The sequence below is a fragment of the Vibrio jasicida 090810c genome, assembly GCF_002887615.1.
Taxonomy (GTDB): Bacteria; Pseudomonadota; Gammaproteobacteria; order Enterobacterales; family Vibrionaceae; genus Vibrio; species Vibrio jasicida.
Window position 1 is genome coordinate 1,211,101 of the sequence record NZ_CP025793.1, and the last position, 115,343, is coordinate 1,326,443.

General features: G+C 44.1%; 95 protein-coding genes and 6 tRNA genes (2 of these 101 only partly in view). 76 read left to right on the forward strand and 25 right to left on the reverse strand.

All coding sequences use genetic code 11. The features are described 5' to 3' along the window. Window positions 1–788 carry the start of a serine/threonine-protein kinase gene (locus tag C1S73_RS22935; RefSeq protein ID WP_038867714.1) on the reverse strand. The gene continues 1,357 nt to the left of window position 1, outside the view, so only the first 788 of its 2,145 coding nucleotides appear in the window; it begins with the start codon at window positions 786–788; its stop codon lies beyond the left edge, outside the window. 319 nt (window positions 789–1,107) lie between these two features. Here C1S73_RS22935 and tagH point away from each other — a divergent pair, with 319 nt between their 5' ends. The 25 genes from tagH to C1S73_RS23065 all read left to right on the forward strand — a co-directional run bounded on the left by tagH (window position 1,108) and on the right by C1S73_RS23065 (window position 35,610). Further along, window positions 1,108–2,283: a type VI secretion system-associated FHA domain protein TagH gene (gene tagH, locus C1S73_RS22940; protein ID WP_038867712.1), complete on the forward strand. Its 1,176-nt coding sequence runs from the start codon at window positions 1,108–1,110 to the stop codon at window positions 2,281–2,283. 9 nt (window positions 2,284–2,292) lie between these two features. Next, window positions 2,293–2,748 carry a type VI secretion system lipoprotein TssJ gene (gene tssJ / locus C1S73_RS22945; RefSeq protein WP_038867710.1) on the forward strand — a complete coding sequence of 152 codons (456 nt, stop codon included), beginning with the start codon at window positions 2,293–2,295 and terminating at the stop codon, window positions 2,746–2,748. A 16-nt stretch (window positions 2,749–2,764) separates the two neighbouring features. After that, window positions 2,765–4,090, forward strand: coding sequence for a type VI secretion system baseplate subunit TssK (gene tssK / locus C1S73_RS22950; protein ID WP_081634757.1), 1,326 nt, complete (start codon window positions 2,765–2,767; stop codon window positions 4,088–4,090). A gap of 14 nt (window positions 4,091–4,104) precedes the next feature. Then, window positions 4,105–5,394, forward strand: coding sequence for a type VI secretion system protein TssL, long form (tssL, locus tag C1S73_RS22955; protein WP_038867707.1), 1,290 nt, complete (start codon window positions 4,105–4,107; stop codon window positions 5,392–5,394). A 14-nt stretch (window positions 5,395–5,408) separates the two neighbouring features. Beyond that, the gene (tssM, locus tag C1S73_RS22960; RefSeq protein ID WP_038867705.1) at window positions 5,409–8,927 is read left to right on the forward strand and encodes a type VI secretion system membrane subunit TssM; all 3,519 of its coding nucleotides are present in this window, start codon (window positions 5,409–5,411) and stop codon (window positions 8,925–8,927) included. Then, window positions 8,909–9,604, forward strand: coding sequence for a type VI secretion system-associated protein TagF (gene tagF, locus C1S73_RS22965; protein WP_038867703.1), 696 nt, complete (start codon window positions 8,909–8,911; stop codon window positions 9,602–9,604). The genes tssM and tagF overlap by 19 nt, the downstream gene beginning before the upstream one ends. Window positions 9,605–9,612: 8 nt before the next feature. Beyond that, the gene (locus tag C1S73_RS22970; RefSeq protein ID WP_038867701.1) at window positions 9,613–10,407 is read left to right on the forward strand and encodes a PP2C family protein-serine/threonine phosphatase; all 795 of its coding nucleotides are present in this window, start codon (window positions 9,613–9,615) and stop codon (window positions 10,405–10,407) included. Continuing rightward, complete coding sequence (gene tssA / locus C1S73_RS22975; protein WP_038867699.1) at window positions 10,400–11,512, forward strand: type VI secretion system protein TssA; 1,113 nt, start codon at window positions 10,400–10,402, stop codon at window positions 11,510–11,512. The genes C1S73_RS22970 and tssA overlap by 8 nt, the downstream gene beginning before the upstream one ends. Before the next feature lie 15 nt (window positions 11,513–11,527). Further along, window positions 11,528–12,058, forward strand: coding sequence for a type VI secretion system contractile sheath small subunit (gene tssB, locus C1S73_RS22980; RefSeq protein WP_038867697.1), 531 nt, complete (start codon window positions 11,528–11,530; stop codon window positions 12,056–12,058). Continuing rightward, on the forward strand, window positions 12,058–13,551 hold the full coding sequence (gene tssC, locus C1S73_RS22985) for a type VI secretion system contractile sheath large subunit (RefSeq protein WP_038867695.1): 1,494 nt from the start codon (window positions 12,058–12,060) through the stop codon (window positions 13,549–13,551). The genes tssB and tssC (C1S73_RS22985) overlap by 1 nt, the downstream gene beginning before the upstream one ends. Window positions 13,552–13,609: 58 nt before the next feature. After that, window positions 13,610–15,121, forward strand: coding sequence for a type VI secretion system contractile sheath large subunit (gene tssC, locus C1S73_RS22990; protein WP_038867693.1), 1,512 nt, complete (start codon window positions 13,610–13,612; stop codon window positions 15,119–15,121). A 9-nt stretch (window positions 15,122–15,130) separates the two neighbouring features. After that, on the forward strand, window positions 15,131–15,928 hold the full coding sequence (locus tag C1S73_RS22995) for a type VI secretion system accessory protein TagJ (protein WP_038867692.1): 798 nt from the start codon (window positions 15,131–15,133) through the stop codon (window positions 15,926–15,928). An 8-nt stretch (window positions 15,929–15,936) separates the two neighbouring features. Continuing rightward, window positions 15,937–16,401, forward strand: coding sequence for a type VI secretion system baseplate subunit TssE (tssE, locus tag C1S73_RS23000; RefSeq protein ID WP_038867691.1), 465 nt, complete (start codon window positions 15,937–15,939; stop codon window positions 16,399–16,401). Next, the gene (gene tssF, locus C1S73_RS23005) at window positions 16,398–18,221 is read left to right on the forward strand and encodes a type VI secretion system baseplate subunit TssF (protein WP_038867690.1); all 1,824 of its coding nucleotides are present in this window, start codon (window positions 16,398–16,400) and stop codon (window positions 18,219–18,221) included. The genes tssE and tssF overlap by 4 nt, the downstream gene beginning before the upstream one ends. Continuing rightward, a complete protein-coding gene (gene tssG, locus C1S73_RS23010) occupies window positions 18,218–19,183 on the forward strand; it encodes a type VI secretion system baseplate subunit TssG (RefSeq protein ID WP_038867689.1) in 966 nt (321 codons plus the stop codon). The genes tssF and tssG overlap by 4 nt, the downstream gene beginning before the upstream one ends. A 10-nt stretch (window positions 19,184–19,193) precedes the next feature. Then, entirely contained in the window at window positions 19,194–21,770 is a 2,577-nt protein-coding gene (gene tssH, locus C1S73_RS23015; protein WP_038867687.1) for a type VI secretion system ATPase TssH, read from the forward strand. A gap of 208 nt (window positions 21,771–21,978) precedes the next feature. Beyond that, window positions 21,979–22,458, forward strand: coding sequence for an Hcp family type VI secretion system effector (locus tag C1S73_RS23020; protein WP_038867685.1), 480 nt, complete (start codon window positions 21,979–21,981; stop codon window positions 22,456–22,458). 45 nt (window positions 22,459–22,503) lie between these two features. Continuing rightward, window positions 22,504–24,339: a type VI secretion system tip protein TssI/VgrG gene (gene tssI, locus C1S73_RS23025; protein ID WP_038867683.1), complete on the forward strand. Its 1,836-nt coding sequence runs from the start codon at window positions 22,504–22,506 to the stop codon at window positions 24,337–24,339. Between the two features lie 11 nt (window positions 24,340–24,350). After that, complete coding sequence (locus C1S73_RS23030; protein WP_038867681.1) at window positions 24,351–24,641, forward strand: PAAR domain-containing protein; 291 nt, start codon at window positions 24,351–24,353, stop codon at window positions 24,639–24,641. After that, on the forward strand, window positions 24,642–25,487 hold the full coding sequence (locus C1S73_RS23035; protein ID WP_038867679.1) for a hypothetical protein: 846 nt from the start codon (window positions 24,642–24,644) through the stop codon (window positions 25,485–25,487). A gap of 9 nt (window positions 25,488–25,496) precedes the next feature. After that, window positions 25,497–29,786 carry a polymorphic toxin type 15 domain-containing protein gene (locus tag C1S73_RS23040; protein WP_050566685.1) on the forward strand — a complete coding sequence of 1,430 codons (4,290 nt, stop codon included), beginning with the start codon at window positions 25,497–25,499 and terminating at the stop codon, window positions 29,784–29,786. A gap of 1 nt (window position 29,787) precedes the next feature. Continuing rightward, entirely contained in the window at window positions 29,788–30,459 is a 672-nt protein-coding gene (locus tag C1S73_RS23045; RefSeq protein WP_038867677.1) for a GAD-like domain-containing protein, read from the forward strand. A gap of 103 nt (window positions 30,460–30,562) precedes the next feature. Beyond that, entirely contained in the window at window positions 30,563–30,937 is a 375-nt protein-coding gene (locus C1S73_RS23050) for a hypothetical protein (RefSeq protein ID WP_038867675.1), read from the forward strand. A 467-nt stretch (window positions 30,938–31,404) separates the two neighbouring features. After that, window positions 31,405–32,541 (forward strand): exonuclease SbcCD subunit D, encoded by a 1,137-nt coding sequence (locus C1S73_RS23060; protein ID WP_038867673.1) that lies wholly within the window; start codon window positions 31,405–31,407, stop codon window positions 32,539–32,541. A gap of 12 nt (window positions 32,542–32,553) precedes the next feature. Continuing rightward, the gene (locus tag C1S73_RS23065; RefSeq protein WP_038867671.1) at window positions 32,554–35,610 is read left to right on the forward strand and encodes an AAA family ATPase; all 3,057 of its coding nucleotides are present in this window, start codon (window positions 32,554–32,556) and stop codon (window positions 35,608–35,610) included. A gap of 100 nt (window positions 35,611–35,710) precedes the next feature. On the opposite strand, the gene C1S73_RS23070 is transcribed toward C1S73_RS23065, so the two are convergent. Continuing rightward, window positions 35,711–36,091, reverse strand: a complete 381-nt coding sequence (locus C1S73_RS23070) for a cystatin domain-containing protein (protein ID WP_038867668.1) — start codon at window positions 36,089–36,091, stop codon at window positions 35,711–35,713. A gap of 373 nt (window positions 36,092–36,464) precedes the next feature. Here C1S73_RS23070 and C1S73_RS23075 point away from each other — a divergent pair, with 373 nt between their 5' ends. From C1S73_RS23075 to C1S73_RS23105, 7 genes are all read left to right on the forward strand, one after another. Then, window positions 36,465–38,150 (forward strand): immunoglobulin-like domain-containing protein, encoded by a 1,686-nt coding sequence (locus C1S73_RS23075; protein WP_038867665.1) that lies wholly within the window; start codon window positions 36,465–36,467, stop codon window positions 38,148–38,150. Window positions 38,151–38,507: 357 nt separating this feature from the next. Then, window positions 38,508–39,050, forward strand: coding sequence for a P-loop NTPase family protein (locus C1S73_RS23080; RefSeq protein ID WP_038867663.1), 543 nt, complete (start codon window positions 38,508–38,510; stop codon window positions 39,048–39,050). Window positions 39,051–39,167: 117 nt separating this feature from the next. Further along, a complete protein-coding gene (locus C1S73_RS23085; protein WP_038867660.1) occupies window positions 39,168–39,413 on the forward strand; it encodes a hypothetical protein in 246 nt (81 codons plus the stop codon). Window positions 39,414–39,483: 70 nt separating this feature from the next. Continuing rightward, the gene (locus C1S73_RS23090) at window positions 39,484–40,137 is read left to right on the forward strand and encodes an amino-acid racemase (protein WP_038867657.1); all 654 of its coding nucleotides are present in this window, start codon (window positions 39,484–39,486) and stop codon (window positions 40,135–40,137) included. Beyond that, window positions 40,124–40,552: a hypothetical protein gene (locus C1S73_RS23095; RefSeq protein WP_038867655.1), complete on the forward strand. Its 429-nt coding sequence runs from the start codon at window positions 40,124–40,126 to the stop codon at window positions 40,550–40,552. The genes C1S73_RS23090 and C1S73_RS23095 overlap by 14 nt, the downstream gene beginning before the upstream one ends. A gap of 27 nt (window positions 40,553–40,579) precedes the next feature. Further along, entirely contained in the window at window positions 40,580–41,107 is a 528-nt protein-coding gene (locus tag C1S73_RS23100) for a histidine phosphatase family protein (RefSeq protein WP_038867652.1), read from the forward strand. A 56-nt stretch (window positions 41,108–41,163) separates the two neighbouring features. After that, complete coding sequence (locus tag C1S73_RS23105; RefSeq protein WP_038867650.1) at window positions 41,164–41,685, forward strand: lipocalin family protein; 522 nt, start codon at window positions 41,164–41,166, stop codon at window positions 41,683–41,685. Window positions 41,686–41,750: 65 nt separating this feature from the next. Here the strand turns inward: C1S73_RS23105 and C1S73_RS23110 are convergent, their stop codons facing one another. The 5 genes from C1S73_RS23110 to C1S73_RS23130 all read right to left on the reverse strand — a co-directional run bounded on the left by C1S73_RS23110 (window position 41,751) and on the right by C1S73_RS23130 (window position 46,592). After that, on the reverse strand, window positions 41,751–42,746 hold the full coding sequence (locus C1S73_RS23110; RefSeq protein WP_038867648.1) for a succinylglutamate desuccinylase/aspartoacylase family protein: 996 nt from the start codon (window positions 42,744–42,746) through the stop codon (window positions 41,751–41,753). Between the two features lie 145 nt (window positions 42,747–42,891). Next, a complete protein-coding gene (gene yfcC / locus C1S73_RS23115; protein ID WP_081634756.1) occupies window positions 42,892–44,424 on the reverse strand; it encodes a putative basic amino acid antiporter YfcC in 1,533 nt (510 codons plus the stop codon). Window positions 44,425–44,642: 218 nt separating this feature from the next. Then, the gene (locus C1S73_RS23120) at window positions 44,643–44,969 is read right to left on the reverse strand and encodes a c-type cytochrome (RefSeq protein ID WP_038867644.1); all 327 of its coding nucleotides are present in this window, start codon (window positions 44,967–44,969) and stop codon (window positions 44,643–44,645) included. Window positions 44,970–45,047: 78 nt separating this feature from the next. Next, window positions 45,048–46,052, reverse strand: coding sequence for a low-specificity L-threonine aldolase (ltaE, locus tag C1S73_RS23125; RefSeq protein WP_009696116.1), 1,005 nt, complete (start codon window positions 46,050–46,052; stop codon window positions 45,048–45,050). A 24-nt stretch (window positions 46,053–46,076) separates the two neighbouring features. After that, window positions 46,077–46,592: an NUDIX hydrolase gene (locus tag C1S73_RS23130; RefSeq protein ID WP_038867641.1), complete on the reverse strand. Its 516-nt coding sequence runs from the start codon at window positions 46,590–46,592 to the stop codon at window positions 46,077–46,079. Window positions 46,593–46,863: 271 nt separating this feature from the next. Between C1S73_RS23130 and C1S73_RS23135 the strand changes: the two genes are divergently transcribed. From C1S73_RS23135 to C1S73_RS23180, 10 genes are all read left to right on the forward strand, one after another. Next, window positions 46,864–48,525 (forward strand): ATPase RavA domain-containing protein, encoded by a 1,662-nt coding sequence (locus C1S73_RS23135; RefSeq protein ID WP_038867639.1) that lies wholly within the window; start codon window positions 46,864–46,866, stop codon window positions 48,523–48,525. A gap of 9 nt (window positions 48,526–48,534) precedes the next feature. Beyond that, a complete protein-coding gene (gene viaA / locus C1S73_RS23140) occupies window positions 48,535–49,989 on the forward strand; it encodes an ATPase RavA stimulator ViaA (protein ID WP_038867637.1) in 1,455 nt (484 codons plus the stop codon). Between the two features lie 244 nt (window positions 49,990–50,233). Then, window positions 50,234–50,307, forward strand: a tRNA-Cys gene (locus C1S73_RS23145). Between the two features lie 654 nt (window positions 50,308–50,961). Then, window positions 50,962–54,249, forward strand: a complete 3,288-nt coding sequence (locus tag C1S73_RS23150; protein WP_050566683.1) for a glycoside hydrolase family 3 protein — start codon at window positions 50,962–50,964, stop codon at window positions 54,247–54,249. Window positions 54,250–54,415: 166 nt separating this feature from the next. Continuing rightward, on the forward strand, window positions 54,416–55,318 hold the full coding sequence (locus C1S73_RS23155; RefSeq protein WP_038867633.1) for a LysR family transcriptional regulator: 903 nt from the start codon (window positions 54,416–54,418) through the stop codon (window positions 55,316–55,318). A 446-nt stretch (window positions 55,319–55,764) separates the two neighbouring features. Then, complete coding sequence (gene dld / locus C1S73_RS23160; protein WP_038867630.1) at window positions 55,765–57,471, forward strand: D-lactate dehydrogenase; 1,707 nt, start codon at window positions 55,765–55,767, stop codon at window positions 57,469–57,471. Window positions 57,472–57,720: 249 nt separating this feature from the next. Then, window positions 57,721–57,807: transfer RNA gene (locus C1S73_RS23165), tRNA-Leu, on the forward strand. A gap of 134 nt (window positions 57,808–57,941) precedes the next feature. After that, a tRNA-Cys gene (locus tag C1S73_RS23170) sits at window positions 57,942–58,015 on the forward strand. A gap of 319 nt (window positions 58,016–58,334) precedes the next feature. Further along, window positions 58,335–59,858 (forward strand): alpha-amylase, encoded by a 1,524-nt coding sequence (amyS, locus tag C1S73_RS23175; protein WP_038874043.1) that lies wholly within the window; start codon window positions 58,335–58,337, stop codon window positions 59,856–59,858. Between the two features lie 137 nt (window positions 59,859–59,995). Next, window positions 59,996–60,241 (forward strand): hypothetical protein, encoded by a 246-nt coding sequence (locus C1S73_RS23180; protein WP_038874046.1) that lies wholly within the window; start codon window positions 59,996–59,998, stop codon window positions 60,239–60,241. Window positions 60,242–60,323: 82 nt separating this feature from the next. Here C1S73_RS23180 and C1S73_RS23185 read toward each other — a convergent pair whose 3' ends face one another. Next, a complete protein-coding gene (locus tag C1S73_RS23185) occupies window positions 60,324–61,112 on the reverse strand; it encodes a lipase family protein (protein WP_038874049.1) in 789 nt (262 codons plus the stop codon). Window positions 61,113–61,496: 384 nt separating this feature from the next. Here C1S73_RS23185 and C1S73_RS23190 point away from each other — a divergent pair. The 10 genes from C1S73_RS23190 to cobA all read left to right on the forward strand — a co-directional run bounded on the left by C1S73_RS23190 (window position 61,497) and on the right by cobA (window position 71,105). Next, window positions 61,497–61,583: transfer RNA gene (locus C1S73_RS23190), tRNA-Leu, on the forward strand. 135 nt (window positions 61,584–61,718) lie between these two features. Further along, window positions 61,719–61,792: transfer RNA gene (locus C1S73_RS23195), tRNA-Cys, on the forward strand. Window positions 61,793–61,968: 176 nt separating this feature from the next. Then, window positions 61,969–62,042 (forward strand) — tRNA-Cys (locus C1S73_RS23200). Between the two features lie 351 nt (window positions 62,043–62,393). After that, a complete protein-coding gene (locus C1S73_RS23205; RefSeq protein WP_038865804.1) occupies window positions 62,394–62,888 on the forward strand; it encodes a hypothetical protein in 495 nt (164 codons plus the stop codon). 128 nt (window positions 62,889–63,016) lie between these two features. Then, window positions 63,017–64,369 carry a sensor domain-containing diguanylate cyclase gene (locus tag C1S73_RS23210; protein ID WP_227740517.1) on the forward strand — a complete coding sequence of 451 codons (1,353 nt, stop codon included), beginning with the start codon at window positions 63,017–63,019 and terminating at the stop codon, window positions 64,367–64,369. Between the two features lie 77 nt (window positions 64,370–64,446). Next, window positions 64,447–65,928 (forward strand): nucleoside hydrolase, encoded by a 1,482-nt coding sequence (locus C1S73_RS23215; RefSeq protein ID WP_038865802.1) that lies wholly within the window; start codon window positions 64,447–64,449, stop codon window positions 65,926–65,928. 276 nt (window positions 65,929–66,204) lie between these two features. Further along, the gene (nirB, locus tag C1S73_RS23220) at window positions 66,205–68,769 is read left to right on the forward strand and encodes a nitrite reductase large subunit NirB (protein WP_038865800.1); all 2,565 of its coding nucleotides are present in this window, start codon (window positions 66,205–66,207) and stop codon (window positions 68,767–68,769) included. A 13-nt stretch (window positions 68,770–68,782) separates the two neighbouring features. Then, a complete protein-coding gene (gene nirD, locus C1S73_RS23225; RefSeq protein WP_038865798.1) occupies window positions 68,783–69,106 on the forward strand; it encodes a nitrite reductase small subunit NirD in 324 nt (107 codons plus the stop codon). 184 nt (window positions 69,107–69,290) lie between these two features. Next, a complete protein-coding gene (locus tag C1S73_RS23230) occupies window positions 69,291–70,139 on the forward strand; it encodes a formate/nitrite transporter family protein (protein WP_038865796.1) in 849 nt (282 codons plus the stop codon). Window positions 70,140–70,346: 207 nt separating this feature from the next. Further along, window positions 70,347–71,105, forward strand: a complete 759-nt coding sequence (gene cobA / locus C1S73_RS23235; RefSeq protein WP_038865793.1) for a uroporphyrinogen-III C-methyltransferase — start codon at window positions 70,347–70,349, stop codon at window positions 71,103–71,105. 21 nt (window positions 71,106–71,126) lie between these two features. Here the strand turns inward: cobA and C1S73_RS23240 are convergent, their stop codons facing one another. Next, window positions 71,127–71,567: a DUF4174 domain-containing protein gene (locus C1S73_RS23240; RefSeq protein WP_038865792.1), complete on the reverse strand. Its 441-nt coding sequence runs from the start codon at window positions 71,565–71,567 to the stop codon at window positions 71,127–71,129. Between the two features lie 127 nt (window positions 71,568–71,694). Here C1S73_RS23240 and C1S73_RS23245 point away from each other — a divergent pair, with 127 nt between their 5' ends. Next, window positions 71,695–72,183 carry a LabA-like NYN domain-containing protein gene (locus tag C1S73_RS23245; protein ID WP_038865790.1) on the forward strand — a complete coding sequence of 163 codons (489 nt, stop codon included), beginning with the start codon at window positions 71,695–71,697 and terminating at the stop codon, window positions 72,181–72,183. Between the two features lie 102 nt (window positions 72,184–72,285). On the opposite strand, the gene C1S73_RS23250 is transcribed toward C1S73_RS23245, so the two are convergent. Further along, window positions 72,286–73,617, reverse strand: a complete 1,332-nt coding sequence (locus C1S73_RS23250) for an anaerobic C4-dicarboxylate transporter (RefSeq protein ID WP_038865787.1) — start codon at window positions 73,615–73,617, stop codon at window positions 72,286–72,288. A 418-nt stretch (window positions 73,618–74,035) separates the two neighbouring features. Between C1S73_RS23250 and C1S73_RS23255 the strand changes: the two genes are divergently transcribed. Beyond that, window positions 74,036–74,776 carry a siderophore ferric iron reductase gene (locus tag C1S73_RS23255; RefSeq protein WP_038865806.1) on the forward strand — a complete coding sequence of 247 codons (741 nt, stop codon included), beginning with the start codon at window positions 74,036–74,038 and terminating at the stop codon, window positions 74,774–74,776. Window positions 74,777–74,865: 89 nt separating this feature from the next. Beyond that, on the forward strand, window positions 74,866–77,034 hold the full coding sequence (locus tag C1S73_RS23260) for a TonB-dependent receptor (RefSeq protein ID WP_038865785.1): 2,169 nt from the start codon (window positions 74,866–74,868) through the stop codon (window positions 77,032–77,034). 72 nt (window positions 77,035–77,106) lie between these two features. Here the strand turns inward: C1S73_RS23260 and C1S73_RS23265 are convergent, their stop codons facing one another. Continuing rightward, window positions 77,107–77,301 carry a DUF2986 domain-containing protein gene (locus C1S73_RS23265; RefSeq protein WP_038865783.1) on the reverse strand — a complete coding sequence of 65 codons (195 nt, stop codon included), beginning with the start codon at window positions 77,299–77,301 and terminating at the stop codon, window positions 77,107–77,109. Between the two features lie 72 nt (window positions 77,302–77,373). Here C1S73_RS23265 and C1S73_RS23270 point away from each other — a divergent pair, with 72 nt between their 5' ends. After that, window positions 77,374–77,883 carry a GNAT family N-acetyltransferase gene (locus C1S73_RS23270; RefSeq protein WP_038865781.1) on the forward strand — a complete coding sequence of 170 codons (510 nt, stop codon included), beginning with the start codon at window positions 77,374–77,376 and terminating at the stop codon, window positions 77,881–77,883. Window positions 77,884–77,897: 14 nt separating this feature from the next. Further along, entirely contained in the window at window positions 77,898–78,293 is a 396-nt protein-coding gene (locus tag C1S73_RS23275; protein ID WP_038865780.1) for a nitrous oxide-stimulated promoter family protein, read from the forward strand. Between the two features lie 12 nt (window positions 78,294–78,305). Here C1S73_RS23275 and C1S73_RS23280 read toward each other — a convergent pair whose 3' ends face one another. Further along, window positions 78,306–79,691, reverse strand: a complete 1,386-nt coding sequence (locus C1S73_RS23280; protein WP_038865777.1) for an MATE family efflux transporter — start codon at window positions 79,689–79,691, stop codon at window positions 78,306–78,308. A gap of 52 nt (window positions 79,692–79,743) precedes the next feature. Between C1S73_RS23280 and C1S73_RS23285 the strand changes: the two genes are divergently transcribed. Beyond that, the gene (locus C1S73_RS23285; protein ID WP_042604242.1) at window positions 79,744–80,643 is read left to right on the forward strand and encodes a helix-turn-helix transcriptional regulator; all 900 of its coding nucleotides are present in this window, start codon (window positions 79,744–79,746) and stop codon (window positions 80,641–80,643) included. A 111-nt stretch (window positions 80,644–80,754) separates the two neighbouring features. On the opposite strand, the gene C1S73_RS23290 is transcribed toward C1S73_RS23285, so the two are convergent. Together C1S73_RS23290 and trxC are read right to left on the reverse strand one after the other, a co-directional pair. Beyond that, window positions 80,755–81,915, reverse strand: a complete 1,161-nt coding sequence (locus C1S73_RS23290) for an MFS transporter (protein ID WP_038870633.1) — start codon at window positions 81,913–81,915, stop codon at window positions 80,755–80,757. Between the two features lie 176 nt (window positions 81,916–82,091). Then, window positions 82,092–82,526 carry a thioredoxin TrxC gene (trxC, locus tag C1S73_RS23295; RefSeq protein ID WP_005443913.1) on the reverse strand — a complete coding sequence of 145 codons (435 nt, stop codon included), beginning with the start codon at window positions 82,524–82,526 and terminating at the stop codon, window positions 82,092–82,094. 165 nt (window positions 82,527–82,691) lie between these two features. Here trxC and C1S73_RS23300 point away from each other — a divergent pair, with 165 nt between their 5' ends. Continuing rightward, on the forward strand, window positions 82,692–83,789 hold the full coding sequence (locus tag C1S73_RS23300; protein ID WP_038870636.1) for a ketoacyl-ACP synthase III: 1,098 nt from the start codon (window positions 82,692–82,694) through the stop codon (window positions 83,787–83,789). Window positions 83,790–83,876: 87 nt separating this feature from the next. On the opposite strand, the gene C1S73_RS23305 is transcribed toward C1S73_RS23300, so the two are convergent. Then, window positions 83,877–85,202, reverse strand: a complete 1,326-nt coding sequence (locus C1S73_RS23305) for a DUF1501 domain-containing protein (RefSeq protein WP_038870638.1) — start codon at window positions 85,200–85,202, stop codon at window positions 83,877–83,879. Between the two features lie 9 nt (window positions 85,203–85,211). Further along, window positions 85,212–86,774 carry a DUF1800 domain-containing protein gene (locus C1S73_RS23310; RefSeq protein WP_038870639.1) on the reverse strand — a complete coding sequence of 521 codons (1,563 nt, stop codon included), beginning with the start codon at window positions 86,772–86,774 and terminating at the stop codon, window positions 85,212–85,214. A 581-nt stretch (window positions 86,775–87,355) separates the two neighbouring features. On the opposite strand from C1S73_RS23310, the gene C1S73_RS23315 reads away from it, so the two are divergent. After that, window positions 87,356–89,824 (forward strand): hypothetical protein, encoded by a 2,469-nt coding sequence (locus C1S73_RS23315; RefSeq protein ID WP_038870641.1) that lies wholly within the window; start codon window positions 87,356–87,358, stop codon window positions 89,822–89,824. 124 nt (window positions 89,825–89,948) lie between these two features. On the opposite strand, the gene C1S73_RS23320 is transcribed toward C1S73_RS23315, so the two are convergent. Next, window positions 89,949–91,211, reverse strand: coding sequence for a hydroxymethylglutaryl-CoA reductase (locus tag C1S73_RS23320; RefSeq protein WP_038870642.1), 1,263 nt, complete (start codon window positions 91,209–91,211; stop codon window positions 89,949–89,951). Between the two features lie 541 nt (window positions 91,212–91,752). After that, window positions 91,753–92,766, reverse strand: a complete 1,014-nt coding sequence (locus C1S73_RS23325; RefSeq protein WP_038870644.1) for a helix-turn-helix domain-containing protein — start codon at window positions 92,764–92,766, stop codon at window positions 91,753–91,755. A 148-nt stretch (window positions 92,767–92,914) separates the two neighbouring features. Between C1S73_RS23325 and C1S73_RS23330 the strand changes: the two genes are divergently transcribed. The 4 genes from C1S73_RS23330 to C1S73_RS23345 are packed head-to-tail and all read left to right on the forward strand — an operon-like array spanning window position 92,915 to window position 96,843. Then, window positions 92,915–94,036, forward strand: coding sequence for an HlyD family secretion protein (locus tag C1S73_RS23330; protein ID WP_038870646.1), 1,122 nt, complete (start codon window positions 92,915–92,917; stop codon window positions 94,034–94,036). Next, entirely contained in the window at window positions 94,026–95,039 is a 1,014-nt protein-coding gene (locus C1S73_RS23335) for a DUF2955 domain-containing protein (protein ID WP_017189078.1), read from the forward strand. The genes C1S73_RS23330 and C1S73_RS23335 overlap by 11 nt, the downstream gene beginning before the upstream one ends. 29 nt (window positions 95,040–95,068) lie before the next feature. After that, window positions 95,069–96,190: an AI-2E family transporter gene (locus C1S73_RS23340; protein ID WP_038870648.1), complete on the forward strand. Its 1,122-nt coding sequence runs from the start codon at window positions 95,069–95,071 to the stop codon at window positions 96,188–96,190. Beyond that, on the forward strand, window positions 96,187–96,843 hold the full coding sequence (locus C1S73_RS23345) for a potassium channel family protein (protein WP_038870649.1): 657 nt from the start codon (window positions 96,187–96,189) through the stop codon (window positions 96,841–96,843). The genes C1S73_RS23340 and C1S73_RS23345 overlap by 4 nt, the downstream gene beginning before the upstream one ends. Before the next feature lie 70 nt (window positions 96,844–96,913). On the opposite strand, the gene manA is transcribed toward C1S73_RS23345, so the two are convergent. The 5 genes from manA to uhpT form a co-directional block, all read right to left on the reverse strand. Further along, entirely contained in the window at window positions 96,914–98,134 is a 1,221-nt protein-coding gene (gene manA, locus C1S73_RS23350; protein ID WP_038870651.1) for a mannose-6-phosphate isomerase, class I, read from the reverse strand. Window positions 98,135–98,252: 118 nt separating this feature from the next. Further along, on the reverse strand, window positions 98,253–99,593 hold the full coding sequence (uhpC, locus tag C1S73_RS23355; RefSeq protein WP_038870653.1) for an MFS transporter: 1,341 nt from the start codon (window positions 99,591–99,593) through the stop codon (window positions 98,253–98,255). Window positions 99,594–99,598: 5 nt separating this feature from the next. Beyond that, the gene (uhpB, locus tag C1S73_RS23360; RefSeq protein ID WP_038870655.1) at window positions 99,599–101,098 is read right to left on the reverse strand and encodes a signal transduction histidine-protein kinase/phosphatase UhpB; all 1,500 of its coding nucleotides are present in this window, start codon (window positions 101,096–101,098) and stop codon (window positions 99,599–99,601) included. Next, on the reverse strand, window positions 101,098–101,706 hold the full coding sequence (uhpA, locus tag C1S73_RS23365; RefSeq protein WP_005435246.1) for a response regulator transcription factor UhpA: 609 nt from the start codon (window positions 101,704–101,706) through the stop codon (window positions 101,098–101,100). The genes uhpB and uhpA overlap by 1 nt, the downstream gene beginning before the upstream one ends. Before the next feature lie 136 nt (window positions 101,707–101,842). Then, window positions 101,843–103,240 carry a hexose-6-phosphate:phosphate antiporter gene (gene uhpT / locus C1S73_RS23370; RefSeq protein ID WP_038870657.1) on the reverse strand — a complete coding sequence of 466 codons (1,398 nt, stop codon included), beginning with the start codon at window positions 103,238–103,240 and terminating at the stop codon, window positions 101,843–101,845. A gap of 647 nt (window positions 103,241–103,887) precedes the next feature. On the opposite strand from uhpT, the gene C1S73_RS23380 reads away from it, so the two are divergent. From C1S73_RS23380 to C1S73_RS23415, 8 genes are all read left to right on the forward strand, one after another. Further along, window positions 103,888–104,346: a hypothetical protein gene (locus C1S73_RS23380; RefSeq protein WP_038870659.1), complete on the forward strand. Its 459-nt coding sequence runs from the start codon at window positions 103,888–103,890 to the stop codon at window positions 104,344–104,346. A 2-nt stretch (window positions 104,347–104,348) separates the two neighbouring features. Then, the gene (locus C1S73_RS23385; RefSeq protein ID WP_038870660.1) at window positions 104,349–104,852 is read left to right on the forward strand and encodes a hypothetical protein; all 504 of its coding nucleotides are present in this window, start codon (window positions 104,349–104,351) and stop codon (window positions 104,850–104,852) included. Between the two features lie 41 nt (window positions 104,853–104,893). Further along, window positions 104,894–105,358 carry a hypothetical protein gene (locus C1S73_RS23390; RefSeq protein WP_038870662.1) on the forward strand — a complete coding sequence of 155 codons (465 nt, stop codon included), beginning with the start codon at window positions 104,894–104,896 and terminating at the stop codon, window positions 105,356–105,358. A gap of 63 nt (window positions 105,359–105,421) precedes the next feature. Next, entirely contained in the window at window positions 105,422–106,420 is a 999-nt protein-coding gene (locus C1S73_RS23395) for an AraC family transcriptional regulator (protein ID WP_038870664.1), read from the forward strand. Between the two features lie 277 nt (window positions 106,421–106,697). After that, the gene (locus C1S73_RS23400) at window positions 106,698–108,029 is read left to right on the forward strand and encodes a metal-dependent hydrolase family protein (protein WP_038870666.1); all 1,332 of its coding nucleotides are present in this window, start codon (window positions 106,698–106,700) and stop codon (window positions 108,027–108,029) included. Between the two features lie 79 nt (window positions 108,030–108,108). Beyond that, a complete protein-coding gene (locus tag C1S73_RS23405; RefSeq protein WP_038870668.1) occupies window positions 108,109–108,741 on the forward strand; it encodes a DUF3299 domain-containing protein in 633 nt (210 codons plus the stop codon). A 111-nt stretch (window positions 108,742–108,852) separates the two neighbouring features. Next, entirely contained in the window at window positions 108,853–110,079 is a 1,227-nt protein-coding gene (locus C1S73_RS23410) for a carbohydrate porin (RefSeq protein WP_038870670.1), read from the forward strand. Window positions 110,080–110,178: 99 nt separating this feature from the next. Then, complete coding sequence (locus C1S73_RS23415; RefSeq protein ID WP_005446898.1) at window positions 110,179–110,397, forward strand: DUF6500 family protein; 219 nt, start codon at window positions 110,179–110,181, stop codon at window positions 110,395–110,397. A gap of 66 nt (window positions 110,398–110,463) precedes the next feature. On the opposite strand, the gene C1S73_RS23420 is transcribed toward C1S73_RS23415, so the two are convergent. Next, window positions 110,464–112,167, reverse strand: a complete 1,704-nt coding sequence (locus C1S73_RS23420) for an FAD-dependent oxidoreductase (RefSeq protein WP_038870672.1) — start codon at window positions 112,165–112,167, stop codon at window positions 110,464–110,466. Window positions 112,168–112,318: 151 nt separating this feature from the next. Here C1S73_RS23420 and C1S73_RS23425 point away from each other — a divergent pair, with 151 nt between their 5' ends. The 3 genes from C1S73_RS23425 to C1S73_RS23435 are packed head-to-tail and all read left to right on the forward strand — an operon-like array spanning window position 112,319 to window position 113,494. Beyond that, the gene (locus C1S73_RS23425) at window positions 112,319–112,612 is read left to right on the forward strand and encodes an ArsR/SmtB family transcription factor (RefSeq protein ID WP_005435229.1); all 294 of its coding nucleotides are present in this window, start codon (window positions 112,319–112,321) and stop codon (window positions 112,610–112,612) included. A gap of 13 nt (window positions 112,613–112,625) precedes the next feature. Then, window positions 112,626–113,039 carry a YeeE/YedE family protein gene (locus tag C1S73_RS23430; protein ID WP_373413044.1) on the forward strand — a complete coding sequence of 138 codons (414 nt, stop codon included), beginning with the start codon at window positions 112,626–112,628 and terminating at the stop codon, window positions 113,037–113,039. A 14-nt stretch (window positions 113,040–113,053) separates the two neighbouring features. Beyond that, window positions 113,054–113,494: a YeeE/YedE family protein gene (locus C1S73_RS23435; protein WP_038870676.1), complete on the forward strand. Its 441-nt coding sequence runs from the start codon at window positions 113,054–113,056 to the stop codon at window positions 113,492–113,494. Here the strand turns inward: C1S73_RS23435 and C1S73_RS23440 are convergent. Beyond that, a complete protein-coding gene (locus C1S73_RS23440) occupies window positions 113,491–114,354 on the reverse strand; it encodes an endonuclease/exonuclease/phosphatase family protein (protein ID WP_038870678.1) in 864 nt (287 codons plus the stop codon). The genes C1S73_RS23435 and C1S73_RS23440 overlap by 4 nt on opposite strands. Before the next feature lie 308 nt (window positions 114,355–114,662). Between C1S73_RS23440 and nrdD the strand changes: the two genes are divergently transcribed. Continuing rightward, on the forward strand, window positions 114,663–115,343 hold the 5' portion of the coding sequence (gene nrdD, locus C1S73_RS23445) for an anaerobic ribonucleoside-triphosphate reductase (RefSeq protein ID WP_038870680.1). Its footprint extends 1,440 nt past the window's final position; 681 of the gene's 2,121 nt are visible here — the first part of the coding sequence; it begins with the start codon at window positions 114,663–114,665; its stop codon lies beyond the right edge, outside the window.

A 115,343-nucleotide genomic window follows, 5' to 3' on the forward strand; every position in this document is an offset into this window, starting at 1 on the left:
CTTTCTTGGGTTTTACGTTTAGCGGCATATTGGTCGTGCTTTAACTGTTGAGTTTTGGATACACCAAAGTCTAGAAGTTTAACTTTTCCTTCTGAGGTAAGAATGATGTTCGCAGGCTTAAGGTCGGCATGAACCACGCCTAGAGAGTGGGCATACGCGAGAGCATTCAGAGTTTCATTTAAAATAGACAGCGCGGCCTTAAATTTAAGACCATCAGGGCGAGAGCGCTGAATCAGAGTTTCTAAAGTTTCACCATCCACATACTCCATGACGAGAAAATACACGTCGCCATCAACGCCAAAGTCGTAAACACGAATTATGTTAGGATGGCTGAGTTTTTGAGTTTGCTGTGCTTCTCGAATCAACATTCGTGCGGTTTCAGGTTGGGAAGAGAACTCCTCCTGAAGAATTTTTAATGCGACGTAAGGTTTATCAGTCCCTGATGACTCAAGGATTTTATCTTTTGCCAAGTAAACATCGCACAACCCGCCGTGCCCAATAAGCGATTCAATTTCATAGCGACTCTTGATGGTTTCACCAACTAAAGACTGCGATGTTGAAGGTTCTCTTTGATTGCATGAAGTATTGTCTATTTTATTATCTAGAGAATAAGTGTTTTGATTTTGAGACATTTTTGTATTTGTCTCATTATTTAATTGGGCGGAGCCTTCATAATTTGAGTCAACAATCTTATCAACTGTATTTTCTCTTTTTTGAGTCTTTACAATTTTTGTTTTATCACCGCTCGTATCTTTATTTATAGAATTGTTTTTACTTTGGTCTTCCATCACAGAGGCTCCGTATAAATGATGGTGAAAATATATAGTCTAATAACTCATGAAAAATGATGACTTTTTGATTTCTCGGTCAAGCTAACATCGGTTTTTTGACGCGTGTAAATTGAAGTGTCAAAAATTTGAACCTCGTTGTATATTTTGTTCTGAGTAAAAATACCTGATTGCTTTGCTAGAAAATTAATTCATTATTCCGTTCTTGAAATATAAATATTATTTTATGGGTCGATAATAACTTAATTGTTAATAAACAAACGATCTAAACATAAAGAATGAAACACAAATATTAAGCAGTCCCTTTGGCGAGGTTTACATGACGTTGGTTTTAACCATAACGAGTTTTCATAAGTTCACTCCTGAGATAGAAGGCGAGTTCATCTTTGACGCAAGCGGCGAACACGAAAAAATTTCCTTTGGCCGCTCTGAACAATGTGACTGGACACTTCCCGATCCAGAAAGAGTCATTTCAGGTAAGCATGGTGAAATTATCAAGTTTGGTGACAAGTATTTGATCAAAGACTTATCGACCAACGGTACATTCGTGAACAACTCAGTCAGTCCAATCGGACAGGGCAATGAAATCGCTCTAGCTCATGATGATGTGGTGACCCTCGGCGATTATCAAATTCAGGTTAGCGTTCAGGAGAAGTGTTTAGAACAGGTGCCAGTTCAAAGTGTTGAATCAAATGAATCCTTTAACGAAGGCGCTAGCAGTAATTTCAATCATAGTGACTTTGGCATAAGCGCTTCTGAACTCTTAGAGGACTGTGTTTCCAATGAGTATCAGTTAGATATTGGCTTAATGGATGACTTTATTGAGCCCTCGATTCCTCCTCAGCAAGAACAAGATATATCACGTCTCGTCACAGAAGAACCGAACAAAACTCGCCAAAAACTGAGTGCCTGTAATGAGGCTGACGCGTTCATTCGCGGATTGGGTATTAGTCCGAATATGGTACCTGACGAGCAGAGAGAGATGTGGTTTCAGCAGCTAGGAGAGTCTTTTTCTTTAATGCTTACAGGATTAATGGAGACTTTACACAATCGAGCTGAATTCAAACAGACTAATCGCTTAAATCATACCGCATTTAGAAAATCTGAGAATAATCCACTCAAATTCTCGGCCAATTTAGAAGACGCTATGCATAATCTTTATAACCGGAAAACAGCGAGTTTTATGCCGCCTGATTCGGCAATAAAAGAGGCATTTAAGGATATTGAAAACCATGAACAAGCATTAATGCAAGGTGTGAATGGGACGGTAATAAGTGTTATGTCATTAGTTGATCCATCTTTAATATATTCTGAGTCACTTTCTAATGATAGTTTGTTTAATAAAGTGATTCCGACAAGAAAGTATTATAAAAGTTGGAAAAGGTTCGAGGTTATTTATAACCAACTAACCAACGACGTTGTGAATAAAGAGAATCTTTTTTATTTAGATGACTTTGCCAAGCATTATGAAAACGCTCTAAGACGTGATAGTTAAGGTCTAATTATGAAATTAGTTAAAAGAATAGTATTACTGATATTAACAGTGACTCTCATTGGGTGTTCAGCGGCAAACTTAGTGGTTGACCCTTATGCAGATTTAGAAATAACGGCGAGCCATAATATCAATCCAGATTCCAATGGGAGGCCGTCACCAGTTGTTATATATATTTTCGAACTTACATCACCAACGGTATTTGAAAGTCAGGACTTTTTCTCGATATACGAAAGCTATGACAAAGTTCTGGGCCCCGATTTAGTCAACAAATTTGAGATATCCCTAACGCCAGGTCAAAAGGAGGTTTACCAAGCCAGTATGTCTCCCCAGACAGAGTATCTCGGCTTAGTGGCTGCGTTTCGAGACATCGAAAACTCGAATTGGAGGCAAGTGATCGAAGTTGAAAAGACAGGTTACAACACCTATCAAATCCACTTAGAAGACCTGTCTTTGTTCGTGAAATAATCTTGGTGACTATTCAATGACACACTTTTCCCATACCGCTTGGTGTGAGGGGATGTTTTTGCGTCCTCAACATTTCCAGCAAAGTGAACGAGCAACTGCTCACGAATACAAAGGGCTAGTTCACTTACAGCACGCATACAATTGGGGCGTATCATCGAGCCTAATCAATTCTACCGCTTTAAAAGAAGGGGTTATTGAGATAGAAAAGATCGATGCGATCCTGCCAGACATGACTCTCGTTCAATGGAAAAAAGGTGATGCGAGCATAACGCCGTTATTCGTAAAAAAAGGCACCCATCAAACGTTGGTCAAAATCGTTGTCCCGGCGTTTAGCTTAAAACAACGATTGGTCTCTGATAAAAGTGAGGAATTGGTTTCACGTTATCTTCTAAAAGATTTGGATGTTGTCGATGTTTTAACTGGGGAAGATGAAGAGTGCATTCAAGTAACCGCGATTAATCTGGAGCTAGCAGCAAGTAATGAGAAGCAGTCTGGCTTTATTGAATTGCCGATTTTCAAAATCAAAGAAGTATCCGATGAAGGGGCAGTCATTCTTGATGAAGAATACATCCCACCACACATAAATATTCTGAATAGTGCTGTTATAACCACATGTTTACGTAACGTACTTGCAATGACAAAGATCCGTGCAGACGTTGTGTCTCAGCGTTTGGTTCAGGGTAAGGCGGCTTCCGCTTCTGCGGTCGATTTTATTATGCTGCAGATGTTGAACCGCTATGAAGTTGTTTTACGTCACTTTTCCGAACTAGAACAGGTACATCCTTTAGATTTAGTAGCACTACTGCATGGTTATATCGGTGAGTTATCGACGTTTTCGAGTAAGAACAAACGTGTTCCGGAACTAAAAAAATACGATCACTTCGATCTTTCCAGTGTGTTTCATGAGATTAATCAGATACTCAGCCAGTACTTAAGTGTCGTTTTAGACCAAACGGCGAATAAGTTACCACTTGAAATACGTCAATATGGCATCCAAGTGACACCTCTGCCAGATAAACGCTTACTGGAGTCTTGCCAGTTTGTACTCGCGGTTAAGGCTGATACAACCACCGATGAAATACGACGCTTAGTGCCTGCTCAGCTTAAGTTAGGGCCTGCAGAGCAAATACGCGATCTCATTAACAATCAAATCAACGGTATCAGTGTTGCGCCTTTGAGTGTTGTTCCAAGACAAATACCTTATCAAACGGGCTATGTGTACTTCGAGGTTGTGAAAAAGGGACCGTTCTGGATGAGGCTGCGAGAAAGTGGCGGCATCGCGCTACAACTTTCTGGTCACTTCCCGAATGCTGACATTGAACTTTGGAGCATTAGCCAATAACAGGCTTCGTCATTATGGAACAAACGATAATCAAACCCACACCGGGTGGGCGACCAAATTTAAAACAACCAGACGTAAAGCCAGTAGATAGCACGGTTGTGATCTCTAAAAGCCCTGAGATCGTTAATAACGACTCAGTCGTTGCTTTTGGACTCAACCCAATTTTGGCTGAAGCCAACGGTATCTTATCAATGGTAGGGCAAATTCGATCAACGGCCTCACATTCGGATGTGTTGTTTCTAAAGGAAACACTCGCACAGAAACTGAGAGACTACGAAAACCGACTGCGCCAACATAACGTTGAATTAGAAACCATTGATACAGCACGGTACTGTTTATGTTGCTCAATTGATGAGGCGGTATTGAATACCCATTGGGGAAGCCAATCTACATGGAGTCATGATTCTTTATTGAGTTCATTTTATTCGAGCAGTCAGGGTGGAGAAGCCTTTTTCAAACATCTTGATAATGCACTGTCTCAGCCAGAGTCGCAGCTCGATTTGTTAGAGTTGATGTATGTTTGCTTGTCGCTTGGTTTTGTCGGGCAATACCGTTTAGAGAAAAATGGCTTAGAAAATCATCGACGTCTTAGAAAGCAAATCATGAGCATTCTTAAGTCCTATGGGCGTGGTACTGCAAAAGAAATGAGTGCCAATATTGATAAGCGCACGCTTACAGGTTCCCAAATGTCAGAACGAGCACCATTGTGGGTTGTATGCTCGGTTACCTCGGCAATTTTAGTGTGCGTTTTTATGTACCTTAGCTATGACTTGAATAGTGCTTCCAATCGAACGTTTTCGAATTTGGTTAATTTGATCCAGCCGGATAGGCAAGTCTCGTCAGCGGAGCTTGAGTCGAAGGTTCAACCTGTGGCGGATCGTATCTCTATGTATCTTGCGACGGAAATGAATAAAGGATTGGTTACGGTAGAAGCGTTACCCGACCGCGTAAGAATATCGTTGAAAGCGCAAGACTTATTTGAGTCAGGAAGTGCAGATGTTGTTGCTTACATACAACCCGTTGTTTCCAAAATAGCACGTACTCTTGAAGCGACAGAAGGCAAAATTCTTGTTACCGGCCATACGGATGATAACCCTATCTTCACCAGTAAATATCCTTCTAATTGGCATCTATCTTTGGCAAGAGCCACTGCCATGTCAGACCAGTTGATTGCAAATAGTGGGCTGGAAGGAAGAGTGCTACCTGAAGGGTTAGGTGATGCGAGACCTTTGGTGGAAAACACCAGTTCTGACAATAGAGCGTTGAACCGTCGTATCGAAATTGACTTGATTGTCGCAAACTAGGAAAAGTGAGAGATATGAGTATCCGAGAAGTAGGCAGAGTCTTCACTCAGCGCTGGTTTATCGGCCTTATTGGCGTTGCGGCGTGTTCCATTTTTATTTGGGCGGTCGGTCCTTTAATTATTGTCGCTGGCTATGAGCCACTAAAGACAGATTTCCAACGCTTAGTCACAATTCTTATCTTGGTGTTTGTTTGGGGAGTATTCAACCTGACCAAGCAGCATAAACAGAAAGTGAAAGAGGATGAAAGTATCCAGACTTTGCTTGAACTTGATAGTCAATCAGACAAAGAAGCTGCCACCGAAGTTGATTTAATGCGTGATCGTATAGAGCAAGCGATCAAGATTGTCACTAAAACCCATAAAGGTAAACGTAGCCTATATGACTTACCGTGGTATGTACTAATCGGTCCTCCGGGTACTGGAAAAACCACGATTTTGAAGCAGTCTGGGCTGGAATTCCCGTTAGCTAACTCTACAGGGTCAGATTCGGTCGCGGGTGTGGGGGGAACACGACATTGTGATTGGTGGTTTGCGAACAAAGCCGTATTGATTGATACCGCTGGTCGTTACACTACTCAAGATAGCCAAGAGACAGTTGACTCAAAAGCATGGCATGGCTTTCTGGGGTTATTGAAAAAATACCGTACACAAAGACCAATCAACGGCGCAATTGTCACGGTCAGTTTAGCAAGTGTCATGTCTCAAACTCGTACTGAACGAAGTCTTCATGCCAGAGCCATTAAATCTCGTTTACAAGAGCTTAAAAACCAACTTGGTATGCAATTCCCAATTTATGTCTTGTTGACGAAAATGGATCTCGTTGCTGGCTTTAATGAGTATTTCTCGGATTTGAGTAAAGAAGAACGTGACGATTTGTTTGGTTTTATGTTCCCTCAAGAATGCGATGATGAACGCGGAGTGATTTCTCTGTTTAACCGAGAGTTCCATCAGATGCTGGAACGTCTAGATGCACGGATGTTACGCATTCTCGAAACAGAAGACGATCTCGATAAGCGAGCGCTAATATTTGAGTTTCCGAAGCAGTTACGAGTAATACAGGCCAACTTAGACGAATTTCTAGCCGAGATCTTTTCACAAAACAGCTTTGAGGAACCTGCCTTAATTCGAGGTGTTTTCATGGTTAGCTCGGTTCAAGAGGGGGCGCCTATGAATCGATTGATGAGTGAATCTACAAATGGGCTGGGATTGGGCAATTTGCCATTAACCTCACACAGTACCGGCTCACATAGTTTTTTTGTTAAGAGTCTATTTGACCGTGTGATTTTCAAAGAACAATTGTTAGGGACGGTGAATCGTCATTACCAAAGAAAGTCCAGTTGGCTCCATAAAGGGGTATACATCGGTTGTACGATTACGCTCGTGGGAGCCACTGTTGCTTGGGCCACAAGTTATCAATGGAATAAAGAACTTATTAAAGAGACTAATCGTCAGACTGGCCATGTTAACGCCATGATTGGTGCCGACAGTCTGGATTTCGAATCAGATATTATCAGTGCTGTGGAAACGCTAGATCGTATTATGACATTACCTCTTGGAAAACAGAGCCAGTACGGAGAGAGCGACACCATTAAAAAATTTGGTCTTTATCAGGGGGACAAAGTTTCTCAAGCCGCGAATAGCGCTTACATTGCAGCCTTGGCCCAACATTTTTCCCCAATGGTTACTCGCAGCTTAGTCAATGAGATGGAGAGCAACCAGGCACATCGACAATATCTCTATGAAACTCTAAAAACCTACCTAATGTTGTTTAACCCTGATAAATATCAGCAAGAAGAAGTGCTAGCGTGGTTTCGTTTTTATTTTGAACGCCAATATCCAGGAGTGCTTAATGAGGCGTTAAGAGGGCGCCTTATGGTTCATACACAACATCTGCTGGAGAGTAATGAACGCGGTCTTGTTTTTCAAGATGATGTTGTTGCTAGTGCAAGGGACATATTAACTGAGATGTCATTGCCAGAACGTGCGTACCAAAGAATGAAAATTCAGTTTTCAAAGAGCCATGTACCGTCATTTCGTTTAACTGATGTCCTCGGCCCGAAGGGACTGGAGCAATTCGAGCGTATCAGCGGAAAGCCTTTGTCTCAGGGTATTTCAGGCTTTTATACCTACAACGGCTTCCATAGTATTTTTCAAATTCAAATCAACCGAACGGTGAAAGGGTTGATGGAAGAAAATTGGGTCTATGGTGATGACTTACAAGCTCACGAGATAGATCATGCGAGCGCTATTGAAGGTGTACAAAACAGGTATTACCAAGATTATGTCAATGAATGGAAGGATTTGATTCAAGACATTCAATTAAAGCAAGCGCCCAACTTAGAGTTTGCCTCTGAACAAGCAAGAGTCTTAGCTGGCGTAGAAAGGCCTATTGAATCTTTATTGCGTGCGATTCAGAAGGAAGTTGGACTGACGAAGGTTGTATTGTCTGACAATCAAAAAGCCGCTTCTGAGGTCGCTGGTAAAGTAGCAAAAGTTAAGTTCTCTAATACCGCAGATAAGCTAGATATGTATTTACCTGAAGAAAACACCTTTAATGTCGCTTTACCGGGTAAACAAGTAGAACAGCATTTTACAGCTGTGCTCCGTTTGGGTGAGCAGGATTATGCTGATATTCAGCAGGCCATGATTAATTTAAGGTCGTACTTGTCAGATTTATCGAGCTCTGGAAACAATCAAAAAATAGCGTACAAGAGCATTTTGGATGGCACAGTAACACAGGATGTGGCGTCGTCATTTGAACGAGCACAAGAGTTATTGCCTAAACCGTTTAATCAATGGCTAGGAGAATTGTCTCAGGAATCGGTTAAGTTTGCAGAAAGCGGATCTAAGGATCACCTTAATCAATTGTGGTTAACGCAAGTCATTAAACCTTATCGTAGTTCAATCGCTGGTCGTTATCCATTTGTTCCAAATGCGGCAAAAGAAGTGAGATTAAAAGACTTTAAGCGTTTCTTTGGGTATGGCGGGACAATGGACTCATTCTTCAACGAGTATTTAGAACCTTTCGTTGATACTTCCTCAAGACGTTGGACATTTGAGAAAGAGATTGGCGTTCGACAGGAAACATTGGTGGTATTTCAACGGGCTAAGCGAATCAGGCAAACGTTTTTTGAATCCGATAATTCATTACGTGTCGATTTTGGAATGAAGCCAGTCTATCTCGACCAGCATATTACGCGTTTTGTGCTGGAGTTAGGAACTCAAGATCTCGTCTATAAACACGGGCCAGCAAGAGCGAAAGCGCTAAGTTGGCCAGCAGGTCAAGATCAAACTCGAATCGTGTTTACACCACCTGAATCCAATCGCGAAATTGCGCATACCTATGAAGGTGAATGGGGAATCTTTAAGCTTTTAGATCAGTCGCTTAAAGCAAGGCCTGAATCAAGAAAAGACAATATCGTGATGATTGACCTAAAAGGGAACAAGGTTCAGTTAGAGCTTATCCCGACAAGTGCTATTAATCCGTTTTGGTCGAATGAGATGGAGAGATTCCGATGTCCGCAAACCTTATAAGTCCAAGCTGGGGTTATGTTGGCAAAATGCCAGTGAAAGGTGATTTTGTTAAGCATGGATTGCCACAATCTTTTACCAATCGTTGGCATGATTGGCAGCAAGCGATTATTGCGGTCAGTCGAGAGCAGCTTGGTGAACAGTGGGACGAGTGTTTTCTTACGTCACCAGTGTGGAACTTTGCTCTAGATGTCAGCTATATGGAAGAGGCGACTTACATCGGTAGCATGATACCAAGTGTTGATGCTTCTGGACGCTACTTCTTTTTTACTGTTGCTCGCGCGGTCAAAGGAGATGCGACACAGTATTGGTCGAACAATGGTTGGGGGAGAGATAGTCAAGATCTAGCACTCGCTGTTCTTGACGACGCTTTCGTTTTTGATGCATGGACACAAAATTTGAATCAGCCTAGCGACACGCTTTCTAAAATTGACATTGAAGTCTCACCGATATCCGAAATGTATCGAAGTGAGCTCTCAACGGTGTTTTCCCAAAACGAAGCTTTGACATCAACTGCATTGCTTAGTGCGTTAATAAAACAGCAAAACAAAGCGCCTTGCTTTTGGTGGACAGAGGGATCGTCCAAGGTTGAACCGTGTATGTTTGTAAGTTCAGGGCTCCCTTCTATAGGGCAGTTCTCGGCAATGTTAGACGGCCAATGGCACAAGTGGAATTGGTAGGAATAATAATGGATTGGAACTATTTTACGTTTGCCAAAACACATCCTGGAAAGGTGAGGCCGCACAACGAAGACGCTTTGCTTGATATGTCTGATCATGGTGTTTGGGTCGTCGCTGACGGGATGGGGGGGCACAGTGCTGGCGATATCGCAAGTCAGATGCTGGTCGATCGTATCGCGCGTTATGTAAAAGATTCAGACTCGTTTGGAATCGATGAACTAAGATATGTGGTCCAGCAAGCAAACCGAGAAATTTACCATTATGCACAAGCCCAGTTAGAGGGGAAAACAATGGGAACCACACTCGTTTTGCTGTTAGTGCAAGACGGTTATTACCATTGTTTATGGGTTGGTGATAGTCGTATTTATCAATTAAGAGCGAGTACTTTCTCACAAAGAACACGTGATCACAGCCAAGTGATGGATTTGGTTGAGCAGGGGCTACTCGCATTTGAAGACGCAGAGTCTCATCCGCTTGCAAATGTGATAACTCGTGCGGTGGGAGTAGATGAAGAAGTGACCATAGATCAAATCTCTGGACAGCTCGCGGACGGTGACCAGTTCCTGCTATGTAGTGATGGCTTATCTAAAGAACTGACCAACGAAGAAATGCACAAAACCTTGTATGCAGATTCTGTCAATCAAGCTGGATTAGCCCTCATGCATTCAGCCTTAGTACGTGGTGCGAGTGACAATGTCACGTGTGCGTTGGTGAAAGTGTGTAAAGCAGAGAATGAAATTGAATTGCCACGACACGAAGACGCGACGATTCCAGTCTTCTTAAGAGGAAGGTTGCATGAGTGATATGTTTGATTGGTACGATGTAGCTCTTGAGCCTATCTCTGAGGAAAATCCAACTGGTATCGATCCTCGCGAAGATGTCTCCCCCCAGTCGGCTTACTATCGTTTAAAAGATCATAGAATGGCGGCACGTAATGCAGAGCGAAATGCCATCATCGAAGAGGAAAGCATCCTTACTCATACCAACTTATGGCGTGTATTTGTTGATGAGGTTCCTGATATTCTCGCTTCACAATCTAAAGACTTGGAATTCGTAGCTTGGCTTATTGAAGCATTAACTCGAATTCATGGCTTTCGTGGATTAGGCCTTGGATACCAATTGGCAACGACTTACATCGAAAAGTACTGGGATCAATTGTACCCAATGCCGGATGAAGATGGCATGGAAACCCGAACTTCCTCGATCATCGGACTAAATGGCATTGATAATGAAGGTACATTGATTTTTCCAATTGCCTCGGTGCCGCTAACAGATGTGGGTATAGAACAAGCATATGCATTCTGGGAGTACCAACAAGCTGTTGAGCTAGAACGGTTAGATGAAGACAAGCGTCGTTCAAAAGTTGACCAAGGTGCAGTGGAGATGTCGAAAATTGCAGAAACCGTAAAAGCCACGTCGGATGAATTTTACCAGCAACTGATTGGTGATTTGGAATTTGCAATGATTGCTTTCAGTCAGTTCAGCGAAAAACTTGATGAAGCGGTTGGTGACGTCACCCCAAGTTCTTACATATCAAAAAAATTAGATTCAATACACTCGGCACTTAAGCATTTGTTAGGTAGCCGATTTAAGACGCCTAAAGTAGTTGCAGAACTAAATGAATATGACGGTGAAATCGAAGTGCAAGAACAGTCTTCACCTCTCCAACCACAAGCACTACTAACAACTAATATGCAGTCTCGTGAGCAAGCCATTGAACAATTGCAACAGGTCGCTGACTTCTTTAGAGAGAGTGAGCCACATTCACCAGTTTCTTACTCCATCGAACAGATTATTCGTTGGTGTGGAATGCCTCTGCCTGAATTACTGGCGGAATTGATATCCGACGGGGATGCAAAGAAAAGTTATTTCCGTTTAGTTGGCATAGCAGAACAAAATGAAAATTAAGAAAGGGAGAACGGTATGACGAGTATCCACTCGAAACTGTCACGAGTGAGGAAGCCTCGTGTTCACATTACTTATGATGTTGAAACCGAAGGGACAACGCTAAAAAAAGAGCTTCCTTTTGTTGTCGGTGTAATGGGTGATTTTGCAGGCCAAAATACAGAAGCCTTGAAACCACTTAAAGACCGTCGTTTTATTCAGATCGATCGTGACAACTTTGATGATGTACTTAAAAAGATGAGCCCATCAGTAAAGTTTAAAGTCGCGAACAAATTAGCAAACGATGATTCTCAATTCGAGGTCGATTTAAGTTTCAAATCGATGCAAGATTTTGAACCTGCGGCGATTGTGAATCAAGTGGATCCGTTGCGTCAGTTAATGGAAACGCGCAACAAACTCCGTGATTTAATGACGAAAGTCGACCGTTCTGAGGAGCTAGAAAACATTCTAGAGGATGTTCTGAACAACACTGAGAACCTTACTAAACTAGCGGGTGAACTCAAACTTAGTGAGCCTGCTCCTTCAGATAATCCAGAAGGAGCTCAGTAATGACTACACAAGTTGAAAAGCAACTAGATCCAACAGTTAGCCAGCAAGCGTCTTCATTTTTGGAACAAGCGATCGGAGCGACGAAGCAGACAGAATCCTCTCGAGCGCAAGAGCTGATAAAAACGCTGGCAGAAGAAGCGATGAAAGGCACTGTAACTTGGAATAAGAACTTAACAGTGACATTCCGTGAAGCCATTAATTTGCTAGACCAGCAAATCTCAGAGCAATTGTCTGAAGTTATGCATCACCCTGAGTTACAAAAACTAGAGGGCTCTTGGCGTGGTCTCAATTACTTAGTGATGAACTCTGATACGAGCTCTACCTTAAAGGTTCGTATGATCAGTATTACTAAGAAAGAGCTTCATAAAGACTTGAGTAAAGCGGTAGAGTTCGACCAAAGCCAAATCTTTAAGAAGGTCTATGAGTCTGAGTTCGGTAGTGCCGGCGGTGAACCATACGGCGCTTTGATTGGTGACTATGAATTTACTAACCATCCAGAAGACATTGAATCACTTCGTTTAATGTCGAATGTGGCCGCTTCAGGTTTCTCTCCATTCTTGTCCGCCGCTTCACCAGCTTTGTTTGGTTTTGATGAGTGGACAGAGCTTTCGAAGCCACGTGATTTAGATAAAGTTTTTGAATCTCTTGAATACGCACAATGGCGTTCATTCCGAGAGAGTGCGGACTCACGCTTTGTAAGCTTAACCATGCCCAAAGTATTAGCTCGTTTACCTTATGGTCAAGCGACTTCTCCGGTGGAAGAGTTTGGTTTCGAGGAGTTTGAAGTCGACTCAGTTTCAGGTATCGCGACTAATGCTGAGCATAATGATTACTGTTGGATGAACTCTTCTTACGTGTTGGGGGCAAAGCTTACAGACGCGTTTTCTAAATATGGTTTCTGTACTGCCATTCGTGGTGCTGAAGGGGGAGGTCGAGTGGATAACTTACCGACACACTTCTTCATGAGTGATGATGGCGATCCTGATATGAAATGCCCAACTGAAATTGGCATTACAGACCGACGTGAAGCGGAACTAGGTAAACTTGGTTTCCTACCATTGTGTCACTACAAAAACACCAATTATGCGGTGTTCTTCGGTGCTCAAACTTGCCAAAAAGCAGCCAACCATGATTCGCCGGATGCCACTGCTAATGCGGCTATTTCGGCTCGCCTACCTTATATGATGGCAACGTCACGTTTTGCGCATTATTTGAAAGTCATGGCCCGTGACAAAATTGGCAGCTTCATGGAGGCTGAGGACGTGGAATCGTGGCTTAACCGCTGGATCCTAAGTTACGTCAATGCTTCTGAAGGTGGTGGTCAAGAGATCAGAGCAAAATATCCGTTGGCAGATGCTCGTGTTCAAGTCAAAGAGATTCCGGGTGCACCAGGTTCTTACAATGCTGTGGCTTGGTTGAAACCTTGGCTACAAATGGAAGAGCTCACCACATCACTTCGTTTGGTGGCAAAAATCCCGCAATCGGGTGGTTAAGCACGTTGTGGTTGGCTGTCTTGGCCAACCACACTTTCTAGCGGAATAGGCTTGATACATGCGCAAACATACGTCATTAAATTTCTTAGACCCAAGTGAATTGAAGCACGAATTTAGTCCCCTTGGGTGTGCGGAACTTGATAGCCATTGGATGAATAAATTTATCGACTCAATGGATTCACTACATTCGGCAAAAGTATGGTTGGAAGGTACTAAAAGTCCAAACATGGCGAGTTTTCGACATAGCCTGACGAGTGCTATAGACGAGATTGATGAGCTACTCGAAAAACAACTCAATGAGATAATCCATCATTGTGCTTTCCAGAAGTTAGAGCGCAGTTGGATCGGCCTTCGCTATTTATGTGCTCAGGTCGATGGGCAATCATCAGAAGAAGTTAAGGTAAAGCTCCTTTCAGTAACATGGGACGAAATCAGTAAAGACGCATTAAAAGCGATCGAATTTGATCAGTCTGCATTGTTTAAACTTCTGTATCAAAACGAATATGGAACACCAGGTGGAGAGCCTTTTGGGTTAGTCATTGGTGATTACGAGCTTCGTCACGACCCTGTTACTAACCATTTTGATCGTGATTTATCTGTATTGAGTAAGGTATCTCAATCAGCGGCTGCAGCATTTAGCCCTTTTATATTGTCAGCGACACCGGGTGTTTTTGGGGTGAATCGTTTTTCTGAGCTTTCAGCGATTGGTGATATTTCGACTCAATTTGAACAAGTGGAATATGGGAAGTGGCGAAGGCTACGAGAATCAGAAGAGTCGAAATTTATCGGTATCACTGCACCAAATGTCTTGTTTCGCCAGCCGCATGGCAGCGATGGCACACGAGCGGAAAGTTTTCAGTTTGAAGAGAGAATTGACGACTCAGAAACACAACTTTTATGGGGAAGCGCAGCATATAGCTTCGGTGCCATTGCAATAAGAACGTATCAGGAACACGGTTGGTTTACTCACATGAGAGGAATAAAAAAAGGCGACTATACTCAAGGCCTTGTTCTCGCTCCAACGCGTAGTCAGATTCAGTTTAATGTGAAAAATTCACGTGATAGAAGCCCTTTAAACGTAAAGCTTTCTGAGTCACGAGAGCAGGTTTTAGCAGATAACGGTTTCATGTCACTTACCCCTGTACCGGAAACAGACATGATTGGGATGACATCGAATGTTTCTCTACATGAACCACCGCGATACCAAGAAGCGCACATCAGCGTAAACGCGAAATTATCATCGATGTTGCAGTATACCCTCTGTGTATCTCGAATTGCTCATTACATCAAAGTGATGGGACGGGACAAGATTGGTAGTTACCAAGATTCGTCTGCAATACAACGAGATTTTCAGCATTGGTTACACCAATACACGACTGCTTCTGATGAGGCGTCCGATGAGCTTAGGGCTAAGTACCCCCTGAACGAGGCAAGTATCGCGGTGAAAGAAAAGCGTGATGCGCCGGGGCATTATTATTCGGTGATTCATTTACGTCCTCATTTTCAACTCGATCAAATGGTATCGGCGATCAAATTAATAACGGAGTTATCACCAGAAAAGGTGGTGTAAGGAATCAAAATGACACAATGGAAAAGCGCGTTCGCAGAAGGCAATTTAACAGAAGCACTAGAAGTACTCATCGAGAATATAAAAGCTTCTCCTAAAGATGCAACTCTTCGTAGTTCTTTCATCGAGCTTCTTTGTATTGACGGTAATTTTGAACGGGCGGACGAACAATTGATGCAAGCGATTAAACTGTTCCCAGAATATCTTTCTGGAGCCAGTCAACTACGTCACCTCGTTAAAGCAGCTCAAGCCCGTAAGGATTTTTTTCATGGAGCAGCAACGGCTCAGTTTGTCAGTGACCATGAAGGGCTGAATAGGTTATTGATTGAATTCAACTTAGCACTAAAAAATAATGACCAACGTAATGCCTACAACTTAGCGTCTGAGATAGAACAACAACACGTCAAAAAATCATTTAGTCAGGGCGGTAATATTTATGATGACGTTCGAGACATAGATGATCAATTGGGTGGATACATAGAGCTCTTTTCGACTGCAGGCAATTACTTCCTTGTGCCTATCGCCAATGTAAAACAGCTTGAACTAAAAACACCATCTTCACTATTAGAGACGATTTGGCGTCCCGTTGAATTCGATATAGAAGGTCTAGGTGAAGGCGAGGGTCATACGCCTTTGACTTACATTGGTTCTCAAACCGATGCCCAAAAACTAGGTAGAGAAACGGATTGGCAACAAGTTGGAGAGCAAGAGTTATTCGTTGGGCTGGGTCAAAAGTGCTGGTTAGTGGGTGAAACTGCACTTCCTCTCTTTGATTTGAAATTACTTGAAGAAACCGTATTAACAGCTTAGAGGTCGCGATGGCTTTAGAGGCGTCATTACTGGACAAACTAATCGACTCAGATCCGAATGTTCGTGAAGAGAAAGACTTTCCAGCAAGTTCTCAGTCCTTACTTAATAACTTATTAAGGGATGTTGAAGCCATGTTGAATAGTCGAATTGGTTGGCGTGAACTTCCTGATGATCTTTTAGAAGTTCGAGACTCCATTTTAAACTACGGTCTGCCAGACTTTTCTTCAATGCCATACAGCAGCCAAGAAGGGCAAAATCAGCTTTGTGAAATTGTCTGCGATGCAATAAAGGAGTTTGAACCGCGTCTAGAGTCTCCTTTGGTGAGTATTTTAGGTGAGAAAAGCGCCACAGATCGAACGCTGAGGTTAAAAATTACCGCAACCTGCCTAATTGGAAGCAATACCCACGAAGTCACATTTAACTCAGAAGTTGAACCGGTGAGCCTTGGTATGAAATTGAGTAGAACAAAATGAGTGAAGAGTTCCTAAAGTACTACAATCGCGAGTTGGCTTACTTACGCCATAAAGGACAGGAGTTCGGTGAGCAGTACCCTAAGATCGCATCTCGTTTGAGAATAAGTGAAGAACAAGTCGAGGATCCTCATGTAGAGCGACTTCTTGAGGGGTGCGCATTTTTAACTGCGAGAATTCGCCAAAGTTTAGACAACAGCTACCCTCAATTCACAGAATCACTGCTGGGGCAACTCTACCCAGATTTTCACGCGCCAATTCCTTCCATGTCGATTGTGAAAATGACGTGCTCGGAATCCACCAATGCCTATTTTGATGTTGTCTCTGGTGAACGTGTTGTCATCGGCGCTCCAAGATTTAAAGAATGTGAATTTAGAACATGCTATGAAACGCGAATGTACCCATTACGCGTAAATGATTGCTCATTTGAAAATGCGCCTGTGAAACCTATGGGGTCTCGATGGGAGCAAGTGGCAAACTCGATGCTTAACGTTCAACTTCATGCCAATGATAGTGAAAGTGCAATTAACCTGATGGGCATCGACACCTTGAGGTTTTACCTCAATGGCCAACCTCAACTTACACAGAAGTTGTATCAAATGTTATTCCAAAATCTTGTTGGATTGTCGGTATCCGTTCAAGGGAAAGAAGTCGCATCGTATACGAAAAGGCATCTGAAATCTGTGGGGTTCTCGGATTCGGATAAAGTTGTGCCCTATGGCAAAAGAAGCTTCTCAGCGTCAAGAATGTTGGTTGAATACTTACACTTCCCAGAAAAATTTATGTTCTTTGATCTGATTGATTTAGAACTCAATAAACTTGATTTAGGCGAATCGATAAGCCTCTGTTTTTTCTTTGACTCCACAGACGACTGGTTACCGAAACAAGTCGACAACGAAAGCCTAATGCTGGGCTGTACTCCAGTCATTAACCTCTTTCAAAGTACCATGGAACCTAAACGTTTACTGCCATCTGAGTACGATTACCATTTGTCGCCTCAATACCAAGAAGCAGAGAGTAATGAAGTTGTTTCGATTACCAATGTGACGTTGAGAAACTGGAATAAGACTTATGAAAATTTGCCTTGCTATTATGCTGGTGAACATACGCACTACATGGGTAATAGTGACATTTATTGGTTAATGAGGCGAGAGGACAAAAACTGGGCTGGTGGATACGACGAACCCGGGCGAGAAACGTATCTGTCTTTTGTGGATAAAAAACATCAACTCTTTAGCCCAGAGAGCCGTGAAAATTGGCTTATGTACGTACAAGCGGAGTGTTGCAATCGGAACCTGCCGCAAAAACTTCCGTTTGGTGGTGGTTTACCAGAAGTATCATTACCTGACGTTAACGATAACTTTGAGTCAGTACGCTGTTTAGTGTCTTTATCTGAAACAGTGAGGCCTGAAATGGATGAAAGTACGCGGTGGCAACTGACCAAGCTACTCACACTGAATCATTTCACACAAGACGATGGACTGGCAGTGCTCAAACAGACCCTGAACCTATATGCTTTTTCTGGTACGGCAGAAACAAAGGCTCTGATTGATGCGCTTGTGAAACTCGAGTTTGAAAAAGTGGCCGGGAGAGTGAGCGAGCAAGGGAAAATGGGGTTTGCCCATGGTGTTAAATTGATTCTTACTGTATCAGACCAAATCCTCCTTAAAGAGCAAATATTCTTTTTAGGCTGTGTGTTATCAGTCTATCTCTCTCAGTACGCTGAAGTGAATATTTTTACTCAACTAGAAGTTAAGTTGAAGTCGACAGGTAAACGCTTTTATCAATGGCCATCGCTTACCGGCGATAAGGTTCTGCTATGAAGACTGAAGACTTTTATCGTCAATTGAAACAGCGTTCGTTGTTTGAAGCGTTACACTTGATTGAACAAGAAGTATTTCGAGTTGAGGCACAGTTAGGTTCCGATGCGCTACCTAGAGACGAAAAGATATCGATTAAGGTCAATCCTGCGTTAGGTTATGAGAATTCTCAGTTGTGTGCTGTGAAAGCGATCAGCCAGAGCAAATTAAGGTTAGAGACAAACTTAATCGGATTAACGGGTGAGCAAGGTGTTTTGCCACAGCATTACAGCGAACTTGCATTGAATCGTCAAAAAGAAGGAGACAACGCAATGGTCGATTTCTATGACATTTTTAATCATCGGTTACTGTCTCTTTACTACCGTAGTTGGCAACTGACTCAACTTACTTCACAGGTTACTGCTCATTCGGTAGGACGACGATCGCCTCTTTGTAGCATGTTAGAGTCGGTGACAGGGCAAACCCAGCATCTTGCTAATCATTTTGCAGGGGTGTTTGCTTCATCGAATCGTAGTAAAAGTGCACTTAAAGGAATGCTCGAAAGCCTCTCAGGATGTGATGTCCGCTTACATGAATTTCAGGGGCAATGGTTGCACCTCACGGGAGAAGACCAAACTCGACTGGTTTCTCAAAGCATGCCGGAAGGTCAATTCGCTCAATTAGGCAGTGGTGCTTCAGTAGGATCTAAAGCTTGGAACATCAATGCGGGCGTGACAATTGAATTCTTCCCAAACACGACGAAACAAGTGAAGCAACTCTTCCCTAATACATCTTGTGTGCATACGATGAAATCTATAACACACGATTTTCTTGGTAAGCATAAGCGAGTTAAATGGAAGTTAACGACTCAACATAAATACCTTCCTCAGGTTTGTATCTCAAAACAAGTCGGTCAATTGGGCATTGGTTCTGTATTGACGAAGCATAAGCGTACAAAAGACCGCAGAATAACAATTACCATTTAAAGGATTCACAATGGCTTTATTATCACTATCAGCGTTGGTTGAGAGGCTATCTCCGCATGCAAGAGAAACGTTAGAGCATGCTGCCGCAATGGCCAGCTCTCGTACTCATCATAGTATTGAAATGACGCACTGGTTAATTAGTATTATCCAACATCCGTCTGGGATATACGCGGACGCCTTTCGTAGCCAAAATATCGATGCTAGCCGAGTGGAGTCACAGTTGCTCGAACAGTTAGAAAAGTATCGAACAGGCTGCGATTCGGTCCCTGGGTTGTCTGAACATACCGTTACCATCATGCAAAATGCAATGATGATTACGACGATTGAATTTAATCAAGAGCAATTGAGTTGTATCCATTTATTAAGAGCTTACTTAACGGATGATACTTTGGTTGCAATGTTGAATCAGCCTAGCTCAGAATTAATGAAAATTGATGTAAACACATTGTTGGATGTTAATGAATCTGAATCAAAGCATCTCGCCTCTAACGAAGGGATTAGTAAGAGCAAAAACGCTGCACTTCACCAATTTACTGTTGACCTTACAGAGCAAGCAAAATTAGGGAAAATCGACCCCGTTGTCGGTCGAGATGACGAAATCCGTTTAATGATCGATATTTTGCTACGCCGCAGACAAAATAATCCAATCTTGACAGGTGAAGCTGGCGTCGGAAAAACTGCCGTTGTCGAAGGATTGGCGCAAAAAATTATCGATGGCGATGTTCCCTCTGCATTAATGAACGTTTCAATAAAATCGTTAGATATGGCACTACTGCAAGCAGGCGCGGGCATGAAAGGTGAATTTGAAAACCGATTAAAGAATGTGATTAAAGAAGTTAATCAATCGGAAACACCTATCATACTTTTCATTGATGAAGCCCATGGTTTGATTGGTGGGGGAGCGCAAGCAGGTCAAGGCGACGCGGCAAATATTTTGAAACCGGCGTTGGCCCGTGGCGAGCTTAGGACAATAGCGGCGACAACATGGGCGGAATATAAAAAGTATTTCGAGAAAGATGCAGCACTAACTCGACGTTTTCAAGTCGTTAAGATCGATGAACCTATGCCAGAAATTGCAATTGCAATGTTGCGAGGGTTGTTGGACGTGATGTCGAAACACCATGACGTGTATATCACAAATAAAGCTTTGGAAGCTGCTGTTCAACTTTCTGCACGATACATAAATGGTCGTCAATTGCCTGACAAGGCAGTTTCTGTTCTTGATACCGCATGCTCTCGTGTTGCTCTAAGCCAATCATCCACGCCAGGAACATTGGATAGTAAACGAAAAGATCTTCAAATAAGAGAGTTGGAACTTGACCAACTGTACAAAGAGTCTCAATTCGGTTCGGCGAATGACCATAAAATTTCTGATATTAAAGAAAAAATTAATGTTCTACATGGTGAGATTCTTGAATTAGAAGAAATTTGGCAAAAAGAAAAACAATGGGTCGATGAAGCAAAACTAATACGGCATAAGATTCAACTTCAGGAAGGTGAAGCTAATGAAGAAGACAAGAATCGCTTAGTAAGTATTGAGAAAGACTTAAGCTCAAACTCTCAGCCACTTGTCTTTTCACACGTTAGCGAAGCCTTAATTGCTGAGGTGATCTCAGATTGGACTGGTATCCCTTTAGGAAAACTGCAAGATGATGACATCAAAGCGGTTCTTACACTAAAAGAGACACTAAGTCATAGAGTGGTAGGGCAAGATCACGCACTCGAAGTCATGTCAGAGGTTATCAAAACTGCGAGCGCGCAACTCACTGATGAATCGAAACCTAATGGCGTTTTTCTGCTTACAGGCCCAAGTGGAGTCGGTAAGACAGAATCTGCGCTGGCGATAGCGGAAAAAGTGTATGGTAGCGAAGATAATGTTACGACAATCAATATGTCTGAGTTTAAAGAAGAACATAAAGTCTCTCTATTGTTAGGTTCACCTCCTGGTTATGTCGGTTATGGTGAGGGTGGGGTTCTCACAGAAGCGGTAAGACGTAGACCTTATAGTGTGATTTTATTGGATGAGATGGAAAAAGCGCACGCGGGTGTGCAAGATATTTTCTATCAGGTTTTCGATAAGGGCATGATCAAAGATGGTGAAGGAAGAGATATCGATTTTAAAAACACCATTATCATTATGACTGCCAATACAGGAACGGAGACGACAATGTCTCTATTTGAAGACCCTGAGTTAGCCCCAGAACCAACAGCTTTAAAAGAGGCGCTACGGGAGGATCTTCTGGGTGATTTTAAACCTGCGTTTTTAGGGCGAGTCAACGTACTTCCATATCTGCCGTTAAATAAAGAAGTATTAAGTAATATTGCTTCTTTAAAATTACAGAAAATATCCGACAGAATTCAAAGAAACTACAATGCCAAATTAACGTTTAGTGATTCATTAATAAATGATATAGTTAATAATAGCAATGAGTCAGGGAGTGGTGCTAGGGTAATACAAACTACGATTGAAAATACGCTGTTACCAAAAATTTCCCATGAGATATTGAGTTCTATTCTTAATGGTAAGACATTTGAGGAAATTAACGTTAATGGAGAAATTAAATCACTTAACGTCTCACTTATTTAACAGCGGTTTCAATGTAAAAATAAATTGAGACTCGCTTCATATTAACTTTATTTTTTGGAAAATAGTGCTTAATTAATTTCAAATTAAACGATATAAAAGAGCGTATTTAAAATAAAGTTTTTGATACATAAGTCATTAATTATCAATAACGATTTGATGATTAAATAACTACGCAATATGTCAATTATTAATGCTATAGGAGATTAGCATGCAGTCTAACACGTATCTTAAATATGCAGATATTAAAGGTGAAGCAACTGCTGAGCAGTACAAGGATCTAATTACACTACTATCTGTAGATTGGAGTGTTGGTCGTGAAATTTCATCATTCACAGGTACCGCAATGGACCGTGAAGCTAGCGCGACTCGCTTGTACGATTTAACTATCACCAAATTGCAAGATCGTTCATCACCAGATCTATTTAAAGAAGCAACGATTGGTAAAGGTAAACCTGCGGTATTCCATATTACTAAGCAGGGTGAAAAAGTAGAAGAAATCATGAAAATCGAACTTACTGATGCAATGATTTCTAATTACTCTGTTTCAATTCAAGATGATCGCCCGATTGAAACAATCACTATTTCATACACTGAAATGATGATGACAGTGACACCTACTGATGATAAGAACAATACATCAGCGCCACTAGTATACGGTTACAGCGGTGTTAAAGGTCAACAAATGTAATTAATTTGCGGGGATCCTTTCCCCGCATTTTTTAAGAAGTGTACAATGAAAAAAGCAACTCAAGACAATAACTTCATTAGAATTTTTACACCATTTGGTGAGGATGCAATAATTCTGAATTCCTTCGAGTATAAAGAGGCTGCTTCAGAGCTTTTTTCATTGCATGCTTACGCTTATTTTAATGGGCAACAAGCTGAGTTAAATCAGATTATAGGCAAAGAAGTGACGATCAGTATGGATAATCATTCATTGGTATCGTTACAACCTAGATATTTTCATGGCGTAGTTTCTAGGGCTAAACTGTCTGGGACTCGAGTTTCGACTGTTGATAGGGGTGAGCAATATAAAAATATAGAGTTGATAATCGAACCAAAGTTATGCTTCTCAAATTATCGGACAAATTGCAGAATATTTCAGTATAGAGATGTGAAAGAGATCGTATCAGAAATTCTTGCTGAGCATGAAATTACTTTCAGTTTTAAGCTTACTAAAGCTTACACCAAATACATATATAAAGTGCAATACGAAGAATCTGATTTGGCCTTTGTAAGGCGAATTTTGGCGGAGGAAGGTATCGCGTTCTGTTTTTTACATTCGGATTCAGATCATGTCATAGAATTTTTTGACGATATCAGTTACTACACCCCTTCGGCAGAATTTATTGTAGAGCACTCAACTGGTAGCGCAGCATCTAGCCATATCTTCTCATGGAATGAAACTCAGTCCCTCACGACAAAAAGCAGTCATTTGTCCGGTTTCAATATGTTGAAGCCAAGCTCTTATCCGAAGCACTCTGCTAACGGGTCAACCAACTTCTTCACCGTTCCAGTCAGTGAGCATTACGAGTATTTGGCGGAGACTGAAACCAATGACCAATTCGCATTAAGGAACATGCATAACATAGAGTCATTGCAACAAAATGTTTATCAATGTATGGGGGAAGCGAGTTGTCGATCATTTTCGGTTGGAACATGTTTTAAGTTCAAAAAACATGAAGATAAAAGCCGAATTGGTAAAGAGTATGTGCTGTCTTCTGTCTCCGTTTCAGCTTCGGTATTCAATCAGACAGGTCAGGGTGGTACCGCCAACCAAGGCGTGAGAGTTGCTTTTTATTGTGTTGACTCAAAAACGATATTGCGTCCATTAGCTAGGTTTGGAAAACCACAAGTTCGAGGCCTTCAAACGGCCATAGTGACAGGAAACAAAGAAGGTGAAATCTACATAGATAAGCATGGGCGAATCAAAGTTCAGTTCCACTGGGATCGTCAAGGAGAACATGACGCAAACAGTTCATGTTGGATACGTGTTGCTCAGACAGTAGCAGGAAATGGTTGGGGGAGTGCTTTTCATCCTAGAGTAGGACAAGAGGTTATTGTTGACTTCGTTAATGGTGATCCAGACCAACCTATCGTCACGGGCTCTTTGTATAACGGTAACCAAGGAACACCGTATAGCTTGCCGGATCAAGCATCCCAAAGTGGTTACAAATCTCGATCAGTGCAGAAAGGTGGCAGCAATTTTAACGAATTGCGTTTTGACGACAAACCTGGTGAAGAGCACGTCTATTTACACGCCGAAAAATTATTTCAAATGTTGGTAGAAGATTGCGCGGAAATTACCGTTGAAAATAACAAAACGGAAACCGTGACCAACAATGTAACGCAGGACATCGGCCAAAACTCGACGCTTAACGTTGGAAAAAATCATAAAACTGACGTTGGTGAGGCCTTGTCGGTTTGCGCTGGGAAGAGTATCGAAATTAAAGTTGGCGGAGCGTCGATACAAATGTCTAGCTCTGGGGACATCAATATTAAAGGAAATAAGATCTCGATCAACGGCTCCACTATCGGTCTGAAAGCTGGCCAAATATCTTTGAACTAGGGAGAAAGCAAATGGGAAAACCCGCTGCTGTCTTAGGAAGTCATCACGTCTGTCCAGCTAAAACCGGAAAAGTACCTCATCAGGGCGGCCCTGTAGCGATAGGTTCTGCAAACGTAAAAATTTCAGGTATTCCAGCTGCGAGGCAAGGCGATAAGCTAGTATGCGTTGGACCTCCTGATAGTGTTTCTTCGGGCTCCTCCAGCGTTAAGATCAATGGAAAACCGGCAGCCAGACTAGGAGACTCTACCGCCCATGGTGGAAAAATTGTCGCTGGCGTCACTACGGTTTTAATTGGGGGATAAATGCCGATCATATTTGACCCTGTTTTTTGTGTTCTAAACGGAAGAGAATTCTCTATTGAACAATATGCTAACAACACACTTAACGTGTCTGATGATGCTATACGTGTAAAGAGTCATGCCAATAATTTGGAAGATAGGGTTCAATCGTTACTCGAGAATTTTAGTCATCACATTCATGGTTTTGACATTCAAGCGCCGGTGTGTGTGTTACTTCCTCGGGTATCATGCAAGTCAGTGCTGAAGCGTATTTCCTCCGTTATTTTGTCGTTGTTTAATCTTGAAGCTAATCCACTTATTCGTTTCTATCCGTATGGTGAAGCGTCGCTCTTAATGGCATTGAGTCAATTGGAAGAGCTTAGTCATCAAAACACAGTTCCATGGATTATTGCGATCAACCTTGCACAGGGTTCAAGCAGCAAGTTTGATGTATATGATTCATTAGTTGTGGCGCGTTGCGTTGCGGTTAAAGAGGGGCTTAACGTTCGGACTCAATCAATAGATCTCGAACTTACGCCATTAAATACGGCGACAGATAATATCGTTCGGCAGTTAGGCAACGCTTCTGAACAAAGCTTTGATGAACTCTTATTGTCTATAGGAATTGAAGAAGAGCCACAATGGCTCAACTCGATTCACTTTTTGTCTTCATGGATTAGTGCGGAGACTCGATACATCTTTTCCGATTCCCGAACAGGCCCTTTAGGGGCGTGTGGTGGTCTTCTAAAAGCACTCTCTCTCTGTCATCGACAACGCGTTAAACATGTCGAGAACTTTCAAGTCTTACAAGTGGATATAGAGACTCAAGGCTATGCCATTGGCACGATTTTCAATTGGTGTAGTGAGTAAAGATTTAAAATGAACGCACAAAGGATTGTTAAGCTCACAACGCTGGACGGCGAAGCCTATTTGTTTTCTTCGCATCAACCCCCATTTGGTAAACAGGAACGATTCACGTCTGTCAGAGCGGCTGAAATCTTTGTCGAACGTTTTTATTACTCTGCGTTTGATGAACTCAGAGAAATTGCGTCTTGGTCTACTGCGACCACGTATTTCTCCGCAGAGATGAAAGAGCTCACTGACGAGGACCTTTATAAGCGTATTGCTGAGAGTTTATTTGAGCAATCGTTGTTCGCCTTTCAGACACCTCAACAAGCGCCTAGTACCTATTACCCCCCAACAGAGATACCTACTGATCTAATTGCCAAGACGAACGATAAAAAAGCAAAGTCGACAGATGACAGTCCTCATAAAAGCGAGAGTAAAAGTAGTGATACTCCCCAAAATGAGAGCAGTAAAAAACATGCAAAAGCAGGTGATCCTGTCTCTTTGGTAACGGGCGAAGAAAACTTAACACTAACTGATGTGCGACTACCTTTCGGCTTAGTGTGGCAGCGGACTTACCGATCTTCGCTTTCTGATAAAAATACAGGACTTGGTTTTGGTTGGCGACATATCTTCCAGTATGAACTGAAGGATGTACTGGATGAGAAAGAACAGATTATTGGCTGGCTCTTTGTAGATGAAATGGGAGACTCCATCTTATTTCCCCCTGTTTCTAAAGGAGGGGTGAGTTACCAAACTTATACCGATTCGACTTGCCAATATCATCCAAATGGTTATCGATTGGTTACGATAAATGGCAGTGTACAAGTCAAGTTTGTTCAAGTAGAGGAGCTCTGGTTAGCTAGTGAGATTCGACTTGGGCTCATGAAAACGGTAAATCTAGAATATTCACGTAATCACCGCATCACCCAAGTAAACGTCAATCGACAAGCAAAACTTGAATTACAATATAACAAGCAAGGATTACTTGTTGAAATACGCCATCCTACAACCCTAGCTACTCTAGCTGAGTATCAATATGACCGTACCTTTTGTTTAACCAGGGCCACGGATGAACATCGGCAAACAGAATCTTATCAATATAGTGATACCTGTTTACTAACTAGACGAACACGTGCAACAGGATTTTCGCATTATTTTGACTGGATAGGTCGAGGCGTGAGTGCTAAGTGCGTAAGTAATTGGGCGGATGATGGTGCGTATCGATATACTTTTGAGTTCCAACCGACTCAATCGACTGTTGTCGATCCGAGAGGTCATGCATGGCGATACAAACACAATGAACAAGGAAAGTTGCTTGAGCGTGAAAGCCCTGAATCAAGACGCTGGGTATATGAATATGATTCGAAAGGGCACTTGGTAAATGAAGTATCACCGGATGGCTGCTACGTCACTTACACCTATAATCAATTTGGGCAACTAAAAAACAAACGGCATTCTTCAGGTGCAACGGAACATTTTGACTATGATGAATTCGGTTGTAGTACGAGACATCAGTTGCCTGACGGTGAAACCATTGAAAACCAATTTAACGCGCTCGGCCAACTGGTTTGGCAACAAAGTAAAGAAGGTAAACAAGAGCGATACCGATACGATAAACATGGCCGCTTAGTTGAAAAGGTTATTGACGCTGGCGCATGTGTTCAATGGTGGTGGGATGATGAGCATCAACTTAGAGCGAAGAAAACCAATAAAAGTCTCTTTCGCTACAGTTATGATGAACATGACCTTGTAAATGGAATCGCTTATCCGGAAGGTCTTGTCTCCGGCTTTGAGCGCAATCAAAATCGTCTACTTACCCGTCTGTATTTTCAGAATTCGAAAGATGAAATTTTACGCGAACATCGATACGAATATGACGACTACGGCCGTGTCAAACTTATCAGTACACCGAGAGGGGAAGTAGAGATCAATTGGAGCAGCCTTGCTCAACCTGTAGAGGTTTTTAAACAAAATAAAAGCGTCATGTCGTTCTCTTATGACGAAGAAAGGAACCTTAAAACTATCGAGCGTTCCGATGGTTGTAAGTACGAATTTGCATATACACCTGATGGACAAATTCAGTCGACGATAAACTTCGACCAAATACATACAAGTTATACCTACGATAAGGCTGAGCGACTAAGCAAGATTAGGCGCCGGACTAACCAAGTTAGCTTTCGTTATGATGACCTTGGGCGAGTCGTCAATATTCGAGCAATTGGAAGCGGAAAGGGAGTAGAAAACCATTTCCAATATAGCTTAGGCGGTAAACTAATCCACGTGCATAATCGCTTCTCGATGTCTTCTTATACCTATAAAGATACAAAATTGGTAAGTGAACAGCAGGGACGCTATTCCTTCCACAACAGATATCTTAATAACGGTTTACTCCAGTCCCAATGTTATAGTGACGGTACTGAAATCTCCTACCAATACGACGAGTACGGTGTGGTGTGTTCCATTTCTATTCAAGGGGGGGCGCACACCACAATACAGTTTAAATACGATGACTTACAGCGAATAACTCGTATTCAGTATGGCACTAAAGGGGAAACAAAAGAGTTTGATGGATTAGGAAGACTAAAGCGTCAAATATGGGAGAGTTTGGAGCGAAAGTATCATTACAACGCACAGCATCTTTTATCTCTTATCGTCGACAGTGAGAAGGGGCCCCAACATTATCAATATGATGACCTCGGCCATTTAGAAAGGGTAAAGACGCAAACCTCTGAGGAGTCATACATCTATGACAGTTTTGGCAACTTTAATGATGAAAGTGCACAGCTAGAATATGACCGCCTTGTTGAATACCATGGCGTCAGGTACGACTACGACGAACTAGGTAACAGAACCAGTAGTCAAGGTAATGGATTAGAGCAGCGCTGTACTTACGATGCTAAAGGGCAGCTAATTTTTGTCGAGAGCGAAGGGCGTTTATGTCAATTCGAATACGACGCACTAGGCCGAAGAATCAAGAAAATCAGTGAAAATGGCACCACTGAATTTATTTGGCAAGGAAGTCATTTAGTCGGCGAGTATTCTCGTTCGGGTTATCGGTGGTATCTATATCAACCAAACAGTTTTGTTCCGCTTGCTCTTATTGAAAACGGTGAGTGTTATTTTTACCAATGTAATCAAATCGGAACCCCAGAACGTTTGGTGGACTCGAAAGGGCAGGTAGTTTGGCAAGCAGCATACGATACCTTTGGATTTGCTCACGTTGCAATCGAGACGGTTAAAAACAACCTTCGCTTACAGGGGCAGTACTTCGATATTGAGACTGGTCTGCACTACAACTTAGCACGCTACTACGACCCTCAAATAGGTCGATTTATCCAACCCGACCCCCTAGGGCTGCTTGGTGGAACCAACCACTATCAATTCGCACCAAACCCTGTCTCGTGGGTTGATCCTCTGGGTTTATGTGCAAAAGAGGATGCGCATACAGTTCTAGCAGGGCATAACGATAATGCACCGGAGAGGATGGTCTACGAAAAAGCAGCGGTTAATATTTCTGGGCCAACGATTGAGGAACTTATCGCAGATCCGACTTTACAGGGTATTAACGCTGTAAATATCGATCCAATATCGATGATGGTCGAAGGGATTGAAGATATGATAAATGCAGGGAACGCATTTATCGATAATCCTTCATTCTCTACTGCAACGAGTATGGCTATCACCGCAATACCAGGCAGATATGCGGAAAAAGTTGTCGATGAACTGCCGCTGAAAAAACTCGATAACGCCATGGTGAAGTCTTTGAGCACCATGAAGCGATTTAAAGTGCCTTGTTTTGAACCTGGGGCAACGATTAAAGGCAAGTTCAAAGGCAAAGAGCGTGAATTGGAAAGTCATTTTGCTCGCCAACTAAGGCATCAAGAAGCGGGTCTTAATGACTTGACCGTGGGGGAATACATCGAAAATCGCAATCGTTACAAAGAAATGAAACGAGCGGGAACGGGTATGGCTCAGGAGGATTTCAGAAAGCAGTTTTCTCGTCAATTGAATAGTTCGCTAGCTGAAAGCTTTAAGTTGAAGATGAGCCCTATGGACGCCAAAAAAGCGGCGAAACAAAGAACATCTGAGATTATGGATAACCTTGCGGCTTTGCATGATCCAGATATGATTGCAGGCGGGGCTGACAAGGTGAATAGGATGGGGAATAAAGGGGTTAACTCCTCAATTGGCTCTCAGTGGCGCACAAAGTCGCGCTTAACTCAGATGGATGAGCAAGCACAACGTGCATTTGAAAACCTAGGACCAGATGCCAAAATGAATGTTTCGCTGGAGCGCTGCCCATTACGTGGAATTAAATAAGATGAATGACGAATATTTTGAAATGTTTATAGAAGAGTTTGGCGAGCCGACCGAACATATTCAGGCAACTGACCAACAAGTTGAAGCATATCGAGGTATACTTCCAGATCAGCTACTTAAATACTGGCAAATGGTCGGTTTCTCTGGCTTTAACGATGGTCTATTCTGGATCACCAATCCCGCAGAATTTGAAGATGTGCTTGAATCTTTTCTTGACGATACAGAGTTCGCACACTTTGACAATTACCATGTGATCGCTCGAAGCGCCTATGGTCAACTCTATTTGTGGGGAGAGCGAACAGGTGCGTCACTCGATATAGCGACACACTTAAATTGGATAATGACAAATCAAGGACACGCAAAAGACATTTCTAAAGGCGATGCTAATATTGCAATTCAAAGCTTTTTCGGTTTTCAAGATAAAGAATATATAGACGTAGAAGTTAGTTCAAAACCTCTCTTTCCGTCTGCGATTAAAAAACATGGTCCAGTGGGTAAAGAAGAAGTGATGGTGTTTACCCCTTACCTATTTATGGGGGGCAAGAAGTCCCCAGATGCTATGACCAAAGAAGATCTACATGTATTTTTACAGGTTATGGCGGATTTAGGGGGAGCCGAAATTATAGATATGGCGTCAATGGTCGGCAATGTCCTTAAAAGTCACAGAGAGTAACCCGTCCTGCATAGCAAAACTCAAGCTCACGCTTTGTGGGCTCTTTTGTTTACCCAGTATCGATCTAGATAGATATCTTTTAAACAATCAGTTTGGCTGAATAGTGATCACACACAAGGCAAGAGTTCTTAGCTTAAACTCAGATATTGAAGAAGAAGTTACGCTTGAAGTTAATGGTGTCGAATTAACCTGTTTTGCCGGGGTGTGCCCCTATGAATTGTATATTGGGCAAGAATATCCCGTTACATTTGAAATGTTGGATTTTGAATTAACAGAGCAGGAAAGTGCAGACGAAACTAGTATGACAAGGGTCGATAGTACCTATGCTTATAAGCTATTAGGTAGACTAAACGGTGGGACCATAGACGCTGGACTAAAGATTTGTGATGATTTTTTAGAGTCTGATTATGCATATTTGGATGGTCAGTTTATTTGTCTCTGTGTCGAGCGGTTGGACGTAGAATTTTTAGATAGGTAAACCGAGTGCTTAGGGCATGTTCTTTGCTCCCAAATAATGATCGGGTTTGTGCAAATAAATTAGGCAAAGGATATAAACGCAAATGAATAATGAAAACTCTACACTAGTTCGCTTTGTTATGAATGTTGTAAATTGAAAAAAGTACCTCATCAATCCTATAGCCTAGATGGACTGAAAAATGGTGAGTGTTTGTGTGTGGTCAATCAAGATGATTCTTGGAAAGTTGTATACAACAGTCAAGGAAGAATTACGTCTGTAACTGAATGTCAAAATGAAGAAGATGCGTATGAGGAACTATATCGCCAAATCTCAGATGCTTATGGTTGGTAGATTTTAAGTGCGCACAATTAGCTCGTTTTTACTTTAACTCCAGCATACGCCACAAACCACATGAAAAGCTTACGAACTCACGATATCCTAGGGGGATAATAAGATAGCGCCATGTAGATGGCAGAAAGTGAATTCGAATGAAGTTTATCCATACCTCAGATTGGCATCTTGGCCGACAGTTTCATAACGTCTCTTTACTTGACGATCAGCAAGCCGTTCTTGACCAGTTAATCCAATACATTGAAAACAACCCTGTTGATGCAGTGGTAGTTGCTGGTGATATTTATGACCGTTCTGTCCCACCAACCATTGCGATTGAGCTACTTAACAAAGTAGTGAAGCGAATCTGTGGTGAGCTAAACACGCCGATGATTTTGATTTCTGGCAACCATGATGGTGCAGAGCGCTTGGGATTTGGCTCTGAGCAGATGAAAAATGCGGGTCTTCACATTATCAGTAACTTCGAAGACATGCTTACCCCTGTTGTTATTGAAACCGAGAGCGCAGGGAAAGTGGCTTTTTATGGCATGCCTTATAACGATCCTGAGCAAGTCCGTTTTGCCTATCAAGAACCCGTTTCGACCCACGATCAAGCGCACAAGTTACTTGCCGAGAAAATCACTGAGCAGTTCCAACCAGAGCAACGCAACGTGTTAGTCAGCCACTGCTTTGTCGATGGTGCCATTGAGTCTGAATCTGAGCGTCCACTTTCGATTGGTGGTTCTGACCGCGTCAGTCACGAGCATTTCCTTAACTTCGATTATGTAGCGTTGGGGCACTTGCATCAGCCGCAGAAAAAAGGCGAAGAGTACATTCGTTATTCTGGCTCACTGATGAAATACAGTTTTGGTGAGCAAAACCAGAAGAAAGGTTTCACGCTGGTGGAAATTGACCAAAACGGGTTTGTCTCGGCAGAGCACATTAACCTTGCTGCACCTCATGAGATGCGAATCGTTGAAGGTGAGCTTGAACAAGTGATAGAGCAGGGCAAAACCGATCCGAAAAACGAAGACTACTTGTTGGTACGTTTGATGGATAAGCACGCAATCTTAAACCCAATGGAAAAGCTACGTACTGTTTACCCGAATGTTTTGCACCTAGAAAAACCGGGCATGTTAATTGGTGTCGAGCAGGAGATGGCGCAAGCGAAGTTGGCGAGAAGTGAGATAGACATGTTCCGAGACTTCTTTTCGGAAGCGCAAGACAGCCAATTATCGCAAGATCAAGATCAAGCGATCAGTGACATCATTAAACAACTTTCCCAGCAGGCTTAGTAAGGACCAAACATGAAACCCATTAAACTGACAATGCAGGCTTTTGGTCCGTTTGCTCAAACAGAAACGATTGAATTCGACAAGCTGGGAACTAACCCTCTGTTTCTTATCAACGGTCCTACTGGTTCGGGTAAAACCTCGATTCTCGATGCGATTTGTTTTGCGCTTTATGGTGAAACAACGGGTAACGAGCGCCAAGGTATTCAAATGCGTTGCGATATGGCAGCGCCAACGTTATTGACCGAAGTGACGCTAGAGTTCTCTTTGCACGGCAAGTCTTATCGAGTGATTCGCTCACCAGAACAAGAAGCACCAAAGGCGCGTGGTGAGGGCATGACGGTGCGTAAGCATACCGCAGCTTTGTATGAGATTACGGACGAAGAAAAGCTCATCACTAGCAAAACAACGCAAGTAAAGACAGAGGTGACCAATATTATTGGCTTGAACGAAACTCAGTTCCGCCAAGTGATGGTGCTACCACAAGGTAAGTTCCGAGAGTTGTTACTTGCGACGTCCAAAGAGCGTGAAGAGATATTTGGTCAGCTATTCCAAACGGATATCTACAAGAAGATTGAATATGCGCTGAAAGATAAAGCGAGTGCCATTAGCAAAGCCAAAGACGAGTTTGACAACCAGATTCGAGGCGCACTGCAGGTAGCTGGTGTTTCTTCAGAAGCGGAGTTGACAGAGCAGCGCGAAGCCTTATCTGTTCAATTTAAATCTGTACAAAAGCAAGAGCAAGAATCTCTGGCGCAATTAAATGCGGTAAAAACGGAACTGCAAAGAGCCGAAGCGCTGAGCAATGAGTTTAAAAAGCGCGAGCAAGCCGAAGTTGCATTGAAGCAACATTTGGAACAGAGCGATGCTGTCTTATCACGTCAATTGCAGTTAGGCAATGCGAAGAAGGCAAGCAAGGTTGAGTTGCCTTATGTCACGTTACAAAATGCCTCAAAGCAAACGCAAGAGCTTGAGCAAAAGGTGGCTAAGCTATCTCAAGATCTTACTGTGGCAAATGACGCGGTAAAATCCAAAGAAGGCGCATTGCAAACCGCGAAAGAACAAGCTGCACAATTGCCAAAACTGACAGAGCAGCAATACCAACTTGAAGGCATGAAAGGAAAGTTGGTTGAAAAGTCAGAGTTAGAGAAAGCCATTAACGCAGGTTTGACGGAAAAGTCGGAGTTTGAGGCAACGCTTAAGAAATATAGCGCTCTGAAAGAGAAGTTAACGCTAGAGGCGCAACAAGGTCAGAAGTCACTAGATCAAGCTCGAGTCGATGTTGCAAGTATTGGCAGTGTAGAGGCTGAGATAAAACAGCAACAACGTTTGATGCAAGACCTACAAAAGCTCACTGGCTTAAACCAAGAGCTGGCGAAATTGGATGCATTGACGCCTAGCAAACAAGCTTCGGTTGACCAAGCAAAAGCGCGATACGTAGAACTTCAACGCTCAGCAGATACACTTGAATTGAGCTGGCACAATGCTCAAGCCGCAGTATTGGCTCAGCGCTTACAAACCGGTGAAATGTGTCCGGTGTGCGGTAGTGTAGAACACCCTCAACCCGCTCAATTTGTTGGTGAAGAGGTCACTAAGGATCAAGTTCAAAACGCTCGAAATATAGAGCGAGAAGGGCAAGTTGCGCTTAACCAATTGAACAATCAATTGGAGCAGCACAATATCGCAATCGGACAATACAAGCAGCAGATTGAGCAACTATCCGTTGAGCTTGGTCAAAACGCATCAATGGATTTAGGCGCGTTGCAAGCGTCCATGCAGCAGCTCGATGAACGTCTACAGCAATTGTCATCGATTAACTTGGTTCAATTGGAACAAAGCGTCAATGAGTTAAACCAGCGTTGTGTTACTGGGGAAGGTAAGATCAATGATCTGCAAAACCAGATGGCAGCGAATGAATCGACGATAAAAGTGAACCAAGAGCAACTGGCTAAACTGTCTGCTTCGTTAGATGCCAAGTACTCATCTCTTGAAGTTCTTGAGCAAGACATTGTTGCGATTCAAAAACAGATTAAGGAGTTAAACACCGCATTCGAGACAGCACAAAACCATTTGCAACAAGCCGTGCTGGCGAAGACCAATATTGAAAGCCAACTGACAACCAATCAACAGTGGTTGAATGAGGCACTCGATCGTTTGAACACAGCTAAAGCTGATTGGAACCAGGCTTTGCAGGCGAGCGCATTCGAGGATGAAGCGCAATTCATAGCATGTAAAGTTGATGAAGCCGAGATGCAGATTTGGCAGCAAGAAATTGATGTGTTCAAACAGACCCAAATCAAGCTAGAACAAACATTGGCAGACTTGAGTTCAACATTGAAAGACTTGGCATTGCCTGATTTAGATGACCTCAACGTTAAGTTAAACAGCATTCAGCAAAGTTATGTTGAAGCGCGTAATCAGCTTGATAGCACGCGCTCTCTGTTTGAACGTCTAGAGAAAGTCCGTAATGACATCGCGACGTTACATGACAAGAACACTAAGTTAGAAGACGAATATAAAGTGTTTGGTACCTTGTATGACGTTGCAAGCGGTAAAACGGGTAGCCGTATCAGCCTGCACCGATTTGTCCTTGGTGTGTTATTAGACGATGTATTGATTCAAGCCTCACAGCGTTTAAGTCTGATGAGTAAAGGTCGTTATATCTTGGCTCGTAAAACTGAAGGCTTTAAAGGTGCTGCAGGACGAGGCTTGGATTTGGTAGTAGAGGACAGCTACACAGGTAAAACGCGCGATGTTGCGACGTTATCAGGTGGTGAATCTTTCATGGCAGCGTTGGCATTAGCGCTCGGTCTATCTGATGTTGTGCAGTCTTACAGTGGCGGTATTCGCTTGGATACGCTGTTTATTGATGAAGGTTTTGGCAGCTTAGATCCGGAATCTTTGGATCTTGCGATTCAAACCTTGGTCGACTTACAACAAACGGGTCGCATGATTGGTGTGATTTCTCATGTATCCGAGCTGAAAGAGCAAATGGCGCAGCGCATTGATGTCGAACCGTCGCGACTTGGTTCTACAGTTTCTGTGAAGTCTCAGATGGCATTTGATTCTTAATCGGTAAAGGTAAACGGTACCGGTAAACATTGATAAACAAAAAGCCCAGCTAGATTACGGTGTAAAATAGCGGGCTTTTGGGTTTTCAGTTTCGAAGCATTTATTGTTCGCAGAAACGACCTTCTTTCGGTGATTGCGTAATCGCATATTCACCATCAAGATTGCGGTAAACAACCGCGTTCCAAACTGAACCGTCATTCAATTCAAACTCTATCGCGTAGTTCACACCACTCACAATTTGTGCATGAACGGACAAGATCTGTTTAAACGAAGAGAGAGTTTCCATTTTATTTAGGACAAAGGCCATTGCCTTTTGAGCGTCTGGGGTAGCATCAAATTCGTTCCACCCACCTGGCATATTTCCTTGTGTATTACATACATCTGCCGAGGTTGTTGGTTGTGCCGCTTCATCTTGAGTTTTTTGCTGACATCCAGCAAGAAGAATCAAGATTGCGCAAGCTGACACGGTTTTTAATTTCATAAAATTAACCTCTGTTTGCAAGCACGCATTATAAAGCTCGGTGTTAAAGCACAATGTCTACGTTGTGCAAACTTTTGATATGCAGAGGGTTAAATCCTGATGAAATCGTTGCGAGCGAGCTCCAAAAAAAGAAGATTGGTTAAGTTTTTGTGGGATTTTGATAGAACGTCACGCTTAATTGCGAGCGCAGCTTTACGGTTCATTTCGCGTCGTGAATTAAGATCACAATTATAAAATCGACATTAAAAACATAACTTTGTAAGTGTATCTGTTTTCTTAGCTCAGCCATATAATCCAAACGAAATTCATTAAGTGCCAATACAAAGTACTGAGTGATTGTTGTGATGAAACAAAATGGATGAGAGGTAACACGATGAAGCAAAAAGCGCTATATCTAGCAGTAGCATTGGGTTTGAGTGGTCTTTCAAACGTAGCATCCGCTAATGAGATGGTGAATCCAGATGGTGGTGTCGTAGTCGGTTATTGGCATAACTGGTGCGATGGGGCTGGTTACAAGGGCGGTAATGCACCGTGTGTGACACTGGATGAAGTTGATCCTATGTACAATGTGGTTAACGTTTCCTTTATGAAGGTGTTCAACACCAGTGAAGGCCGTATCCCAACCTTTAAGCTCGATCCAAATATTGGTCTTTCAGAACAACAATTTATTGATCAAATTGGCGCACTAAACCAACAAGGACGCGCCGTTCTTATTGCGCTTGGTGGTGCAGATGCACACGTTGAGCTGAAAACTGGCGATGAGCAAGCATTCGCACAAGAGATCATCCGTCTGACTGATAAGTTCGGCTTTGATGGTCTGGATATCGACTTAGAGCAATCTGCAGTAACCGCGTCAGACAACCAAACAGTAATCCCAGCTTCACTTCGCCTTGTAAAAGAACACTACCAACAGCAGGGTAAAAACTTCCTAATTACGATGGCGCCTGAGTTTCCATACTTAACAGAAGGTGGCAAATACGTTCCTTATATTACTGGATTAGAAGGGTACTACGATTGGATCAACCCTCAGTTTTATAACCAAGGTGGTGATGGCATTTGGGTTGAAGGTGTGGGTTGGATTGCACAAAACAATGATGCGCTAAAACAAGAATTCATTTACTACATTTCAGACTCTCTATCGAACGGTACACGTGGTTTCCACAAAATTCCGCATGACAAATTGGTGTTTGGTATTCCATCTAACATTGATGCAGCGGCAACGGGCTTTGTACAAGACCCTCAAGATCTTTACGACGCGTTTGACCAACTTAAAGCGCAAGGGCAGGCACTTCGTGGCGTAATGACATGGTCGGTGAACTGGGATATGGGCACAGACAAGAATGGTCAGGCGTACGGTGAAAAGTTCGTGAAGGATTACGGTCCGTTTATCCATGGCCAGACTCCACCACCGCCGAGTGAAGGCGAACCGGTGTTCAGCGGTATCAGTGATATTCGCGTGCATCACGGTAGTTCATTTGATCCGTATGCAGGTGTTGCCGCGTCTGATAAAGAAGATGGAGACCTAACTAACAGCATTACTGTTGAAGGTTCAGTTGATGTGAACACCGTTGGCACATATGTTTTGGTTTACAGTGTAAAAGACAGCGACAACAATGAAACCAAGCAAAGCAGAACCGTTGTTGTTTACAGCCTAGTGCCTGAGTTTGAAGGTGTAACGGATACGACCATACAGCTTGGGGACGCATTTGACCCAATGGCAGGCGTAAAAGCGACGGATGCAGAAGACGGTGATTTGACTGATCAAGTTCGTGTAGAGGGCAGCGTAGATGTTAACGTGCTAGGTGTCTACGACTTGGTTTACCGAGTTACGGATAGTGCAAATCAGACTACGACAGCTCAACGCACTGTGATTGTTTCTGATGGCAGCAGTTACCCTCCGTATGAATCTGGAAAAACGTATGAAGCAGGTGACATTGTCACAGGCTCAGATGGCAACTTGTATCAATGTAAACCGTGGCCATACACGGGCTGGTGTTCAAACCCTTCTTATGCACCTGGTGAAACCGTTTACTGGTCAGACGCATGGGATAAGTTGTAATTAGTTCATTAGTTTAGGTATACCCAAGTCAACTCGCCCTCAGGGAGTGTGTCATTGACCCGATTACTGCGTCAAACAACTTGGAAAGAGCTGGTTATTCCGCTTCGTTGTTTTCCTTGTTTACTTTCGGTAAACAGGGAATCAATGACAAAGCTCTGAATCAGCACTTTGAAGTCACTTGGGTATAGACCTCCTTCACTGGAGGCTTTTTTATGCGCGTAACTTCACATCTTATTGAACCTACACTAGAACTTTAAAGCGTAATCATTAATATCCCGCCTCCGCATTTTCCAGACTTACCTATAGTTGGAATGCGTCGCTCTTTGTCAATTTGGTACGGTCACCTAGGAGGATTTAATGAAAAGGATCAATGTAGTAGGCAGCAGTGCAAGCGGTAAATCGACGTTTTCAAAGCAGCTCGCAATGAAATTAGGTGTCACGTACATAGAAATGGACAGGTTGTTCTGGCTTCCCGATTGGAAAGAACTCGATGATGAGACGTTCTTCGATAAAGTCGTGGACGTAACTCAACAAGGCGCTTGGGTACTCGACGGGAATTACAGCCGAACACAACCATACAAATGGCAAAGAGTCGATACCATCATCTGGCTCGATTATTCACGTTCTATCACCACTTATCGTTCCATAACTCGTGCTATTAAAAGGGCATGGACTCAAGAAGAGTTTTGGGAAGGAACTGGCAATAGAGAAAGCTTTAGAAAAGCGTTTTTGAGTACAGACTCGATTATTTGGTGGTCGGTTAAGAATTACCGAAAGAATCGGAAGCGTTATTTAAAATTGAAAGATGACTTAAAAGGTTCGCCTATCGAGTTCATCCACATCACTTCACCAAAAATGGCACAAGATTTTCTTGGTTCTCAAGATTTTATAAATAGATAAGTAACTTATTTAAGTGACTTTTTGGCAACGGCTCGCAGCTGTGTAAATCCTGACATTCCGCCTCCGTTAGATGATGAATACTAACCACGTTCCCGTCGTATTCATTGTGGAGGTATTATGATCGGTTACGAAGAAATGGCGATATCCGGCTACCTAGGTTGGTTACTCGCTGTTTTGTTGATTTACCCCTTTGCCTATGTTGGTATTCATATTGGAGTATTCGATATAAAAGTTCGTACCAAAGTCAGCCGTTATTTCAATCGCTTTATATTAGCTTTGATTGCATTTCTACTGATTATGCATATGCAAACTGAAGTGGTTTACGGCAAGTACTTTCTTGGCCTTTGGGAAGCACAACAGTAACTCTGATCGCATTAATTCCCATCGCCTTGTGCTAAGTTGTCGAAATTGAACTAAAAATCGACAACTTAGCATGAAGCCATACGACCTATATTTTCTTCATACTTCACCCGTACACATTCCACCTTTCTCCAAATTGATGACAGAGCTCGCACCTGATTTAAAAGTTGCACACTTTGCCGATGCTGACTTGTTGGAGCGTCTGGTTGATGGAGAGGACGTATCTAAGGTGAAGCAATCAGTACAAGACAAAGTACGAGAGCTTTCTGAACAAGCAAACTTGGTGGTTTGTACTTGCTCCTCAATTGGTCGCTTTGCTGAGTCGCTTACAGAGGAGGGTGTTAACGTTCAGCGTATCGACCGAGCGATGGGTGACCAAGCTGTCACTCATGAGCAAGTGTTGTTACTCGCGGCACTCGCGACAACGCTTGAGCCTAGCTTGGCGTTACTTGAGACGAGTGAGGGTAATTGTATCCGTCAGTTAGATACGTTTGTGGTTGAAGGTGCTTGGGAACGCTTTCTCGACCAAGATAACCAAGGCTATTACGACAAGATTAAAGCGGTAATAGAACAAAAGGCTCGTGATTATGACGTAATTGTATTGGCACAAGCTTCGATGTCAGGTGCTGCATCATTAGTTGATGTCGACATTCCAGTATTAAGCAGCCCACGTTTAGGTGTAAAAAGGGCAATTGAAACCTTAAGGACATTCCATGCAAATAACTAGTTGGATTCAGCTATGCTTACGCGAGCTTGAAGGGGCGCCCATAAAAGAACATTCCGATATCGAAGCGTCGTTTGCGGAGTCGGAACGTTTCTCAAAATGGAAGGCAAGCAAAAGAGAAATACGCCTCGAAGAAGTCAGCGATCGTTGCTGGATCAAGAGCTGCACGGGTGGCTACATCACAGAGGTACATTTGCATGCAGATGGTTCACTTGATGAATACACCTTGTTTGGACGCCTTCATACCAAAGGACATTGGGAGCTAGAGGCTCGTGTACTTCATATCACGATCTACAAAGGTGAAAACACTTATGAACTTTCTGTTGTGGGAAACCGTGAACCTTCCATCCACTCTGCGATTGAATACAAAAATGGAGAAGTGCACTCCTATCTAAAACTGACTCCAATTTCTCAATAGCAATTTAACAAGGACGAGTACCACAATATGGATATTGTATTTGTAAGGCATGGCGTGCCAGATTTTACGTTAGCGGATGAGCGGCAGATGACCCAACTTGAGAAGGATTATGCGCCGCTTTGCCAAGAGCATTTGCCCGAGCTGCAAGAAAAACTCAATCATCCAGTCTTCAATGATGCTGAAATCATCATAAGCTCACCTTATACGCGTACTCTTCAAACTGCAGAAATTCTCAATCGTCATCGCGGTTTGCCTTTGTTTGTTGAGCATGACTTGAGAGAGTGGCGTGCTGACAAAGAAGGCGGCTACATTACCTTGAATGAGAGAGACCGACGCTGGCACGAATACCGAGAGCTTTTAAATGCAGGTATTCCAATGACTGACTCCCGCTATGAACATGTTGACGAGCTAAAAACACGAGCGGAGTTAGTACTGGAGCGTTACCGTCAATATCGAAAGGTTGTTGTCGTGAGCCACTTTAATGTGTTTGAAGCACTGCAAGGTTTCCAAGACGTAGGACTGTCTTGTGGAGAATTTCGATACATTAATTTCTGATCTAATTTTTATCTTCTATAGTAAAATCAGACACTAATTTAATTTCAGGTTGCTGTATGAAATCTTTTAAAACACTTTTACTTTTGTCTCTTGCAACGTTGTTTGGCTGTACGTCTAAACCGGACGGCGTGGAGCCCGTCAACAACTTTGAACTTCAACCATATCTAGGTAAGTGGTATGAAATTGCGCGTCTTGATAACTCTTTTGAGCGCGGTTTATCGAATGTGACAGCTGAATACGAGCTTCGTGAGGATGGCGGTGTAACAGTTATCAACCGAGGTTATTCAGAAGAAGATAAAGAATGGACGCAAGCTGACGGCAAAGCGTATTTCGTTGATGGTGAAAACACAGGGCATTTAAAAGTGTCTTTCTTCGGTCCGTTTTATTCGTCTTACATCGTATTTGAACTAGGTGAGAACTACGACTACGCGTTTATCTCTGGTTTCAATCACGACTACCTATGGCTACTGTCACGCACACCGACTGTCGATAAAGCAACGGTCGAGCGCTTCAAACAAGTAGCAAAAGAGAAAGGCTTTGCGTCGGACGAATTAATTCTCGTAGAGCAAACAAAGTAATACTTACAGCGACAAATGAAACATGCCCCACAAAAAGTGGGGCATTTATTTAACTGAGTTCTGGATTACTTAATTAATCGAACAACTAATGAACCTGGTGCTCGGATCGATTCAATATTGTGGCTCAGCACTGTACCTTCAGTCGGCGCTGTGTAACGCTGAATCTCATCACCAAAGCTGTCGTATTGAATTGCAACCAATTGACCTTGTTCTACCTTATCCATCATCTTCACTTGTGGTAGTACAAAACCACCTAATTCAGCGCGAATGCTGATGATGTCTTTGCCTTCTAGGCAGGGCGTGATCTCTGCAACTTCACCGGTCACTACGTCATGACGAGCAAGGATATTGAAGATGCCAGTCACGGTACGGTCGATCAGCTCTTGTTCTGTGTAACGACCCATGCCCACCTCGATGGTGATGCTTGGAATGCCGCTGTTGTTCCAGACGGTTTCAAGTACTCCAGCGTCACCCGGATCGTTAAGAATCGCATCTGGGTTAATGAGGCGAGCCATTTCCAGAGATTGCTCAATACGGAAGTCAGCAAACACGTACAGCGGGTAAGCAGCACCAGTGGTTTGAGTGTGCAAATCAATCGCCAGTTCTGCGTTCGGTTTAAGAAGGTTATTCCACAAAGCAAATAGGAAGCGGTTTGCTTCGTTGCCATTTGCATCGCCAGGGAAGAAACGGTTTAAGTTTGCAGGAGATGCATCTGGATCCGCAGAGAAGAAGTCACGGCTGTGGTTCAGCATACCCGTCAGGTTGATGGTCGGAACGACAGTTACAGTACCCGCGATGTCTTTGCCAATCAGTTCACGAGCGGTCTTTTGCGCCGCTAAAACACCATTGTATTCGTCACCATGAACACCAGCTGTGATCATGATTTTCTTACCCGGTTTTTCGCCCTTGAAGACTAACACAGGCAAATGTTGCCATTGAGATAGGGCGTTGGTTGCAATACGGAACCAAAACTTATGCTCGCCTGCAGGTAAGTCTGTTACGTCAAGAGATTGAATGACTTGATGACCTTGAATTACGTCATCCAGAAATTGTGTTGCCATTAAAGTTGTCACTCCAAAACATCTTACTTTGATGCTTGTTTGCCATACGGCTTGAATTAAAAAAGGCGAGAACTTTGTCTCGCCTTATTCTTTATACCAAAGCTACGTTTTCACGTTTAAGTGCTTAGGGATATTGGTAATCAGTTTACGCAAAACCCATCACGTGAGCTGCGACGACGACAATGCTCGATAGGGTAAAGAGTAATAGCATAAAGCGCCAGCAGAATTTCGCCCAGTCACCCCAGTCGATACGACATACACCCAGTGTTGCCATTAGCGACGCTGAAGTTGGAACGATAACGTTAGTGAAACCGTCACCAAGTTGGAATGCTAGAACCGCAACCTGACGAGTAACGCCAGCGATGTCTGCAAGAGGAGACAATAGAGGCATAGTCAGTGCTGCTTGACCAGAGCCTGAAGTCACGAAGAAGTTGAAGATAGATTGGAAAACATACATCAACCAAGCCGCAGCAACGTCAGGAAGACCGCTGATTACGCCACCAGCGCTGTTCAGGATCGAGTTCAGTACGCTTGCTTCATCAGTAGTACCGCCACCTAGGATAAGCAATACACCTTTCGCACAACCAACCAAAAGAGCAGGAGCAAGCATGATTGCTGCACCTTCTTTAAATGCGTCAGCCGCACAGTTTAGCGTCATGCCGTTCAGACGGAAGATCGTACCGATAATCGCAACGACAAAGCCCATAGTGAAGAATTGTGACGCGATTTCTGGAATGTACCATGCGTTAGCTACTACGCCCCAAACAACCCATACTGTCGTTGCAATAACCGTAAGGATAACTAAGGTGTCACCTAGGTTCCAACGAGAATCGTGGTCACCTAGCTCTTGCTGACGGAAGTATTTGTCAGTACGACGGCTGTAAGAAAGCTCAGGGTTTGCTTTGATACGCGATGCGTAAATCATAGTGAAAGCAATACCAATCGCGGTGAACGCCGCCCAAAGACCCATACGTACAGTCATACCGGACAGAACAGGAATGCCAGCAATACCTTGTGCAATTGCTACCGAGAATGGGTTCATCCAAGATGTTGCAAAACCAATCTGAGTCGCAACGTAGGTCACCATTACTGTAGTAATACCATCGTAGCCAAGGCGAACCATTAGTGGCGCGATAATAATCGCAAATGCAACGGCTTCTTCACCCATACCAAATACTGCGCCGCCCAAAGAGAACAGCAAGAACAGAACGGGAATGAATAGCGCTTCGTTGCCTTTGGTCTTATCGATAAGGCGAAGGATACCGTTGTCGATTGTGCCTGTGCGCATTACCACACCAAATGCACCACCGATAACCAGCATGAACATGATAACGCCAATCGCGCTGCCCCATTTAGAGCCTGAAACCAGACCTTCGAATGGAAAGTTCATTAGACCAATGCCACCGCCTGAAGCGAACAGTCCAACCTTGTTGTAAACCAATTCACCGTTTTCGTCGGTTGCATAAGAGAAAGAAGAGGGGTCGATAACTGTGCGAGTTTTTTCTGCACCGTCGACCATGTAGGTCACCTGTTGGCTATCGAAATGACCAGCAGGGATTAAGTAGGTAAGAATCGCAGCAAGAATACCAACAATGAAGATCAAAATGAGGGTATCAGGCATCTGCCATGATTTAGGGGTTGCCGCCGATTCCGATGGCAGAGCGTGTGTGTGAGACATAACCTATTTCACGTCGAATTATAGAAAGCATGAAATATCGATAAAATAGAATAAAAAGTCAATATTAACTGAGTTTATGAACTATAAATTCATCAATAATTTGATCTGAAGAGGGTTGAGTCGCTTATCAATGATTTAATGGTTAATTGTTTTGGTTAGATGTTGTGCGAATGAAAACAGAGTTAGGACTTGTGGCGATTCACAAGTCCCATAATTATTCACTTTTCTGCATGAGGAGTTTGTTCTGAATAAAACGCGGCAACATCGCGCAAATCTTCATCATTTAGCATGCGTAATTGGGCTGCCATCATCTCAGCCAAAGGACCTAAGCGAAGCCCATCTTGATAGGCTTTCATAGAATCATACAGGTACTGAGCATTCTGACCGGCTAGGTTAGGGTAAGCGTCGTTTGTCGTCATGCCGTTCGAACCATGACAGTAAACACAGCTTGACGATTTAAGTTTGCCTTTATCAACGTTACCAAAAGGTTTCGCCACAACAGAGGAAGAGAGAAGAAGAGATGTCAGAAGCACGTATCTAAGCATTGAATGCACTCATTGTAGTTCTTGAAAGCGCATAGAATAAAGCTTCCCCTTAGGGGAAGCTCAATGATCAAAATCAAGTTAAAGCAGAGATTTAAGGCTAGATAGGAAGGTATCGATGTCTTGTGCTGAAATATCTTTGTGCGTCACGAAGCGGATTGGGTTTCCTGGGGTAATCGTGATGCCTTGCTCCTTCATCTTTTCTGCGATACCGGCGATATCCACTTGTGGATCAAGCTTGGCAAAAACGATGTTGGTTTGAACAAACTCTGGATTAACAGAGAAACCAGGCAATTCCGCTAAACCCTCCGCCAACGTTTTCGCATTGATATGGTCTTGTTTTAGCTGTTCTACTTGCTCGGTAAGGGCTAGTTTACCGGCTGCAGCAAGAATACCCGCTTGGCGCATACCACCGCCAACCATTTTTCTTAGGCGGCGTGCTTTTGCGATGTACTCTTTGCTACCAAGTAGTAGCGAACCAACAGGGGCAGCCAAACCTTTAGATAAACAGATAGTCATTGAATCAAAGTACTGACCAATCTCTTTCACTGGAACATCAAGCGCTACAGCTGCGTTGAATACGCGAGCGCCATCTAGGTGCATCTGCAAGTTATGTTTGTTCACAAACTCACGAGCCTCAGCAAGGTAGGAAAGAGGAATCACTTTACCGTTGATGGTGTTTTCCAGACTAAGTAGGCGAGTACGTGCAAAGTGCGCGTCATCTGGCTTGATTGCTGCTTCTAGCTTATCAAATGGCAAAGTACCGTCTGGGTTGTTTTCAATCGGTTGAGGTTGAATAGAACCCAGTACCGCCGCGCCGCCAGCTTCGTACTTGTAGTTATGCGCTTGCTGACCACATAGGTATTCATCACCGCGCTCACAGTGTGCCATTAAGCCAAGTAAGTTTGCTTGTGTGCCAGAGGTGGTGAACATTGCGGCTTCAAAGCCCGCAAGCTCAGCAGCAAATTGCTCTAATTCGTTAACGGTTGGGTCATCACCGTACACATCATCGCCGACAGGAGCGGTAAACATTGCTTCACGCATTGCTTGGGTAGGTTGCGTAACGGTATCTGATCGAAAGTCCATAATTCTCTCCTCGGTCGAAAAGACCTAAATATAACCGCAAAGACGAGCTTTGCTTAGGCAAGCGATAGTTTTGGCATCCGTAATAATGCCTTGAATAATTTGTTGTTCGAGTTCTTCTCGTGACAATGTCACCACTTCAATCACTTCATCGTCGTCACACTCGTATCGATTGGTCCTGTTCAGTTGCTCAGCAACAAACAAGTACTGGATTTCATCACAAAAACCAGCAAGAGGGGTAACTTGACCAAGCGATGTGAACTTTTCGGCGCTGTATCCTGTTTCTTCTTCCAACTCTCTTTGAGCACAATGCAATGGATCTTCATCGCCTTCACGTGTGCCAGCAGGCAATTCAAGCAGCCATTTGTTAAGAGAGGGACGGAATTGATTAACAAGAACGATGTTGCCATCTGAAGTAATAGGTAAGATAACGGCAGCACCGGGGTGTTGGATAGTGGTATGTTTGATCATCCGACCAGTTGGTAGTTTAACTTCCTCTTCGACCAGAGAAATCTGTTTCCATTTATGAATTGTATTGCTCATGCAGTTGTGGATCCTAGCGGTAACCGCGTGTTGACGTGTTTTGCACATTAACCACAAACTGCGTGAAACAAAAGTAGAAAATGGTTTCATACTCTTATGAAATCAGCACATTCAGTGAGTTATGTCTCATAAATGAAAACTATGGTTACCCGCGCACGCGCGCGAAGAGCATCTGGTATAACCGAGGTTCACTAAAAAATACACTTGTAACAAAGTGATAACAAATGTATAAAATTAAATATACAGCCTCAGTTCAACAGCCGGAGCTTTTATGATTCAACCATCTTTCGCATCAAATGCAGAAAAGGCGCTTCTTTCAGAGCGTATCAACAAGCTGGCTAAAGCACTGACCGACGGCGTTTACGAACGCGAACACACCATCAAACTTTGTCTTCTTGCCGCTCTAGCGGGTGAGAGCGTCTTCCTTCTTGGTCCTCCGGGTATTGCAAAAAGCTTAATCGCCAAACGTCTTATCCAAGCATTTGATAACAGTAGTTACTTTGAGTACTTAATGACTCGCTTCTCAACACCTGAAGAAGTGTTTGGTCCATTGAGCATTCAAGAGCTAAAAGACAACGGTCGTTATGTCCGTCTTACTCAAGGGTATTTACCAACGGCGCAAGTGGTTTTCCTTGATGAGATTTGGAAGGCGGGTCCTGCGATTCTGAATACGCTTTTGACTGTTGTGAACGAAAAGACGTTCAAAAACGGCAGTGAAATTGAACGTGTACCGATGCGCCTTTTGGTTTCAGCATCAAACGAACTACCAGACGAAGATAGTGGTTTAGACGCACTTTACGACCGCATGTTGGTGCGCGTGTTTGTAAACCGCATTCAGGATAAACAAAACTTCAAATCCATGCTGACAGTGGGTACGTCTCAAGAAGCGCAGGTTCCAGAGGGTTTGGCGATCACAGACGAAGAATACCACCGCTGGCAGCAACAGCTCGATAAGCTGACTCTCACCGACAATACATTCGAAAAGCTATACCAACTTAAGTCTATGTTGGAAACGAAAGTAGAGTCTGAGTTTGGCGACGCATCATTAACAGACATGTACGTGTCTGACCGCCGTTGGAAAAAAGCGGTCAAATTGCTTAAAGCGAGCGCGTTTTTCAATGGTCGTGATGAAATCAACCCACTTGATCTTCTGCTACTGCAAGATTGTTTATGGAATAGCCCTGAGTCACGCGATGTCGTTCGCAGTGTGATTCAAGAGTTCGCACTAAAACATGCCTTTGATCAGCAAGAAGCAGAGCAAGAGATCGAATACTGTCGCGAATCTTTGGTTGATGTGCAGCATGAACTTGAAGACAAATATCGCATGACGCTAAACGCTGAAGTGTCAACGGGCCTGCTTCGCAAAGAAACCATGAGCTTCGATACATCCAAAGCGAAAACTTACAAAGTAGGCGCGGCGGTGAATCTGGTTAAGCTGGTTATTCTGCAAAGCAACATGTCGGTATCTGAATCAGAGAAGGGTGACAGCCGCTGGGTATACGTACCAAAAGACGAGCTTGACCGAGTGATCAAAGAAGGTCATGGCGATGTGTATGGCTACGTGAACCAAAACACCAATATGTGTCGTCTGCGGTTTGATGTCGATGCCGCCAATAACCTAGTGATCCGTGACATTGCAAACCGTGGTGTGTTGGTGAGCTTGGTTACCCAACAAGGTTTAGACGTTGAGCTTTACCAAAAATGGTTGGCAGAAAGCGAAAAAGCAGTCAGCCAATTGAGTGAAGCTGAACATCATATGCGTAAGGTTAAAGCCAACTTTCATGGCGCATTACCTCACAGTTTCGTGGATCCAGAGTTACCACGTCTAATGGAGTCGAGTCTGCAACAGGTGAGCCAGAGACTTGAGTCTATCCAAGGTGAAAGCGAGAAGATCATTCAGCGCTTTAAAAACTTACATCAGTTTTTCTCTTAAGGAGACGACATGTTAGGTGCAGACGGACTCAGCTTAGCACTTATGGTGGCAGATTCAGGCATCATTGATAGTGCGGTTAACGATTTAATGGCGCGCTCACAAGTCATGATGATGGCAGAAAATCGAGGTATGAAATCCTCGGTGAAAAACCATCTACTTAAATGGCGTGGCAACGTGAAAAAGCGCATGACGAAAGTCTGTGAGACAGAACGTTTTCAACAGGAACTCGCACTCTATCAAGAAGTGATTTATTGGGATGAAAACGAGTTTTTCGAACGAATTGATGACGTGATCAAAAAGCTTGAATGGCACTCGGCGTTTTACATGCAAGCGCGTCGCATGATGGAGAAGAACAAGGGGGTGAACAACCCAATGTTCCCTCATTACTTCTGTGACCAGTGGTATCAAAGCCTTGCAGAAGCAATCAAACAAGCGCAAGTCTCTGAGCTTGAAGAGAACAAAGAAAAAGTCCTCAACGATCTTTATCAACGTATGGAAACTATGCGTAACATGGATAAAGTGACGGAGTCTGGTGACGAAGAAAGCGTTGGGCGTTTGTGGGATATGGCGTCCGCTAAGTTGAGTAAAACTGATTTAACCGTGATGAAGCGCCACGCAGAGTTCCTTAAAAAGCACAAAGGTTTGCAAGAGATCGCAGAGCAACTTGGTCGCATGGCGGGGCAAGTGAATGATCCTGACCTCAACCGCGCACCAGCAGAAGAGCTGCAAATGGTTGAGGAAAAGAGTGACGAAGCGACAGACGATATCGTCGGTATTCATGAAAGTGACGATCTCAACAAACTGCTACCTAACGAAACCATGTTTTTGGCGTATCCAGAGCTGGAAGTCGTGTTCTACAAGCATTTGGTTGATAAACGCTTGATGAACTACCGCACGCAAGGTAAGTCTCGCACACTACGTAAAGTGAAAGCGCATAAACCAGATCATAAAGCGGTGGACGTTGAAAAAGGCCCATTTATCGTTTGTGTTGACGCGTCAGGCTCGATGAGTGGATTCCCGGAGCAATGTGCCAAAGCCATGGCTTACGCACTTATGCAAATCGCTCTGGCCGAACAACGAGATTGTTATGTGATCATCTTCTCCACTGAACACATTACTTACGAGCTAACGCGTCAGGATGGTTTACGTGAAGCCGCTGACTTTTTAACTTACAGCTTCCATGGTGGGACGGATTTGGAGCCAACGTTAATTAAATCTATTGATCTAATGAACAGCGACAAATACAAAAATGCCGACATGGTTGTTATCTCAGACTTCATTGCACCAAAACAGCAAGATGAGTTGCTTGCAAAAGTCGATGCGTTAAAAGCGAAAAAGAACCGCTTTCATGCCATTAGCTTATCGAAGTATGGCAACCCAGCGTTAATGTCAATGTTTGACCACACTTGGTCTTACCATCCAAATGTAGTGGGGCGCTTATTGAAACGCGTCGCAAACGGCTAACACCATCGAACAGTATAAAAGTGACAAGCAAAAGCGGCTTAAGCGGTCGCTTTTGTCGTTTTTTGTTCGGTGATATGCAATAAAGCCATTAGTAATAAGGCACCGATTAGATCGAATTATCGACTGTTTGGTTTAAAAAAAAGCAAACGAAGCGGAAATAAAAGATTTTTGTTTGACTATATTTCCTGAATCCGTAAAGTAGCACCCAACGCAACGGGGCAGAGCCTTTTAGCGTAAACAATTTGGCGCCTTGGCAGAGTGGCTATGCAGCGGATTGCAAATCCGTGGACCTCGGTTCGACTCCGGGAGGCGCCTCCAAATTCATAAAAAGAGATGTCCTAGGGCGTCTTTTTTTGTATCTAAAATTCCTGTTCCATCAACTCCTTTTGCCGCCGTCATTCACTACTTTGTTTTTTCTTTACTGTTTCACATGTGTCGTGCTTTGCGACTTAGTAGAGCTTCACTTCTGAGTTCTCTCGGTTTCGTGGTAGCGCTATTACTTTGCTACTTCGTGAACTTAAGATGCGAGAAGAATTAATAACGCCACATAGTGTGAATATGCTTCAAACTTATGCAATTTGGCACTAATTTAAATTGTTGAATATGGAACATCTATCACTAATACGTTTTTTCAAGATTTGAAATCAAATCACATTTCTATGAATCTGCGAAATACCATGCATATCATACAAAAGTGCAACAAGCCTTACTCCTTCTCGTTTAATGAATAATCAAACTGTTAACGATATCTTTATTTGTTTCATGAACTAATGCGTGTATCCAATCAGCATATTTCTGTGACTAACACAGAATTATTTATCATTTATTTCAGTAGTCTAAATAAAACCCCTGTAGTGAAAAATTAGTGGTGACTAGCACGTCTCTGGCGTGTGGTCCCGTTGGATAACAAAATATTTCAGGAGCAATAACGTGCTACGAACAAAGAAAACAATCGTCAGTATTCTCGTTTCAATGGCGATGATCTCAGGCTGCAATGATTCAGACAGTGACACCATTTCAACCAGTCCTATTCCTTACTTTGCGGAATGGAAGGATGTCGACAGTGCTATTAAAAAAGATGATGCGATGGAAGCAGAAATCCAACGTATCCTTGCATTAATGACGTTAGAAGAAAAAGTCGGTCAGATGGTACAACCGGACCTTCGTGAGGTCACTCCACAAGAGGCGAAAACCTATAAGCTTGGCTCAATCCTAAACGGTGGTGGCGGTTTTCCAAACAATGATAAATACGCGACCGCACAAGATTGGGCGGACGAAGCGGATAAATATTGGTTAGCGTTGGAAGACGCTTATGCTGACCGAGGATTCCGAATTCCCTTTATGTGGGCGACAGATGCAGTACATGGCCACAACAACGTTTTCATGGCGACGGTATTTCCTCATAACATTGGCTTAGGTGCAGCTCGCAACCCTGATCTGATTGAAGAAATAGGAAAAGCGACCGCAAGAGAGGTTGTTGCGACAGGTCTTGATTGGACATTTGCACCGACCGTTGCGACACCACGCGATTATCGTTGGGGACGTGTATATGAAGGCTACTCGGAAGATCCAGAAATCGTGTATGAATACGCGAAGCGCATGGTGGAAGGCATTCAAGGTGGTGAAGAAGGCTTAAAAGGGGACACTAACGTAATCTCTAACGTGAAGCACTGGGTCGGTGACGGTGGTACGTTGGGTGGTGTTGACCATGGTGAGAACCGTTACACAGAAGAGTACCTACGCAATATTCATGCAATGGGCTACATCGGTGGCTTGAATGCAGGTGCACAAGTGGTGATGTCGTCGTTCAACTCTTGGTGGAATGATGCCAACTACGATCCTATGGTTGGTATCGACGGTGCTGAGGATGGTGGCGATTACATGCAAAACCAGAAAATCCACGGCTCACAATACCTGATTAGTGATGTCTTGAAGGGCAAATTGGGCTTTGACGGCTTAGTCGTTACCGATTGGAATGGACAAGGCGAGATCAACGGCTGTAGCGCAGCTGATTGTCCTCAAGCTGTAATCGCTGGTAATGATGTCTTTATGGTGACTTCACGCAACGATTGGCAAGCGTTCTATCAGAATGTGATTGACCAAGTAAACGAAGGCATCATTCCAATATCGCGTATCGATGACGCCGTGACGCGTATTTTGCGTGTGAAAATGCGTGCAAACCTTTGGGAAAAACCACAGCCTTCAGAACGTTCACTGGCAGGCGAACAATCCGTATTGAGCGCGCCAGAACACGTTGCTATTGCACGCCAAGCGGTATCTGAATCCTTAGTATTGCTTAAAAACCAAGACCAAATCCTACCTTTGAAATCCGATTCGAAATTCTTGGTAACAGGTTCGGCTGCCAACGACATCACCAAACAAACAGGTGGTTGGTCGCTTACTTGGCAGGGTGATGGCAATACCATTGAGAAAGACTTCCCGAATGCACAAACGGTGCTTATGGCAATGCAGAAAGAAGTTGGTGAAGAAAACGTTTTTACCGATGCTTCAGCAACAACACCAGAAGAAGCTACTGCGCTTGTGGTTATCGGTGAAGATCCTTATGCAGAAATGTTCGGTGACATCAGTAAAGCACAAACGCTTGAATTTTCGAAGCTAAAAGCCTCTTATCAAGCAGATCTTGATACGATCAAAGCGCTAAAAGAGCAGGGATACAAAGTGGTCACGGTATTCTTCTCTGGTCGTCCACTTTATGTCAATGAAGAGCTCAACAACTCAGATGCGTTCGTTGCAGCTTGGTTGCCGGGTACGGAAGGTCTAGGTATTACTGATGTATTGTTCGCAAAAGATGGTGCGGATTTCAAAGGTAAGCTCTCTTATTCGTGGGGCGCTAAGAAGTGTTCGACCACAATCAACCGCAAGGCACTCAATATCCCTAACTACACGACACCAATTGATGGCATAAATGGTGAGTTGATTGAGCAAGATATCGAAGGCGAACACAAGCCGTTGTTCCCATATGGATATGGTTTGAACTATGCAAATCAGACCGAAGTTCCTGCTCTATATGAAGACTTGAACGATATCCCGCTTGATCCTCGTGATTATGGCTGTGGAATGGACGAGCCAGATAACGGCATCGCTGAGTTCCCATTAGAGATCTTCGGTAAAGATGCAAAAGGAGAGTTTGTTGCACGTATGTCAGGCAGTGCGAATGGTTGGTCTGGACTGGAAATCAGCAAAGACACCACCACAATCGGCTCAGTAACAACGAAAGGCATCAACTACGATGGCATGCAGCAGTCAGCAATCAATGTGAAGTTCTCGGGAGAGACTGGTGATTTTGTTGGCAATTCAGCCGCTCAAATTTACATGCAAACGCCAGATGAAAAGGGTGTTGATTACAACAGCTACATGAATGCTGATTCGACTTTGGAGTTTGATATTCGCATGGTAACTGCAGCGCCAGAGAGCTTAGTGCTATCGACTCACTGTGAGTATCCTTGTCGCGGTGAGGTTAACATTAACAAAGTCTTACCAGAACCGTCAGAAAGCACTTGGACGACGATCAAAGTGCCGCTTCAATGCTTGAAAGATACTGGCATGAGTTTCCAAATGTTGAACACGTCTTTCTTGATGTACGCAACGGAGGCGGTGGAGTTTGATTTGGGTAAGATCCGTTACGTTCCAAACCCTGATGGATTACCTTCTGATGCGGTAAGTTGTGAAGACATGCTAGAAGATGCGTTGCCACCACTAACGGGTGACAATTATAACCTATTCGCTGACTTCAATGCGCAGGCAAATGCTTCAGACCAATATACCACTGAAGGTTGGGGGCCAATTCCTGATGGGGAAACACACATGACAGTAACCCCGGTAACAGATGGGGCAACAGTCACGTATAACAGTGCTAGTCCAGAGGCTTACAAAGGATTATTGCACTTCAACTTTGATGCACAAAACTTGGAAAACTTTGCGGAAGCGGGTTCACTAGTCTTCACAGTGAATGTCACTACCTTTGGCTCACAAAAGCCTGATAATGATCAAACAGGCTTAGTGCTGAAACTTGCTAATGCGGATGGCGATACGGGAGATGTTTTTGTACCGGAACTTTCCGCTGCGAATCTTGCACTAAACTCTGATGTTACCGTTACGGTTCCAATGTCCACATTTGGAGATAAGTTCGATAACAAGTATTGGGCGCAAACTGTTAAGACGTTCACTATCTTCCCCGCATGGGCAAATACCCAAGCTGGCGTAGAGTTTGAAATCAGTGATATTCACTTCACGAAGTAAACAGACCATCTAGGAAAGTTACTCAATTTAGTAGAAACAAGGCGAGCCTCAATAGCTCGCCTTTCTCGTTGAGGAAGCCTTTAAAAGCCAAGTGTGAACTTTCTTGCGGCAATCTATGTGAAATCTCTTTAGAATGTCTTCCTCGACAAGGAAGCAGTGAAGACACATGAGAAATACCGACGACTACATTATTTTCTATCATTTGGTTGAGCAAGGTTCATTCAGTGCCGCTGCAAGACAAATGGAACTCACTAAGTCGGTCGTCAGTAAGCGCATTGCCAAATTAGAGCAGGAGATAGGTGTTCAACTGCTTTATCGAACCACACGCACGCTTAAACTGACAGAAGCAGGGCATTCCTTCTTCGAACATGCTCGCAGCGTTTATCAAGCCGTCGCAACCGCAGAAGAGTCGATTGTTGGTTTAGGCAAGAGCCTATCCGGCAACATCAAGATTACCGTTCCGACCATCTCTGGTGAACTTATCCTTCCTACCGTCATTTCTGAATTCAACCAAGCTTACCCAGATATCAACATTGATATGGAACTGGACAATCGATTCGCCGACATCGTCAACGAAGGTTTTGACCTTGCCATTCGTACTGGGGTTTTGCCTGACTCAAGCCTAATCGCACGTAAGCTTGTTGATGCAAACTGGATTGTGTGTGCATCGCCTAAGTACGTCGCCAAACATGGCAAACCAAAAATGCCGGACGATCTCACTAAGCACAACTGTTTGGTTTATGCCTATCAAGAGACAGGTGCACGTGAGTGGGCTTTCAAGCGTCATGATGAAGTGTATCAGGTTAAGGTAGATGGGAATCTATGTACCAATAACTCATCTGCGCTACGTAACGTCGCTTTGCTAGGGCAAGGTATCATTTATGTACCTCGGGTACTGGTTTATGAAGACTTGCAGCAAGGTAAGCTGATTCAGTTGTTTAAAGACGAAACCGCTAAGTGCTTGGGCATTTATGCCGTGTACCCATACACACGTCAGCAACCAGAAAAGATTAAGATCTTTATTGAGCATCTGTATCAGTGTTTTCAACGTCGTAGCCATCAATTCTAGTGGTTCAACTTTTCTCAAAGGAGTGATTCTCCTTTGTTCGAAGGGATTCGCTCTAAATTTAAAACTCCACAACCTATCTGTTTTCTTTGTCGATCAACAATGTCACAGTGATATAACGCTGCGATAACGTCATGGTGTTCACATGTTGTGGTTTTGTTTTAACTCAATATTCTATCAAGGTTAGGTATATAAAGCCTTGTGATTCTTTTGACTTTGCTTTTCTTGGATGTTGTGCACATTTGTTAACAATACACTTTGCTATTGTTTCTTTTTGGAAACGATAAGTTTCTTTGTTGATTTTATAGTTCTTCGAAACTTAAGTGATTGAATATATGGGTAATTAAAGTAATTAATTTTGTCTGGGTGTCGTTATCGGACTTTGGTGGCATGGACGTTCAGATTCGGACTACTTATATTGGCTGGGCATAATAACTAGAGATACGGATATGAAACAGAAGCAGCTCATCGACGCGTTTGTCACCATTGTCGGGGAAGAAAATGTCCTTACCGATCAAATCAAAACCAAGTATTACCGCAGCGGTTTTCGCTCAGGAGGCGGCACGGCGTTGGCGGTGGTTTTTCCTAAGACTCTGCTAGAACAGTGGAAGGTCATCCAACAATGTGTGAACAATAATTGCATCATCATCATGCAAGCAGCCAAGACGGGTCTGACCGAAGGCTCTGCGCCAAGTGGTAGTGATTACGACCGCGATGTGGTGGTGATCAATATTACCAAGATGAAGCAAATCTATCTGTTAGACGGCGGTAAGCAAGCGGTTTGCCTTCCGGGGGCAAGTTTACATTCACTAGAAAAAGAGTTGCGAGCAGTTAATCGCGCGCCGCATTCGGTGATTGGTTCTTCTTCTCTGGGCGCAACCGTTGTGGGCGGTATTGCAAACAACTCTGGTGGCGCTTTGGTTAAACGTGGTCCTGCTTATACAGAGCTTGCCATATTCGCTCAGGTCGACAAGGACGGTAAGCTCAATCTTGTAAACCACCTTGGTATTGAAGGATTAGGCTCGACGCCTGAAGAGATCTTACAGAACATCCAGGATGGTAACTTCGACCCAGATAAAGTGATTCATGATGAACGCATGGCGTCGGACAAAGAATATGACGAACGTGTTCGTGATGTGACTTCTGATATCCCATCGCGCTTTAATGCGGATGAGCGTCGTCTGTACGAGGCGAGTGGTTGTGCAGGTAAACTGGGCGTGTTCGCTGTTCGAGTCGATAGCTATCCTATTCCTGAGAAAGAGCAGGTGTTCTATTTAGGTACTAACGATCCAGATAAACTGACCAAGCTGAGAAAAGACTTCCTTACTCAATTCGAAAACTTACCAGAAATGGGTGAGTACCTTCACCGTGACATCTTCAATATGGCAGAGAAGTACGGTAAAGACGTTTTCCTTTCTATCGATCTATTGGGCACAGACAATCTACCTAAGATGTTCTCGCTTAAAGCTAAGGTCGAAAACTTCCTAGAGCGAGTTCCGTTAGTCAGTAAATACCTGCCAGATACTATTCTCTATTACGCAAGCAAGTTGTTCCCGCAGCATCTTCCTAAGCGGATGTTGGAATACCGTGATAAGTACGAGCACCATCTTGTGCTTAAAATGAGTGACGGCGGTATTGCCGAAGCACAAAAATATTTTAAAGAAGTTTGGGGTGCTGAGCACGATAGTGACTTCTTCGAATGTACACCAGAAGAGGGCAAGAAAGCATATCTACACCGTTTTGCTGCGGCAGGTGCAGCCATTCGTTACGAAACCATTCACCGCAAGGAAGTGGAAGATATCGTTGCTCTTGATATCGCGTTACGACGTAACGATGAGGAGTGGTTAGAAACATTACCTGAGGAAGTGAGTAAGAACCTAGTTAAGTCCCTCTATTATGGGCACTTTATGTGCTATGTTTTCCACCAAGACTATGTATTCAAAAAGGGCACCGACACCAAGCTGATGAAGAAGCTAATGTTGGAACACCTGAACAGTCGTGGTGCAAAATACCCAGCTGAACACAACGTAGGGCATCTGTACGAAGCGGAAAACTCGCTGCAAACGTTCTACCATCAACTTGATCCGACCAACACCTTTAACCCAGGCATAGGTAAAATGGACCGCTACAAGCGCAACTGTAACTGTTGTGCATAACGTTTTCATTGAGAGAGCTGATAGGGAGTCGCTAATATAGCGGCTCTATTTTATGGGCGAGGTCGTTAAGATTGCGTGTGTGTTTTAATCGAATCGCTCAACTCCCATACATTCAGTAGTGTTTTTAACCATCTGAATCAAAAAGAATAAATTTATTGTTGACCTAGAAATATAATCCGTTAAAGTACACCTCGTTCTCACGGCTAAGGTCGTTAGAGCAGGTGGTGTTGCCATCGCATTGATTGCGTTGCCCTGGTGGTGGAATTGGTAGACACAAGGGATTTAAAATCCCTCGACGTTCGCGTTGTGCCGGTTCAAGTCCGGCCCGGGGCACCATCCGCAAATTGAGTGTGTGGATTTTATATCCCACCGTCGAGTTGACCGACCGAGTGTCGGACCATCAATTCCGGTCGGAGAACCATCTCTCATAAAGTGAGATTAAATAATCTCAGAGAACAACAATTCGGTAAGGCGCCTTGGCAGAGTGGCTATGCAGCGGATTGCAAATCCGTGGACCTCGGTTCGACTCCGGGAGGCGCCTCCATTCTTTTCGAAAGCTCGTCATTATGACGGGCTTTCTTCGTTTTAGCGCAATGGAATTGACGTGCTTTAATACCTCTTTCTCCTGTTTATTAATTATCTCCTCCCTCGTTATTTGATCGGGATTTAATAATTGTGTTCAATCAATCATTGATTTTATAAATGTTACGCAACTCAATAATTGTAGAGGGTGATTGGTGATAATTTCTCCATGATTGTAGTCCGAACTTTTTGTTGTACAACAGACGGTTAGTTGGATCTCTTCTACCTGTCATGTTAGCTCTCTAAGTTCGAACTTCGTTCTAAAACGTGAGAGAAAAATAATGAAAACATTCAACCTTAAACCCACACTTTTACCTTTAACTTTGCTGCTCAGTTCGCCGGTTATGGCGGCACAAAATGGAACCATGATGCAGTATTTCCATTGGTATGTGCCAAATGACGGCACACTCTGGACACAAGTTGAAAACAACGCACCAGCATTATCTGACAACGGCTTTACCGCGTTATGGCTGCCGCCTGCCTACAAAGGTGCCGGTGGTAGCAATGACGTAGGTTATGGTGTTTACGATATGTATGACTTAGGCGAGTTTGATCAAAAAGGATCGGTACGAACCAAGTACGGCACCAAAGACCAATACCTCGATGCTGTTAACGCGGCACACGCAAACAACATTCAAATTTATGGTGATGTGGTGTTTAACCACCGTGGCGGTGCGGATGGTAAATCGTGGGTCGACACCAAGCGAGTCGATTGGAACAACCGAAACATTGAACTCGGCGACAAATGGATTGAAGCTTGGGTCGAATTTAGCTTCCCAGGACGTAACGATAAATACTCAGACTTTCATTGGACGTGGTATCACTTTGACGGGGTCGACTGGGATGACGCAGGTAAAGAAAAAGCGATCTTCAAATTCAAAGGTGACGGCAAAGCATGGGATTGGGAAGTCAGTTCTGAAAAAGGCAACTACGACTACCTCATGTACGCAGACCTAGACATGGATCACCCAGAAGTCAAACAAGAGTTGAAAGACTGGGGCGAGTGGTACTTAAACATGACGGGTGTAGATGGCTTCCGAATGGACGCGGTTAAACACATCAAATATCAGTACCTACAAGAGTGGATCGATTACTTACGTTGGAAGACAGGCAAAGAGCTGTTTACTGTTGGTGAATACTGGAACTACGACGTGAACAATCTGCATAACTTTATCACTAAGACTTCTGGCAGCATGTCATTGTTTGATGCACCGCTACACATGAACTTCTATAACGCTTCACGCTCGGGCGGCAACTTCGATATGCGCCAAATCATGGATGGCACCTTGATGAAGGACAACCCAGTGAAAGCGGTAACATTGGTCGAGAACCATGATACGCAACCACTGCAAGCGCTGGAGTCTCCGGTGAATTGGTGGTTCAAGCCTCTTGCGTACGCGTTCATTTTGCTTCGTGAAGAAGGTTATCCGTCAGTGTTCTACGCGGATTACTACGGCGCACAATACAGTGATAAAGGACACGACATCAACATGGTGAAAGTGCCGTATATTGAGCAGTTGGTGAAAGCACGTAAAGATTATGCTTATGGCAAGCAGCACTCCTACCTTGATCATTGGGATGTGATTGGTTGGACACGAGAAGGGGATGCGGAACACCCGAAATCAATGGCGGTTATCATGAGTGATGGTCCTGGCGGAACAAAATGGATGTACACAGGTTCACCGAGTACGCGTTACATCGATAAGTTAGGTATTCGCACCGAAGAAGTCTGGACTAACGCTAGTGGATGGGCGGAGTTCCCAGTAAACGGCGGTTCGGTTTCTGTTTGGGTCGGCGTTAAATAATCAGGCTCATAGAATTGCAGGTGTGACCGATTTCGAAAATAGCGCGCATTTAATTAATGTCTTGTTTGATATTCATGAAACATATGCGTAACTTTATACCTGAGCATTATCAGTAGGCAGATTAAGGAAAGGAATCTATGGCTGACGTTTTGATTGTTGCGATTGTATTCAGTGCAATATTTGGTGGTGGTATCGTTAAGCTGGTTCTTAACCATCGTAAGGAAGTAAAAGCGTTAGAGATCTCTGAACGCAATCAGATGAGTGAAGAAGAGCGAAATGGTTTGAACAAGCAAGTCGCAGAGCTCAAACAGCGCGTTGAAGTATTAGAGCGCATCGTTACCGACAACAAATACCAACTTGATAAAGAAATTGCGTCCTTGTAATTCTGAACCAAGACGAAAGAGCCAGTTTAATACTGGCTCTTTTTGTATCCGTCCTTTAATCCCTAGAAAGCGAAGCAATGGATTACCGTTCATCAAAGAAGTCTTTATTTCGAATGTACTTACTCATCAAGTGATAAGAAAAAGGGCGTATCAACCAACTCACCAAAGAGCGTCCAAGCCGCATCAACGTTGGTGTGTTCTCGTAAATCCTACCGTTATAAAGCCAAAGCATTTTGCCCACATGCCAGTAGAGAAAAGGCACCGGAGGCATAAAGGTCACAATATCGATGTCGCAACAGATTCGATAGGTTTTGTGGCTTAAACGATAGCGTTTCTTGAATGTCCAATCACCAATCGCTGGTTGACCAAATGTCACGACACGTTTGATGCTTTTCGGGTACTTTCTTTCGATATAATCGGCAAACACGCTACCAATTGCGCCGCCCGATGAATGCCCAGTAATGGTGATGCGCTTGCCTTGTAGAATTAGAGGTACAATAGTGGCTTCTAATCGTTCAATTACACTCAAACCAAGACGATCTTCATTTCGAGAAGGTTGACTTTCTTGAAATAACAAATGGTAGAAGCCTGCATGGATTCGATAGTTTAGCCCCAAGCGCTTGCAGCTGCGTGTCCACATCGCGAAGTTCAACAACCAATCGGTCATGCTATGCGAACCTTTAATTACCACGACGACTTCCGTACGCTTCTTGCTCCATAAAACACGGATCATGGTTTTGCCAAACTCGTTTTTAATGATGCGCTGCCCATTAGGATCAAACCCATAGCGGGTCTGTTTAAAGACTCTGGGGTAGGCGAGATTACAAAGGACGGCGTAGCGTTCGTACTGATATCGTTTTAAAGGCTTCACATTATTTTTCTGTCTCTTGGTCAACGTAAACTCTAGATGTGAAATATGAAAAATAGATGAAGATGAGAAATGAACAGAGGTTGGCGAAGCGTTTTTACTCAAGGGCTTGTGAAAGCAGAGTACTGCGTCAGTATTCATTCAATGTAGGAGGGTTTTGAAGTTTTTTGTTTGTACAAGCAAGACCGGGATTAGGGAAGATGCCATTCGCTGTGTATATGAATTGCGCAAAATGATCGTAGATTGTGCATGTGAGTCGCCTTTTTAACCATATGAATGAAAAAGACAAAATATCTGTTGATCTAAAATCTGAATCCGTTAAAGTACGCCTCGTTCTCGCGGCACAGGTCGCTAGAGCAGGTGGTGTTGCCATCGCATGATTGCGTTGCCCTGGTGGTGGAATTGGTAGACACAAGGGATTTAAAATCCCTCGACGTTCGCGTTGTGCCGGTTCAAGTCCGGCCCGGGGCACCATCCGCAAATTGAGTGCGTGGATTTAACATCCCGCCGTCGAGTTGACCGGCCGAGTGTCGGGCCATCAATTCCGGCCTGGGGCACCATCTCTCGTATATTGAGATTTTTAAAGTCTCAGAGAACAAAAATCGGTAAGGCGCCTTGGCAGAGTGGCTATGCAGCGGATTGCAAATCCGTGGACCTCGGTTCGACTCCGGGAGGCGCCTCCATTCGATTGAGTACCATCGCATCTCATTATCGAACGTACGATTAGGTTAGTGTGTTTATTTAAATTATTTGAGGCTGATTTAGCTTCTAGAAAATTTGAATAGAATCTGTCGCATTGACCATCGAAAGGGTTAACCCTAACGAAAACCTCAATGTTTCTTCTTAGAAACGATAAAATGGCGCCTTGGCAGAGTGGCTATGCAGCGGATTGCAAATCCGTGGACCTCGGTTCGACTCCGGGAGGCGCCTCCATCTCCTCTTTAATACATAATCACTTCACTTAAGACCTCTGACCATTCACTCAATAAGTCAAAATTTAAGACGTTTGTTCATAAATTTACTCATCAGTAACCGATATTTATTGCGTCAAATTCGACGTAATCCTCATTTTCGACTTAACACCACAATTTTATGTTCCAGTTTTGCACATTCAACTCTATTAACAGAACGTTGTTAATTATAAACTTGGTGCATTACTAAAGGCTAATTGATAACATCATATATAACGTATTGTTAATATATGACATTGTTTGATTTTGGCTCAGGACGAGCCCATTGTTGTTTTAGGGAGAAAAACACGTGTTTAGTCGTAAAAGCAGGCGAATGCTAGCCTTGGTGTTAAGTGCTGCGTCTTGTTCAACTTTCGCTGCTTCAATGGCCAGTTACCCAGAAGAGTGGCTCGATTGGCCTGTTGTAAAAGAGTCACAAAACCTACCAGCAGACACGGTTCTACCTCCAGATACCTCTCTTTTTATACAAGAATCTGTTCGAGCTTATAGCTGGATCAATAATGGTCAGGGTTCGCCACTGACGATCCGAGTTAATCCAGCAAAACTAGAACAATATAAAACCCACGGACCATATACCGATGGTCCAACAGCCGTTGCCATTTCTGAAGTCGATGGCATCGTTTGGGTCACAGAGCACATTGGCGGTATGGCGATATACGGAAGTTATGATCGTCAAGGAAAAGACATCAGTCATACTCATCCATCTCTCGAACCTTCTTTTTGTCAAAGCTGTCACACGACCTATCAAGATATCTGTATCAACGGAACGTGTGCAGAGCCTGTCTTAGGTGTGTACAAAGACAAGTAGTAGCAAAAATGAGCACGCGAGTTTTTGGTTGGCTTACGATTAACCAGATGTTGTTTGTTTCGCATCTGGTGTTAGTGATGTCGATTATCTTTGGTTTGTCATTGACTCGGTTCCAGAGCGAATGGGATATGCGCATTGAACATGCTGCGACCATGGCAAAAACTCACCTTTCTTCTCAAATGACCTTCTTGTCTGGATCGATTGCAGGGCGGAATTACGCAAACTTAATGATGCCATCTACTAAGGCAAATTTGAGTGCTATCGATGATTTGCTTTTTGTCGAAGTGTCTGGCGTATCGGATTACAAAACTCAAGAGGTAGCTGTGCGTTACCTCGCTCAAACCAACCAAGTATGGCGGATTGATGTCAGTGATTACGAAGTAGGCAGCTTAAAGGGACAAAAAGATAATCTACTTCGTATGCTTTCAATGACGCCTGATGAAGATGAGATAAAACGGAATAAGCTCCAATATCTGGTAAACAAAACGAGCATCGACCTCGATGCGTTGCAAGATAGCCAGCGTTTAAACAGGGAGACAGAATTACCTTGGAATAAGGATGTGCTACGTCAAACTGACTTCTATTACGATTCTACCTTGTCAGTGCTGCATGTTTGCCTACCACTTCGTAACAATAACGGTGGCTACATCTGGGCAGTGTTGGATGCAAGCCAGCTCGACCACATCAAGTTAAACCTCATCAAAGAGCTAAGTCGTGAAGCGCTCATTGCCATCTTGATTTCAATGATACTTATCTATGTCGTTACGATGTGGATCGTTAGCCCATTAAAGCGTTTGTCTACTTCGATGAAGAAAGACATTGAGAAAATAGATCAATCCCATATTCCGGAAATCCGACGTTCTGATGAAATTGGCGAGTTGGCACGCTCATATTCTAGCTTGATCACCAAGATCAAAAATCAACTTCGTGTGCTTCGTCAACAAACAGATACTGATACGCTGACAGGGGTTGGTTCTCGGTTTTTGTATAAACGTAGCGCGCCGTTCTTTGTTCGAGATTCACTCAAGACTATGGAGTACGTCTGCTTTGTTCTTTGTGATATCGATAACTTTAAAAAGTTTAACGACACCTATGGCCATACCGAAGGGGATAACGCACTTTGTGACGTGGCGGAAGTATTCCGTTCACAGCTTGGGGCAGACCAGCCGTCTTATCGTTTGGGTGGGGAGGAGTTTGCTCTGCTCGTTTATGGTAACAATCCTGACGTCCTTAATTCTAAAGTCGAACGTTTAAGGCAGGCCGTAGAAACACTCTCTATACCACATATGAAGAATCAACCATCTGGTGTAGTTACTATCTCTGTTGGCGCTGTTCCAATAACACTCTCAGCACAAGAACCAACCTTTGAATCCTGTCAGGCAACGCTAGAGCGTGCTTTTGAAATTGCAGATAAAAACCTATACACCGCCAAAGACACTGGCCGAAATACGGTGATCATGGCGAAGCCTATCCAAATTTAACTGGTATTTGTCCAGTTTTTCACCGGCCCACGCTGGCCAAACTAAATTCAAAAAATAGCAAAGAGAAAGGAGTCTCCATGCATCATATTGGGGAAGATAAACAGTTTTGCGGCTCACAAACACGTTTATGGGTGGATACTGATATCACCATTGGTCACAAGAGTGGTTTAAAGCCATGTGATGTCGATGACGGGTATGCACTGGGCTTGTTACTTCGAAGCCAAGAAGTGGATATTGTTGGAGTAAGCTCTACATTGGGTAACTGCGACGATATTGAAGTGACGACTGAAATCGCACAGTCTTTTATCCAAAAGTTTGGTCCGACATATCTGAGTGTTTCAAAGGGAAGTGCAAGCTTCTTTGACTCTGCTGTGGGGGTTCCAAAAGCCGTTACCGATCTTGCTGATCAACTAAAACAAGAGCCTCTCACTATTTTGGCAATTGGTGCGTTAACCAATATTGCACTGCTGATTAAACATTACCCTGATGTGCTTCACAACATCGAAAAGATCGTTTGTGTTGCAGGCCGCCGCAGTACCGACCAGCATTTTGTCGCGAGCAAACATCAAGCGCGTCCATTTCGCGATCTCAACTTTGAGGTCGACGAAGCGGCTTTCGAAGTACTTTTAAGTAGCGATGTACCTTTAACATTGGTTCCTTTTGAGGTGTGTGCGGATGTCTGGGTGAACTTTTCTGAACTAAGAGCCATGAGCCACGCCAGCAGTTTAAGTCACTTTCTGGAACAACACTCAATGATTTGGTGGACAGAGTGGAAACTACTCTTTGGTGCAAAAGAAGGGTTCATTCCTTTCGATATGGTTGCTGCAGCTTATGTGGTGAATCCAGAATGGTTTGTATCTCATTCTTGGGAGGCCAAGCTGGAGATCGCGGCAAGTGATACGGACAAACACAAAGAGAAAGCCTATCTGGTTTGCAATGAATCGATAGAGCAGGGACGAGAGGTCGACTATGTAGTTGAAGTATCGCCAGATGCTGAACCGGAAATGCTCAAGCGTTTAGCGGAGCGCGACATTGGTGCATTTGTACTTGGGTTATCTCATATCAATGTCATTGTCGATGATGTTGATACTGCGGCTGATTACTACCAGCGAGTACTCGGCTTTGAACGCGCACTTGATGCTCAGCGACAAAAAATGGATTACCGCGGTGTGAGTATGGCCGAGTTTAACCAAGATGCAGGTTTAGCTGGACAAGACGTTGTCGTTGACGTGCTGTTTGTGAAGCATCCTTATGCGTCGGTCTATCTTGAATTGATGAAATATCACACACCAATCGGGACAAAAGACATCCCCCCTCAACCAAAAACTTATGACTTAGGCGGCCCTCGTCATGTCGCGCTAGAAGTTTCAAACTGTGGTGAAGTCTTCCGTTACTTAAAACAACAAGAAGAGGTAACCATGATCAATACGTCGGATGAATATCATCCTGAAAAGCTCGACGGATTCCCGATTTCCTTCTTCTACTGGATAGACAAATACGGCATTCAATGGGAAATGGAAGAAGGACGGAGGGTAGGTACGTCTCGAGGTATTGTCTAATTAACTGAATTTAAATAATTTTTTGAACAGAAAAGGCAAGCATTTTGGTGCTTGCTTTTTGTTTGTTATTAAGAAATATGACAAAAAGGGTGATCTTATTTTATTCGGGTTACATTAATTTTGTTTAAGTTACGAAAGCAAAGGTTTAAATACGGGTTAAAAAGTGCTCCTACCCCTTTAGGGTAGTTTAATTCCGTAATTGATTTACATCATGTATTAATTTTCTTTCACAATTAACAATGCAGACAGTTAAGAACCTAACCCTTAGGAAGTACAATGAGCAAGTTGAAGCTAGTAGTCGTCGGTAACGGTATGGTAGGCCACCGTTACATCGAAGACTTAGTCGAGAAAACCGATGTCTCTAATATGGATATCACGGTTTTTTGTGAAGAACCTCGTGTCGCATACGACCGTGTGCACCTTTCCTCTTACTTTTCTCACCATACTGCAGATGAACTTTCTTTAGTAAAAGAAGGCTTCTACGAGAAACACGGCATCAATATGTTGATCGGCGAGCGTGCGATTAACATCAACCGTGAAAACCGTATTGTTTATTCAAGCACAGGTCGTGAAATCAAATACGACAAGTTGATTCTTGCTACTGGTTCATTCCCATTTGTACCGCCTATCAAAGGTCATGAAAGCAAAGACTGTTTTGTTTACCGCACTATCGAAGATCTAAAAGCGATCGAAGCGTGTGCGAAGAAAAGCAAATCTGGTGTGGTTATCGGTGGTGGTCTTCTAGGCCTTGAAGCTGCAGGCGCGTTAAAAGCTCTGGGTGTAGAAACTCACGTGGTTGAGTTCGCACCAAAACTGATGGCTGAGCAGCTTGACCTTGCTGGTGGCAATCAGCTTCGTCAAAAAATCGAGCGTATGGGCGTGAACGTTCACACCAGCAAAAACACGCTTGAGATTGCCGCAGAAGGGGAAAGCGCACGCAATGTTATGCGTTTCGCTGACGGCACTGAACTAGAAACAGACTTCATTGTATTTTCGGCAGGTATCCGACCTCAAGACAAACTGGCTCGTCAGATGGACCTAGGCGTTGCGCCACGTGGTGGTATTGCCATTAACGACTACTGCCAAACGTCTGATGAAAACATCTACGCTATCGGTGAGTGCGCATCTTGGAACGAAATGTTCTACGGTCTTGTGGCTCCTGGCTACAAGATGGCGACGGTTGCAGTGGATCACCTACTTGGAAACACGGAAAGCAAGTTCGAAGGCGCTGACATGTCTGCGAAGCTAAAACTGCTTGGTGTGAAAGTTGGTTCTATCGGTGATGCGAACGGTCGCACTGAAGGCTGTAAGAGTTACGTTTACCAAAACGAAGAACAAGAAGTTTACAAACGTCTTATCGTATCGGAAGACAACAAGAAACTGCTAGGTGCAGTAATGGTTGGCGATACGTCTGACTATGGTGATCTTCTACAGCTTATGCTGAACGAAATCGACCTACCAGAACACCCAGATGCGTTGATCCTACCAGCACACGCTGGGGCTGAAAAACCTTCTTTGGGTGCAGACGCATTGCCAGAGAGCGCGGTTATTTGTTCATGTTTCGACGTGACAAAAGGCAAGATCGCACAAGCAGTTGCTGATGGTCACCACACATTGGGCGACATCAAAGCCGTGACTGGCGCAGGTACGGGCTGTGGCGGCTGTATCCCTCTAGTAACGTCTGTTCTCAATGCTGAGCTTGCTAAATCTGGTATCGAAGTGAAGAACGACGTGTGTGAGCACTTTGCATACTCGCGCCAAGAGTTGTTCCACCTAATCCGCATTGAAGAGATCAAAACGTTTGATGAGCTTCTAGAGAAATACGGTAAAGGTTATGGCTGTGAAGTTTGTAAACCACTGGCTGGTTCAATCTTGGCTTCTTGTTGGGGTGAGCACATTCTTAAGCCACAACTGGTTAAGCTGCACGACACGAACGATAACTTCCTAGGTAACATCCAAAAAGACGGTACTTATTCAGTAATCCCACGTATGGCGGGTGGTGAAGTAACGCCTCAAGCTTTGGGCGTGCTTGCCGCTGTTGCAGAAGAATACAGCTTATACACCAAAGTCACTGGTGCACAGCGTATTGGTCTGTTTGGTGCGCAAAAAGATGATCTTCCAGAAATCTGGCGCAAGCTTATCGATGCTGGTTTTGAAACGGGTCAAGCGTACGCTAAAGCACTTCGTATGGCAAAGACATGTGTGGGCTCAACTTGGTGTCGTTACGGCGTTCAAGATTCTGTTGGCCTAGGTTCTTACATCGAGAATCGTTACAAAGGCATTCGTACCCCTCATAAGATGAAGTTCGGTGTTTCTGGCTGTACTCGTGAGTGTGCGGAAGCACAAGGTAAAGACCTTGGCATTATCGCGACTGACGCCGGCTGGAACATGTACGTATGTGGTAACGGCGGTATGAAACCTCGTCATGCAGACCTACTAGCGAGCGACTTAGACAAAGAGACTCTGATCAAGTACATCGACCGTTTCATGATGTTCTACATCCGTACTGCTGCGCCACTACAACGTACATCAGTTTGGATGGAAAACATGGAAGGTGGCGTTGACTACCTACGCGAAGTGATTGTTAACGACAAACTTGGCATTAATGCTCAGCTAGAAACTGATGTTGCGAAACTGGTCGATGAGTACGAGTGTGAGTGGACTGCAACCATCAATGATGAATCACAGCTGACTCGTTTTGCACACTTCGTTAACTCAGACAAACGCGATGACAATGTTGTGTTTGTGCAAGAACGCGAACAGCACCGCCCAGCAACCTTCACGGAGAAGCACCCTGAAGCGAAAGGCGACATCCTACACGTAGCGATTACAGAAGCATAAGGGAAGGTTGATTATGCCATTTGAAAAGATTTGCCAAATCAGCGACATCGTACCGGGCACAGGTGTTTGTGCACTGGTTGATGGTCAACAAGTAGCGGTATTTCGTCCAACTGAAGCGGAAGAAGTGCTAGCGATTAGCAACACAGACCCTTTTTTCCAATCAAACGTGCTCTCTCGCGGTTTGATCTGTGAGCACCAAGGCGAGCTTTGGGTGGCAAGCCCACTTAAGAAACAACGCTTTAACCTGAAAACAGGTGCGTGCATGGAAGACGAACACTTTAACGTGAAAGCGTACAAAACGCGTGTAACAAAAGGCAAAGTCGAAATCTCAGCATAAGAGCTTGGTTAAATTCCCTTCTCTTCGGGGGAGGGAATGAACCGAAATCTAGATTTAATAGGTAAAGGTTTTTCGATGTTCACCTGCGGGGGACAAGGAAGCAAGGTGTTACTGAGTTAACGGGAAGCCTTTCTCTATTCAATCTTTAATTTTTAACTTTCAACTTTTGAATAAGGACACATTCATGTCTACAGACTTTAAACCTGCTGAATTCGTACAAACCATGATTAACGTGGGTGAAGCGAAAACAAACACCAGCACTCGCGATTTGCTACTTCGCGGCACAATGGCAGGTATTATCCTGTCACTTGCGGTCGTTGTTGCGATTACGACTATCGTTCAAACTGGCGTTGGTATTGTAGGTGCACTTGTCTTCCCTGTTGGTTTCGTGATTCTAAGTGTGATGGGTTACGACCTCGTTACTGGCGTATTCGGTCTTGCTCCTTTAGCTAAGTTTGCAAACCGCCCAGGCATCACTTGGGGCCGCATCTTCCGTTGTTGGGGGCTTGTCGGTTTGGGTAACCTTATCGGTTCTCTAATCGTTGCTTACCTAGTTGCTATCTCTCTAACAGGTAACTTCTCTCTAGAACTGAACGCAGTAGCGAAGAAATTTGTCGCTGTTTCTACCGCGCGTAGCCTTGGTTTTGAAAACATGGGGATGGACGGATGGATCACGTGTTTCGTACGCGGCATCTTCTGTAACCTAATGGTATGTCTGGGCGTTATCGGCAACATGACTGCCCGTTCAGTATCTGGTCGTGTGGCAATGATGTGGTTCCCAATCTTCATCTTCTTCGCACTAGTATTTGAGCACACAGTAGTAAACATGTTCCTATTCCCACTAGGTATGATTCTAGGTGCGGATTTTGGTATCGCGACTTGGTTGAACTTCAACCTTATCCCAACCATCCTAGGTAACATTGTTGGTGGTCTAGTAATGACTTGTATTCCACTGTACCTAACTCACGCTAAAACTGCGCCTTCTATCAATGCTGAAGAAGAAGTAAAAGCACAACCTGCAATGGCTAAATAACCATTAACGGGTAACTCGCTTAATATGGTCCCGCTTCTGGATGGGCGGGACTATTCTTTAACTTGGATTTCAATTTTTAACTTTCACTTTCGCGACATATTTTATTGGTTTAGCTATAAAAAGTAATAACTCCTTAGAGTGGTTTTAGCCCTAAGTGCATAACGCGAGTGTTACTCTTTATATCTAAATTTTTCGATAGGCGTTGATATGACTACTGCTCACTCATCTTTAAACAGCGGCTTTGTTTCTCTTGTTGGTGCAGGTCCAGGTGATCCTGATTTGCTCACCGTAAAAGGCTTAAAAGCCATTCAAGCGGCTGAAGTTGTGGTTTACGACCGATTGGTGTCGAAAGACATTCTGGAATTGGCTCACGCATCAGCAGAGATGATCTACGTAGGCAAAAAATTGGACTTTCACTGCGTACCTCAAGATCAAATCAACCAAATCTTGGTGCAGAAAGCGCAAGAAGGTAAACGCGTTGTGCGTCTAAAGGGCGGTGATTCATTTATCTTTGGCCGTGGTGGTGAAGAGCTAGAAGAACTAGCGGAATTTGGTATCAAATACGAAGTGGTTCCGGGTATCACAGCAGCAGCGGGTGCAACGGCATACGCTGGTATTCCATTAACACACCGTGACCATGCACAAAGCGTACAGTTCATCACGGGTCATGTACAAAAAGATGGGCGCGAAATTGAATGGCGTTCGCTAGCACAATCCAACAACACGCTTGTGTTCTACATGGGTTTGAAGCAAAGCGACCACATTATGGATAAGCTGATCACTCACGGGTTAGATCCTGAGATGTCATGCGCCATTATTGAAAACGGTACGCGCCCAGAGCAGCGCGTGTTCCAAGGAAAGTTGAATGAGCTATCGAGCATGGCAGAGCAAGCCGTGAGCCCGGCATTGATTGTGGTTGGTAGCGTTACTCAGCTGCACAACAAATTGGATTGGTTCGGCAAGTAGCCGAAGACTTAATCTTAAGCGTTAGATCGCGCAAGGACTGCGTTTCTGCTGCATCTCCCTTTTACGCATTGGCATTTCATCGATCAGATTGTTGATGAATTGCCAATCGGTTTTCGCTCCCCAGCGGTGTTTCTCTTCACCATCTTTACCTAATAGAATCGCCGTGTGTTGGCCTTGTTTCACTTCGTAAAGTTTGGCTAACATTTTCAAATCAAACTCTTCTTTAAGCCATGATGGTTGCGTGTAACCGTCTTCGGCAATAACGAGCGTTATCACGTCTCTGTCTTCAAGTTCACACTCATTCATTAGAGCTTCTAGCAAAAACTGTTTCACATGATTGTCGTTTTCTGGCGCAAAATATAAGACGCTGCGGTGTGGCCAATATTGAGAGTGGGCAGGGTAACCAAACGCGGCACTTGATATGAGGCATGAAAGCAACAGGGCTATAGTAGGCTTGTTCATGGTTTCCCTCCTTGAAACGCGAAACTCCGATTATCAGGTTATACGATAAGTTTAGTGGAATTAGTTCATTGTGCTTTGGCGCAAGTTCGCTTAGGGTATGGCACAAACAAATAAGGCATAGAACTTGATGAATTCGGAAAGCAAACAAAAGATCGCCATCTTGGTTGATGTGCAGAATGTGTATTACACCTGCCGCGAAGCGTACCGCAGCAATTTTGATTACAACCAGTTTTGGTATGTTGCGACACAAGGGAAAGAAGTGGCGAGTGCAAAAGCTTATGCGATTGCGAGTAATGACCCGAAGCAGCGTCAGTTTCATCATATCCTGCGTGGTGTCGGCTTCGAAGTCATGCTTAAACCGTTTATTCAGCGACGTGACGGTAGCGCAAAAGGCGATTGGGATGTGGGTATTACACTTGATGCCATCGAAGTAGCACAAGACGTAGATGAAGTCGTATTGGTCTCTGGTGATGGTGACTTTTGCTTGCTGGTTGAGCGAATTCAGCAGCGCTTCAATAAGAGAGTCACAGTGTATGGCGTACCTAGGCTTACGTCTCAAACCTTGATCGATTGTGCCGATAACTTCGTCGCTATCGATGAAGACTTTCTTCTCTAATCTCGCCTAGCTGTATAGCTTCGAGAATCAAAGAAAGGGCGAGTCACTTCAGGCTGTACGCAAACGTACAATGACTCGCCCCTTATTTCTGATTCAGATGATTTACGAAGGAATGATCATTTGTCCTATTAAGTAACCCAAACAACACGCACCAATCACGCCGATTAAACCCACTGACATGAATGAGTGGTTGAAGTACCACTTACCAATCTTAGTTGTACCTGAGGTATCGAAGTTCACAGTTGCGATATCCGAAGGGTAGTTTGGAATAAAGAAGTAGCCGTAAACCGCTGGCATCAAGCCGATAAGCAGTGCTGGCTCCAAACCTAGACCTAAACCGACTGGCAACATCATACGCGCTGTCGCTGCTTGAGAGTTCACCACAACCGATACGATGAATAGCGCAAGCGCGAACGTCCAAGGGTAGTTGGTTACCATCTCTACGATGCCGGATTTAAATTGAGGCATTGCGTATTGGAAGTAGGTATCTGACATCCATGCAATACCGAAGATAGCAATCGCCGCCACCATACCTGATTTGAACACTACGCCATTTGGTACGTCGCGAGGATCGGTCTTAGTCGCAAGCAGAATGATACCGCCGAAGCAGAGCATCATCATTTGGATAACCACCGCCATACTGATTGGTTTGCCGCCGTCGACAATAGTTCGAACTCCCGGCCACATAGCAATCACTACAATCACGAGAATCGATAGAATGAATAGCAATACTGAATTACGTGCGCTTACGGGCAATATTTCATCGAGCGAAGTTGCGGTTGTATTCAGGATCTTGTCTCTCCAAACCGGATCTTTTAGACGTTCTTGGTATTCTTCATCGTCTTCTAACTCTTTACCGCGTTTTAGGCTGTATAGAGACATCAACAAGGTACCAAATACGGTTGCTGGCACGGTAACGAGCAAAATAGAAAGTAGGGTGATCTCGTGTTGGATATCAGACAATTGTGCAAGGTAGTAAACCACTGCTGCTGAAATTGGTGATGCAGTAATGGCGATTTGAGAAGCAACCGATGCTGCTGCCATAGGACGCTCAGGACGAATGCCGTTTTTAAGCGCAACGTCGCCAATGATTGGCATGATAGAGTAAACCGCGTGACCAGTACCAAGTAGGAAAGTCATAAAGTAAGTCACGAACGGCGCAATAAGCGTGACGCGTTTAGGGTTCTTACGTAATACGCGCTCTGCCACCTGCAACATGTATTTTAAGCCACCTGCGGCTTCAAGAATGGAGGCACAAGTGACCACCGCGAGGATGATCAGCATTACGGTCACAGGCGGAGAGGTTGGAGGCATCTTGAAGATGAAAACCTCAATGACCAAACCAATACCAGAAACGACACCAAGACCAATGCCGCCATACCGTGAGCCGATATACAGCATCACGAGCAAAAATAGAAACTCAAGATACAACATGTTTAATTTCCTTATTAGAAACAGGGACTTCTATTGTTTCGGTATTCAAGGAAAAAATACTTAGCTTTGTTCACATTCTGTTTTATAGGAAACAGCAATGTCCAATAATTGGGAATAACTCACGCTGAGCCGTGTCAGTGTTAATGGTGCATTGAAAGGGTGTTGTTGGAATGTTTGAATCGTCCGTGTCTAAGGTTAAACCTGACCATTTTGGTGCACTGATTGGAGTTATTTCTGTTTGAATTTTGCTCTATATGCTTGTTGGCTTGAGTTTGGACTCAATAAAAGCAGCGAGTTTTTCCTGTTGATCGTTATTTGATTATTAGTGTAAAGGAATAAATCATACTGATAACCATTTGCATTCGCCTTGATGCTTGAGTATAACTGCTTGCAAATGATAGCGTCAGTAAGTACAGCCATGTCTGAGCAATTTTTCCAACAACTATTTCATTACTCTAAAGAGGTCACGCCTTTTTTACATGGCAGTATTGGTGTTATTGAACCGGGTGCTATCCATCTCGATAATGACATCAATCCAATTGTTCAAGAACTTTATCAAACGCTCTCAAAGGTGCATCCAGAGGCCGGTAAAGCCTATTGGCTTACTCGAACATGGGACTTACTGTGTTGGCAACCGATGTTTGTGGCATTCATTTCTATTTATGGCTTTCACACGCTACCTAACCTAAGAGGCATGGGACAGTACGTTCACTCAGGTTTTGTCACGGGTTACCGTTTCCCTGATGAACAACATGTTCACGGGGAAATTGAGGACTTAATAAAAGAAGCGGGTGGGCAAATACGTGAGGTTTACGACTTTTACCAAATTCAAATGAGCGAATGGACAAGAATTCGCCCCGGGTTTACTCAACAATTGATGTCTGATGGCGTTATGTCTTGCTTACTACGACTACAACAAAACTTTCCGCAATTTACTAATGAGATGATTCAAGCCCAAGCCAATTTGTGGTTAGAGGCGCTTGGATTGAATACGACCAACGTCTCGTCTTTGTATAATGTAGGCGAAGAGCAGCCACTAAAATTAGTACGCAAGAGCTGTTGTCTGGTTTACAAATGTGAAGGAAGACAACTCTGCGAAGACTGCCCAAGAACGGATAAAAATAAACAGTTAATCAGATCGAGAAACATGCGGGGCTAACATATTGATAACATATGTAACAATGCTCGATATGTGAGTGCGAATGAGTATTATTGTCATCTCTTTAAGTTTATAAAAAGATAAAGACAATGATAAAAAGGAAGTTTTCTCTTAATCTCATCGTGCTCGCGATGAGCAGTGGCTATGCAGCACAGGCCCTCGCTGACCAACCTATTCTTCAACAGAAAAATGCCGACGAACAAATGGTGGTCGTAGGTAGCGTTGTTCCTAAATCCATTTCGGATATACCCGGCACCGTTTGGTTTGTCGATCAAGAACAAATTTCTCAACAATATCGTGCGGGTAAAACGCTGGGTGATATTCTCTCTGCGACAATTCCGTCATTGGACATTGGTACCGGCGGAAGAACCAACTACGGTCAAAACTTACGCGGCCGAGCCATGCTTGTGATGATAGATGGGGTATCGCTGCAATCTTCTCGCCCCATCAGCCGTCAACTTGAAGCCATAGACCCATTTAATATTGAACGAATTGAAGTGCTTTCAGGAGCCACATCGATTTATGGTGCTGGCGCGACAGGTGGTGTGATTAATATCGTAACTAAGAAAGCGGCTTCTGAAGATCTTGCATTTGAGTCTTTTGTTAGTGGTACATCGGGTTTTAATAGCAGTGAAGACTTCGATTACAAAGTCGCACAGTCTATTTCTGGTGGCACCGAAAAAGTCACAGCACGTGGCGCCGTCGTGTACAGTGAAACGCAAGGTTTTTACGATGGGAACGGTCACATTGTCACACCAGATATCTCTCAAGGATCACTTCAGTATAATTCGACGCTCGATGTCATGGGGTCAACAGAAATTCAAACGTCTGAAACCAGCCAACTTAATCTTGTTGCCCAGTATTACGATAGCCAGCAAGATTCGCCGTATGGTTTGTACATTGTCGGGCGCGACTTTGTGGATGTACGTAAAGGGTTTGATTCAGATCGTGAACACGGCACAGAGCGTTTGCTCTTAAGCGCCAGCTACAGCCATGACGCGGTATTTGGTCATCAATTAATTGGTGAGGTTTCTTACCGTAGTGAAGACCAGACGTTTACTCCCTATTTCCAAAGTGCATCTCAACAAGAAACCGAAGTCTTTTCTGGTCGCTTAGCGTTAGCGAAGGCTTGGCAGTCATTCAATTTAGTTTATGGGGTAGATGCCTACCTAGACCGATTTGACAGCAACCAAGCACTGTTTAATCCCACCATTGCAAATGACTCTGGCAACCTAGTAAATAAAACATACGCTCAAGTCGGTCGTTACCCTGGTGTCGATGTGTCTTCTTATGCGTTGTTTGTTCAAGGTGATTACCAAATTAACCACGATTGGTCTGTGCAAGCTGGTTATCGCTACCAATATATAGATAACCAGATTGATGATTTTGTCGCATACAGCGTGCAAAAGAAAATTGCGGCGGGCGTAGGAGCATCTGCTGATTCCGTACCGGGTGGCAGTACTGATTATTCGGTAAGTCTGTTTAACCTAGGCACGATTTATCAGATCAATAATGAATCGCAAGTTTGGGCGAACTTCTCGCAAGGTTTCCAATTAGCAGACCCCGCGAAGTATTATGGTCAAGGGACATATGAAGCGGTCGATGCAAATGGTCATTATGTATTGCAAGACAGTATTAACGTCTCTGATTCAAAAATGTCTGGTATTAAAACGGACAGTTATGAGATTGGTTACAGACTGGATAAAGATGCGCTCTCATTACAAGCCGCGGGTTACTATTCATTATCCGACAACTCAATCAAATACGACCGTAACACACTTTTGATTACGAATGTCGATGATGAACAACGCGTCTACGGTGCTGAAGCGAACATCAACTACTGGGTGACTAGCGATGTTCTCGTCGGTGCATCTGGTCACTATGTGGTGTCTGAGCTAAAAACTGACGGCAAATGGGAAGATTTAAATGCAGGCAAAGCAAGTTCATCAAAGGCGAATGCTTGGGCGGCCTGGTATCAAAACGACTACGCGTTACGCCTACAGAGCCAAACCATGTTTGATTATGAAGATGATGCCAATAACAAGTTAGACGGCTACACAACGTTTGATCTATTGGGTAACGTGACGCTACCTATGGGGCAGTTAGGATTCGGAATCCAAAACTTATTTAACGAGGATTACACCACGGTGTGGGGACAACGTGCGCAAATCCTGTATGCGACTCACTATGAGTCTTCTGCTTATGACTACAAGGGAAGAGGTCGTACGTTCACGCTTAACTACAGCCTTGAGTACTAGACGTCAGTATTCGAAATACAAATAAGCACGTTAAATTTGGATAAAAAAGCCGCGTTATGCGGCTTTTCTTATTTAAGCTTCATCAGTGGTTTGCGTTTCAGCCACATTTTCAGACGTTTGTTCTGCCGTCTGGTTTTGCTCTTCAGCTTCCATCTTCGCACGCTCTGCTTTTGAGATGTAGCGAGGCTTGTTGCTCTTATGAAGCTTTGCATTTTGTTTTTTCAACTTCGCTTTTAAGATCGAGTTGATTTTCTTCTTGCGGTTCATGGTGTTGGTCCTTTAATTTAGCGGGGCAGGATAGTGATTTTTCCACCAAGTTACAAGCCTAATGGATTCCTTATGAAAACACTTATTACAGAACGCCTGACACTTCGCCTTGTTAGTGTAGAAGATGCGTCTTTTATTTTAGAACTCTACAATCAGCCTGACTTTTATCGTTTCGTCGGTGACAAGCAGATTCGCACCTTAGAAGAAGCAAAACGCTACATTCAAGACAACATGTTAAGGATGCAAGAACTCAAGGGCGTCAGTTTGCTGGTGGCAGAAACCAATCATGATAAACAACCTATAGGCATTTGTGGTTTGGTCAAACGCGACACATTAACGGCGTTTGATATTGGTTACGGTTATCTACCTCATGCCTACGGGAAAGGTTACGCCATAGAAGCTGCTGCAGCAGTCGTAGAGTTTGCTCGTGACGAGATGAGAATAGAAAACTTGGTCGCCATCACCAATAATGACAATATTCGTAGTATAAGTTTGCTAGAAAAATTGGGCTTTCAGTTTGAACGTATTGAGCAGACTTACGATAATGGCCGAACTTTACAACTCTACACCATGACGCTGTAATCAAAGGGTGAACAATGAGCGACATTCTACTGGGCAAACTCGCCACTGAATTTAAAACCGTTAAAGCTATGGTTGAGGTCTATTGCAAAGATCACCATGATACGAAAGGTGAGTTGTGTACAGAATGTCGTGAATTATTAGAATATGCAGAAGTACGCCTTGATCGTTGTCCTTACGGAGAAGACAAGCCGACTTGCAACAAATGTCCGATTCACTGTTACAAGCCAGTGCCTAAAGAACAAATGCGTTTAGTGATGCGTTATTCGGGGCCGAGAATGTTGCTTAAACACCCAATCTTGGCAATTCGACACTTGATGCATGAGAAACGCGAGGTGCCTGAAAAACCTGCTGCCAATGCGTCGAATCGCCACAAACGGATGAGTGCAGAGCGCGAGGGTAAGAAATCCTAGCCAACATAAGAATTAAGAAGTTGTCACTACCGTTAAATTCTTAATCCAATACTTTTGCGTGTACCTGCGGTAACACAATGCTAGTTTCACCACTTCTTCGGCGATCATGAGCGCATAAACGTATTTGAATTCCCAACCTAATACAAACGCAGCAACCGCACACAAAGGTAAGCCTGTCATCCACATCGCGATAAAGTCCATACGCAAACAAAATACATTGTCTCCGCCAGCACGGATAATACCGTTGATGATAATCATGTTAAGCATGCGTAGCCAAATCGCACTGCATAGAATCACGACAGCTGGCGCAGCTAAAGGATAGAGTTCAGGGTTATCAAGGTTCAGTGCGGCGATGATTAACTCACGATTAAGCAGCAGAAATGCGCCAATCGAAATGCCAAACACAAATACTGATTTAATGAAAAAGCTGGCCATGTATTCAGCCTGTTCAAAGGCGTTGCGACCCAATGATTGGCCAATCATCACAGAGCACGCGACCGATATACCAAAGAAGATGGAATAACATAGCGACTCAAACGGGCCTAACATGCTGAATACCGCCAGTTCTGTCGTGCCCATGTGACCAAAAATCATTTGATACACCATGGTGCCAATAGCCCAAAGTAGCGCACCTAAGGTCATTGGCAGTGCTAAGCGGCGGTAAGAGAGCCACAGCGAAGGACGCTCAGAACCTTCTTTCACTTCCAATAACCAATGCTTACGCCAACGCATGTAACCAACCATTGCAAGCACTTGGAACAGGCGAGAAATCGTTGTCGCCAAAGCCGCACCTGCAACGCCCATTGCTGGTACACCGAAACCACCTTTGATGAGCCAGAAGTTAAGTGCGATATTGAGAACAATCGTCACCGCCCCCAAAAGTAAAGGAGTGACGGTGTCACCAGAAGAGCGCATGCTCGCTTCTAAAACAATGATGATATGAGTGAGTAACAGAACAGGAAATGCATACCAAAGGTAAGTGGAGCCGAGTTCGATGACTTGCGTATCGTTGGTTTGTAGACGCATGATAAGTTCGCTACCGACTGTGATTATCAGGGTAACAGGAATCAAGACTTTTAAACCAAATCGAATCGCTATACCAGTAACGGTTTTGGCGCTTACCGCGTCTTCACGTCCCCAATATTGAGCAACGAGTGTGCCGTTTGCCGATGCTAAACCCGCCATGATCATAATCGCGACAAAATGCCATTTTGACGCGATTCCCACAGCTGCGGTTGCTTCTTTACCAAAGTCACTAACCATGAGAACATCAGCCAAGGCGAGAATAGCCACCAACGCACTCTGGATCGCGACAGGGAAACCCAAGCGGATGATCTGCTTAAGTAGCCCGCTAGATAAAGAGTTGTTGCTGTTTTTGATGCCAATATTGTTCGTCATAGTTACTCCTCGAAATTTGTGAGGAATATAAAGCCAATAGGGACAGAAATACATGTGCGAAAAACCACAAAACCTGTGCAAATCCGTCATCGAACAATTTGCCATCAAAACAGAGTGGCACGACGATGTGCATTTAGCACCCGCATGTAAAGAACGATTCCTGACTCTAACTGAAATCCCCGAATGGAAACGAGCCGATATCTTTATGGCGGGGCTTGCTGAACTGCGCGATGGTTACCATGTCGAGCGAGACAAAGTGGGCGTTCATACCTTGTTGTTTACCATTGAAGGTGGCGGTGTTTTGATTACACCGGATTTTGTTAAAGAAATTGAGCCTTATACGCTGACTATTTTGCCCGTAGATACGTGTTTTCGATTTGAAATGAATCCAAGCAAAGGACTCTGGAAGATGGTTTGGCTTCTGCCACAAAATACAGAGGCTTGGCAGTATCTCTCTGACTTGGGGCAAACCGTGGTGCCGTTTAGGGGCTCTGAGCAGGTATGGTCACTGATGACCTTACTCTACAACGAAATAGGGGGACGAACGGGGTTTCGTCAGTTGTTGATCAGTGAAGTGCAACGATTGGTAAAAAGTGTTGAAACCCCAATCAGTACATCGCTATCGCGCGTTCAAACACTCTTTAACGAAGTTGAAGGTCAGTTACACTTGCCGTGGACCATTGCCGAAATGGCCAAGCAGTGTTTTATCAGTGAAGAACAGTTCAACCGTTTATCTAAACAGCTTTTCAATATGAGTCCGAGAAGCAAGTTAATTGAGCTTCGTATGCACAAGGCCGCAGACTTATTGCAGTATCCAGCTTGGTCAGTCGCTATGATTGCGAACCGATTGGGTTATCGCGATCCTTACAACTTCACTCATCGATTTAAAAAGTTCTACGGCACTTCGCCAACACGTTATCGCAAGAGGTTACTGGAGAATCAAAACCAATGAGTCGTTTTGATTTCTAATGATCACCTAATGATCGATAAAGTAGAGAATTCAGAAACAAAAAAACGAGGGCATTGACCCTCGTTTTTGTTTGTCTTTTTGTAGAGGTTTGAATTACAAACCTGCAGCCATTTGATGCTTTGATTTTGTTGCAGCGATGAGCATGTAGATGCAAGTCGCAAGCAAAGCTGCAAATAGATAGCCCAACAAACCGTGCATTTGGCCCATGAACTTATCAGCAACCACAGGACCAGCAACTGAGCCGATGCTGTAGCTAAACAACATCACTTGTGTTGCGGATACAATGAAACGCTCTTCTAAACCTTCACAACCCAAGTTGATTGCAATTGGATACAGTGCAAATGTTGCCATTCCCAATAGGAACAGCGCTACTGCTAGAACCACCGCTGAGGTAGAAACAAACGTCAGACCAATAGAGAAAATACCCAAAATACAGAAAAACGCCATCAAGACTGTACGAGCCATGTATTTGTTTAATGTGGTCACCATAGGTTGAACCAACATGCCGCCAAGGATGACAAGTGCCATTAGGGTACCAATATCTTGGTGACTAATTTTACGGTTTGCTAGCTCTACAGGCATTAAGCCGTAGATTGCACCCAAGGTTAAGCCAGAAACAATACAACCAATGATTGCAGCGTGGCTTAGCTTAGAAATTTGTTTAAACGATAGTGCGGTTGATTCGTGGCTGTTTGGTTGTTCACAATCGATGAACAGCAATACTAGCATTGCCATTAGGATCAACGTTGTGATCGCGATAAAAGGTACACCGCCGCTTACACCAAGGATACCAATACCGAACTGACCAAGTGCAGAACCACCGTACAAAGAAAGCATGTACAGGCTTAAACGTTTCGCACGAGACGATTCATCACCAGACATTAGCCATGATTCAACAATCACAAACACGCCAGCGACCGCCATACCTGCGATAAAGCGGGCAACAAGCCATACCATGCCGTTAGGAATAATAGGCAGTACGATGATCGTTAGTGAAAATGCAGCTAAGCTACCTACAAACGCTTTACGGTGACCAACGTTGCGAACAATACGCTCAAAGAACATTGCGCCGATCAATAGACCGCCATAGAACACACTCGCCAACCAACTCGCGTAATCAGCAGAGATGTTGTATTCACCAAGCATAAGAGGGATCAAGCTCATCAAATAGCCTGACGCCACTGCATAAAGAGACAGTGCTACGACAGGAACTGTGACTCGTGGTGATGCTGCAGGAATGGCTGTGTTTTCCAATGTTTTGCGCCTATAAGTTAAGTAAAAATCAGGGGTTATTCGGCGCGAATATGAGGCTAATTAATAGGCAAGTAAAACGATATATTTGATTCGTTTCGACAAAAGAAATTTATCGAAATTCTATGGGGAAATGCTGCATAAAAACGCCAGCCTGTAAGCGAGGCTGGCGGAAGGATTTATTTGCTAAGTGCTTGATTTAACCACTGATCGAATTGAGTCTTAGGAAGGGCGCCGTTGATCATATCCACGCGCTGGCCATTCTTGAAAACCATAATGGTTGGGATGCTACGAATACCAAATTGAGCGGCAAGCTGCTGTTGCGCTTCGGTATCAATCTTGACAAAACGAGCGTTTCCGGTCTGTTCTTGTGCCACATCCGAGAAAACAGGCGCAAAACCAACACATGGATTGCACCATGGTGCCCAAAAATCCACCACAACTGGTGTGTTACTTTCTAGCAGCGCCGAGAAGTTATCGACAGTGCCTTCTATCGGTGCGCCATCAAACAGGGCGTTTTTGCATTTACCGCAACTTGCAGCTTCTGCAACTCGCTCATTAGGGACACGATTTAAACCGCCACAAGACGGGCAACGAGTTTTAAACGATGACATGACTTCTTCCTTTATGACAACTTGATGAAAACATGACTTACCAGTCAGCCTCATAATTTGTATACTTATTTTTTAGCCTGCCGAATTATAAGACGGCAAGTCTGTATTTGGACCCGAACAGGTTCTAAGAAATTTCATTAAAATACAACAATAAATAGGTCTGCGATGACAAATTACTACGCTGAAATTACCGGTTGGGGAAAATGTCTTCCACTAGCCACGCTCTCTAACGATGACCTTAGCACTTTCCTTGAAACTTCAGATGAATGGATTCGCACCCGTACTGGTATTGAAAACCGTCGCATCAGCCACGTAAACACGTCTGACATGGCAACGGTAGCCGCGCAACACGCGATGGCTCGTGCAGGTGTAGAAGCGAGTGACATCGACCTAATCATTGTTGCGACATGCTCTCCTGATTCTCTTATCCCAAACATTGCTTCTAAGGTTCAGCAAAACCTTGGTATTCGCTCTGCTGCTGCATTCGATTTAAACGCGGCATGTACTGGCTTCGTATACGGCCTAGAAACAGGCACACGTTTGATTCAATCGGGCAACTACCGAAACGCAATCATTATTGGTGCTGAGCGTCTTTCTTTCTACATCGACTGGGCAATGCGCGATACTGCTGTGTTGTTCGGCGATGGTGCCGGGGCAGTTGTTCTGACCCGTACAGAGCAAGAAGCCGGTCTACTGCAATCGCAAATTGGTTGTGATGCAAAAGGGCGCGACATCCTTTCTGTGCCTAAGTTTGGTACATGCATGGATCGCTTTGCGGAAGACAACGGTTACTGGGACTTCAACTTTGTAGGTCAAGAGATCTTCAAACGTGCCGTAAAAGGCATGGGTCTAGCGGCGAAAACGGTTTTGAAAGCGTCTGAACTAACCACAGATCAAATCGACGTCGTAATCCCGCACCAAGCGAACATCCGTATCATCCAAACACTGTGTGACCTTTCTGGTATCCCGCAAGAAAAAGCGTTTGTGAACATCCAAAACTACGGCAACACTTCGGCAGCGACGGTGCCAATTGCATTGTGTGAGGCGCTAGAACAAGGCCGTGTTAAGCCAGGCGACAACATGCTATTAGCAGCGTTTGGTGCTGGCCTAACATGGGGTGCTGCGGTGCTGAAGTGGGGTGACCGCGTAACGCCAATTGCAGAAAGCGACGCTGTGTTACCTGAGAGTGACAAGTCTGCACTTGAGTTACTAGAGCGTGCTATTAAGCTTTGTAACGAACGCCCACGTGGTGAAGACGCATAACTAGCGCGCGCGGTTAACTGGTCAAAACAAGCAATAAGCGAAAGGGAGCACAAGGCTCCCTTTTTTGTACCTATTTCTTCGCAGGCGTTAAGACATAAAACCAAGATTTGATGAAGAGAAGCTTCGAATGTTTGGGAACACATAATCTAACGCTGCATTGTCGCCAATCCCTATCCATTGTGCGAGTGTAGCGCCAACTTGGTCCGCTGCTATTTTCGGAATCAAACGACCTTTGGAATAGTCATCTTCGCCCCCTAAGACCAGCTCAGGCCAAGTTCCAATAGGTTGGGAACCTTTTACGGCTCCGCCAATTAATAACTGATGCCCGCCCCAGCCATGGTCGGTACCGTTACCATTATTTGTCATTCTTCGCCCAAAGTCAGACATCGTAAATGTCGTGACATTGTCACTCAATCCCAAGCGTTCGATAGCTCGATACATAGCAAAGAGGTTTGTGGCGAGATCGCCAAGTAATGCAGGGTGCTTAGACAACTGTGAATCATGGACGTCATAACCGGTGTGCTTAACAAAGAAGACTTGGCGTTGTTGATTCAACACTCCTTGGCTAGCAATCAATTTATAGACTGTCTGCATTTGTTTCCCCAATGTACTGGATGTAAACAGAGGGGCGTTATCGACATCATTTAACTGTTGAGATAAAACACCGCTCATGGTCATCGACTCATCCACCATGAGATTGAAATGGCCACTGAATGGATTGTTTGTCGGTGTCGATTGAAGTTGGTCGTAAATCTCTTTGTATAAAGGATTGCCCAAGGCACTTAGCTGTACTGCTCGGTCTTTTTTCAATACCGTTTGACGTTGTTCTAATCCTCGCAGCCAAAGTGAATCACCATGCACGCTATAAAGAGGCGTTATTTCAGAAGAAGGGCTCATTACATCCAACATTCTGCCTGCCCAGCCAAGGTTGGTAAATTCGTCCATGCCACCGCGCAACCAAGAGTTTGTTTGAGAATTATGTGAGAACAGTTGATCTGGTAACGGGACATCACCAGATTCGATCGCCTGTTTCGTCATTGGTTGTTCTAGAATTCCGCTATTGAGCACGACGGTGGCGTCACCGTTATCAAACATCTCAGATAGTCGTGCAAGTTTAGGGTGCATTCCTAAAGGGACGGTATTACCTTGGTTGTCTTTTGCATTGAGGCCAATCGGAATGACCGTATTTTTAGCGACAGACAGTTTGCCTCTGACACTCGCATATTGGTCATAATGAAAATCAGACAATGGTAATATCGTGTTAATCGCATCATTCCCACCCGCTAAATACACACAGATTAACGCTCGAAAATCGTCGTTTGGTGAGGCGAGTGTGTAACCTGGTAGCCCAACCGTTGCCAATGCACCAAGAGAAGCGGTTCCTTTGATAAAGTTTCGACGTGAAGTGTCCATAATTCGCTCCTAATCTTGAATATAAAATTCATTGCCAGATACCGCAGTGAATATCACCAAGGCAAGTTTGGTTTTGGGTACATAGTTGGTTTGATAGTTGTCGAGGACATCGAGCATTACTTGCTTCAATTCAGTAGACGCTGTGTTAGCAAAAAAACGCGTATCAATCGCGTCTACTAGCGCGGGGTGGTTGTCTAACAAGCTGTAGAGCTCGTCCATATCAAGCGTATAAGTGGCACCGGATTCTTTGCGTACGCTATAGAGCATAAAATTGACCAGTTCACTGTAGACAGACCAGTCAAACAGTTCATATTCGGGTGAGACCATACCTGTAAAGACGAAATCCGATGAAGGTTGGTAATTGGGAGAATAAAAGTTGAATACAGAAGGAGAGCGCAACGGTCCTTGGTTTGCAATGTTCATTAATGTCACTGCGCCATCGTATCGCGTGGCGGTTAGGGTGAACCCCGCAGCGCGATGAAAATTAGTAAGTACGAGGATTGGTTCTTTGACTTTCATGGGGCGATGAGCGGTTAAACCTCTGGCTTCGTCATCAAGCAAAACGGCTTTGATCACGGCATTCAAGTCGCCTTTCACTCCTTTACCATTGTTGTTAAACACCGAGGCGACTCTTGCGATGTATTCTGGCGTTGGGTTGGAAGTCACAAATCGTTGAATCAACAACTTAGACACAAATGGCGCAATGTTGTCGTGCGCCATCAAGAGATCAACAACTCGATTTAGTTCTTCCTCTGCTGTCAATCCGGCTGGGATGATGGTGCCCAATACCGTTTTTTCGCCCGTATCGTGACGGCCGTTAATGACGCGCATTGGCTTCACAAACAAAGTATCTGACTTGTTCCAACCTGTAAGGGCACGAGCCAATTCTTGTATGTCTGCTTGCGAATATGTTGCAAGCGGTTGTCCGGTTTCTTGGTCAAATCTAACACTACCATCAAGGTTGAGTTGGTATAACCCAATAGTGAAAAGCTGCATCAATTCGCGAGCAAAGTTTTCATCAGGTAGGGCGCCTGTCACGGTATTTTCTTTTGCACTGCCCATCATTGAGAGATAGTTGCCCATCACTGGATGTTTCGCCGTATGTAAAAGCAAATCTCGATAGTTGCCAAATGCATGCTCAACCAACAAATCGTAATAATTGATTAAACCATCGGGTTTGCTAGAAAGAATTCCTCCATAGCGGGACACGACCAAAATTTGACTAAGTGCGTATGCCATTCGCTGTCTCAACTGATCATCCGCGGTGAGAACGGTTTGATACCACGCATTTTCTCGATTAGCTTGCGCACCTTTGCTAAACGACGTGGAGTAAAGATCACTGTGAAAAGTGGGAGGCAAAAGAATTTGTTCTGTAATCCAATCTTGGTAACTGCTTCGCTTAACCTGTTCGATTAACTGAGGTGTTGGACCAAATGTGGTTTGATAGATAAAGCGGGCATCGGCTAAATCTGGGTCATCTTCATCAGCTGAAACCGGACCAACAAAGAACAGCAGCATTGCGACAAAGCCAAGCACCCAACAAGAAATTTCGTTTTGTTTCTGACGTCTCATAGTTAACTCGCTTACCCAAAGGAACGACTTAAATCCATTTAACGGGAGTCATGAAGCTCGAAATGAGCTAATTAATAAATTTAGTGAAATCAAGCAGCTGCAAGACGGATTATAGACGGTAAAAATCACTATCAAAGCTATCAATTACAGAAAATAGTCTGGCTAGGTCTTAATTTAAGATAAGAAAAAACGGATAAGTGACTGAATAGTATTGCTACCAATCCGTTGTGATCGAACTCAAATAAAATGTGAAACTTTTTTGAATACGTAGAAATATTGGACGGGGTCACATGTCAGAAATTACGTCTGACTTCATACTGATATAACAGTTAGTTTGATGGTTGTGAGCTTTTAAGACAATTGGCTCTATAAAAAACATGCCAGAGTGATTACCTTACTGATCGATTTATTAATTAAGTTGCATAAAGCGTGAATAAGCTCACGATTGTACATAAATTGCACAAATAAATGCGACCAATAGCTAACATTTACCGGGTCGATAACTTCGACACAGTTCAATCCGCAGCTAGTAAAGAGGAGAGGTAATAGCTGCACCATAAATGTTGGATAGGAGAGCACACATGGAAGCTCGCAAAACTATGCTTGCTGTTGTTATTGCATCTACGGTCGCTGCGTGTGGCAGTGATGACAATGATGAGAGCGCCAGTCAAACGTACACACTTAATGGTACCGTCGTGGATGGGTACATCTATAACGCTTTAGTCTGGATGGACGTCGATAGAGATGGTGAGCCAGACGCCGATGAACCTCAGGCAAACACTGGCCTTGATGGTACCTACTCATTTCAAATTTCAGAAGCACAAAAGGACGCCTTAGTGGGTGTACCAATTTTGGCTCAGTTAACGAACGACTCTGTCGATGTGGGAACTGAACCCCCAACCACGATGGAAGAGTTAGAGCAGAAAATCGCTGCTAATGAAGCAGAGAAAGTCTTTGAAGATACTGAAGAAGGGCACGCCATTGTTCTTGGCATGCCCCCTTTAACACAAGCCGACTTTGATGATCTTGAAGATGGCGAACTTGATGGTCAGGTTATTAACCCTTTTACTACCCAAGTTCATGAAGAGCTGACGTCTCGAATAAGCGCCGTTCTGGAAGATCAAAACCTCGATGAGTTAAGTGATGAGAAAATAGCAGCGCTGCTTGTTTCGCTTGGGAGCCTAGTGAACCAAGCAATTGACGATGCAGTCGACGAGTTAAAAGAAGAGCTTGAAGATAGCACCTTGACCGATGAAGAGCTTAAAGCCCGTTTGATGGGGGATTTTATCGCTGAAGGCGACACAGGCGAAATCCTCGAACTAGCTGAAAGTAAAGTCGACGAGCGCGTATCGGATGAACGAGTCGCCGAGGAACTGGAAGATGAAAACCCCGATGGTAAGGTGACCCATTACTCGTATACCGACAGCTACTACGGTGTGCCAGATAACATGGATATCGCTTTAGACTTTACCGTGGAAGGCAGTGAAACGGAAATTGTCGATGAAACCGCGAACACATTGACCTATCAAGCGACTGCTACAGAGTATTATCAACGAGCCGGTGTAAAAACGGTGTTCAGTACATTCACAGAGGAAGCGGTGCAGAACCTTGATGACGGTACTTTCACGGCCAAGATAACGTTTAAAGCAGACTTGAACTTCGATGGCGAGTTTGATTTCACCAGCCATGTATATGATGTCGGTGTCGCAGATGAGGGCGAGACTCGCGGTCAGTGGGAGTTTACTCGTTACATTGATGAGTCTAACCCCGCAGACTCTGGTGGTGACAGTGTCACTACTGATGACCCAGAGCGAGAGTTAAGCTACAGCACGGTTGATTTGTTCGCAGAAGCCATCATGGCGGGTGACATGTCCGGTGTGGACTTGTTGCAGACCATGGTTGAGGTGGAAGAAACAACGACCGAATACGATTACGAATCTCGTGAATTTAAAGAGTACGACCTAGACGCTGCAGTTCCTCTAGAAGCGGCCACCTATGCGCAAGTTCGTGAACGATGGGACTATGTGGATGGTGGTAACAAAGAAGTCATCAAGCATGATTGGGATGCAGACGGTTCAGTTAATGAAACGACAACAAGTATGAACAATGCCGATGGCTCCGAGTCACACACGAAAGCAGGCCCGGTTTGGAACTGGGATGGGTCAGTTAGCTTCGAATACCAAGTCAATTATTGGGAAGAATATACCTATACCAAGGGTGTCAACGAAGACAGTCAGAAAATCGAAACGAGTGTCGGTGGCAAATATATTCTCGATGAAGCTAACGCGGTCAAGAAAGTTGATGAAAATGGCGATGGTATGATGTTCAACCGTTGGGACGAAGTGAAAACCTATTGGTCAGAGACAGATATTCGTACTCATGTTGAATGGCAACACTTTGCAATTGAAGGGTATGACTACACCTTTAATGATGGTGGACAAAAATACAGCACTCTAATCAACGACAATTACACCGGTTATCCTGAGTACGTTGGTCCTTATATTGAAGACTTAGGCGAACTGGTCGACGGTTGGATCGAAGAAGAGTTGTCTGAACAAGCGATCTGGTTGCGAGTCATTGGTGAGTCTATCCGTGGCGTGAGCCGCAGTGAAGGTTACGATTACTGCGAGGTCAATGAGACTGGTGCATCAGTCAATGCCGCGTTGTTGGCGTCGGAGCTAACAAACTGTGGTGGCCTACAACCATTAACGACGGATGACGTTGTCGATTCAAGGCTGACGAGACGCAAAGGAAACGGCGTTGAAGTTCGTTTCTGGGATATCTATGAAGGTGGTATGGCCGATCGCGAGACTTGGAAAGCCGATGGCAATACTGAAAACCTCGGTTGGGATTGGAGTATCACCTCAGAAGGTTACTTAAGGTTAAGCAAAGGAGACGATTTTGTCCGTTTGATTGCGCCTTACTTCAAAGGTGAATATGGCGCTGCCGTTATTATCTTTGACGAGTACTCAGATACAAGTATGAACGAAATGTGGAGTACGTATTTTGTCGATACTGTGGATTTATACATACCACCGCAACCAGAGTAAAAAAGCGAAGGTGCTTGCAGCATCAATAACGAAATAAGCACAAGAGCTTAAACTAAAAAGCCGCTCACTCATTGTATTAACATGAGTGCGCGGCTTTTTGTTTTAACGAATTAGACTCAATGGCTTATTTTCTCGCGAGCTTATGATGCGCTCTAGAAAAATGATCGGCACAGAATGCACCAACAATGGATAGCTCACCAGCCAAGCATAGGCCGGCAGCGACTTCTGCTAACGCCTTTGCTTTGCCATTGCCGTGCAAACCAAGTATATCCAAACACGCTTTTTGAGTTGGTAAGCCAGTACCACCGCCAACGGTGCCAACCATGATGTTTGGTAATGTCACAGAGGCGTAAAGATCACCATTCGAGTCGATATCCATTCTTGTAATACCAACTGCTGATTCGGCAACACATGCCGCATCTTGTCCGCAGGCGATGTACAAAGCGGTGAGGGCATTGGCGTAGTGCGCATTGATACCGATAGTGCCGCTTAGTAATCCACCTACAGTATTCATTTTGCCAAACTTCACCATCGCATCTGGTGTGGTGTGCAGGTATTTCTCGACCAAAGCTGCAGGAATCGTCACTTCAGCTGAGACTTTTTTACCGCGAACAGAGCGTAAAGTGTGGGCGTTGGCTTTCTTATCACCAGATAAGTTGCCGTCAAGGTAAGCATCAACCGGCGCGACTGGACTGTGTTCAAGAATGTAATGGAAGACTTTGTGTGTCGCGATGGTCACCATGTTCTGACCAGATGCGTCGCCCGTCACGTATTCAAACACCAAGTAAACATGATTGCCTTCGATGTTGACGTTGATGTCTTTAAGCTTACCGTGCGTGGTGGTGGATTCTGCTTCTTTACGGAAGATATCGTATTGAGTCACCACCCAACTGACGAACTGCGCTGCTTCTGCAAGTGATTGGAAACCAAACACCGGAGTACGACTCACGCCTTCGCTGATCAAAAGCGTACTTGCGCCACCAGCTGCGGTAATCAAGTTCGCGCCTCGGTTATAAGAGGCAACGAGAGCGGCTTCTGTTGTTGCGAGTGGTACTAGGTAGTCGTCATTCGCGAACAAGCCGTTAATGCGAAGAGGCCCAGCAACACCGACAGGGACGTTAACGGTACCAATAAAGTGTTCAATGTTGTTGGCGTATTGGTCGTAATGCGATTGTGTGAAAGGATCCAGAAGAAGATCTTTGTCCGTCATGGATTCGAGTACTTTCCAACGGCGTTCAATGTGCTTTTCCGTCAGACCCGCACTGAGGCAAAGTTTCTTTTCTGGCTTGTGGTATTTCGGTTCTAATGCCGATTGTACTTTTTCGCAGGTTTCATTATCAGAGAGTGCAGAGCTATTCCTTGCGCTGTCTAAATTTAATTTCGGCATACAAACGTTTCTTTATTCATTTGGTTTGGAATTGTAGTGATACAAAACGTGATTACAATCCCGCGTATACGTTTTGCAACAAAAGGCTGCTCCGCTTCAAACTGATGAACATTCGGCTTGACCAATAGATAGAGCGTTATCCATTGGCTGATAAAACCGATATTTGGGCTAACCAATACAGTAGGTTATTGAAAATTCAACCAAAGCTAATATGGAAGCGGGACTGAGAAGTAAAACGCAATGAACAAACCACCGAATTTCTTCTTATTGTAAAAATTGTGCAAAGTGGGCGAACTACTCTAATTTGAGACTTCAAATAATGAGATTGGAATGTGGTTGTGTGGCGTAAAATGGTAAATAACTTGGTTTGCGCCACGGCATAATAGCCCCACGTTTTCAATTGAGGGTAACGTATGATTGTTTACTTTCGAGTTCAGGACGTAGAAGTGCTGTGTGATGAAATAGACCTCGCAACACTGATGCAAGCCAAGCTCAAACAATTACCAAGTACCAAGCCTCAAATGGACTGAGCAGTATAACGTCACGAAGTGCTGGATGCGTTCAGCGCAATAGACTGTTTATACACTTTAGGAGATAACCCGGACACTCTTTTAAAGGCGCGCGAAAAGTGCGAAATACTGGTGTAGCCAAGTTGATTGGATATATAAGTGAGAGAGTGTCCTTCTTCCATCAATTCGCAAGAAACAGAGAACATCAATGACTCTTTAATATGCCGAAAAGAAGTGCCTTCATTCTTTAACTTTCTTTGAAAGGTTCGGACAGAATAGCTCAGCAACTGAGCCGCTTCTTCTATCGACAAATTACGCTCTCGCACATAAGGGCGCAGGAGTTCAAACACGCTATCGGTAAAACTTGTATGCCACTGGATCTGACTCGGTTCAGCGCCTAACTGTGAGTCCGATATTTGGATTGGTACGTTAAGAATGTCCGCGGGAATGTAAACACTGGTCTTCTCTTGACCCACAAATATCTGGCACTGGCTAGGAACAACACTTTTTACGATATCGCTGTTGCTGCCTTGCAGGCGTACCTTGCTTGGATACCAAGCGGTTTTGGTCAAAATGCTGATGAGCTCAATGATGTAAATCACAGCAAATGCTTCAGACCAGTTAGCGATTTGTGTGTCTTTTTGTTCCGAATATCGACAGAACCAGGCATGGCCATGATGGGTTTCGAAAGAAACGTTACTGCCAGGCGAGTCTAAACTGAAGATTTCATCAATGTGCTGCATTGACTCACCGATGGTTTGAAATGGCAAAAACTGATGCAAGACATTGGGTATAACGCGGCGACGAAAGACTAACACCAATAAGTCGGTGAATTTCGTTACGCCAAGTTGGGAAGAAGTAAGATGAATCAAACGTTTTATTGATTCAGACGGAATGTAGTCGCTCTCGGTTTGGAATAAGTCCGCAGGTAAGCCAGCGTCACTAAGGAGCTTATGCTTGTCCAAACCATAGTCGGCAAAGACTTCGACCAGAATACGAGCATAGTTAGTCTGAATGACAGGTAAATGAAACGTTTGATTTGGCATTGTGGTGATACTCCTTTATCAACGACTAATCTTAGCGCATAACGGACGGTTTTTGATACAGCTCGCTATTTATTATTCAATTAATTGAAGGTTGGGCAGGACGGTATATTATTAAAATGTTCAATCTATTCAATGGCAAGGGGATAACATGTCCGAGAACGAAAAACAAAAACAGCCAACGGAAGTGGCGGAAAACAAAGAGACGAATAAAAAAGACAAAGTAAAGACGGTCACCAACTATTTGCTTTTGTTCATTGTCGTCATGCTCGGGTTCAGCATTGTGTCAGACCGCATCATTCCAGTGACTGACAATGCACGCGTTAAAGGCTATATCGTGCCGATAAAACCTCAGGTTTCTGGCAACGTTTTAGATATTAAGGTTCGTCCGAACCAACTTGTTGAAGAAGGTGATGAGCTCGCCGTTCTCGACAAGTCAGATTATGAAATTGCAGTGAAGCAAGCCGAAGAGAATCTTGAAATCGCAGGGCAAAACGTTGGAGCGCAAACCGCGTCAATCGCTTCGGCACAAGCAAGGTTAACTTCAGCGATTGTTGAACGCCAAAACACAGAAGCGCAAGCCAACCGTGTTCTTGCCATGGCAGAGAAAGGCGTAGTGTCGAAATCGGATGCAGACAAAGCGAGAGCATCACTGGCAACCGCAAGAGCGAACGTAGTAAATGCGGAAGCGGATCTTGAAAAAGCGAAGCAACAACTGGGTGCCGAAGGCGAAGATAACAGCCAAGTAAAAGCGGCATTGCTGGCACTTGAGCAAGCTCAGTTGAACTTAGAACGTACTGTTATTCGTGCGCCAACTCAAGGCGGTGTTTCGAACTTCAGTTTGACCGAAGGCTTCTACGCTTCTGCAGGTCAGCCAATCATGACGTTTGTGTCGACAGAAGACATCTGGATAGAAGCATACTTTCGTGAAAACAGTTTAGGCAACGTCAGCATTGGTGACGAAGTAGAAATCGCCCTCGATTTTGTTCCTGGCAAAGTCATCAAAGGCAAAGTCAGCAGCATCGACTGGGGTGTCGATTGGGGACAAAACCAACAAGCGGGCAAGCTCGCGCAAGCCAACCAACAAACAGGCTGGTTACGCCAAACGCAAATGTTACCAATCGCTATCGAGTTTGATCGTGAAGAGGTAACAGGAATGCTACGTGTTGGCGGGCAAGCAGACGTGATTGTCTACAGCGGTGAAAACTTCATGTTTAACACCCTTGGCAAACTTTGGATTCGTCTACTGAGCGTACTGTCTTATGTCCGATAATCTGAGCATTGATAACGCAACTCAACGCCGGATTTTGCGCTTCACCATTGGTGTCGGTCTGGCGGTGTTTCTCGCTGCTTGGATTAATTGGCAACTGGCGTTTGTCGCGCCGGTATTTACCGCGAAGTTCTTGGTCGATAAGCCAAATCTTCACAGAGAGACGATTTACGAGTTGCTGCTGGCATTGATTGCCACGATGGGATTGGGACTGCTTCTTTCAGGAGGCATTACTCAGTACCCAATTGTTCTCCTGATTGCCGTCGGTTTGATGATGGCATGGGGTTACTACTTGTTTACTGACCCCAAATGGAATCTGTTCGCGACCATTTTGTTGATTGCGGTGTTGATGTTGCCGTTTATGGCAATCAATAACCCTGCGATTTCTGTAGTGCTCGCGAGTGGCTTGGCGATTTCTGGTGCGGTATCGGTGGCGATTTTTGCTTTGGTTCATATTTATCTGCCAGAGCCAGACAGTGAGTTCGCCGGTTATGCGGCTCCACCAATTGGTAAAGAACAACGTTGGCACGCGTCATTTCGAGCTATGTTGATTTCGTTTCCTGTGGTGTGCTTCTTCTTTGTCTTTCAGATTTCAGAAGCGCTGCTCACCATGATGTTTGTCGCGTTGCTGTCTTTGATGATTACGTCAGAGAAGTCAGTCAAATTAAGCGCGTTCTTAATCATCAGTAACGGTATCGGCGGGATACTTGCCATTTTGGCATTCTCGATTCTCGCGATTGTGCCAAGCATATTCTTTTACACCGCCTTTATTGCGTTATTGGCGGTATTGATAGGGAAGAAGATTTACACCGTGCCAGAGAAGGCACCGATATTCGCCACGGCGTTCAGTACCTTGCTTGTCTTAATCGGCAGCACGCTAATGAGCTCTGGCGATATCGACAGCAATACATTTATCCGAATCTTCCAATTGGTGTTGGTCGGGACGTACATGATCCTCGCATCACTCTTTTTGGAAACCCGACAATGGAAGTTTTTGCAAACATAACACTTAACAGACAGTGAAAAGGTAACGCTATGAAAGCTTCAAATGATTTCTCTAAACAGGCGATAGACGCCGCTATCAAGATCGGAGCCGTAGCGTTACTGATCTGGTGGTGTTTCTCTATCCTTAGTCCATTCATTATGTTGGTTGTGTGGGGCGGTATTATTGCCATCGCGCTCTATCCAGTCATGATGTCCCTTCATAATCGCTTAGGTATCTCAAAAGGTAAGGCGAGTGCGCTCCTCAGCACTATCGGTGTACTGTTACTTTTAATCCCACTTATCGCGCTCTCATCTGGTCTATATACCAATGGCACTGAGGTCGTCACTGGGTTGCAGGATGGCACCTTAGTTGTACCTAAGCCACAAGAAAGCTTGAAAGAGATCCCTGTCGTGGGTGACAAGCTGTTCGCTGCGATTAACTATGCATCGACCAACATGGAAGGCTTCTTAGTCAAGTATGGCGAGCAAGTGAAAGGCTTCCTTTCTCAAGCCGCATCTATTGTTGGCTCGGTAAGTGGTGGTTTCATCCAGTTCATTATTTCTACCATGATTGCTGGTGCATTCATGAGCAATGCTGAAGTTTGCCAGAAAGGTTTTACCAAGTTAGCAGATCGCCTCACCAACAAGAAAGGCGAAGCGTTGATTGATCTTTCAAAATCGACCGTTCGCAGTGTCGTTCAAGGTGTGATTGGCGTTGCGCTGATTCAATCTGTCATGGCGGGTGTTGGTATGGTCGCGGTTGGTGTTCCTGCTGCTGCACTTTGGATGGTTGCTGTGATTCTGATTGCGATTGTTCAGTTGCCTCCGATTCTGGCATTGATTCCTGCGATAATTTACGTGTTTAGTGTCGAATCAACACTGGTTGCTGGCATCTTCCTAGCTTGGTGTATCTTGGTTAGTGCAAGCGACGCGGTACTTAAACCAGTTCTTCTAAGCCGTGGTTCAGACACACCGATGCTTGTGACATTACTAGGTGCTCTGGGGGGTATGGCAATGTCTGGTATCGTTGGTCTGTTTGTTGGTGCCGTGGTACTGAGTCTGACTTATCAATTAATGGTGAACTGGTTAGATGAAGAGGACACTGAAGAAAACAAAGCACTGAACATGGACCAAAAAGCGAAGGAGGAAGACAAAGTAGAGGTGGCATCATGAAACCGATGACCAGGGAAGATAACTTTTACTTTTTGTTCTTTGCACTTATTGCGTTGTTTTTTGGCTGTGCCGTGATGCATCAGTTTTATCCAGATGGGCAGGAGTTTGTTCTTGCTCTTTTGGTGGTGACACTAGGTGCTTCGATTGCTGGTATCAATAAGAAGAACAAAACCAACCGAACATGGTATGGCGTGTTACTGATTGTGGCCGTCATCTCCTATGGGATGTCGTTCTTAGAGCATTTAGATCTGTCCATTTTGACGCTAGGTGCGTTATTGGTGTTCTTGTTTTCGCACATATACTCGGCGCTAAAGCAGGTAGTATTAACCAAGTCGGTAACGACAAACCACATTATCGGTTCGATTTGTATCTATCTGCTACTAGGGCTTGCGTGGGCGGTGATTTACTTGTTGGTGTTGGAGTTCTTCCCGAGCTCTTTCACAGGATTAGAAGCAAAACCTTGGCTGTCGAACTTGTTTAATGCTTTGTACTTTAGCTTTATCACATTAACGACAGTAGGCTATGGTGACATTTCACCAACGGTTCCAGTGGCTCAGTTCTTCGTTTTCTTTGAAGCGATAGTCGGGAGCTTTTACTTAGCCATCATGGTGGCAAGTCTGGTGAGTATTCGTTTGGCTCAAGCACAGAGTTAGCAAACAAGTGAATGGTTTGAATGGCGGAGATGAAAAGTCTCCGCCATTTTTGTTTTAACAGGAAATGAACTTAGCCATTAAACGCACGAGCAACGCGACCTTCACAACGGATCGTGTAGCTACCCACATAAGCAGGAATGAAAGCCGATTGCCCTTTGGCAAGCACCAATGTTTCGCCGCTTTTTGCAAGCAGCGTTACGTCCGCATCGATCGGCATCAAGATTTCCGCACTGCTCATCTCAACTTGTTGATCTTTTGGATCTTGGAACACAGAGAATTTGAAGTCTTGTACAGGAACAGGGAAGTGATGCTCACAGCCGTTGATTGCTGCATGGGTTAGTAGCGTATTCATTGGTTTTGGGATGAAGTCGGTACACTTAACCAGTTCTTCCACATCCATGTGTTTTGGTGTTAAACCAGCGCGAAGTACGTTGTCTGAGTTCGCCATTATTTCCAGACCAGTGCCTTTGATGTAAGCATGAGGCGTTCTTGCGCTTAAGAACATGGCTTCACCGGGTTTTAACGTAATAACATTCAGCAGTAATGGGGCAAACAAACCCACGTCATTCGGGTACTGAGCAGCAAGGTCTAAAATCAATTCGCACACAGGGCCTTGATTGGCTGCTGCGTAACTTAATAAGTGATCCACGGCGTTAACCTTGCGTGCTTCTTCCATGGAAAGAATCTCTACGAAGAACTGACACAACCCATCTTGGTTGGGATTACGCTCAAATTGTTCTAGGTAGCCGTTGATTTCAGGAATGTAACACAGGCGGAACTCAGCGATGATTTCATCAAATGGACGAAAGCCGTTCATCGCTTGGTATTCAGTAAGTGCGTAAACCAGCTCTGGCTTATGGTTCGCATCTTTGTAATTACGATTGAATGCACTCAGCGGGACACCTAACTGTTGTTCTTTTGCATAACCTAGCTCCGCATCTTGCTTGTTTGGGTGCACCTGAATAGACAAGGCTTTATCCGCCGCAAGAATCTTGAAGAGGAAAGGTAGATCACCAAAGGCTTCTGCCGTGCTTTGGGATAGAAACGCTGACGGATCCTGGTTGATCAATTCTGATAATGAAACATTTGTACTCGAAGCAGTAGTGTTTCCTTGTGTAACGATAGAGCAACCATTCGGATGCGTACCCATCCAAACTTCGGCTTGAGGTTGTTGAGCTTCGTTAGCAAAACCAAACAAATCGTGGATAGCAGTGCGACTTCCCCAGTCGTAGTTTTGGATTTTATTGTCCATTTTGAAGAAGCATTTTGATGAAATAGTATTCGAATTCATGAATTTTACCCGTAGAAAACCCTCCGAACTGAATCGGAAGCAAAAAATAGTGGAGATTGGACGGGTGAGCGGTTAACTCACCCTAAGAGGTGTAGAAGTCGCTTCTACAATCAGATGTCTACAACCTAAGCTTGGGAGCGAGCGGCTTTCTCGAAGGTTGAGCCTGCAAGAACGGTAACAACAGCAAGCCAATAACGGCTGCGCATACCGAGATGGTGATAAAGAATCCAGTCCAGCTGTATTCTTCAAGAATCAATGCCAATGGGTAGCCAGAAAGTGCGGCACCCATGTAAGCAAACAAACCAACAAAGCCCGTTGCTGCACCAGCAGAATCTTTGTGTGAACATTCCGCTGCAGCCATGCCAATCAACATTTGTGGACCAAACACAAAGAAACCAATTGAGAATAATCCCGCCGCTTGGAACGCGAAGTTGGTTAACGGCATCAACCACAGTGCGGCGACAGATAGGAATATACCTGCGGCAAACAATAGGTTCATTGGGCCTCGGTTACCACCGAACAATTTATCCGAGCCCCAACCAGCCACGAGAGAACCAACAAAGCCACCGATTTCAAACATCGACAGCGCAGCGTTAGCATTGATTAGGCTGTAGTGATGTTGTTCTGTTAGGTACAAGTTACCCCAGTCATTGATAGCGGTGCGCACGATGTAAACCAGAACATAGCTAAATGCGAGCAACCAAATGTACTTGTTGTTGAACACGTACTGTTTGAGGATTTCTTTATAACTCAGACCTTGTCCGTGATTTTCTTGAGCGAGTTCTAACTTGTCATCTCGCCATTGACCAACCGTTGGTAGCCCTTGAGTGGTCGGTTTATCACGCAAGCGCCAACAAACAACCACACCAAGAATCACGCCGATTACGCCCGGTACGATAAAGCCTTCTCGCCAGCTGTAATGGAATGTAAGAAATCCAACGAGTAGGGGAATTAACGCGCCACCTACGTTATGAGCCGTGTTCCAAATTGCCCACAAAAAGCCACGTTCTGAGCGCGAATACCACGTCGTAAGTAACTTAGAGCACGAAGGCCAGCCCCAACCTTGGAACCATGCATTCATTACCCACAGTGCAGTGAGTGCAACCAAAGAGCTAGAGAAGCCAAACGCGATATTGATCAAGCCAGTCGCGATTAAACCGACACCCATGAAAAAGCGAGGGTTAGAACGGTCAGAAATGGTACCCGAAATAAACTTAGATAAGCCGTAGGTGATGTAGAAAAGCGTCCCAATCATACCGATATCGGCTTTATCTAGACCCAGATCAGCAATCATTGCGGGTGCGGCATAGTTGAATGTTTTACGAGTAAAGTAAAAGCCCGCATAACCAAGATACATGCCCAGCATGATGTGCAGACGCCAATAACGATAACGTTCATCCACTTGGTCTTTGCTAAGGGGAGCTTGGTTGTAGCTCGGAGACTGAAATAATCCAAACATGCTCGTTACACCTTAGGTAATGTGATGGCGATTTGCGTACCATCAACATGATCGTTCAAAGAGTAGATATACATTTTTCCACCAAGCGCTTGCACTCGTTCTTGCATGCCGCGAACGCCCATGCCTTTCATGCAGTCTTCGGTTTTGAAACCAATGCCGTTGTCAGCGATGTTCAACGAAATGTTCTCGTCAATAGACAGCTCAATAACGATTGACGTCGCACACGCATATTTGGCTGCGTTATTTAACGCTTCTTGGCACAAACGGAATAGGGTGACTTTCAACGTGTCGCCTAAAGACTCATAGTCACCTTGCCAATCAAGCGCAACGCTAGTGCCATGATTGTCGAACTCCATTTCACGGGTTAACTGGTGAACGGAATCCTTCAAATCCAGATCGTCGAGCATTTTCGGACGCAGTTTGCTCAGCAAATGTTTGGTGGTGTCATAAACATTAAGTGATAGGTTTTCGATCATGTCGGCACAGCGTGTGTTCATTTCGGCATTATCAACCCGCTTAATGATGCTCGCTTGGGTACGGATCGCTGTGATGTTCTGACCAATTTCATCGTGCAGCTCCCTTGCTACATCACGACGCACCGACTCTTCCGCTTGAATGAGTTGTCGAGACAAGGTTTGGTTTCTCGACAATTCGCCACGCAGCTTTTGGTTAAGATCTTTTTGTTTCTGCACCGCTAAACCGAGCATGATGCCCGTTAAGGTTTGTGCCGAAAGGGACAACAGCAGGTCAGTGATTTCTAGGTTCGATACACCACTTCGCGCAGCGATCAAGGCAATACTGTTTAACATGGTCGCAAGCAGTGCACCTTGCCAACCGTAACGCAGTGCCAAGACGATGATTGGGATCGCCATACAGAAAGGTGCAAATCGAGCCAGTTCATCAGGCAAGCTGGTTTGAACCAAAATGCTGGCAATCAACAGCACGCTATAAAGCAGAATATGACGAACTTTGAATTGAACTTCGTTGGCTAACAAGTTCGAGGTCAGCGGTGACCAAGGGCTTTGGAAGAGATAATTCCAGAGCAAGTAACACATCGGCAGCACCAACAAACCGCCCGCAATGCTCGCTAACCATGCCATATAGGCAGATTGAACATGATAGCCAACCGCCAGTACGTTAATGCAAGACGTCACGAGCAACACGACCGCCATCACCGCTAAATGTTGGTTCTGATCGCCTTTGTAATAACGCTTAGCAAGGTAAACCACTGGAATACTCAACACGCTGGCCACCAACACCATCAACCATTGTGGCTGTTCAAGAAGTAGAGCGAGTGCAACGGTCAGCCCCCATTCGGCAAGGTAAATCGTTGCCCAATACTTTGTGCGCGTGTGCAGTGTTAACCCCAAACGCAACGCGAAGGGGAACAACAAGATCGCAAGCTCTGCATCGTTCACAAAGTAATAAGCGATCACCCACAGACAGAACCACGAGCATCCTGTCATGAATAAACCGCAAATGGAGGTGATGGTGTAGCTACGCATTAAAACGACTCTTGAGAGAACAGTTTGGCGAGCTCAACGTTGTTCTTTACGCCAAGCTTATCCATGGCGTTTGCACGGTGAACGTGAACGGTTTTATGGCTTAAGCCAAGCTCAGTGGCGATAGACTTCACATCCAAACCACGAGCCAGCAATTGGCACACTTCGTTTTCACGACGTGTCAGTTGAGTCAGCGTCGCCGCTTTGTCACTCGGTGTTGCCAACTTCAACGCAATATCCGGCGTTAAATAACAGCCGCCCGATGCGCTAGTTCTTACAGCTTGAATCAACTCATCTGGGCTACAACGTTTACTTAGGTAACCTTTTGCGCCGAGTTTAAGTGACTTTTCAACCATTGCCGGAGAGTCATGCACGCTAAGCATGACACAAGCAATGCCAGAAGGGATTTCGGACAGTAGGGTAAGCCCACTTTCGTCTGCCATCGAGATATCGAGGATAACTACATTTGGCTTGCACGCAGGTAATCCCACTCGAGCTTCTGCTACCGAGCTAAATTCACCTACAACATTCATGTCTGTTTCAAGGCTCAGCAATTGAGCAAATCCAGAACGAACAATGACATGGTCATCAACAAGCGCTACGTTAATCATCTTAAATACCAAACTTCAGCAATACACAAACGAAAATGAGCTCTCAAAGAGCCCAATAAAAACCTACTATGATACTAAATTGACCAAGTTTATTTAATGATCTAGCGCGCTTTGACTGGCAAAGCGCGCTGTTTGATTAAGCTTGGTTTTCTGCGAGTTCAAGCTTTTTCTTGTTTTGACGGATCTTTTTCTCTTCCGCGATAGCAACGAAAGCCAGCAAAACAATACAAATCATTGCAGAGGTATCTAGGGCAGCAAACGTGCCTTTCCAACCCGTTAGACCAAAGATTGGCGTGCCGTCTGCAATCATACCAAGACCCAGTTTCGCGAAACTGTCACCAATTAGGTAAGCGAATGTGCCTTTTACGCCATCTGCAACACTGATTGCTTTTTTAGGAACAAAGCCAACTGCAGCAACACCGATAAGCAGTTGAGGACCAAACACGAGGAAGCCTAGAACAAATAGCGACGCTAGGTACATGAACTCGCTCGTTGCGTGTTGGTAGAACTCAAGTGATACGATGATCAAACCCAAAGAAACACAAGCCACTAGCGCACGGCGACCGTTCGCAAGGTCAGACAGGTAACCCCACATCAGAGTCCCCACAAGCGCACCTACTTCGAATAGGGTAAAGCCAGAGATTGCTGTTTCTTTTGATAGACCGAGTTCTTGGTAAGCGTAGACCGTTGACCATTGGTCGATGCCGATACGCACGATGTAAAGGAAGATGTTTGCAAAGCAAAGTAGCCAGATAACTTTGTTTTTCAGTACGTACTCAACAAAGATTTCTTTCTTGGTCATTTGATTTTCTTCAGCCGCTTCGTCTTCTTCGCTGACTGCTTCATCAAATAGCTCTTCAACTTTACCTAGACCATATGCTTCTGGAGAGTCGTTACCAAAGCGCATGCCAATGAAACCAACGATGATCGCAATGATAGAAGGAAACACGAACATGCCGATTACGTGACCGTCGAACAAGTAGTTTGCACCAAACAGAGCTACACCTGCGGCACCCGCACCACCTACGTTGTGAGACATGTTCCAAAGACCTAGATAAGAACCACGCTTGTTACGCGGCGTCCACTTAGTGATGGTCGAGTAACTAGAAGGACCACCAGTACTTTGGAAGAAACCACTCAGTGCATAGAATGCGACCATCATGAACAAGCTCGCGCTACCGCCACCCATGCTGAAGCTGAAACCAAGCATCGCCAGACCAGAAAGGATAAGCATAAAAGGGAGGAATTGCTTGGTGTTCTTACCATCGGCGTAGTAGGAGACTACGGTCTTACCGATGCCGTAAGTGATCGAGAAACCGAGACCAATCAAGCCTAGGTCTGTCATCGACAAGCCGTAAGTTGAAATCATGTCATTTTGCGCGACGTTGAAGTTTTTACGGATCAGATACATGGTCAAGTAGCCAATAAATACCACTAGGTAAGATTGGATAAATGGCTTAAACCACATTTTTCTACGTGCTTCGACAGGAAGGTCGAGGGTAGGCTTTCGGACTTGTTCAAGGAATCTTAACATCGTGAACTCTCTTGTATTAGTGTGATGCACTTGCGTGCTCGCTTTCTTTTAACTGTCGACGATTGTAGAGAGTCCTCTTTTGAACCACATGAGAGGAGGGCTTAGATCGGCTAGGAAAAATTCCTAGAAAACGATTGTTGATTAAGAAAGCGTGAAAATCATCACACTCTGTGCGGGATAGCCTTAGTTCGAGCGATAAGCATCCAGTCACCTAGTTAGTTTCTTCCTTGGCGTAAAATGGTAAGGATTAAAAACTGCGCAAAATAAAATCACCGTCTGATTTCTTCTCAAGGTAATAAGCCATGATACGAAAGGTGATTATATTAACGATGCTAATCTCTGGCAGTGCATCGGCAAATTTACATATTTGGAAAGAGAGAGAGTTCACCGCATATACCGATATGACGGAAGTTCAATTTCTTTTAAAGAATAAGTACAACAAAAAAGCGGATTATTATCTCAGAATCGATGATAAGACGTTCAACAGCAAAATAACACTCGATCCTCAACAGGAAGTGTCATTAAACGTTCGAGTCAAAACACCTGCGGGCCAAATAAGCAAAAAGAAAATTTGTACTCGAATGGTGAATAACACACCAAATAGCTACGAAGTGTGTTCTAACATCCGGTTAAAAAGGTATTAATGCATGATCACGATTGCTAGCAAGCGTGTTCTGTATTGTGGCTTGCCTTTGTTACTGCTGAGTTTTGCTGTTATCGCAAATCCTATTCCTAGTGTTTCTAACCCATCGGGTACAGACAGAATCAGAACGTCTGAAGGCGCAACCTGTGAGCAAGCCGTCTCAACTGGTAAAACCTTTCAGGTCGGTACGTATGGCGCAACGGGTCAAGAAGACAGTGATAACTACTACAACAACTATTACCAGCAAAACCAAGATGAGGCGGGCGTATACGCGTCACTGACTTTTCAATTCGGTGGTGAGGAACGAGTCGATTGCACTCGTCTTTATGAATTCGAATTGCGAGAGAGAAAACGGCAGGAAGAACTCGCTCAGGCAGAGCACGAGCTGAAGCTTCTGCAAATTCAAGCAGAAACACAAAGGCTCAAGAGAATGAAGAAAACTCAAACCACTTTTTCGGAGTAAACATGAAACTCAAGAAACGACCAGTCCGCATTGCGTTGCTAGCAGCACTTATTGCGGCAACGAGCGCTCACGCGAAACCACCAGGAGATAAGGATGAAGCAACAAGTGACGACGTCACGTTCAGTGCGACTATTCAAGAGCAATGCGGCATAGATGTTACCGTAGCGAACGCTGATCTTGCTTTTGGTGAGCAATACAACGATTCCAAAGCTCAAGTTAAGTTGATTAATAACGAAGACGACGGAAAAATTGAACTGAGTCTTGAACCTATGAGCGATAATGATCTAGGTGATAATATCGACAAAGAAGATGTGTGGTTTAAATCCGGTGGCGTCCATCAAGCAAATATGAATGCTAAAGATTGGGAGTCAGGCATAGAATATTCCCGTGATGACATTCGAAATAATAACCTAGTTGACTTGTCCGCTCGAATTAATGTCGATGAAAGCAATTTGGATGCTGACCAATATACATTAGTCACTAATTGGGTCATCGAGTGTGATTAATAATAAATTAATGAAAGCCCTTTAATAGGGCTTGTTTTCTTATGAAGCAATTTCTAATTTCATTATTAGCAGTCGCGCTATTAAGCGTGAGTTCGCTTTCTCGTGCGGCCCAAGTTCATTTTCATAAACATATCGATGAGTCTTGTGGCATTGAAGTGATTAAAGAGCGTGGCGAAATTCATTTCGGTCGAAGATTTGGCACTGATTCATTAACGCTCAAACTACTTGCGAATAACCGAGATAAACGTCTCTATTTTCGTTTGTCCTATTTCAATATTGATATGGGCGCAGAGACCATCAGTCCGGAACGTATTCACTTTAAAGTGGAAACGCCGGAACGTTTTGTCGGTAATCTTGACTTCTGGCGGCAAGGCATTGAGCTAAACCTTGAGCAATTAGATTCGAGTAAAGAAGTCCGAATCAGCGCCAGAGTTGATATGAACGAGTATCAGATGCCTGCAGGTGAGTTCTCTCTCAATATGGAATGGCACTTAGATTGCTATTAATGACAGCTCGGAAGTTTGTGCATAAACTAGAATAATCCTTGGTATTTTAAGATGATAGCTTGCATGCCCAATACAGATATTCCTTTGGTTCACTCGGAAGAAGTAAAGCTTTTTGCCACTATGCTCAATGAGCTTGATGGTGATATTCACTCATTACTTGAATCCGCCCGAATGCCACAGGATATCTTGTCTAACCAATCCCTTGACGCGTTTGTTCCTGAGAGCGCGCTAAAAGCCGTCTTCCAAACGCTGGGGGAACGTGCATCACCAGAGAAGTTTGCCTTGCTAACTTGGACGCTTTGTCACGACATCTATGTGCCTAGATTTGCGAATCAAATTACTCAAACTCACTCGCTAAAAGCAGCGCTAGAAGAGGTATCCCAACTGCTTAAACAAATCTCTGATAACGTCAGTATTTCTGTTCAATCGCGCGGCGGGAAATGGTGGCTAGTGAGAGAAAAACAGAACGCAGAAAGGGACTGGTTCCGTTACGCAGAAATGTTCTCCGCGATGTTCATGAATGAGTTGCTTAAAAAGCTTGTTGGCGCCCAATGGCGATTAGCAGAAGTCGGAATTCAAGATGTAGAAGCCGAACCTTTCAATCTGTTGCCGGGTATGAAGAGTGCGCAGTTCTTTACTGGTCGACCGGTTACTGCAATCTCAATTCCTAATGAATGGATTAACCAGCCGATTGCTTTCACACCATCTCAAACGGCGCCAAATACAAGTTTTCGTGGTGAGGATGATAAGTTCAGCGATGCCTTAGCAAGGGCGCTCACGCCTTATCTCTCGATGGGTAAGATCTCTATCCAGTTTGCTGGCGAGTTGATTGACATGAATGCTCGCACCATACAAAGGCGGCTAGCAAATGAGGATACGACGTATAGAGAAGTGATCGAAGGTTTGGTGCTGAAACAAACGCTAGAGCTTTTAGCGGACCGAGACCTGAGTATCACCCATATTGCGCTCAAAACAGGCTACTCCGATTCTGCTCATTTCACCCGTGCGTTTAAGCGAATGATGAAAGTCACACCTAAAGCGTACCGTCAATCCTTGTCTTAATCAGTTACACATAAAACCTCTGAATAATCGGAGGTTTTCGTCTCAACTCACATTTCTATAACAATGTCCGCATGTTGTCGTGTAAAGGCAATTAAACCACCTTGAAAATCATCATCATGACTTCTATGTTTTTAACGTAAGTCGTCTGTTTCATATGTGTTTTTATCTGATCAGTTGTTTTTGGTGATCACTGAAATAGATGCCCTCATAACGCCGCTGTTTAAACAGGGAGGTTATAGGAAATGGACCCCAACTATCCAAAAACATAGGTGTAATAATGACAATTTCTAAGAAGAACCTTTCTTTAGTTGCGCTATCTTGTGCGTTCGTCCTCAATGCCAATGCAGCCTCAACGCTGTTTACCAACGTCGATGTTTTCAATGGCACGGATGAAAAGCTACTGCAAAACCAGAACGTATTGGTTGTCGATAACTTAATCAAAGAGATTTCGGCTAAACCGATAAAAACCGACAAGCAAACCACAACGATTAATGGCGAAGGCTTAACCATGATCCCTGGCTTGATCGACATGCACTCACACATGTGTATTCAGGAAGGCATGTTGGTAGGTCGAGATGGTTACGACCAAATGGCGATGGGTGCACGTGCTCACGTTTCCATGATGCAGTACCTCGACCAAGGCTTTACGACGGCTCGTGACGCAGGCTGTAATATTCTTGGTATGGCAAAAGCCATCAACAATGGTTTGCTAGAAGGCCCAAGACTCTTCCCAGCAGGCGGTTTCTTGAGTCAAACAGGCGGCCACGCTGATACCGGCAGCTTCAATGATGTACCAGGACGCGTTGACGATCTCGAACGCCACGGCTTTGGCTATATCGTTGATGGTGAAACAGAGGCTCGTCGTGCTGCGCGTCAGAACCTTCGCTCGGGGGCAACTCAAATCAAGATCATGGCTGGCGGCGGCGTCGCAAGTGAGTTTGACCCAATCCATATGACGCAATTCTCCAAAGAAGAAATGGAAGCGATTGTGGGCGTAGCGGAAGACTATGGCACTTATGTCATGGCCCACGCTTATCATGACCGTTCGGTTAATCGCGCCATTGATGCTGGCGTGAAAGTTATCGAACATAATTTCCTTATCTCTGAGGAAACTATCAAACGAATGAAAGAGAAGGGCGTAGCGCTATCTGCTCAAGCAGTGATGTCTCTTGAAGCCTTTGCAGAACCAGAAAAGATCACCTTCTTCAGTCCCGATCAAAAAGCCAAAGCGACCAAAGTAAACGAAGGCGCGAAACAGATGTTTGAGTGGGCGCGTAAATACGACTTGTTGATTGTAACGGGCGGCGATATGTTTGGCCCGTCTTACAATACGCGCCAAGCAGACAACATGGTTTGGATGGAGAAAGTCGGATTTACCCCTTATCAAATCATGAAGATGGGCACATCGAACGCAGCAGAAGTGCTTAGTTGGTCGGGTGGTATGAATCCATATAAATACGGAAAGCTCGGAGTTGTAGAGCCGGGGGCTTATGCCGATGTGGTGCTGGTGGATGGAAATCCTTTGCAAGACATCACAGTTCTTAACGATTACCAAGATAAATTCAAAATAATTATGAAAGACGGCAAGATCCACAAGAACACCTTGTAGTAAACTCTTTCGACTATTTGGGGACGAAGGCTGTCCCCAAATTTTTCTCTAAAAGACAAAGAACGATTCAAGGGAACGTATGAAGAAGTACCTATTAGCTGGCTTAGTTTTGCTGGCTTCATCAAATGTATCCGCCGACCAACTTAGTTGGCAGCAATTATTGCCAGTCAATGTTCCTCAAATTGAAGACCCATTTGTAAAACTTACCGATCAACAGCTTTTCGAACTTGGTTCTCTTGCAAGATACCGCGATTCTCAAAATCTTAATGAGCAACAGAAGCAAACCATGAAAGAGTTAGAGGACAGTTTAAAAGCTGACGAGTTAGACATTGAATGGTTGTTCAAAAAGCGAAACGAAATTACTGAACATCGTCGTATGTTGGCATCAATGCCAAACGCAACACTTACCGAAGATACTTATGAAATTCCAGGCTTTGTAACGCCAGTAGAATTTAACAATGACGTTGTCACAAAATTCTTCCTTGTTCCAACCATGGGCGCATGTATCCATACACCACCACCTCCAGCAAACCAGATTGTGTTGGTTGATTACCCGAAAGGTTTGAAACTGACTTCTCTTTACGAACCAATTTGGGTGAAAGGGGATCTGCACGTGAAAAAGACCAAAGCAGACGTTTCATACTCTGATGGTGCTGCGAACGTAGAAACTATCTACCAAATGGACGAGGTTTCTATCCGACCTTACCAATAAGAGTCTATTATCGAAATGACATAAAGCAGTGAGCTGTCGCTTAATGGCAATTTTCAAAACTCTGAATCATTAAAATCTCTTTCTAGAAATCAATTTAATGAGAACCCAGACATGAAAGTAACTGTTCCCAAGCTTAGTTTTATCGCTCTTTCACTTGTAATGGCGTCATCGGTTAACGCGGCGAACTTTGGTAGCCCCGATACGGTAGACAATACTATTGCAGAAAATGCTCGAGAAAAACGCTCATGGCGTGAGTCATTAGCTGAAGAACACAATGTTACTTTCGGTCTGGATTATCAATTCCTTGGACTAACGGCCTCAACCCCTCAAAGTGGTGGTGAAGATACGGCAAGTGCTGGTGTTGCTCGCTTTTATGGTAGCTGGGATCTGATCGGTCTTGATTCTGGCAATACAGGCGGTCTGGTTTGGAAAGTCGAACATCGCCATGCTTACAACGATTTGTCACCAAAAGAGTTCAGCTTTATCGGAAATGGGCTTGGTTATGCAGGCATGATTGGTCCAGCATACAGCGATCAAGGAGCTCGTCTAACCAACCTATACTGGAAACAAAAACTGAATGATGGCAAAACTTCCTTCATGGTGGGTTTCCTAGATACGACTGACTACGTTGATGCCTATGCATTGGCAAGCCCTTGGACCGGATTTACTAACCTTGCATTCAGTACTGGTGGAGGCTCGATTGGTCTACCGGATGATGGGATTCTCGGCTTAGCCGTGGGACACATGCTGACTGATAACTTCTATATGGTTGCAGGTGTCGCTGATGGTAAAGGGCGTTCAGATGAGCCATTTGATGGCTTCGATACCTTATTCAACGATCATAAATTGTTTACCACGTTCGAGCTAGGTTGGACGGCGTCACAAGACCAAATCTATACCGATAATGTTCACCTAACGGCTTGGCATTTAGATGGCGACACGCAACATAACCTAACGAATAAAGACAGCGGACAGGGTATTAACTTTTCAGCAAGCTACTTTGCTACAGAGCAATTAATGCCATTTGTTCGTGGTGGCTTTTCGGAAGGTGATGTGGCGCTTTATGATCGCTCCCTAACGGTGGGGATTGGTTATTTTGGTTTAGGTAAGCCAACCAACAACCTCGGCTTCGCTGTTAACTGGAGCCATGTTAACGATAACCTAGAGCAAGCCTATGGTGTGGATGACTCTGAACAGTTCACTGCCGAGCTTTACTACAACATGCAGTTAAACGACTACATTCAAATTACCCCTGATATTCAATACATTAAAGACCCAGCATTTTCGAACAAAAGCAGCACTTGGGTATTAGGTCTTCGCGCGAGAATATTCATCTAGATGATTATGTTTATTTGCCTTATTAAGAATAACTGTATATAAATACAGTTATTCTTGTTTTGGGTTAATTTTGCTATTGCGAAGAGAAAGGGAAAGGCAATGAACATCGCGTTAAGAGACAAAATCATTCAGGTGTGTAAGAAGAAAATAGAGCAGAAAGGCGACAATGTTGGTGTGTCCTTTTATGCCTTTTTCGCCAATAAGAATGACAATCCTGAGTTATTGATGGAAGCGGCGACTTGGTGGATTCAAACTCATCAACTCGATCACTTCGAAAAAGCGACCAAGATTATTCAATTAGTCGAATCCGAGATGTAGAAAGGGGCACATTACGTGCCTCTTTTTTATTTTCAGCCCTAAACCTTAGATTTTTAGAATCAGCGATTAAGCTTGTGCGAACTTATAAGTACGGTAACCGCCAAGTAGGTTACGTGCTTTAAACCCTGAGTTGACCAGTTGACGATAAGCGACGTTACCGCGCAAACCGACCTGACAATAAATCACGATCTCTTTGTCTTTCGGCAGTTCATTCATACGTTGGCGAAGCTGGTCGACAGGAATATTGATCGCGCCTTTAATGAAGCCTACAGATTCCAATTCTCCCGGATTACGAACATCAAGCAGCACCTGGTTTTCTGACAGGTTGTCAATCTCATCAAAATGAATCGCTGTTGCGTCACCTTTAATGATGTTGTTCGCAACGAAAGCCGCTTGGTTAATCACATCTTTCGCTGAGCCATAAGGTGGCGCGTAAGTTAGCTCAAGGTGTTGCAGCTGTTCTACCGTCATGCCAGCACGCTGAGCAACTGCCATTACGTCAATACGTTTATCAACGCCGTCTTTACCTACTGCTTGCGCACCTAAAATCTTTCCGGTTAATGGATCAAACAGCATTTTGAACGACACAGTTTCTGCGCCAGGGTAGTAACTCGCGTGGCTAGCTGTGTGGACATACACTTTTTCATAAGCGATGTTTTCACGTTTAAGCTGCTTCTCGTTTTTACCAGTAGAAGCAACGGCTAAATCAAAGATCTTACAGATCGCCGTGCCTTGTGTACCTTGATAAGTTTCTTGGCGGCCAAGCATGTTGTCTGCTGCCATACGACCTTGACGGTTTGCCGGACCTGCCAACGGAACAAGTGTTTGTTCGCCAGTGACAAAGTCTTTCTCTTCAACCGCATCACCAACGGCATAAATAGAAGGATCGCTGCTCTGCATATACTCGTTGGTGTAAATACCGCCTAGCGCACCAATTTGAAGACCGGCTTCTTGTGCAAGTTTTGTCTCAGGGCGAACACCGATCGCCATGATTAGGATATCGGTATTAAGTTGGTCACCATTGTTTAGAGACAGTGTCAGCTTTCCTTGAAGGTGTTGGTGCGCGTCATCTTCACCCGCTTCGTTGTTAGCGACAGATTGGTTCGCAATATATTCAACAGAAGATAGAGCAACGCCTAAGCGCAGGTCGATGCCTTTCTCACGAATTTCTGCATGAGCAAAACCAGCCATTTCTCGGTCAACGGGCGTCATCACTTGATCCGCCATTTCAACCAATGTGGTTTTTACGCCAAGCTGGTGGAAGGCTTCCATCATTTCCAAACCGATAAAACCACCACCAACGACTGTAGCATGTTCCACTTTGTTGGTTTCGATCGTCTTAATGATGCGATCCATATCTGGAATATTGCGCAACGAGTGCGTTAACGGGTTATCAATACCCGGAATAGGCGGCACAACTGGACCTGCACCAGGGCTAAGTAGAAGGAAGTCGTAGCTCTCTTGGTATTCAGAGCCATCAAGTAGGTTGTTAACCGTAACCGTTTTATCTTGGCGGTTAATAGAAACCACTTCGTTCATCACACGAACATCAACATTGAAACGAGCTAAAAAGCTTTCAGGCGTTTGAAGAAGCAGTTTGCTGCGTTCTTGAATATCGCCACCAATGTGGTACGGCAAGCCACAGTTTGCAAATGACACAAATGGACCGCGTTCAAACATGATGATTTCTGCGTCTTCACTAAGACGACGAGCGCGAGCTGCTGCAGATGCACCGCCAGCAACACCACCAATAATCACGATTTTGCTCATGGATTTCTCCTACTGAATGATTGAAAACGCCTACACCTTACTTAAATAAATTAGCCACGTCTAATGTTAATTTAACTACATTAGCATTGACTTAATAATATTAATTAGTAATATCTAATGAAACTTAACGTATTGATGAAGGGACATAAGAATGGGCGACAGTATGCTACAAAGCGCGACCGAAGCGAGTGAGCTACTTAAAATTATGGCTCATCCAGAGCGCTTAATCGTGATGTGCAAGCTGATTGAAGGCGAAAAAGGAGTCGGTGAACTGTTTGAAGGCTCAACATTAAGCCAATCAGCCTTTTCACAACACCTCACCGTATTGAGAAAACACGACATCATCAAAGCTCGAAAGGTGTCTCAGCAGGTGTTTTATTCGATTTCTGATGGGAGAGTCGCTCCGCTGATCGAAGCGTTTAACCAAGTTTTCTGTAAGCAATAATTCAGACTTTATATTGGTGGTTGTTATGTTTGAAGTTCCTTGGATGTCGCTTTTAGGCGGCGTCATGGTTGGCGCATCAGCGGTAATACTGATGCTATTCACAGGTAAGACAGCGGGAATCAGCGGGATCTTAAATGGCGCGATTGAGAATACAGACCGCGTTTGGCGAATTGTCTTCTTAATTGCGATGGCATTGGGCGGTGTGTTTGCTGTTTATGCCCTTGGCGGGCATGTACCAACTGAGTACAGCAGTTCTCTTATCTTAGTTGTCGTTGCAGGTTTACTTGTTGGGGTCGGTACCCGTATCGGTAATGGTTGTACGAGTGGACATGGCATTTGTGGAATGGGGCGCTTCTCTGTCCGTTCTGTTGTCGCGACGTGTACTTTTATGGCGACAGCCATGCTAACCGTCTTGCTAGTATCGTGAGGAATAGTGTCGTTATGAAAACTGACGTAATGAAAAATGTTAAACAAATTTCCATTGTCGCATTTTCTGGTGCGCTTTTCGGTATGGGTATGGTGATTTCCGGTATGGCTGATCCGGCAAAAGTGATCGGTTTCCTAGATATTACCGGCGCATGGGACCCAAGCTTAGCCTTCGTTATGGGCGGAGCACTTGCGGTGTTCGTTCCTGCTTATCTTTTATTAATAAAGCCAAGAAGCGAATCTGTGTTTGGTGATGAGATTTTATGTCCAACTTCTAAAACGATAGACAAAAAGCTAGTTGGTGGTGCAGCACTGTTTGGTATTGGTTGGGGCTTACTGGGTGTGTGTCCTGGTCCTGCGGTTGCCGGCCTTTTCACTGGCAACATACAAGTTCTGCTCTTTATAGCGGCAATGTTGGTTGGGTCATTCACCGCTAAAAGAGTGGTTCGTCATTAAAAAGAGAGCGTCGTAGACACTGGGCAATGGTCACTCAGTTTGTAGTCGAGTACATCTTGTGTTTTGAAAACGGTTTGAACACCAGACGACGCCTTTAAATCACCACTCATAATGATGTGATCGATCACCGAGCGGAATTGGTGGGTTTTATTCGGATTACGATTAGAACGCACTTTGCATTCAGCTTTGGTGTTTTTGGTCACTAACTTAGCATCGGTATTGTCCGATAGCACTTCCCATAACCAATCTCCGCGATACCCCAAATTGTGGTTAAAGTCGCCAAGCACGACATAGTGTTGTTTATTGTCCTCGCGCGCTTTCATCCACTTGGCTAGTGCCTGTCCTTGTTGTTTCACTATCTTACAATCGCGGTTATTGCGATACGCACCACTACAACCCGCTTTTAGATGTACAGAGAGTAGGTGAGTTTCGTTGTCTTGGTTAGGATTCAAAACAAGGTAGCTGGCGAAGCGGAGCTTGCTGTTGCCTCGTGTGATAGAAAAGTCAGGCTTGTCCAATACGTTTACGCCATTGCGTACCGCGAAACCTGTGTACTGGTTGGTATCGTTGAACTGAAGATGTCGATTAGAAGTGCTCGCACGATCAGACAAATAAATAGTGAAGTCATTACCAACCGTTTTTTGGATTGCAGCTGCACTTTCGACTTCTTGAAAAGCGAGAATATCAACTTGTGTGTTATCCACATAGTGGGCCAGTTTTTCAAAATCTTGTGGTGTTCTCGAAACTTTACCACCACTTATAGATAACCATTCTATATTCCAGCTGGTTAAGTTGACGGAATTTTGAGCAAATGAAAAAGAACTAAAAAGTAATATCGTCGTAACAAAAAGTGATCGCATTTTGGTCTATCGCACTCCTATCTTTTAGCGCATTCCTTTCCATCCTTTATCCTATAAGACCTCTAAAAAAAGCAAGTGGATTTCGCTCCAATTTTGCAATTTTCACAGTTTTCTTCGCAACTGAGATCAACGCCAATAAGATCGATTTGTTCTTGTTCGCTACCCATTTTTTATTGATCAAAATCAATGTTTTCAATTGGTGCTTCTCGTTAAATACGCCACAATATATTGTGTCATCAGAATAAGAAATAACCCCATATAGTGTATTTGTGGATAAGTCTGTGAGTATTTTGGGGTAAGGAGAAAAAGTGAAACCAATCGTAATCAAGCGTGACGGCTCAAGAGCTCCGTTCAACAGGGATCGTATTCAAGCAGCAGTAGAAGCTGCAGCGGAAAACAAAGACAAAGATGTCGCCATTTATGCACTAAATGTTGCTCTGGCAGTTGAGTTACAGCTTCAGGATCACGATGAAGTTCACATTCATGAGATTCAAGACTTAGTCGAAAATGAACTCATGCAAGGTCCTTACAAAGCCCTAGCTCGTTCTTACATTGAATACCGCCACGATCGCGACATCGCTCGTGAGAAGCAAAGTGCACTAACTCGCGAAATCGAAGGTCTAATTGAAGAAAGCAACCTAGATCTAATCAACGAGAACGCGAACAAAGACGGTAAAGTGATTCCGACTCAACGTGACTTGTTGGCTGGTATCGTAGCGAAACACTACGCGAAGACACACATCCTTCCACGCGATGTGGTTCAAGCGCACGAAGTAGGTGATATTCACTACCACGATTTGGATTACGCTCCTTTCTTCCCAATGTTTAACTGTATGCTTATCGATCTTAAAGGCATGCTAACGCACGGCTTTAAAATGGGTAACGCTGAGATTGATACTCCTAAATCAATTTCGACTGCAACAGCAGTAACGGCACAGATCATTGCTCAAGTAGCGAGCCACATATACGGTGGTACAACCATCAACCGT

Coding starts and splice junctions, on each gene's coding strand:
- tssH (WP_038867687.1), top strand. CDS start 19,194: ATGGCTTTATTATCACTATCAGCGTTGGTTGAGAGGCTATCTCCGCAT.
- C1S73_RS23320 (WP_038870642.1), bottom strand. CDS start 91,211: ATGCCGAAATTAAATTTAGACAGCGCAAGGAATAGCTCTGCACTCTCT.
- tssE (WP_038867691.1), top strand. CDS start 15,937: ATGGCTTTAGAGGCGTCATTACTGGACAAACTAATCGACTCAGATCCG.
- C1S73_RS23130 (WP_038867641.1), bottom strand. CDS start 46,592: ATGAGCAATACAATTCATAAATGGAAACAGATTTCTCTGGTCGAAGAG.
- tssG (WP_038867689.1), top strand. CDS start 18,218: ATGAAGACTGAAGACTTTTATCGTCAATTGAAACAGCGTTCGTTGTTT.
- C1S73_RS22970 (WP_038867701.1), top strand. CDS start 9,613: ATGGATTGGAACTATTTTACGTTTGCCAAAACACATCCTGGAAAGGTG.
- C1S73_RS23090 (WP_038867657.1), top strand. CDS start 39,484: ATGAAGCCATACGACCTATATTTTCTTCATACTTCACCCGTACACATT.
- viaA (WP_038867637.1), top strand. CDS start 48,535: ATGTTAGGTGCAGACGGACTCAGCTTAGCACTTATGGTGGCAGATTCA.
- tssC (WP_038867693.1), top strand. CDS start 13,610: ATGCGCAAACATACGTCATTAAATTTCTTAGACCCAAGTGAATTGAAG.
- C1S73_RS23340 (WP_038870648.1), top strand. CDS start 95,069: ATGAAAGCTTCAAATGATTTCTCTAAACAGGCGATAGACGCCGCTATC.
- tssK (WP_081634757.1), top strand. CDS start 2,765: ATGACACACTTTTCCCATACCGCTTGGTGTGAGGGGATGTTTTTGCGT.
- cobA (WP_038865793.1), top strand. CDS start 70,347: ATGACTACTGCTCACTCATCTTTAAACAGCGGCTTTGTTTCTCTTGTT.
- C1S73_RS23405 (WP_038870668.1), top strand. CDS start 108,109: ATGAAGAAGTACCTATTAGCTGGCTTAGTTTTGCTGGCTTCATCAAAT.
- C1S73_RS23270 (WP_038865781.1), top strand. CDS start 77,374: ATGAAAACACTTATTACAGAACGCCTGACACTTCGCCTTGTTAGTGTA.
- C1S73_RS23440 (WP_038870678.1), bottom strand. CDS start 114,354: ATGCGATCACTTTTTGTTACGACGATATTACTTTTTAGTTCTTTTTCA.
- tssF (WP_038867690.1), top strand. CDS start 16,398: ATGAGTGAAGAGTTCCTAAAGTACTACAATCGCGAGTTGGCTTACTTA.
- C1S73_RS23390 (WP_038870662.1), top strand. CDS start 104,894: ATGAAGCAATTTCTAATTTCATTATTAGCAGTCGCGCTATTAAGCGTG.
- C1S73_RS23305 (WP_038870638.1), bottom strand. CDS start 85,202: ATGGACACTTCACGTCGAAACTTTATCAAAGGAACCGCTTCTCTTGGT.
- C1S73_RS23075 (WP_038867665.1), top strand. CDS start 36,465: ATGAAGCAAAAAGCGCTATATCTAGCAGTAGCATTGGGTTTGAGTGGT.
- C1S73_RS23030 (WP_038867681.1), top strand. CDS start 24,351: ATGGGAAAACCCGCTGCTGTCTTAGGAAGTCATCACGTCTGTCCAGCT.
- C1S73_RS23155 (WP_038867633.1), top strand. CDS start 54,416: ATGAGAAATACCGACGACTACATTATTTTCTATCATTTGGTTGAGCAA.
- C1S73_RS23245 (WP_038865790.1), top strand. CDS start 71,695: ATGAATTCGGAAAGCAAACAAAAGATCGCCATCTTGGTTGATGTGCAG.
- tssA (WP_038867699.1), top strand. CDS start 10,400: ATGAGTGATATGTTTGATTGGTACGATGTAGCTCTTGAGCCTATCTCT.
- C1S73_RS23425 (WP_005435229.1), top strand. CDS start 112,319: ATGGGCGACAGTATGCTACAAAGCGCGACCGAAGCGAGTGAGCTACTT.
- C1S73_RS23150 (WP_050566683.1), top strand. CDS start 50,962: ATGGCGATGATCTCAGGCTGCAATGATTCAGACAGTGACACCATTTCA.
- C1S73_RS23035 (WP_038867679.1), top strand. CDS start 24,642: ATGCCGATCATATTTGACCCTGTTTTTTGTGTTCTAAACGGAAGAGAA.
- C1S73_RS23325 (WP_038870644.1), bottom strand. CDS start 92,766: ATGCCAAATCAAACGTTTCATTTACCTGTCATTCAGACTAACTATGCT.
- C1S73_RS23120 (WP_038867644.1), bottom strand. CDS start 44,969: ATGCTTAGATACGTGCTTCTGACATCTCTTCTTCTCTCTTCCTCTGTT.
- C1S73_RS23110 (WP_038867648.1), bottom strand. CDS start 42,746: ATGGCAACACAATTTCTGGATGACGTAATTCAAGGTCATCAAGTCATT.
- uhpT (WP_038870657.1), bottom strand. CDS start 103,240: ATGTTAAGATTCCTTGAACAAGTCCGAAAGCCTACCCTCGACCTTCCT.
- nirB (WP_038865800.1), top strand. CDS start 66,205: ATGAGCAAGTTGAAGCTAGTAGTCGTCGGTAACGGTATGGTAGGCCAC.
- C1S73_RS23045 (WP_038867677.1), top strand. CDS start 29,788: ATGAATGACGAATATTTTGAAATGTTTATAGAAGAGTTTGGCGAGCCG.
- C1S73_RS23100 (WP_038867652.1), top strand. CDS start 40,580: ATGGATATTGTATTTGTAAGGCATGGCGTGCCAGATTTTACGTTAGCG.
- C1S73_RS23260 (WP_038865785.1), top strand. CDS start 74,866: ATGATAAAAAGGAAGTTTTCTCTTAATCTCATCGTGCTCGCGATGAGC.
- C1S73_RS23345 (WP_038870649.1), top strand. CDS start 96,187: ATGAAACCGATGACCAGGGAAGATAACTTTTACTTTTTGTTCTTTGCA.
- C1S73_RS23085 (WP_038867660.1), top strand. CDS start 39,168: ATGATCGGTTACGAAGAAATGGCGATATCCGGCTACCTAGGTTGGTTA.
- C1S73_RS23250 (WP_038865787.1), bottom strand. CDS start 73,617: ATGTTGTATCTTGAGTTTCTATTTTTGCTCGTGATGCTGTATATCGGC.
- C1S73_RS23265 (WP_038865783.1), bottom strand. CDS start 77,301: ATGAACCGCAAGAAGAAAATCAACTCGATCTTAAAAGCGAAGTTGAAA.
- C1S73_RS23395 (WP_038870664.1), top strand. CDS start 105,422: ATGCCCAATACAGATATTCCTTTGGTTCACTCGGAAGAAGTAAAGCTT.
- C1S73_RS23385 (WP_038870660.1), top strand. CDS start 104,349: ATGAAACTCAAGAAACGACCAGTCCGCATTGCGTTGCTAGCAGCACTT.
- C1S73_RS23285 (WP_042604242.1), top strand. CDS start 79,744: ATGTGCGAAAAACCACAAAACCTGTGCAAATCCGTCATCGAACAATTT.
- C1S73_RS23180 (WP_038874046.1), top strand. CDS start 59,996: ATGGCTGACGTTTTGATTGTTGCGATTGTATTCAGTGCAATATTTGGT.
- C1S73_RS23230 (WP_038865796.1), top strand. CDS start 69,291: ATGTCTACAGACTTTAAACCTGCTGAATTCGTACAAACCATGATTAAC.
- C1S73_RS23240 (WP_038865792.1), bottom strand. CDS start 71,567: ATGAACAAGCCTACTATAGCCCTGTTGCTTTCATGCCTCATATCAAGT.
- uhpB (WP_038870655.1), bottom strand. CDS start 101,098: ATGCGTAGCTACACCATCACCTCCATTTGCGGTTTATTCATGACAGGA.
- C1S73_RS23330 (WP_038870646.1), top strand. CDS start 92,915: ATGTCCGAGAACGAAAAACAAAAACAGCCAACGGAAGTGGCGGAAAAC.
- C1S73_RS23280 (WP_038865777.1), bottom strand. CDS start 79,691: ATGACGAACAATATTGGCATCAAAAACAGCAACAACTCTTTATCTAGC.
- C1S73_RS23420 (WP_038870672.1), bottom strand. CDS start 112,167: ATGAGCAAAATCGTGATTATTGGTGGTGTTGCTGGCGGTGCATCTGCA.
- tssL (WP_038867707.1), top strand. CDS start 4,105: ATGGAACAAACGATAATCAAACCCACACCGGGTGGGCGACCAAATTTA.
- C1S73_RS23380 (WP_038870659.1), top strand. CDS start 103,888: ATGATCACGATTGCTAGCAAGCGTGTTCTGTATTGTGGCTTGCCTTTG.
- dld (WP_038867630.1), top strand. CDS start 55,765: ATGAAACAGAAGCAGCTCATCGACGCGTTTGTCACCATTGTCGGGGAA.
- C1S73_RS23215 (WP_038865802.1), top strand. CDS start 64,447: ATGCATCATATTGGGGAAGATAAACAGTTTTGCGGCTCACAAACACGT.
- C1S73_RS23310 (WP_038870639.1), bottom strand. CDS start 86,774: ATGAGACGTCAGAAACAAAACGAAATTTCTTGTTGGGTGCTTGGCTTT.
- uhpA (WP_005435246.1), bottom strand. CDS start 101,706: ATGATTAACGTAGCGCTTGTTGATGACCATGTCATTGTTCGTTCTGGA.
- C1S73_RS22995 (WP_038867692.1), top strand. CDS start 15,131: ATGACACAATGGAAAAGCGCGTTCGCAGAAGGCAATTTAACAGAAGCA.
- yfcC (WP_081634756.1), bottom strand. CDS start 44,424: ATGTCTCACACACACGCTCTGCCATCGGAATCGGCGGCAACCCCTAAA.
- manA (WP_038870651.1), bottom strand. CDS start 98,134: ATGAATTCGAATACTATTTCATCAAAATGCTTCTTCAAAATGGACAAT.
- ltaE (WP_009696116.1), bottom strand. CDS start 46,052: ATGGACTTTCGATCAGATACCGTTACGCAACCTACCCAAGCAATGCGT.
- tssI (WP_038867683.1), top strand. CDS start 22,504: ATGAAAAAAGCAACTCAAGACAATAACTTCATTAGAATTTTTACACCA.
- C1S73_RS23400 (WP_038870666.1), top strand. CDS start 106,698: ATGACAATTTCTAAGAAGAACCTTTCTTTAGTTGCGCTATCTTGTGCG.
- tagF (WP_038867703.1), top strand. CDS start 8,909: ATGTCCGCAAACCTTATAAGTCCAAGCTGGGGTTATGTTGGCAAAATG.
- C1S73_RS23255 (WP_038865806.1), top strand. CDS start 74,036: ATGTCTGAGCAATTTTTCCAACAACTATTTCATTACTCTAAAGAGGTC.
- C1S73_RS23300 (WP_038870636.1), top strand. CDS start 82,692: ATGACAAATTACTACGCTGAAATTACCGGTTGGGGAAAATGTCTTCCA.
- C1S73_RS23335 (WP_017189078.1), top strand. CDS start 94,026: ATGTCCGATAATCTGAGCATTGATAACGCAACTCAACGCCGGATTTTG.
- trxC (WP_005443913.1), bottom strand. CDS start 82,526: ATGTCATCGTTTAAAACTCGTTGCCCGTCTTGTGGCGGTTTAAATCGT.
- C1S73_RS23065 (WP_038867671.1), top strand. CDS start 32,554: ATGAAACCCATTAAACTGACAATGCAGGCTTTTGGTCCGTTTGCTCAA.
- nirD (WP_038865798.1), top strand. CDS start 68,783: ATGCCATTTGAAAAGATTTGCCAAATCAGCGACATCGTACCGGGCACA.
- C1S73_RS23060 (WP_038867673.1), top strand. CDS start 31,405: ATGAAGTTTATCCATACCTCAGATTGGCATCTTGGCCGACAGTTTCAT.
- C1S73_RS23135 (WP_038867639.1), top strand. CDS start 46,864: ATGATTCAACCATCTTTCGCATCAAATGCAGAAAAGGCGCTTCTTTCA.
- C1S73_RS23435 (WP_038870676.1), top strand. CDS start 113,054: ATGAAAACTGACGTAATGAAAAATGTTAAACAAATTTCCATTGTCGCA.
- amyS (WP_038874043.1), top strand. CDS start 58,335: ATGAAAACATTCAACCTTAAACCCACACTTTTACCTTTAACTTTGCTG.
- tagH (WP_038867712.1), top strand. CDS start 1,108: ATGACGTTGGTTTTAACCATAACGAGTTTTCATAAGTTCACTCCTGAG.
- C1S73_RS23040 (WP_050566685.1), top strand. CDS start 25,497: ATGAACGCACAAAGGATTGTTAAGCTCACAACGCTGGACGGCGAAGCC.
- tssM (WP_038867705.1), top strand. CDS start 5,409: ATGAGTATCCGAGAAGTAGGCAGAGTCTTCACTCAGCGCTGGTTTATC.
- C1S73_RS23410 (WP_038870670.1), top strand. CDS start 108,853: ATGAAAGTAACTGTTCCCAAGCTTAGTTTTATCGCTCTTTCACTTGTA.
- C1S73_RS23080 (WP_038867663.1), top strand. CDS start 38,508: ATGAAAAGGATCAATGTAGTAGGCAGCAGTGCAAGCGGTAAATCGACG.
- C1S73_RS23315 (WP_038870641.1), top strand. CDS start 87,356: ATGGAAGCTCGCAAAACTATGCTTGCTGTTGTTATTGCATCTACGGTC.
- C1S73_RS23205 (WP_038865804.1), top strand. CDS start 62,394: ATGCTAGCCTTGGTGTTAAGTGCTGCGTCTTGTTCAACTTTCGCTGCT.
- C1S73_RS23020 (WP_038867685.1), top strand. CDS start 21,979: ATGCAGTCTAACACGTATCTTAAATATGCAGATATTAAAGGTGAAGCA.
- C1S73_RS23070 (WP_038867668.1), bottom strand. CDS start 36,091: ATGAAATTAAAAACCGTGTCAGCTTGCGCAATCTTGATTCTTCTTGCT.
- tssC (WP_038867695.1), top strand. CDS start 12,058: ATGACTACACAAGTTGAAAAGCAACTAGATCCAACAGTTAGCCAGCAA.
- tssJ (WP_038867710.1), top strand. CDS start 2,293: ATGAAATTAGTTAAAAGAATAGTATTACTGATATTAACAGTGACTCTC.
- C1S73_RS23275 (WP_038865780.1), top strand. CDS start 77,898: ATGAGCGACATTCTACTGGGCAAACTCGCCACTGAATTTAAAACCGTT.
- uhpC (WP_038870653.1), bottom strand. CDS start 99,593: ATGTTTGGATTATTTCAGTCTCCGAGCTACAACCAAGCTCCCCTTAGC.
- C1S73_RS23210 (WP_227740517.1), top strand. CDS start 63,017: ATGCGCATTGAACATGCTGCGACCATGGCAAAAACTCACCTTTCTTCT.
- C1S73_RS23095 (WP_038867655.1), top strand. CDS start 40,124: ATGCAAATAACTAGTTGGATTCAGCTATGCTTACGCGAGCTTGAAGGG.
- C1S73_RS23105 (WP_038867650.1), top strand. CDS start 41,164: ATGAAATCTTTTAAAACACTTTTACTTTTGTCTCTTGCAACGTTGTTT.
- C1S73_RS23415 (WP_005446898.1), top strand. CDS start 110,179: ATGAACATCGCGTTAAGAGACAAAATCATTCAGGTGTGTAAGAAGAAA.
- tssB (WP_038867697.1), top strand. CDS start 11,528: ATGACGAGTATCCACTCGAAACTGTCACGAGTGAGGAAGCCTCGTGTT.